This is a genomic window from Kocuria sp. CH-021 (genome assembly GCF_049716185.1).
In the GTDB taxonomy this organism is placed as follows: Bacteria; Actinomycetota; Actinomycetes; order Actinomycetales; family Micrococcaceae; genus Kocuria; species Kocuria cellulosilytica.
In genome coordinates this window covers 1-112577 of record NZ_JBNAFK010000010.1, presented here as the reverse complement: position 1 = coordinate 112577, position 112577 = coordinate 1, and the positions used below count along the sequence as shown (strand labels likewise).

Below are 112577 nucleotides of genomic sequence, written 5' to 3'. Positions count from 1 at the left end.
GGCCCGGACGTTCATCGAGCCCATGGCCCGCAAGATCGTGGCCACGGGCCACGCCGGCACGGGCCAGGCCGCCAAGATCGTCAACAACATGATGCTGTTCATCTGCCTCGAGGCCTGCGCGGAGGGCTCCGTGCTCGCCGACCGGCTGGGCCTGGACCCCCAGGTGTTCTGGGACATCGCCTCGGTGTCCTCCGGCAACTCCTGGGCGCTGCAGACCTGGTACCCCGTGCCCGGGATCGTGGACTCCGCGGCGGCCAACAAGAACTTCGAGGCCACCTTCAGCGCCGTCCTCGCCGCCAAGGACGCCGGGCTGGCGCTCATGGCGGGCGAGCAGACCGGCGTGCGGCTGCCCGCGGCGGAGCTCGTGGCCGAGAGGCTGCAGCAGCTCATCGACGAGGGCCTCGGGGACAAGGACTGCTCCCTCATCACCAAGTACGCCGCGCCGGACGGGAAGATCCCGGGCTGGGACCCGGACCGGGCCTGAGCGGCGCCGAGACCACCACGACCGAGGAGGACACCATGCAGAACACCAAGCAGGACGCCGAGACCCGCGCGCAGCAGGACGCCGAGCGGGGCGCCCAGGACCCCCGGGGCTCCGGCGAGGTCATCGAGCACTTCATCGACGGGGCCCGCCGCGGCGGCTCCGAGCGCACCGCCGACGTCTACAACCCCGCGACCGGGCAGGTGGCCAGGCAGGTGCTGCTGGCCTCCGCCGAGGAGGTCGCCACCGCCGTGGAGGCCGCCGAGCTCGCCCTGCCGGCCTGGCGGGCCACCGGGATGTCGAAGCGCTCGGCGATCATGTTCAAGGTCGAGAACATCATCCGCGAGCGCACCCCGGAGCTGGCCGCGATCATCACCGCCGAGCACGGCAAGGTCCTCTCGGACGCGGCCGGGGAGGTCGCCCGCGGGCTGGAGAACGTGCAGTTCTGCGCGGGGCTGATGCACCACATGAAGGGCGAGTTCCTGGAGCAGGCCGCCACCGGGGTGGACGTCCACCAGACCCGCCAGCCGGTGGGCGTGGTCGCGTGCATCACCCCGTTCAACTTCCCCGCGATGGTCCCGCTGTGGATGATCACCACCGCGATCGCCGCCGGCAACACCGTGATCCTCAAGCCCTCCGAGCGGGACCCCTCGGCGGCGGTGTGGATCGCGGAGGCCTTCGCCGAGGCCGGCCTGCCGCCGGGGGTGCTCAACGTGGTGCACGGGGACAAGGTGGCCGTGGACGAGCTGCTGACCAACCCGCTGGTCAAGGCCGTGTCCTTCGTGGGCTCCACCCCGATCGCCAAGTACATCTACGAGACCTCCGCCGCCAACGGCAAGCGCGTCCAGGCCCTGGGCGGGGCGAAGAACCACATGGTGGTCATGCCGGACGCGGACCTGGACGGGGCCGCGGACGCGGCGATCTCGGCCGCCTACGGCTCCGCCGGGGAGCGCTGCATGGCCGTCTCGGTGCTGGTCACCGTCGGGGACGTGGCCGATCCGCTGATCGACCGGCTCAAGGAGCGGATCGCGGGCCTGACCATCGGCGACGGCACCGACCCGGCCTCGGAGATGGGCCCGCTGATCACGCCCCAGGCCCTGGAACGGGTCAACGACTACGTGACGGGAGCCTCCGCCGAGGGCGCGAGCGTCGTCGTCGACGGCACGACCCAGCAGTTCGAGGGCGAGGGCTTCTTCACCGGCGTCTCGCTGATCGACCACGTCAAGCCCGGGATGAAGGTCTACGACGAGGAGATCTTCGGCCCGGTGCTGTCCGTGGTGCGGGTGGACACCTACGAGGAGGCCGTGCGGCTGATCAACACCAACCAGTTCGCCAACGGGGTGGCGGTGTTCACCCGCGACGGCAAGACGGCGCGGCAGTTCGAGTTCGAGATCGAGGTCGGCATGGTCGGGGTCAACGTCCCGATCCCGGTGCCGATCGGGGCGTTCTCCTTCGGCGGCTGGAAGAACTCCCTGTTCGGGGACACCCACATGTACGGCCCGGAGTCCTTCAACTTCTACACCCGCCGCAAGCTCGTCACCACCCGCTGGCCCGAGCCCTCGGAGTCCCAGATCAACCTGGGCTTCCCGACCCACTGACGGGTCCGCTCCGCACGGTGCGCGGTGCACCGTGCACTCCGCACCGTGCGGAGCGGTGCCCGGGTGCGCCCCCGCCCGCTCCCAGGCGGGGGCGCACCCGCCTGCTCAGCTCTTCAGGCCGTCGCCGACGTCGCGGGCGGCGTCCTTGAGGTGCTCGCCGGCCTTCCGCTGCGGCCCCGGTGCACCGGGCGCGCGGCTCAGGCGCCCCCGTGGCCCGGGGCGGGGTGCCGGCAGTCCTCGACGCGCTCCTGGAGCCGGGCCTCGTCGACGGCCTCGACCGCCGCCGCCATCTTCTGCAGGAAGGCGGTCACGGTCGCGGCCTCCTCGGCGGTCAGCTCCCGCGCGGCGCTCAGCATGCGCTCGTGCATGGCCCCGAGCGTGGAGCGGACCTCGCAGTCGGCCTCCTCGGTGGCCACGATCACCAGCGCCCGCCGGTCCGTGGGGTGGGGACGCCGCGCCACGTGGCCGCTGCGGGACAGCCGGTCCAGCAGCGTGGTGGTGGAGGCCGAGGAGATGCCCAGCTTGCGCGCCAGATCCCGCGGGCTCAGCGGGGTCCCCGCGCGGTCCGCCTCGAGCAGATAGCGCAGGGCCAGCACGTCCTTCTCCCCCATGCCCATGGAGTCCCGGGTCCGCAGCCGCATGGCGGACTCGGCCGCCCGGTAGGCCCGGAGCGCCTCGAGCACCTGCACCGCCGGCGGGCGGTCGCCCTCGGCGGCGTACCAGTAGCCGGACGAGGTCTGGGGGTGTGCGCTCATGGCTCCAGTGTAGGTGATCTACAAATCAGCAGAACTGGTAACTAGACAATCTAGTAACACTGCTGTTCGATGGGAATCGTGCGACGGCGTGACGAGGCGCACGGAGTCGCAGTGGAACGAAGCAGGACACGTGAGGAAGGTCGCCAGATGAAGCAGCAGCTGCACCACCGGTCCACCGTCGAGACGGCAGAGTCCTCCTCCCTCCGGGCGGTCCGGAACGGCCCCGGGGCGGGCCCCGCCGCCCCCGTGCACTGCGGGAGGCCCATGCCGGTGCGCACCCTCGAGTTCACCGAGGTGGAGGACCGCGTCAACCACGCCGTGGCCCAGGCGGCGGTCGACGGCCGGTGGATGCACGCCTGCGCCTGCGGCTTCCTGCAGGAGACCCCGGCGCCCGAGGGCACGGTGCCCTCGATCGTCCCCGACGGCGAGGCGATGCTGTTCCGCCCGTTCTTCACGCGGCGGGTCCTCGCCGCGGCCGGGCGGGTCGAGACCGCCGAGTGGGCCTTCGACCAGGCCCTGGCGGACGCCGGACCCCTCGCCGCCGGCGACGCCGAGGAGCAGGAGCAGCGACTCTGCGCGTTCGAGTCCGGCCTCGAGGCGGAGCGGTGGCGGCTCGACCAGGCCGTGGAGACGCTGCGCGACGAGCTGCGCCTGGCCGTGCGCCACGGTGTGCCGATCACCCTCCTGGCCCGCGAGACCGGCCTCGAGGAGGCGGACGTGGTGGACCTGCTGCACCTGGGCGACGTCCCCGCGGAGCCCTCCGCGGACGCGGCCGACCGGGCGCTCGCCGAGGCCTGCTGAGTTCCCGGGACGCGCCCGCCGGACCGCTGCCACGGGCCCTCGCCGCCGCGGCGCCGTTGTCGCGGTGGCGCCGGCGGACAGCGTCCGCCGGGCCGCTACGCTGGAGCTGTCCCGAACGCCCCCGCGCCCCGGAAGGACGCCCGTGAAGTCGATCGTCGCGAGCCTGCTCGTCCTGGCCCTGGTGGTGACGTCCGCCGGAGCGCTCCTGACCACGGTGGACGCCCAGGAGTGGCTGCCCGTCGTGGTGCTCGCGGCCCTCGCCTATCTCGGCACGTTCACCGTCTACCGGCGCGTGCGGGAGCGCTACGCCGACCGTTACGCCGACCGCCGGGACTGATCCCGGCGGGAGCGGCGCCACGCCCGCCACGCCCCGGTCGACCACAGGGCCCACAGCACGAGCAGCGGCTGGAACAGCAGCCGCACGGCCCGGGCGCGGTCGGTGTCCAGGCCGAAGGCGTCGGCGCGCGTGAGGTACTGCGAGACGTTGCCCGGGAACACGGCCACGAAGAACGCCGCGGCGAGCCACCCGAGCAGCACCCGCCGGCGGGGCAGGGCCACCAGCGCGGCGCCGAGGACGATCTCGACCACCCCGGAGCCGAGCACCACGGCGTCGTCGGGCACGGGCATCCACTCGGGGACCTGGGCCGTGAACTCCTGGCGGGCCACCGTGAGGTGGCTGATCCCGGCGCCGAGCAGGACGAGCCCGAGCAGCACCCGCGCGAGCGTGCGCGGCAGGGACGTGACGGGGGCGGCGGCCCGGGAGGACGGTGTCATGCCCGGAGGCTAGCAGTGCGGGACCGCCGGAGGTTTGGACAGGTCACCGGGCGCCCCGGCCGTGGTGCTACCGGCGGCAGACAGCCCGACCTCGTTGTCGGGACCGCGCACGGACGCCCGCGTGACCTGCGTCACCCACAGTAGGGGGTTACCGGGGGGTCCAGCGCACTGCATGCGAAATATGACGATTACGAATGCACATCGATCTGCCCGGGGCGGCCGAGGCCCCGTGCGCTGGGGACGGTCAGCAGAAGTCGGCCTTGCGGATCCGGCCGTGGGCGCCCGCGGAGCTGTCCTCCAGCCGGGTGACGGCGAACTCCGCCGTGCTCGAGAGGTAGGCGTGGGCGATGGGCCGGTCCATGCCGCGGTCCCGCGCCAGGAAGTCCACCCCGGCGCTCACGGCCCGGTGCATGGCCGCGGTCAGGCAGAACGTCCGCTCGTCGACGTCGTCCGTGCCCGAGCGGCCGACGACGATCCAGTGCTCGTCGGTCTCGGCGAACGGCTGCCGGTGCGCCACGGCGGGCACGCCCTGGGCGCCGGTCCGGCACACGGTCACCCGGAAGGTGCCGGACAGGGGCTGGCCGGCGGCTCCCAGGGCCCGGTGGAGCTCCCGGGGGCAGAAGACGGCGCCGTCCGCGCGGACCGGCAGATAGGCGGTGCACCCGGTGCCAAGCGGCCCGGGGGACGCCTCGGGGTCCAGGACGTGGAGGACCTCGACCTTGAGCACGTCCCCGGCCCGGGCCGCCGGCAGGAGCGCCGGTCCCGTGACCACGTGCGGACCGACCCCGTCGAGGGCGGGTACGTCGGGCTGCCGCGCTGCCGGGGGCGTGCCGGGCTCCTCCGGCAGGGGCGCCGGACGGTTCTCCTGGTCCGAGGGCGCGGCCGGCTGCGGGCGCCGGAAGCCCGGCACGCCGAGGCCGGAGGACGGGTGGGCGGCCCGCGCGGCCGCGGCGCGCGCCCGCGCCTCCTCGGCCGGGTCCGGCGCGGCGGGGACGGGCTCGGGGCGGGCGGGCTCGACGGCCGTGCCGCCCACCACCCGGAGGGCCGGTCGCCGCGCGTGCGGGAGCACGGGAGCGGATCCTGGTCCGGCGTGCTCAGTCATGGGCTGCTCCTTGGGGGCGGGGCGAGCGGTACTGCTCCGACTGTAGGAAGTCCGTGTTGCTGCACCGGACACGGAGTGTTTCCGGAGCATGACGAACCTCATAACGAGAGGAAGCATGCCACGGACGGGCGGGCAAGCCCCACAAATGACAATTGCGACGAAACCGCCCCCGTGCAGCCCTGTCCGGGCAGCACCTAGTCTGGCCGGATGGAAGTCCACAAGGCCCAGGCGTTCCTCGCCGTCGCGGAGGAGCTGCACTTCGGCCGCGCGGCGAAGCGCCTGCACATGGCGCAGCCGCCCCTGAGCCGCCTGATCCGGCAGCTGGAGGCCGAGCTGGGCGCCACCCTGTTCGAGCGCAACACCCGCCACGTGACCCTCACGCCGCAGGGCGAGGCCCTGCTGGAGCCGGCCCGGGAACTGGTCATGCTCGCGCGGCGGATCAAGGACGTGGTCCGCAAGTCGCAGGAGGGCGAGATCGGCCGGGTGCGGCTCGGCTTCGCCGGGGCCTCCGTGAACCAGGCGGTGGGTGAGCTGGCGCGCCAGGTCCGGCGCCGGCGCCCCGGGATCAGCCTGGAGCTCTACAGCTCGCAGTTCTCCTACCTGGGCCTGGAGAAGGTCCTGGACGACTCCCTCGACCTCGTGATCGGCCGGTGGGACTTCCTGCCCGCGGAGATCAGCTCCCGGCTCGTCGCCCTCGAGGAGCTGCTCGTCGCCCTCCCGGAGAACCACCCACTGGCCGACCGCGAGACGGTCGACGCCGAGGACCTCGCGGAGGAGGCGTGGATCGTGCTGCCCGGCGGGGCGGGGGCCACGCTGCCCAACCGGCTCAACACGCTGGCGATGAACGCGGGTTTCGTCCCGCGCGTGGTCCAGGTGGCCCCGGACTCCTGGACGCTCGTGGTCCTCGTGGGCGCCGGGATGGGCATCTCCCTGATCCTCTCCAGCGTCCGGGACAACGTGCCGTCCAGCGGCGTGGTCTACAAGCCGCTGACGCAGGAGCAGAAGCCGGTCGAGGTCCGCCTCATCTGGCGCCACGGGGACGCCAGCCCGGCCCTGCAGTCGGTCATCGAGATCTCCGAGACGGTGTTCCCCGCCCCGGACGGCCCCCTGCCCGCCCTGCCCACCAGTACCCCCTGACGCCTCCCCCAGCTCTCGGCCTCCCGCCCCCGGCTCCCCCGGATCGCCGAACTCACCGGTTCTCCCCGAGATGCGATGGTTCGTCTGTGCTTCTCGGGCCGAACCGGTGAGTTCGGCGGCGGGGGTGGGAGCGGGGCGGGAAGGGACCGGCGCTCAGTTGAAGGCCGAGATGCCGGTGATGTCCCGGCCCACCAGCAGCGCCTGGATGGAGTCGGTGCCCTCGTAGGTGGAGACTACCTCCATGTCCGTCATGTGCCGGATGACGTGGTTCTCGAGCAGCAGCCCGTTGCCCGCCAGGAGGTCGCGGGCCTCGTTGCAGATCCACTTGCCCTTCTGCGCCGTGGCCATCTTCACCATCGAGGCCTGCGCGTTGGACAGCTGGCCCCGGTCGGCGAGCTCGGCCATCCGAACGCACAGCAGCTGCATGGTGGTGAGCTCGCTGAGCATGTTCGCCAGCCGGGCCTGGACCAGCTGGTAGCCGCCGATGGCCTGGCCGAACTGCTTCCGGCGGGCGGCGTAGTCGGCGGCGATCTCGAAGGCCGCCATGCCGTGGCCCACGGCCTCCCAGGCGGCGCCGCCGCGGGTGGCCTGCAGGACCCGGGAGACGTCCTTGAAGGACCGGCAGTGCTCCAGCCGGTTGGCGTCCGGCACCCGCAGGCCCTCGAGCACGATGTCGGCCTGCTGGATGGCCCGCTTGCCGACCTTGCCCGTGATCACCTCGGGGCGGTAGCCGGCGGGGTGGTTGCCGTCGTCGTCCTTCTCCACGGCGAAGGCGTTGACCTTCCCGTCCTCGGCATTGCGCGCGAAGAGCACGACGACGTCGGCCGCGTCCCCGTTGCCGATCCACCGCTTGTGCCCGTCGATCACCCACTCCTGGCCCTCGCGGCGGGCCGAGGTCTCCAGGGCCACCGAGTCGGAGCCGTGCTCGGGCTCGGTGAGCGCGAACGCGCCGGTCTTCTCGAGCCGAGCCATGGCCGGCAGCCAGCGGTCCTTCTGCTCCTCGGAGCCGAGCATGTTCAGCGCCCCCATGCACAGGTTGCCGTGCACGCCCAGGAACGTGTTGATGCTGCCGTCGGCCCGGGCCATCTCCCGGGCCACCATGCCGGCGGCCCTCCGTGACATCCCCGGGCAGCCGTGGCCCTGGATGGTGGTGCCGATGATGCCGAGCTCGGCCAGGCCGGGCAGCAGCTCCCAGGGGAACTCGGCGCGCTCCCAGTAGTCGTTGATCACGGGCAGCACGCGCTGCTGGGCGAAGTCCCGCACCCGGTCCCGGACGGCGACCTCCTCGGGGGTGAGGTCGTCGTCGAGCCGGAAGTAGTCGGAGGTCGCGGCTCCCGCGCGGACGGCGGCCGGCGCCTCGGTCGAGGGAGCGCTCGCGGTGGTGGTCATGGTCGGTCCTTTCGTCGGCGGGTCCCAGGACCCGCGGTGGTCGGTGCGGTCGGTGCTGCCGGGAGTTCCCGGCGAGTGGCTCGCAGGATCGCGAGCAGGCCCAGCGCGGTCAGGGCGACCGCGGGGAAGACGAGGATCGAGGCGCCGGTGGCCCACGCCAGGGAGACCCCGGAGTAGCCCACGGCCATCGAGAGGAAGCGGATCATGTTGTGGATGCCGATCGCGGTCCCCGAGCCCCCGGCGGGCGAGAGCACGAGCTCCGTGGCCGCCGCGCTCTGGGCGAAGGCGATCCCGGTCCCGGCGAGCACGAGCCCGAGGACCACCAGGGAGACGATCACCCAGCGGGCCACGCCGAGGCCGGACGAGACCATGGCCAGGGTGACCACCGGGGCGGCGACCACGAGGATCAGGACGCCGCGGCTCAGCTGGACCCCGCTGCCGTGCCGGCGGCCCACCCGGGCCGCGACGGGCCCCGCCGCTGTCATGGCGAGCGCCAGGGTGAGGACCACGGCCCCGATCCGGGCGGGCCCCAGTTCCAGGTCCGAGCCGAGGAACAGGGGCACGGCCACGATGGCCACGGCCATGGAGCCCATGGCCAGCCCCGCTCCGGCCGCGGCGGTGAGATAGGCGGGGTCCCGCAGCAGGGCCGGGTCCAGCAGGGGCCGGGGTGCCGCCGCGTCCCCCGCGGCCCGCCGGGACCGCCGCCGGGAGAGACGGGCGAACAGCCACCAGCCGAGCACCGCGGAGACCGCGCTCGCGGCCGCCCAGGACCAGGGACCGGACTGCCCGGCCAGCAGCACGGCGGCGGCCGTCGACCCGCCGCCGACCACGAGCCAGGCCATCGCGGCCACGTGCATCGGCGGGCGCCGCCGCCGGATGCGGGGCATGAACACCGCGAGCAGGAGGATCAGCACGAGCACCAGCCCGGCGTGCACCACGAACACCCAGCGCCAGCCCAGGGCCTCGGTGAGGACGCCGCCGAAGGGCGGGCCCACGGCCTGCCCCACGCCGATGGCCGAGGCCCACGCCCCCATCGTCTGCGCGGTGCGCTCCGGCCAGGTGCTGACCAGGGCCGCCTGCACGCAGGGCGGGATCGCACTGCACGCCGCGCCCTGGACCATCCGGGCGAGCACGAGCGCCTCCATGCCCGCCGCCGCGGCGGCCGTGAGCTCCGCGAGGACCATGACCCCCAGCGCCGAGAGCAGGAAGGCCCGGACGCCGAGCCGGTCGCCGAGCCACCCCGCGAGCGGGACGGCCGTGGCCATCGCCACCGTGAAGGCGCTCACGGCCAGCACCGACTGCTGCGCCGTCATGCCGAGGTCCGTCTGGATGACGTACAGCGGCGCGTTGATCACGTTCGAGGACATCGTGCCCAGCGCCGTGGTGGCCAGCAGCGCCGGGTACGCGATCCGCCGCGCCCGCAGGCCGGCCCGCCCCCTCCGGAACGCGGTCATGCACGCACGGTCACGGAGCCCGGTTCGGTCTCCGGCTCGGTCTCCGGTTCGGTCTCCGGTTCCGGCTCCGGCTCCGGGACGACGACGCCCGCCAGGGCGGCCCGGACCCGGTCCGGCAGCGGCGTGGACCGGCCCGTGGCGGGATCCGTCTGCACGAGCACCGTCCGGGCGCGGACCGCGACCTGCTCGTGCTGGACCAGCTCGTAGGCCACCGTGCAGGACGACCGGCCGACCCGGGCGACCCGCACCCGGGCCGTGAGCTCGGGGCCGTGGTCGATGGAGCGCAGGTAGTCCAGCGCCAGGGACACCACCACGCGCGGCCGGGCGGGGTCCGGGACACCGTCCTGCCCCAGCCAGGCGGCCATCGCGGAGAGCCGCGCCTCCTCGAGCAGGGTCACCACCCGGGCGTTGTTGACGTGCCGGTTGAGGTCCTGGTCGGACCAGCGCACGGGCAGCACGGCGGTGTGGACGGTGCCGACGGGGCTGACGGGGCCGACAGCGCTCATGACGCCTGCCGGACCGCGGGCTCGCCGCGCTCGAGCCAGGCCAGGACGCGGTCCCGGTCGCCGTCGAGCCGGGGCGGGGCCTGCGAGTAGTCGACCGGGGTGCGGCTGAAGTCCACCGGGTGGCGGACCGTGGGGATCTCCCGGTCCCCCGTTCCCGCCAGGACCACCGGGTCCAGGCCGAGGCCCTCGGCGAAGCGGACGCCCTCGTCCACCCCGAGGATCGGGGCGCATGGCACCTTGACCGCCTTGAGCAGCTCGAACCAGTCCTCTGCGTCCCGGGCGGCGAGCCGCTCGACCATCAGCCGGCGCAGCTCCACCCGGTGGGCGTTGCGCGCGGGCACCGTACTGAACCGGTCGTCCTCGGCGAGCTCGGGCGCCCCGAGGCACCGGCACAGCCGCGCGAACTGCCCGTTGTTGCCCACCGCGATGACCATGTCCTTGTCCCGGGTGGGGAAGGGCTCGTAGGGGTAGAGGCTCGGATGCTCGTTGCCCATCCGGGTGGGGACGCTGCCGCCCGCCACGTACGCGGCGGACTGGTTGACCAGCCCGGACAGCGCCGAGGTCAGCAGGTTCAGCTCCACGTGCTGGCCCGCCCCGGAGGACTGCCGCTCGTGGAACGCGCCCAGGATGCCGGTGGCGGCGTGCAGGCCCGTGATCACGTCGAACAGGGCCACGCCCGCCCGGTACGGCTCGCCGTGCTGGCTCCCGGTGAGGCTCATCATCCCGGAGAGGGCCTGGGCCAGCAGGTCGTAGCCGGGCAGGTCGGCGCCGCCGGCGGTGCCGAAGCCGGTGATCGAGGCGTAGACGAGGTCCGGGCGCCAGGCGCTGACGCTCTCGTAGTCGAGGCCGTAGCGCGCCAGGCCGCCGGGCTTGAAGTTCTCCACCAGGATGTCCGCGCGGGCGATGATCCGCTCCACGACCTCGAGCTGCGCCGGGTCCGAGAAGTCCAGGGCGATCGAGTGCTTGTTGCGGTTGACCGAGAGGAAGAAGGTGCTCTCGCCGTCCCGGTGGGGCGGGACCCACGCGCGGGCGTCGTCCCCGGCGGTGCTCTCCACCTTGATGACGGTCGCGCCCATGTCCGCCAGCAGCATGGTGCAGTAGGGGCCGGCGAGCACGCGGCTGAGATCCGCCACCACCACCCCGGCGAGCGGGCCCGTGCCCGGGCGGCCGAAGATCTCCTGCAGGGCGTGGGCGTCCTCGAACTGGCTCATGTCTTCTCTCCTCGTCGTCGTTCCTCGTCCGGTGCTCGGCCCGGAGGTCGTCCGGGGCGCGGCCCGGTGGTGGTCCGGGGCTCAGCCGGCGTACTCGTACCAGCCGCGGCCGGTCTTGCGGCCGTACCGGCCCTGCTCGTAGAGCTTCTCCACGGAGGGGTGCGGCAGGTCCGCGGGGTCCCCGCTCTGCTCGTGCTCCGCGAGACGGATCAGGTAGGACACGTCGATGCCGACCAGGTCCATCAGCTCGAAGGGGCCCATCGGGTGGCCCAGCGCCGTCCGCGCCGCCACGTCGATGTCCTCGAAGCTCGCCACGCCGTCCGCCTCGAGCCGCAGGGCCTCGTCCCGCAGGGCCCCGAGGAGGCGGTTGGCCACGAAGCCGGGGACCTCGTGCTGGAGCCGGACGGGCTGCTTGCCGAGCCGGCGGGCCAGCTCCACAGTGGTCTCCACGGTGGCGTGCGAGGTCTGCGGGTTGCGCACCACCTCGACGCAGGCCATGACCAGCGCCGGGTTGAAGAAGTGCATGTTGCACACGCGGTCGGGCCGGCCGGTCGCGTCCATGAGCAGGGACGAGGGAATGGTCGAGGAGTTGGTCGCGAGGACGGCGTGCTCGGGCGCGGCCTCGTCGAGGTCGGCGAACAGCTGCCGCTTGATGTCGAGGCGCTCCACAGCGGCCTCGAGCACGAAGTCGGTGGAGCGCGCCGCCTCGATCGAGTCGGTCGTGTACGCCATCCGGGCGAGGGCGGCGTCCACCTCCTCCCGGCTCCTGCTGCCCTTCTCGGCGAGCCGGCCGAGCCGGCGGCGCACCTCCTCCCGGGACCGCTCGAGGGCGGCGGGGTCGAGGTCGCTCGTGGTGACGGTGTAGCCGGCGAGGGCGAAGACCGCCCCGATCTGGGTGCCCATGGCACCGGATCCCACGATCAGGACGTCGCGGACGGCGTCGATGCTCGGCTGGGAATTCATGCTCTGCTCCTCGGGGTGGTGGTGCGAAGGTCTGGGGGCGGTCGTGCGAAGGTCTCGGGCGGTGGTGCGAAGTCGCTGCGGGGCGACGGCCCTGCGGGGTGGCCGCCGGGTGCGGGCGGGGAGCCGCCCGCACCCGGCGGTTCAGTCCTGCTCGCGGAAGCGGGCGGGGCGCTTCTCCAGGAAGGCGCTCGCGCCCTCGGCCTTCTCGTCGGAGGCGTAGAGGAGGGACTGGGCCAGCCGCTCGAGCAGCAGCCCGGTGCGCTGGTCCGTCTCGGCGCCGTTGCGCACCACGAGCTTGGCCAGCCGCACGGCCAGGGGGCCCTTGGCGAGGATGGTCTCCGCGGTGGCGAGCGCGGCGCCCATCAGCTCCTCCGCGGGGACCACGCTGGTCACCAGCCCGATGCGCAGCGCCTCCTCGGCGTCGATGATCCGGCCGGTGAGGATCATCTCCTGCGCCCGGCCGAGGCCCACGAGCCGGGACAGCCGCTGGGTGCCGCCGGCGCCGGGCAGGATGCCGAGGTTGGTCTCGGGCAGCCCGAACCGGGCGTTCCCGGCGGCGATGCGGATGTCGCAGGACATCGCCAGCTCGTTGCCCCCGCCCAGCGCGAAGCCGTTGACCGCGGCGATCGTGGGCAGCTCGAGGTCCTGGACCCGGTCGTAGAGGCGCTGCATCCGGGCCCGCAGCCCGTCCCGCAGCGTGTAGCCGACCAGCTGGGAGATGTCCGCGCCGGCCACGAAGGACTTCTCCCCAGCGCCCGTGAAGACCACGGCGCCGACGTCCTCCCGCCGCTCGAACGCGTCGAGCGCGGCCTCGATCCCGTCCAGCACCCCGAAGTTCAGGGCGTTGCGCACCTCGGGGCGGTTCACGGTGACGACCGCGACCCTGCCGCGGAGTTCGGCCGTGACGGTGCCGGTCCCCGTGTCGACCACGGTTCCCGTGCTGGTGCCGGCCGTGGTGACGGCGTCGGTGGCGCCGCTCGTGCTGTCGGTGGTGGTGCCCGCCGTGCTGTCGGCGGTGGTGGTGCCCGCCGTGCTGTCGGCGGTGGCGGTGCCGGCTGTGCTGTCGGCAGTGGTGCCGGTCGTGGTGCCGGCCGTGGTGGCGGCAGTGGTGGTGCCGGTGCTGTCGGTCATGTCGGGTCCTTCCGGTCAGACGGTCGCGGTGGCGGGCTCGGGGGCGTGCGCGGCAGCGGTGTCGTCGTCGTCCGCGGGCCCGGCCTGCACGGTCAGGAAGGTGAGCAGCACGCTCCCGGAGACGAGGGCCAGGCCGAGGACGGCGGTGATCGGGGTGGGCAGGAAGAGCAGGAACCCGCCGACCGCGGCCGCCGCCCGGAACAGGGCGGGCATCCGGCGGTCGAAGCCGACCGTCCAGCCCTCGATGGCCGAGGCCAGGGCGTAGACCCCCACGATGCTCAGCGCGAACGCCAGCAGGATCCGGCCGGGCGAGTCCTGGGCGACCAGGGCGGGGTTGAGGGCGAAGCCGAACGGGACGATGTACTTCACCGCGCCGAGCTTCATGGCCGCCACGCTGGTGGCCATGGCGGGGGCCTTGGCCAGACCCGCCGCGGCGAAGGCGGCGAGGCCCACCGGTGGGGTGATGTAGGAGACGGACGCCCAGTAGATGACGAACAGGTGCGCCGCGAGCGGGTTGACCCCCAGGTCGATGACGGCCGGGACCATGACGATCGCCAGGAACACGTAGGCCGCGGAGATCGTCATGCCCATCCCGAGGATGAAGCAGGTCACGGCGCCGGCGACGAGGATGAGGACCACGTTGTCGCCCACCAGGGAGACCAGCTCCCGGGCCAGGGAAAGGCTCACGCCCGTGGCGGTGAGGCCGCCGACGATCAGGCCCACACCGGCGATGATCCCGACGATGTTGCTCAGCGTCCGGCCGCACTCCACCAGGAAGTCGGTGAACTCCCGCGGCCCGAACTTCTGGCCCGGGCGCAGCACGGCCACGATCAGCAGCACCAGGATCACCCAGTACGGCACCTGGGTCTCGGAGTCCGTGAGGAACAGCAGCCCGGTCAGCAGGCCCAGGGCCAGGACGTAGGGCCAGCCCCGCACGAGCGTGGCGAGGGTCCGCGGCAGCAGGTCCGCGGACACGCCCCGCAGCCCGTTGCGGGCCGCGTAGCCGTCCACCTGCAGGTAGATGCCGAGGAAGTAGAGGACCGCGGGGATGGTGGCCGCCACCAGGATCTCCGTGTAGGGCACTCCCACGAAGGAGACCATGAGGAACGCCGCGGTGCCCATGATCGGCGGGGTGATCGATCCGCCCGAGGAGGCCGTGGCCTCGATGCCGCCCGCGTAGGTGGAGCTGAACCCGGAGCGCTTCATGGCCGGGATGGTCATCGGCCCGGTGGTCAGGACGTTGGAGACCGCGCTGCCGCTCATCATGCCCATCGCCGCGCTGCTGGCCACGGACACCTTCGCCGCGCCGCCGCGGTAGCGGCCGAAGATCGACATGGAGAGGTTGTGGAAGAAGTCCGCGCCGCCGGTGTGCTGCAGGGCCACCCCGAAGACGAGGAAGCCGATCAGGATGGTGGCCGCGGTCTGAATGGGCAGGCCCAGGACGCCCTCGGCCCCCATGATGTGCACCTGGGCCAGGGTCGGCAGGTCGTAGGTGACGCCCTGCAGGACGCCGATCGGCAGGTTCTCGGCGACCAGCGGGTACAGGGAGAACAGCAGCGCGATGACGGTGACCGTCAGCCCGCCGGTGCGGCGCAGGGCCTCGAGCACCACGAGCCACAGCACGAACGCGGCGACCGTGGCGGTGGTGGGCGCCATGAACTCCCAGCCGTAGTTCTTGATCCGGGTCCCGTTGGCCGCGAAGTACGTGCACACCGCCGCGGAGACGACCATGAGCAGGACGTCGAACCACTGGACCCGGCGCTCCCGGCCCGCGCCGGCCGCGGTGCTGCCGCCGGTACCGGGCTCCTGCTGGGCCTCCACCTGCTGGGCCAGCGGGACCTTGCGCAGGGGGTTGACGATGAACACCACCGGCAGGAAGGCCGCCAGGATCAGGTAGAGGTAGGAGTTGGTCAGCAGGGACAGCCCGCCTACGTTCCAGAAGAACACCTGGTTCATGGCCAGCAGCACGCCCAGCACGGTCAGCGCGATCACGACCGTCCGCCAGAACGGGGTCACCCGGGTCTCAGTTCTCATCGTCGTTCCCCTCGCCGTTCTCCTGGCCGTTCTGCGGGCCGTCCAGCTCCTTCTGCTTCCACTCCGTCCAGTTCCGCTCGAGCTCCTCCTCGGCGGAGGACTCGACGACGCCGGGCCAGGCCTCCCGCATGCGCTCGCCGCGCTCGACGAGCTGGTCGTTCTTCCGCTCGAGCTCCTCGGTCCACACGCCGCGCTCCTCGAAGTAGCGGACGGTCCCCTCGTGGAACGGGACCACCAGCGGCTCCTTCAGCACGGCGTCGAAGGAGAACTGCTTCGTGTCCGGGGTGGTGCCCTCGTAGTGCTCGTAGTTCTCGACCATCGCCTTCACGAGGTGGTAGACCTCGTCCGCGTCGCGGTCGGCCGTCGTGGTGAGCGGGATCGTGTACTCGAGGACCCGAGCGCTCTCGCCCTCCTCGAGCCCGGCGCCGCTCGTGATCTCGCCGACCGTCACCATGGGCATGAGCTCCTCCCAGGTCTCGTAGCGGGCCGGGTCCGGGTCGTCGAAGCTCAGCCACTGGACCTCCGTGCTGGAGGCCAGCTCGTTGATGTTGGAGCCGACCACGTTCTGGTACAGGGCGTCGATCTGTCCCGCTTCGAGCCCGGCGATCTGCTCGCCGTAGGCCATCGGGACCTGCTCGACGTCGTCCCAGGTGAGACCGCCGTAGTTGAGGAAGCCCTCCATCTTGTTGTTGATGGAGGTGTTGGCGGTCAGCCGGGGGACCCGTTTGCCCTCGAGGTCCGCGAAGGAGTCGATGCCGCTGTCCTCGCGCACGAGCATCCCGTAGTTGCCGGGCGGCGCCCACACCATGCGGAGGTCCTGGGGACCCCACTCCTCGCTGGCGTACTCGTAGTCGCCCTCGAAGGCGTAGTAGTACTCGTCCCCGGCCCGCGCGTAGTCCACGGTGCCGTTCACGAGCGGGGCCAGCCGGCCGATGCCGGTGTCGGCGGTCATCAGCCGCACCTGCACGCCCTCCTCGTTGGTGAGGGTGTTCGCGATGGCGGCGAGATCGTTGTAGGTGCCGGTGCCCACGTTGTAGGTGGACCACACGAGCTGCTGCGGCAGGCCGTTGGGGCCCACCGGCTCGTTGCCCCCGGCGGCGGCGCAGCCGGTCAGGCCCAGCACTGCGACGGCGCCCAGGGCGGCGAGCCGTGTTGTCGTTGTCCTCATGATGGCCTTTCGACGTGCGGTGGTGGCGCTCAGCGCCCGGAGAAGGAGGGGAGCCGCCGGTCGAAGAACGACTGCTTGCCCTCCAGGAAGTCGGAGGTCCCGAAGAGGACCGGCTGGTGGTCCCGCTCGAACGCCAGGGCGTCCTCGAGCGAGTCCGAGGCCTCGCGGATCCCGCGCTTCACCGCCGCGACGGCGAGCGGGGCCCGCCCGGCGAGCTCGGCGGCGTGGGCGACCGCGATGCCGAGCACGTCCGGGTCCGGCACGAGGTGGTCGACCAGGCCGGCGTCCCGGGCGGTGCCGGCGTCCACGGGTGCGGCCTCGAGCAGGATCCTCCGGGCGCGGGCCGCTCCCACCCGCTGGACCAGCGAGTGCACCAGCCCGCCGTCCGGGGCAAGGCCCAGGCGGGTGAACGGGAACAGGAACCGTGCGCTCCCACCGGCCACCACCACGTCGCAGCAGCACACCAGACCGACGGCCACACCGGCCGCGGGCCCGGTCACCGCGGCCACGACCGGCTTCGCCAGGGACGCGAGCTCCTGCACGAGCCCGGCCACCTCGCTCATCCGGGCTGCCGACTCGGCGGGGCCGGCGGGCGGCATCGCGGCGAGGTCGCCGCCGCCGCTGAAGCAGCGGCCCGCCCCGGTGAGCACCACGGCCCCGGTCCCGGGGTCGGCGGCGAGCTCCGCCAGGGCGGCCCGCAGCCCGGTGCGCAGCTCGTGGCCGAGCACGTTGCGGCGGGGCTCGTCGTCGAGCGTCACCACGGCCACGGCGCCGGTGCGCTCGATGCGCACCCGGGGCGGGCCGTCGGCGGCGGTGGGGGACGAACGGGTCACAGGGGTCCTCCGGGAAGTCAGCGGATGTCGTGCAGATCACATTTCCACGACCCACTGTGAAACCTCAAATACCTAATGTGGCACTCAGTGATACCTATGAATCAATTGTCCGGCGAACCGTGTTGCGCAGCTCACGAATGCGTCATCCTCGTCGGAGGCATCCGAGCACCCGACCCCCAGGAGGACCCATGAACCCCGCCGCGACCGACCTGCTCGACGTCGAAGCAGACCTCAGTGCCGAGGAGCTCGAGACCCGGGACGCCGTCCGGGAGTTCGTGGACCGGAGGATCCGGCCGAACATCGCCGGCTGGTACGCCGACGCCGTCTTCCCGCAGGAGATCGTCCCCGAGATGGCGCAGCTCGGGCTGCTCGGCATGCACGTCCAGGGCTACGGGTGCGCGGGGAAGTCCGCGGTGCAGTACGGCATCGCGATGCAGGAGCTGGAGGCCGGGGACTCCGGACTGCGCACGTTCGTCTCCGTGCAGGGCTCGCTGGCGATGTCCGCGATCGCCAAGCACGGCTCCGAGGAGCAGAAGCAGCGCTGGCTGCCCGGCATGGCCGCCGGCGAGATCATCGGCTGCTTCGGGCTCACCGAGCCCACCGCGGGATCGGACCCCTCGACCATGGCGACCACCGCCGTGCGCCACGGCGACGAGTGGGTGCTCAACGGCGCCAAGCGCTGGATCGGGCTCGCCTCGATCGCCCACGTGGCCGTGATCTGGGCCAAGGCCGTCGACGAGAGCGGGCAGGAGCGCGTCCGGGGCTTCCTCGTGCCCACGGACACCCCCGGGTTCACCGCCGTCCCGATCGAGCCGAAGCTGTCCATGCGCGCCTCGATCCAGTGCGACATCGCCCTCGAGGACGTCCGGCTGCCCGCCGACGCCCTCCTGCCGCACCACCCCGGCCTGCGGGGACCGTTCTCCTGCCTCAACGAGGCCCGCTACGGCATCGTGTGGGGCGCCCTGGGCGCCGCCCGCGACAGTTTCGACGCCGCCCTGGCCTACTCCCAGCAGCGCATCCAGTTCGACAAGCCGCTCGCGGCCTACCAGCTCTCCCAGGCGAAGCTGGTGGACATGGCCCTGGAGATCCAGAAGGGGCATCTGCTGGCGCTGCGCATCGGGCGGCTCAAGGACGAGGGCCGCCTGGAGAACCACATGATCTCGGTGGGCAAGCTCAACAACTGCCGGATCGCGATCGAGGTGTGCCGCCAGGCGCGCACGATGCTCGGCGGCAACGGGGTCACGCTCGAGCACTCGCCGCTGCGCCACGCCAACAACCTGGAGTCGGTGCGCACCTACGAGGGCACCGACGAGGTGCACACCCTCATCCTGGGCCAGCAGCTGACCGGGCACTCCGCCTTCCGCTGAGCCCGCACCCGTCCCCGGGCACAGGGGCCCGGCCGGGCCGCAGTGGCCCGGGGACGGCGCCGTGGGGCGCCGCCGGCGCGGCAGGACCTGATCAAGATCACACCGGGAGGCATGGGAGACCGGGGCGAATCCGCGTAGCATCGAAAGCCACCCCCCTTTCTTCTGCTCGGGCTCGACGACGTGCTCGTTCCCCGTCCCTGCGCCCTCCCGGAAGGACCCGCCGTGCCCGCACCCCGCACCGCCCTGCTCCAGGTGGTCAATGCCCCCGGCCCCGCCGGCACCCGCCTCGCCATCTTCGCCCTGGCGATGGGCGGCTTCGGCGTGGGCACCACCGAGTTCGCCTCGATGGGCCTGCTGCCGTTCATCGCCGAGGACTTCGACGCCTCGATCCCGGCCGTGGGCCAGTCCATCTCGCTCTACGCCCTGGGCGTGGTGGTCGGGGCGCCGCTCATCACGTCCCTCGCCGCCCGGATGGAGCGCAAGACCCTGCTGCTGGCGCTGATGCTCACGTTCGTGCTGGGCAACGGGCTCTCGGCCGCCGCGCCGTCCCTCGAGTGGCTCTACGCCGCCCGGTTCCTCGCCGGCCTGCCCCACGGCGCCTACTTCGGGGTCGCCGCCGTGGTGGCCTCCTCCCTGGTCGCCCGCGAACGGCGCGGCACCGCCGTGGCCCGGGTGATGCTGGGGCTCACCATCGCCAACATCGTGGGCGTGCCGTTCGCCGCGGCCCTGGGCGGGGCCCTCGGCTGGCGCTCGGCCTATCTCCTGGTGGTGCTCCTGGGCGCCCTGACCATCGGGGCCCTGGCCCTCTGGGTGCCGCGCACCCGCAACGAGGGCATGGCCTCGGCGGCCCAGGAGGTCCGCGCCCTCGCCCGGCCCCAGGTGGCCCTCACGCTGCTGGCCGGGGCCATCGGCTTCGGCGGCATGTTCGCGGTCTACACCTACATCTCCCCGACCCTGACCGAGCTCACCGGTCTCGACATCGGCACCGTGCCGTGGGTGCTGGCCGTGTTCGGCGTGGGCATGACCCTGGGCTCCCTGCTGGCCGGCCCGCTCATCGACCGCTCGATCGAGCGCACCGCCCTCGGCGCGGGCGCCGTGTCCGGCGTGGCCCTGGCGTTCTTCGCCCTGTTCGTCCACGTCCCCGCCGCGGCCGTCCTGGGGGCGCTGTGGATCGGGATCATGGGCTCGATCTTCACGACCTCCCTCCAGGTGCGCCTGCTGCGCGAGGCGAAGGACGCCCCCTCCCTGACCGCCGCCATGAACCACGCGGCGTTCAACCTGGCCAACGCCATGGGCGCCTTCCTCGGCGGGATCGTCATCTCCGCCGGCTGGGGCTACCGCTCCCCCGCCTGGGTGGGCGTGGGCCTGGCCGTGGCCGGCCTGCTCATCCTGGGCTACGCGGCGCACCGGCGCCGGCACGCCGTCCCCAGCACGCCGTAGTCCCGTCCCGCGGCCCGTTCAGTCCGTGCGGTGCCCCCGGGAGAGCACGCGCCGGCGGGTGCCGCGCACCAGCCCCGCCACCAGCCGCTCGAGGGGGCCCTGCCCCATGGCCTGGCGCCAGAGGAGCGCGAAGGCCGCGGCCACGCCCACGTGGATCCCGAACCACAGCGGCTGGTCGTAGTGCACCTCGGCGGCCAGGGCCAGCAGGTGCGCGGAGTACACGGTGAGGGTCATCGCGCCCATCGCGCTCAGCGGCAGCAGCCAGGACGCGGAGCGGCGGGCCAGCAGGAGGAACACGCCCAGCGCGGCCACCGCCGAGCCCAGACCCAGCAGCAGGGCCGGCGGGGTGTTGGTGTACGGGCCGCCGACCGCCAGCCACCACCACGTGGTCGTGGGCAGCGTCGGCTCGGGTCCCCACACGATGATGTCGGTGACGAGCTCCGCGTCCAGGCCGGGGGTGCGCGCCACCAGCTGCTCGAAGCCGCCGGCCCGGACGACGAGCGCCCAGGAGGTCAGCGAGGCCCCGGCGGCCAGGAGCGTCCCGCCCAGCACCAGCGCGACCTGGACCCGGAGCCGGGCCAGGTCGAGCCGGCCGATGGCCAGGCCGGTCAGCAGATAGGCCAGGTACGGCAGCGCGGGAAAGGTCCCGGTCAACAGGAGCCGGGCCGCGGTGGCCCCCGGGTCCCCGACGAGGTCGAGGTAGTCCGGGTTGTAGCGCTCGACGGCGGGCAGGACGTCCCGGAGCAGGTGCACGAGCACCGGACCGGCGAGGGCGAAGCACGCCGCCCAGGCGAACAGGGCCCCTGCGGAGAGGCGCAGGAAGGGGATCGCCAGCAGGAAGAAGGCCCCGTAGTAGACGAGGATGTTGACGGCCGGGACCTCGTCGAGCGTGCTGCCGGGCAGCACGTGGTTGATCGCGAGCCCCAGGCCCGCGATCAGCAGGGCGCGCACGGCCGTGCCCGCCCGGTCGGCGGTCAGCGACCGGCCGGTGTGCGGCCTCCGGCCGCCGGTGCTGAAGGCGAGCCCCACGCCGGCCAGGACGGCGAACAGGGCCGCGGAGCGTCCGGCGAAGACGGTCCACTGGACCGTGGGCTCGAAGGTCTCCGGATCCCACGAGGGCAGGATGTGGACGGCGATCATCCCGATCAGGGCCAGGCCGCGGGCGGCGTCCACCCCCACGAGGCGGCGCCGGCCCGGCGCGGCAGCCGTGGTGACGGCCCCGGTGGCCGAGCCCACCGCCGGGTCCGCAGCGGGGTCCGCGATCGAGCCCGCCGCCGGCCCCACCGCGGAGCTGGCCGCCGGGTCCGCCGCGGCGGTCCGTGCCGGGCGGCCGCCCCGGGTCGCGTCCGCGCGGGGAGCGCCCGGCCGCTGCCCGGAGGCCTGCGCCCAGGGCACGCTCCTCGGTGGGCGGTTCCCGGGATCGGTCATGGCGGCGGCCCCCTTCAGCGCGGTGCGACGACGGGCCCCCTGCCCGCCGGGCCCGTCTGGCGGGCCGGTGTGCACTCCACTGTTGCTCGTGCACATGTGCCCGGCTTTTCGGCTTGCTGTGCTTCTCCTGTGACGCGGGTCCGTGCCCGGGCCGGCGGCTGTCCGCCCGGAGTCCGTGCCGCAGCTGTGCCGGCGCACCCGCCGTTCCCGTGCGCGGCGGCACCACGGCACAGGCTCCGCACAGCTTCCACAGGACGCGCGCCTAATCTGGTGGGCAACAGTGACAGTGTCACGTCCGCCCGGCACCGGGAGCTCCCATGCCCTACTCCTCCAGCTTCTCCGTCCTCACCGAGGTCCTGCCCCGCCTGAGCCACCCGGACGGCTCGCCGATCCGGGTGCTGGTGGTGGACGACGAGCCGGCGCTGGCCGACCTCGTGGCCATGGGCACGGGGATGTGCGGGTGGGAGGCGAGGATCTCCCACGAGGGCTTCGACGCCGTGGCCCAGGCACGCGACTTCGCCCCGGACGTGCTGGTCCTGGACCGGATGCTGCCGGGGCTGGACGGCCTGGAGGTCCTCGCCCGGATCCGCCAGTCCTACCCGGAGGTGCCGGTGCTGTTCCTCACGGCCAAGGACGCCGTGGCCGACCGGATCGAGGGCCTGGCCTCGGGCGGGGACGACTACGTGACCAAGCCCTTCTCGATCGAGGAGGTGCTGATCCGGCTGCACCGGCTCGTGCAGCGCTCCGGGGCCGCGGCGCAGGACAGCGCCACCCTGGTGGTCGGGGACCTGGTCCTGAACATCGACAGCCGCGAGGTCACCCGGGCCGGCGAGCCGATCGAGCTGACCGCCACCCAGTTCGAGCTGCTGCGCTACCTGATGGAGAACCCGCGCCGGGTCCTGTCCAAGGCCCAGATCCTCGACAACGTGTGGCACTACGACTTCTCGGGCCAGGCCAACATCGTGGAGCTCTACATCTCCTACCTGCGCAAGCGGATCGACGCCGGCCGCGCCCCGATGATCCACACCGTGCGCGGCGCCGGGTACGTCATCAAACCCGCGTCCTGATGCCGCCCGGCCCGCTGTCCACGCACCGCCCGCCGGACCCGCGGCCGACCTCGTCGCCGGCATCGTCACCGGCCCGACGACGCACCCGCCTGGCCACCCGGCTCATCGCCGGGGTGCTCGTCCTGCTGGCGGTGGTCCTGCTCGTGCTGGGCGCGACCATCGTGGAGCTCACCCGCCAGGACCTCGTGGAGCGGCTCGACGGCTCGCTGCGCCAGGCGACCGGGCGGGCGCTGACCTTCACCCGGGGCGACCCGGCCCTGGAACGGGACCCCCTCGACGCCCCCGGCCAGCCGGTGGGCATCCTGGTGGCCGTGCTGCACGAGGAGGAGCTGGTCAGGGCGTCCTACCGCACCGGGTCCGGGGAGCCCGCGCCGCTCCCCGAGCAGGACGTCGCCGCCCTGCAGGAGGCGGGCGTCTTCGCGGACCGGAGCCCGGACGAGCGGGACCTCGGGGACCGCCGGCGCTCCACGGGCACGGAGCAGGGCCGGCTCACGGACGTGGCCCTGTCCGTGGGCGAGTACCGGGTCGAGTCGGTCGCCCGGAACGCGCGGAACAGCAGCCAGGTGCTGGTCACCGGCCTGCCCACGGCCTCGGTCGACGACACCGTGGCGGAGCTCGTGACCACCATGGGCGTGGGCAGCCTGCTCGCGCTGCTGACCACGGCGGTGACCGGCACCGTCGTCGTCCGCCGTGCCCTGCGGCCGCTGGAACGGGTCTCGGCCGCGGCCTCCGGGGTCGCCCGGCTGCCCCTGGCCTCCGGGGAGGTCTCCCTCGCCGACCGGCACGTGCCCGCCGAGCTCGCCCGGCCCGGCACCGAGGTCGGGGAGGTCGGGCACGCGCTGAACTCCCTGCTCGACAACGTGGACTCCGCCCTCACCGCCCGCCAGCGTTCCGAGACCCGGCTGCGCGAGTTCGTGGCCGACGCCTCCCACGAGCTGCGCACCCCCTTGGCGGCCGTGCGCGGCTACACCGACATGCTCCAGCTCACCGAGCCCCTGACCGAGACCGGCCGGGCCTCCCTGGCCCGCGTGGAGCAGCAGACGCTGCGGATGAGCGCCCTGGTGGAGGACCTGCTGCTGCTCGCCCGCCTGGACGAGGGCCGCCCCCCGGAGCTGCGGGACGCGGATCTCGGCGAGCTCGTGCTCGAGGCCCTCACCGATGCCTCGGCCGCCGGCCCCGACCACGACTGGACCGTGGACGTGCCGGAGGAGCCGGTGCCCGTGCGCGCCGACGTCGCCCAGCTCCACCAGGTGCTGGCCAACCTGCTCTCCAACGCCCGCAAGCACACCCCGCCCGGCACCGCGGTGACGGCCGCCGTGCGCGCCACCGCGGACGGCTGGGCGGAGGCCTCCGTCCTCGACGCGGGCCCGGGCATCCCGCGGGAGTTCCAGGCCAGGCTCTTCGAGCGCTTCAGCCGCCTGGACGCCTCCCGGCGGACCCGGGAGGGCAGCACCGGGCTGGGCCTGTCGATCGTCCGCTCGGTGGTGCAGGCCCACGGCGGCACGGTGGACGTGGAGTCCCGCCCGGGCCGCACGCTCTTCACCGTCCGGCTCCCGCTGGGCGCCGGCTGACCTGCCGGCCGGCCCCGCTCACGGCGCGCCGGCCGGCCCCGCTCCCCGGCGAATCCTCGGCGACTCCCCCGGTCCCGCCGCCCTCAGCGCCCGCGGACGCCCTGTTCCCGGCGACGACGACGGCGGCGGAGCCAGCCCGTCGGACCGCCGTGGACGAGCAGGTGGCGGGTGTGGGGATCCAGGAGCATCAGGTAGGCGGTGAAGAGCAGGGCGGTCACGAACGCGATCGTCGAGGCGTCGACCGCCAGCTCGATGAAGGGCCACACGGAGAGCTGGTCCTGGGCGCCGAAGATCACGAAGAAGGTGAGCACCACGTACAGGGTGCGGATCTGCCAGTTGTCCCTGATGCCGGTCACGGCCAGGAAGGGGAGGAACCACAGGATGTACCAGGGCTGGATGATCGGGGAGAGCAGCACCACGGCGGCGAACGCGAGACCGAGCCGGCGGACCACCCGGTGGTCGTCGCCGCGGAACATCAGGAGCAGCACCAGGCCGATGGCCGCGTACTGCAGGACGTCGCGCAGCACCGGGGCCATCGCCGCGCCCGGCAGGCCGACCGCGTCCGCGAGGCCGCGGACCTTCTGGCTCAGGAACCCCGAGGGCGAGTAGCCGGTGAACCCCGGGGTGGGGTCGAGCAGGGCCCAGACCCATCCGACGCCCAGCTGCTGGGGGATGCCGCTCAGCACGAGCAGCCCGAAGCTGATGGTCGCCGTGGCCGCCCACAGGGCGAACTTCCGCCGCCAGGACGCTCCCGGCCCCGCCCACAGGAGCCCGATGAACGGCAGCAGCAGAATGGTGATCGGCTTGATGCCGATGGACGCGGTCACCAGCAGGACACCGGTGACCGGCCGGCCCGTGGCCGCGCAGTACGTTCCCGCCACGGCCAGCCCGAGCATCAGGGCGTCGTTGTGCGCGCTCGCCACGAAGCTGATGAGGAACAGCGGGTTGGCCACCGCGATCCACAGGGCACGGGCCGGGTCGATCCCGTGCAGCCGGGCGAGCTTGGGCACGTACACGACACAGAGGAGGACACCGGCGCAGGCCAGGAGGCGGAAGAGCAGCACGGAGAGATCCGGGTGCGCGTCGGTGAGGCCCACGATCGCCCGTGCCGACCACAGGAAGTACGGCCCGTAGGGCGTCCGGGCCTCAGCCCACGCCGGGTCCGTCCCCAGCATGAACCAGTTCTCCAGGGCGGAGATGCCGGTCGTGTACGGGTTCTGCTCGGCCAGCATCAGGCGGCCCTGCCCGATGTAGGCGTACACGTCCCGGGAGTAGACGGGGACGGCGAAGAGCAGGGGCAGCGACCAGGCGCAGACCGCGAGCACCACGGAGCGGTGGGCGCCCACCGGCCAGCCCTGGAGCCGCTGCCCGAGCCGGAGCCAGGACCGCACCAGCAGCATGGCGCCCGCGGTCAGCAGCACGGTGCAGGTGTAGACGCCCCATCCCTCGACCCGCAGCGCGATGACCAGTGGATGGCGGACCATGGGCGAGCCGTTCGCGATCCAGCCGGTGCCGACCGATCCGACGAGCATCATCACGGAGCCGATGAGCCCCTGCAGGACGGCGACGTGCGCTCGAGGGTGCCGGTGGGTGCCGGATCCGTCGGGGGAGAACGAGCCGGCGGAGGCGGTCGGTTCCGCGGTCCGGCCGCCAGGGCCCCGCGGCGCCTCCGGATCCGACCCCCCTGACATCATGACGTTCGCTGATCCCCTGAGTGTACGATGGCCGGGCGGACAGGTGCGCGGGACGCTCTCCAGAACGCCGATCCTAGCAGTCGCGCCCCCTTTCACCCTGGCGTCCTCGCCCAGGTGTCAGAAGTTCTCGCCACGTCCTCTCCCCGGGGACCGGCCTGCCGCCGCACCGGCACCGCGCTCGGGCACACTGGTGCTCCGGGGGAACCGGACCGGCAACGGTCCCGGCCGCGGCGCCCGAGCCGACTCCGCCCCTGCTCCTCCGCTCACCTGACAAGGACTGCCCCATGTCGTCCGACACGACCTCCAGCTTGCTCACCCGGTTCCGTGACCGCCCGTCATCCGGGCGCCGGCGGGCCTGGTGGAGGTCCCCGCGCGGACTGCTCACCGTCTTCGTCGGGGTGCACCTGGTGTTCCTGGTGTTCGCCCTGCAGCTGTCCCTGTCCGGCGCCGCCTTCAGCGACACGTACATCTACCGCGCGTGGGCCGAGGCCGGCTTCGAGGACCAGAACCTGAACGGGGAGCCCACCCCCTGGGTCTATCCGGTGCTGGCGCTGGTGCCCATCGCGCTGGCCGGCGCCGCGGGTCCGGGACCGTTCTTCTTCCTGTGGGTCCTGATGATCACCGTGCTCAACGGCTGGGCCGTGGGGAAGCTGACGGACTGGGGCCGCGACCGGAGCGCCCACCCGGCCGCGTGGTGGTGGCTGGGCTTCGTCTTCCTGATGGGGTGGCTGGGCTTCGCCCGCGTGGACGGGCTCACGGCCCCGCTGGTGCTCGTCGCCCTGGTGTACGGGGCGGCGCACCCGGTGGCCGCCTCGGCCCTGCTCAGCGTCGCCACCTGGATGAAGGTCTGGCCGGCGGCCGTCGTGCTCGCGCTCGTCACCGTGGCCCGCCGACGGGTGGCGGTCGTGGTCACGGGGATGCTGGTCAGCGCGGCCGCGGCCGGTGTCGCCACCGCCATGGGCGCGCTGCCGAGGCTCTTCGACTTCCTCACCCAGCAGGGGGACCGCGGCATGCAGCTGGAGGCCACGTTCACCACCCCGTGGCTGTGGTCGTCCGTGCTGGGCCTGGGCGGGTCCCGGATGTACATGAACACGGAGATCAACTCCATGCAGGTCGACGGTCCCGGCGCGGCGACGATGGCGGTGCTGATGCAGCCGCTGCTGCTGCTGGCCGCCGCCGGGGTCACCGTGCTGATCGTCAGGGGCCTCCGCACCGGCGAGCGGGCCGGCGGCACGGATCGCACCGAGCTGTTGCTGGCCGGATCGCTGACCATGATCACCGTCTTCGTGGTGTTCAACAAGGTCGGCTCCCCGCAGTTCATGGTGTGGCTGGCTCCGGCCGTGGCCGTGGGACTGACCCACCACTGGCAGGCGTGGCGGGTGCCGGCAGCCATGCTCATCGCCGTCGCCGCGGCCACGTTCTTCGTCTATCCGCTGTTCTACTACGAGCTCAGCCACAACAGCCCGGTGATGGCCCTGGTGCTGACCCTGCGCAACGCCCTGCTGGTGGTGCTGCTGTGGTGGTCGGCGCGCCGCCTGTACCAGCTGGGCACCCCGCAGCCGGCCCCGGTGCTCGCCGCGAAGGAGTCCTGAGATCGCCGCCGTCTTCTTCGACCGGCTGACCGGTCTCCGGGACGCCGTGCTGCCCGCCCGCGCCGTGGCCTGGTTCTCCCGCCCGGCCGGCGTGTGGTGGGGTTTCGCCGTCGTCCACCTCTACTTCCTGGGCTGGATGATGTCCTTCGTCGTCCACGGCGAGGCCTTCAGCGACACCGAGCAGTACCGCCGGTGGGCCATGGCCGGGTACGACCCGACCGACGCCGGGGACGGGATCAGCCCGTGGGTGTACCCGGTGCTCGCGCAGATCCCGATCCACCTGGCCGGGATCGCCGGCCACGGACCCTACCTGCTGGTGTGGACCCTGATCATCACCGTGCTCAACGCCGTGGGCCTGCTCTGCCTCACCCGCGGCCGGCGGGGCGAGCAGGGCATCGCCCCCGCCTGGTGGTGGCTGTTCTTCACCGTGTTCCTGGGCTACCTGAGCTTCGCCCGGGTGGAGGGCATCGCGGCCCCGATCGTGCTCGTGGGGCTCCTGTACGCGTCCGAGCGGCCCGTCCTCGGCTCCGTGCTGCTGAGCACCGCCACGTGGATCAAGGTGTGGCCGGCGGCCCTCGTGCTCGCCCTGGTCATCGCCTGCCGGCAGCGCGTCCGGGTGGTGGCCGCCGGGGTGGGGGTCACCGCCGTGGTGGTGCTGGGCACGCACCTCTCGGGCGGCCTGCGGCACATCGCGGACTTCCTGGTCAACCAGGGCGAGCGCGGCATGCAGCTGGAGGCCACGTTCTCCACCCCGTGGGTGTGGCTGAGCGTCTTCGGCGTGGCCGGGTCGCGGATGGCCGACAACGTGGCCATCAACTCCACGGAGGTCCACGGCCCCGGCACCGAGCTCGTCGCGCTCCTCATGCAGCCGCTGCTCGTGCTCGCCGTCCTCGCCGGTGCGGCCCTGCTGATCCGCGCGCTGCGGCGCGGGGCCGAGCGCGAGGAGCTCTTCTACGAGGGCGCGCTGATGCTGACCACGATCTTCATCGTGTTCAACAAGGTGGGCTCACCGCAGTTCATGATCTGGCTCGCCCCGGTCGTCGTCGCCGGGCTCGTGCACGACCGGCAGCGGTGGCGGACGCCGGCGGCGCTGCTGATGGGCATCGCGGTCACCACGTTCGTGATCTATCCGCTCTTCTACACCCCGCTCATCCACGCCCACCCGGCCATGGCGGCCGTCCTGACGGCGCGCAACGTGCTGCTCGTCGTCCTGCTGAGCTGGTCCGTGCAGCGCGTCGCGGCGCTGGGGCGCAGGGTCCAGCCGGTGCCGCAGACCCTCGACGCCTGAGCCGGCGGGTGCTCCCGCCGGGGACGCTCAGTCGAGGGCGCCGCCGATGGGCTCCAGGGCGGCCTCGGGGGCATGGGTGGCCACCCGGCCGAGCTTCCACTTGTCGGTGAACACGGCGATGGGCTCGCCGTCGGCCCGCCGGAGCACCTCGGTGCCGGGGATGCGGTTGAGGGCGTCGGGGTCCGGGGCGACCACCCGCCGGGCCAGGGTGTAGGGCAGGGGCTCCAGCCGGACCTGGGCGCCGAACTCCCGGTCCATCCGATCGGCCACGACCTCGAACTGCATCGGCCCCACCGCCGCCAGCACCGGCGCCTGGTCCCCGCGGGCCTCGGAGCGCAGCACCTGGATGACGCCCTCGTGCTCGAGCTGGGTGATCCCGCGGCGGAACTGCTTGGCCCGTCCGGCGTCCACCGCCCGGACCACCTGGAAGTGCTCGGGGGAGAAGTGCGGGATCGGCGGGAAGACCACCGGGGCCCCCGTGTAGACGCTGTCCCCGGCCCGCAGCGCCGAGGCGTTGACCAGGCCCACCACGTCCCCGGGGAAGGCGGTCTCGATGGTCTCCCGGTCCCGGCCGAACACGTGGTGGGCGTACTTGGTGGCGAAGGGCTTGCCGGTGGCCGCGTGGGTGAGCACCATCCCGCGCTGGAATACCCCGGAGCAGACCCGCAGGAACGCCACGTGGTCCCGGTGGGCGCGGTCCATCCCGGCCTGGAGCTTGAACACGAATCCGGAGAACGGCGCGTCCACCGGCCGCAGGGCACCGTCGGCGTCCGCCCGGGGACCGGCCGGGGGTGCGAGGTCGACCAGGACGTCGAGCAGGGCGGCCACCCCGAAATTCAGGGCGGCGGCGGCGAAGAGCACCGGGGTGGCCTCTGCGGCCAGGAACGCTCCGGCGTCGAAGGCCCCGTTGCCCTCGGCCACCAGTTCGGCCGTCTCGACGGCCTCCGTCCAGGCCGCACCCTCGAGCCGAGCAGCCTCGTCGGGTCCGAACACGTCCACCTCGGCCAGAGCGGCGCCGGAGGCCACCCGCCGGTACCGGGTGTAGGCGCCGGTGCGGGGATCCACGGTGCCGCGGAAGTCCCCGGACAGCCCCACCGGCCAGGACAGCGGCACCGGCACCCGCCCGGTGCGCTGCTGGACCTCGTCCATGAGCTCCAGGGCGTCCTTGCCCGGACGGTCCCACTTGTTGATCACCGTGATCACCGGCAGGCCCCGCCGGCGGCAGACGTCGAAGAGCTTCAGGGTCTGGGTCTCCAGGCCCTTGGCCGCGTCGATGAGCATCACCGCGCAGTCCACCGCGGCCAGCACCCGGTAGGTGTCCTCGGAGAAGTCGGCGTGGCCGGGGGTGTCGAGCAGGTTGAAGACGGTGTCCCGGTAGGTGAACTGCAGGGCGGCAGAGCTGATCGAGATCCCCCGCTCCTGCTCCATCTGCAGCCAGTCGGAGACGGTCGCCTTCCGACTGGCCTTCCCGTGGGTGGCACCGGCCTCGGCGATGACGTGGGCGTGCAGGGCCAGCGCCTCCGTGAGCGTCGACTTGCCCGCGTCCGGGTGCGAGATCACCGCGAACGTCCGCCGCCGGGTGGCCTCTTTCACGACATCCTCCGGGGTCGGCCCGTCGAGAACGCTCGGGGAGGTGCGTGCTGATTGCTGTGCGGCCATGCCCACGACTCTATCTTCGCGTGAAAGCAGGGTTGTCGGCCTGACGTCTTCCGCCCCTGACGAGGGTCGGCGCGCGGACCGCCCACGGGAGGATCACCGGCGGGACCGTCGTCCGGGCAGGGCGAGATCGCGGCCGGCGTTCGCGGCGCGGGCCACGACCCGCTCCAGGGGACCGCGCCCGAAGGAGCGCTGCCAGGCCACGGCGAACAGCGCCGCGACCGTCACGTGGATGAGGAACCACAGGAGCGGCACCTCGTAGTGGAGCATGGCGGCCAGGGCCAGCAGGTGCGCGGAGTAGAGGGTCAGGGTCATCGACCCCATCGCGCTCAGCGGCAGCAGCCAGGAGCCGGCCCGGCGCGCCAGGAGGAGCAGGGCGCCCAGCACGGCGGTGCCGGAGCCGAGGTCCTGCAGGATCGCCACCGGGGTGTTGGTGTGCGGACCGGGGACCAGCAGCCACCACCAGGAGGTGTCGGGCAGCACCGGGTCCGGGCCCCAGACGATGATCTCGTCGATCCGGTCCTCGCTCAGCCACGGGGTGGAGCTCATGAGCTGGTCGTAGCCCCCGCCCTGGAGGATCAGCACCCAGTACACCAGCCACGCGCCCACGGCCAGGGCGAGCCCCGCCCACAGCAGCCGGCCCTGGACCCGCGCGGCCCGCAGGTTCAGCCGGCCGACGGCCAGGCCGGTGAGCAGGTAGGCCAGGTACGGGACCGCGGGATAGGTGCCGGTGAGGAGCACCTGGGCCAGGACGGTCCCCGGCTCGGCGAGCACGTCGGCGAACGTCGGGTTGTACACCTCGAACGCGGGCAGCACCCCCCGCAGCGACTGCATCAGCACGGGCCCCAGCAGGGCGGCCGCGGCGGCGAGGCCGAGCAGCGCACGCACCGGCAGGTGCAGGAAGGGGATGGCCAGCAGGAAGAACATGCCGTAGTAGACGAGGATCCCGTACGCGGGCGGGTCCGCCGGCATGACCTCGTTGACCAGCAGTCCCAGCACGGTGATCAGCACGGCCCGCACCAGCAGTCCCACCCGGTCCGCGGTCATCGCCTGCCCCCGGTGCGGAGTGCGCCCGCCGGAGGAGAGGGCCAGGCCCACCCCTGCCAGGAGCGCGAACAGGGCCGCGGCGCGGCCCGCGAACAGCTCCCACTGCAGCGTGGGACCGTAGTTCTCGGGGTCCCACGCGGGCAGGATGTGGATCGACATCATCCCGACCAGGGCCAGGCCCCGGGCGGCGTCGACCCCCGTCAGCCGGCGCCGGCGGACCAGCGGCAGGGCCGGGCCCTCCTCGGCGGTTCCTGCACGGGGGGCAGGGTGGTGGACGTTGACCATGGCGGCGCGTTCCTTCTGTCGGACGTACCGGCGGGCTCCCGCCCGCCGGTCCGGACCCATCGGTCCTTCTCGTCCTCCAGCTGACCAGGCCGGATTGTGCCGCTCTTGTGGCCTTCCTGTGCCGGGGCTGTCGACGCGGCCCGGCCCGCCCGGTCAGCGCCGCACGGTCTTCTCCAGACCGCTGACCAGCAGCACCGCGCACGTGAACCAGATCGCCCCGGCCGGTCCGAGCGGCGCGGCCACCAGGCCGGCGAGCAGGGGCATGGCCACCTGGCCCGCGCGGTTGCCGACGAGCCGCACGGCGAGCGCCGAGCCCCGCCACGCGGCGGGCACCGCGGTGGACACCAGGGTCATGGTGATCGGCTGGCCCAGGCCCAGGCAGAAGCCGCCCACGAAGAGGAGCAGGGCGGCGAGCCACGGCACCGTGATGACGGCCGGCGGCACGGCCAGGGCGCACCCGGCGCCGTAGAGGCTGACCAGCAGCAGGACGCGCCGGGACATCCGGTGGGCCAGCCACGGCAGCAGGACCCGGGAGAGGATCGACGCGCCGCCGCGCACGGCCAGCAGGACGCCGATCCACGCCGGGGAGACCCCGGCCCGCTCCCCCACCAGGGGCAGGAAGGCGGTGAGGATGTCGAGCATCGCGAGCAGGGCCAGGGACGCCAGCATGTGGGACGGGACGGCGGGGACCCGGAGGATCCGCACCATGGAGGCGCGCGGCGCTGCCCCCGGGACCACCTCGAGCTCGTCGGTGCCGGGAGCGGCCTGCTCCGCGGCAGCGGCGTCGTCGTCGTCCCGGGCGGGTCGGCGGGCGGAGCCGGCCGCGGATCCGCCGGCTCGCGGGCGCACGAGCATGACCGGCGCCACGAGGAGGGAGAGACCGGCCCCGATCCACAGGGACAGCGTGATGTCGGCGACCCGCTCCGGCGAGGCGACGTCCCCGCCCGCCCCCAGCAGCACGCCGGCCAGCAGCGGTCCCACCAGCTGCCCGGCGGAGAAGGCGGCCGTGAACCAGCCGAAGCCCTTGTCCAGCTGGTCCGGCGGGGAGAAGCGGGCGACCGCCGACTGACCCGCGATGGTGAACACCAGGTGCCCCATGCCGAGCAGGGCGCTCGCCACGGCGACGAGCGCCACGCTGGGCGCGAGGGCCAGCGCCACCGCGCCGAGGGCCAGGACCAGGGCGCCGGTGACCACCATCGTCCGCAGGTCCCGCACCCGGTCGGTCATCCGGCCCAGCCACATGGCGGTGACCAGGGGCAGCACCGCGTAGGCCGCCGTGACCAGGCCGACCGTCACCGAGTCCGCGTCCAGGGACAGCAGCTTGTAGGTGGTGACGGGGCGCACCAGGTTCAGGGCGGTCTGCGTGAGCAGGGCCGCGGCCACGAGGAACCACAGCCAGGCCCCGGACCGGGCCCCCGGGGCGGTCGCGGCCACGCCTCAGGAGCGCCGGGGCTTGACCGCGATCACGGGGGCGTTGGCCTCGAGCAGGATCTGCTGGGCCGCGCTGCCCAGCAGCAGCTTGCCCACGGGGCTGCGGTGCTTCACGCCGATCACCACGGCGGAGGCGTCCACCTGCTCCGCGGCGTCGAGCAGCTCGCCCACGGCGTCCCGGTTGCGGGTGTCGGGGGTGCGGAAGGTGACGGGCACGCCGTCGAGCTCACCGGTCTCGGGGTCCAGCTGGGCGCCCTCGAGGTTGAAGACCAGGAGCTCCTCCTGGCGGCGTCCGGCCTCCTCGACCGCGGCCGCGAGCGCGGCCTCGCCCTCGGGGGTGCTGGTTCGGGCAACGACGACGGTCATGGGAGCCTCCGCGGTGGGATGGGGATGTCGGACGGGCAGATCGGCCGGAGCAGATCGAGGGACAAAACGAGGTCCACCCTACGGCCGAACGTGTGAGGAGCGTCTCTGCCGGCGTGAGCAGAATGCGCAGAACCAGCACAACGATCACTACGCACGAAAGGGCGATCAACGGCCGACGCGTGATCCGGGTCACTTATCGTCGGTGCAGCGGCTCGGACAGAGCCATGCACCCGCACCCCACGACCCAGGAAAGTGGATTCCCGTGAGCTCACCACCAGACCAGGCCCAGCCGGGCACCCGGCGCCGGCACCCGGTCGCCATGACGGTCTACGGCCTCTTCGCCGCCGCCGTGATCGGCGTGGCCGCCTTCTTCTCGTTCCAGTCGGCCACGGCCGGCTCGGACGTCCGCTCGAACCTCACCCTGATCGCCCCGGCCGGCGCCGGCGGCGGGTGGGACACGTTCATGCGGGAGCAGCAGCAGGCCATGCGGGCCAACAGCCTGGTCAACAACACCCAGGTGGTGAACATCCCCGGCGCGGCCGGCACCATCGGGCTCGGCCAGCTCTCCACCATGGAGGGGCAGGCCAACACCCTGATGGTCACCGGTGCGGGCCTGGTCGCCGGTGTCGCCCAGCTCGACTCGGCCGTCACGCACGACGACGTGCGCCCGATCGCCCGGGTGGTCGAGGAGTACGACGTCGTGGTGGTCCCCGCCGACTCCCCGTACGGGACGATCGACGAGCTCGTCGAGGCCTGGCGGGCGAACCCGGCCGAGGTCGCCTGGACCGGCGGCGGCACCTTCGACCAGCTCGTGATGACCGAGCTCGCGCTCGTGGCCGGCATCGAGCCCTCGGAGACCACCTACATCCCGAAGTCCGGCGGCGGCGAGGCCACCCAGGCCCTGATCACCGGCACCGCGGACGCGGCCACCTCCGGGTACATGGACGTGGCCGACCAGATCGAGGCCGGCCGGCTGAAGGCACTGGGCATGGCCGCCCCGCAGCGCCTGGAGGGCGTCGAGATCCCGACGCTCACCGAACAGGGCTTCGCGGTGGACCTGGCCAACTGGCGGGCCGTCCTGGCCCCGCCCGGGATCACCGACGAGGAGTTCGCCGAGCTGCGGACCCTGCTCGAGGAGTCCGTCGCCACCCCGGAGTGGCAGAAGGCCGTCGAGCGCAACAAGTGGACCGAGGTGTACCTCGCGGGCGACGAGTTCGACGCGTTCATGGCCTCGGAGCAGGAGCGCATCGCCGAGCTGGTGGAGGAGATTTCCTGATGAGCACACCCACGTCCTCGCACACCGGCACCGCCGGAGAGCACCGGACCGACGTCCAGCCCCCGTGGGAGCAGCCGGAGACCCCGGCGACCTGGTGGAGCGGCCGCAGCGGCCTCGTGGTGCCCGCGGTGGTGGCCGCGTTCAGCACCTATCTGCTGATCGGCGCCCTGACCATGGAGATCCCGGAGGGCACCGACTTCCCCGGCCCCACGTTCTACCCGTTGATCCTGACCGTGGCCGGCTACGTCCTGGCCGCCCTGCTGGTGCTCCACTACCTGCGCACCCCGGAGCACCCCGAGGAGCTCTCGGCCCGCACCTGGCGCACGCACTCGGACTGGTCTGCCGTGGCCTGGTCCGCGGGCGGGTTCCTGGCGTTCGCACTGACGCTCGAGGTGCTGGGCTGGATCCTGGCCGCCGCCCTGCTGTTCTGGGCCGTGGCCCGCGGCTTCGGCAGCCGCCGGCCCCTCTTCGACATCTCGCTCGCTCTGCTCGTGAGCAGCGCGATCTACCTGGCATTCACCGTCGGCCTGGGGCTCAACCTCCCGTCCGGCATCCTGGGAGGCGGTTTCTGACATGGACGCACTCAATCTCTTGATGGAGGGGTTCGCCGGCGCGCTGACCCCCATGAACCTGCTGTGGGTCGTGGTGGGCTGCCTCCTCGGCACCGCCGTGGGCGTGCTGCCCGGCCTCGGCTCCTCGATGGCCGTGGCCCTGCTCCTGCCCATGACCTTCGCCCTGGACCCCACCGCGGCGTTCATCCTCTTCGCCGGCGTCTACTTCGGCGGCCTGTTCGGCGACTCGACGATGGCCATCCTGATGAACACCCCGGGACAGGGCTCGGCGATCGCCTCCACGTTCGAGGGCCACAAGATGGCCAAGGACGGCCGGGCGCCGCAGGCCCTGGCCACCGCCGCCATCGGCGCGTTCATCGGCGGCATGGTCGCCTCGGTGGTCGTGGTCTTCCTGGCGCCCCGGCTCGCCGACTTCTCCGCGAACTTCGGCCCGGCGGAGTTCTTCGCCCTGGCCCTGTTCGCCTTCGTCGCCACGTCCTCGGTGGTCTCCGACTCCGCGGTCAAGGGCCTGGTCTCCCTGGTCCTGGGCCTGGGCATCGCGACCGTGGGCATCGACGCGATCTCCGGCTCGGAGCGCTTCACCTACGGCTCCGCCAACCTGTTCGACGGGATCTCCCTGGTGACCGTCTCCGTGGCGATCCTGGCCCTCGGCGAGGTCCTGCACGTGGCGTCCCGGATCCGCCGCGACCCGGTCGCCCACCAGATGAAGGTCACCGGGCGTCCCTTCCTCTCCCGCGCGGAGTTCAAGGAGGCGGCTCCGGCGTGGGCGCGCGGCACCGCGATCGGCCTGCCTTTCGGCGTGATCCCGGTGGGCGGCGCCGAGGTGCCGACGTTCATGTCCTACGACCTCGAGCGCCGCATCGACCGCCGCCGCGCCAACCCCACGTTCGGCAAGGGCGCGATCCGCGGCCTGGCGGCCCCCGAGGCGGCCGGCAACGCCACCACCGGCACCGCGATGGGTGCGCTGCTGGCCCTCGGGCTGCCGGTCTCCGCGACCGCGGCGATCATGCTCGCGGCGTTCCAGCAGTACGGCCTGCAGCCGGGCCCGCTGCTGTTCGACCGGGCGCCGGAGCTCGTGTGGGCCCTGCTGGCCAGCTTCTTCATCGCGATGGTCGTGCTGCTGGTCATCAACCTGCCCTTCGCCCAGCTGTGGGCGAAGCTCCTGCTGATCCCCAGCCAGTACCTCTACGCGGGGATCATGGTGTTCTGCGGACTCGGCATCTACGCCACCTCCGGGGCGGTCTTCGACCTGCTGCTGCTGCTCGGGCTGGGCGTGCTGGGCTTCATCATGCGCCGCCACGGCGTGCCGGTGGCCCCGCTGCTGATCGGCATGGTGCTGGGCCCGCTGGCCGAGACCAGCATGCGCGACGCCCTGCTGTCCTCCAACGGCGACTACTCGATCTTCGTGACCGGGCCCATCCCGCTGGTGCTCTACGGCCTGCTGCTCATCGTGCTGGCGCTGACCGTCCGGTCCAAGATCGTCAACCGCGCCCGCCGGGACGTGTAGCCCCCGGTCCTGTTCCGCCCGCAGCGCCCCGTCCCGGAGATCCCCGGGGCGGGGCGCTGCCGCACGTCCGGCCGGACCCCGTGCCGCCGCACCGGCCCGCGGCCGCCGACGCGACGGCACGGGGCCGGGGCACGTCGCCGCCCGCGGAGCACCCGGCGGGTGTGGTGTCCGGCAGGATGGGAAGCACCGCCGCACCGATCTCACGTTCCGGCCGGCGCGTCCGTCTACGGGGTGATGAACACGAAAGAGCCTTTCGAGACGCTGGTGGCCCGGCACGGCCCCGTGGTGTGGCGGGTCTGCCGCGCCGTGCTGAACAGCTCCGCGGACGCCGAGGACGCCTGGTCGGAGACGTTCCTGGCCGCGCTGCGCGCGTATCCGGAGCTGCCGGTCACGGCGAACGTGCAGGCGTGGCTGGTCACGATCGCCCACCGCAAGGCCGTCGACGTCGTCCGGGCCCGGTCCCGGGCGGCGGTGCCCATGGCCTCGCTCCCGGAACCCCCCGCGCACCGGGACGACCCGCACGAGCACGACTCCCCGCTCTGGGCGGCCGTGGCCGCCCTGCCGCCCAAGCAGCGGCGCGTGCTCGCCTACCGGCATCTGGGCGGACTGCCCTACCGGCAGATCGCCGAGCTGCTGGGCGGCACCCCGGAGGCCGCCCGCCGGGCCGCCGCCGACGGCCTGGCCACGCTCCGCAGGACCCTCCCCGAGCCCCTCGCCGGGACCCGCCCCGGCACCCGCACGCCGTCCGACCGGACAGGAGACCACCGATGACCACCGCACCGCACCCCGCACCCCTGAACAGCCGTCACCGCGCACCCCTGAGCAGCCTTCGCGCCGGCACCCCCGTGCCGGAGACGGTGCTGCGGCGGCTGCACCGGCGCCTGGAGGACGGGGCGGCCGCGGCCGGGCTCCTCGACGTGGCGTACACGACGGTCGGCTCCCCCGTGGGCGAGCTGCTGCTGGCCGCCACGGAGCAGGGCCTGGTCCGGGTGGCCTACGCCCGCGAGGACCACGAGCAGGTCCTCGCGGACCTGGCCCGCCGGATCAGCCCGCGGGTGCTGCGGGCCCCGGCCCGGCTGGCACCGGCCGTGCGGCAGCTCGAGGAGTACTTCGCCGGCACCCGCACCCGGTTCGACCTGCCCCTGGACCGCTCCCTCTCGCACGGGTTCCGGCGTCTGGTGCAGGAGCACCTGCCCGAGATCGGCTACGGCAGCACGCAGAGCTACGGCGCGGTGGCCCGGTCGGTCGGACGCCCGCAGGCCGCGCGGGCGGTGGGCACCGCCTGCGCCTCGAACCCGCTGCCGGTGGTCGTCCCGTGCCACCGCGTGCTGCGCGGCGACGGCGGCCTGGGCGGGTACATCGGCGGGGCGGCGGCCAAGTCGGCGCTCCTCGAGCTGGAGGCGGCGGCCTGAGGACGCCGGGACTGCGGCTCAGAGCGGCGGCTCGAGGTCCCCGTACCGGGTAGCACGGTCGTAGGCGCGGGCCGTCCGCAGCAGCTCGACGTCGTGCCCGTGGGCCGCGACGAGCTGCAGCCCGACCGGAAGGCCACCGGGGCCGAAGCCGCCCGGCACCGAGACCGCCGGGCACCCGGTCGCCGAGACGAGGCTCGCCGATCGCATCCACTCGACATATGTCTGCATCGGCATACCGGCGACCGAGCGGGGCCAGCGCTCCTCGGAGGGGAACGGCAGCACCTGGGACGTGGGCGTCAGCAGCACGTCCCACCGGTCGAAGAACGCCCGCACCGCCTCGTGCAGGCGGGTGCGGGCCAGGGCGGCGTCCATGAGCTGCCCGGCCGTCAGGGCCAGGCCCCGCTCCACGTTCCAGATGATCTCCGGCTTCACGAGCTCCCGGTGCTCGGCGACCACGGTGCGCAGGTTCACGGCCATGTCGAAGGCCCGCGTCGTGTCGAACACCTCGTCGGCGTCGCGCAGGTCCGGGACGGCCTCCTCGACCACGGCCCCGAGTTCCTCGAACACCCGCGCCCGGTCGAGCAGCACCTGCACGATCTCCGGCTCCACGGGGACGCCCAGGCCGAGGTCCGTGCTCAGCCCGATCCGGACCCCCGCGAGGGGCCGGGCTGCCGGATCGGGCAGGCCCTCGGCCGCGAGCGCCCGGAAGCCCGTCCGCGGCACCGGGCAGTCCAGCGGGATCCGCGGATCGGGACCGGCCAGCACGGACATGGCCAGGACGAGGTCGTCCACGCCGCGGGCCAGCGGACCGGAGCGGCCCAGCCACGCCCAGGCGTGGCCGGCGGGAGCGGAGGGCACGACCCCGGCGGAGGGCCGGAACCCGGCGACGTTGCAGAACGCGGCCGGGTTGCGCAGGGACCCGCCCATGTCCGAGCCGTCCCCCAGGGGCTGGATCCGGGACGCGATCGCCGCGGCCGCCCCGCCGCTGGAGCCGCCCGCGCTGCGGTCGAGCGCCCAGGGGTTGTGCGTGGTGCCGAAGAGCTCGTTGAAGCTGTGGGAGCCCGCCGCGAACTCGGGCACGTTGTTCTTCCCGGTGCTGATCACCCCGGCCGCCCGGAACCGGGCGACGATCAGGTCGTCGTGCGCCGGGACGTGCTCGGCGAACACCGGGGAGCCGGAGGTGGTGCGGATCCCCGCGGTGGCGTGGGTGTCCTTGTGCGTCATCGGCACCCCGTGCAGGGGCGGGAGCTCGTCCGCGGGCGTGCCGGCGGTGAGCTCGTCGGCGCGGGCCGCGGCCTCGTACGCCTGCTCGCGGACCTGCGTGATCACGGCGTTCACGGCGGGGTTCACGGCGTCGATCCGGGCGAAGTGCGCGTCGAGCACCTCCCGCGCGGAGACCGTGCGGTCCCGCACGGCCGCCGCGAGGTCCCGGGCCGAGAGCCGGCAGAGGTCGCTGAGGTCGCCGGGATCGGTGGAGTCGCTGGAGTCGCTGAGGCTGCCGGGGTCGCTGGTCATACGGTCACCGTACGGCGACGCCCGGGCCCGGGCCGGGCATCCGGCGGCGTGCCCCCGTAGCATTGGAGGATGCTCTCCCTCCACGGACCGTTCCTCCCGATCCCGTCCCGGCCCCGGAGCGGAGGTGAGCGCTGATGTGCGGTCTCGCCGGTGAGATCCGGTTCGACGGCGCCGCCGCGGACCCGGGCACGATCCACCGCATGACGTGCGCCCAGTCCGGCCGCGGCCCGGACGGCTCGGGCGCCTGGGCCCAGGGGCCGGTGGCCATGGGCCACTGCCGGCTGAAGATCGTCGACCTGAGCCCCTCGGGCGGGCAGCCGATGGTCGACTCCCGGCTGGGGCTGTCGATCGTGTTCAACGGCATGATCTACAACTACCGGCAGCTGCGCGAGGAGCTGCGCGGGATGGGCTACGAGTTCTTCTCCACCTCGGACACCGAGGTCGCCCTGAAGGCCTACCACCGCTGGGGCCGGGAGTGCGTCTACCGGTTCCAGGGGATGTTCGCCTTCGCGATCGCCGAGCACACGAGCGGGCGCACCGTGCTGGCCCGCGACCGGCTGGGCATCAAGCCGCTCTACGTCGACCACACGGGGGCCCGGCTGCGGTTCGCGTCCACGGTGCAGGCGCTGCTGGCGGCCGGGGACGTCGACACCTCGATCGACCGCACCGCCCTGTCCTACTACCTCACCTTCCACTCGGTGGTCCCGGCCCCGCGCACCATCCTCAAGGGCGTGCGGAAACTGCCGCCGGCGACCGTGCGCACGGTCGAGCCCGACGGCTCGGCCTCGGACCACGAGTACTGGAACCCCCAGTTCACCCGCGACGAGGACCGCTCGAGCTGGTCCGAGCAGGACTGGGAGGACGGGCTCGTCGAGAAGCTGCGCACCGCGGTGAAGCGGCGCATGGTGGCGGACGTGCCGGTGGGCGTGCTGCTGTCCGGCGGGATCGACTCGAGCCTCGTGGTGGCCCTGCTCGCGGAGAGCGGGCAGGAGGACCTGCAGACGTTCAGCATCGGCTTCGAGTCCCGCGGCGAGGAGTCCGGGGACGAGTTCGAGTTCTCGTCCCTCGTGGCCCGCCGCTTCGGCACCGACCACCACCAGATCGCGATCGACGACACCCGCCTGGTGCCGGCGATCGACCGGACCGTGGCCGCGATGAGCGAGCCCATGATCAGCCACGACTGCGTGGCGTTCTACCTGCTCAGCGAGGAGGTCTCGCAGCACGTCAAGGTGGTGCAGTCCGGTCAGGGCGCCGACGAGGTGCTCGGCGGCTACCACTGGTACCCGCCGCTGGCCGACGTCGCGCGCGACGACGCCCGGAAGACCTACTCCGAGTCGTTCTTCGACCGCCCGTGGTCCCGGCTCGCGAAGGTCCTCTCCCCCGAGTGGATGGCGACCCACGACGCGCCGACGGCGTTCATCGAGCGCCACTTCGGCCGCCCCGGCGCGGAGACGGCCGTGGACGCCGCCCTGCGCACCGACTCCACGGTGATGCTCGTGGACGACCCCGTGAAGCGCGTGGACAACATGACCATGGCCTGGGGCCTCGAGGCGCGGGTGCCGTTCCTCGACCACGAGCTCGTGGAGTTCGCCGGGCGGATCCCCCCGGAGCTCAAGCTCGCCGACGGCGGCAAGGGCGTGCTCAAGCGCGCGGCGCGCGGCATCGTCCCGGACGAGGTGATCGACCGGAAGAAGGGCTACTTCCCCGTCCCGGCGATCCGCACCCTCGAGGGCGGGACCCTGGACCGGGTCGAGGCCGCCCTGACGGACCCGGCGGCGGTGCGGCGCGGGCTCTACAACTCGGAGGTCGTGGAGTCCCTGCTGGCCGACCCGAACCGGCACCACACGCCGCTGCGCTCCAACGTGCTGTGGCAGCTGGGCCTGCTGGAGATGTGGTTGCAGGAGAACGGCATCTCCTGACGGCCCGGCCCCGGGCACACGACGACGGCGGGCCCCTCCGTCCCGTGCGGGTGGAGGGGCGCGCCGCTCGCGCCGGGAGCTCCCGGCGCCGCGTCAGTCGCGCCGGCCGGCGCCGACCAGCTCGCGCTCGGCGTCCGGGCCCGGCTCGGCCTCGCCCCAGCCGCTCGGACCGGCCGCGGCGGCCGGATCCGCGGGAGCAGAGGTGCGGTCCCGGCGCAGGGAGTCGCCCTCGACGTCCACGTTCGGCAGGATCCGGTCGAGCCGGCGGGGCAGCCACCAGGCCTTGTCGCCGAGCAGGTGCATGACCGCGGGGATCAGCATCATGCGCACCACGAAGGCGTCGACGAGCACGCCGAAGGCGAGGCCGAAGCCCATGGGCCGGATCATCGCCATGTGGGAGAACACGAAGCCGGCGAACACGGAGATCATGATGATCGCCGCGGCGGTGACCACGGCCCGCCCGGCCCGGAGCCCCTCCTGCACGGCGGCCCGCGCCGAGCGGCCGTGCACGAACGCCTCGCGCATCCCCGAGACCAGGAACAGCTGGTAGTCCATGGCCAGGCCGAACAGCACGCCCACGAGGATGGTCGGCAGGAAGCTGAGCACCGGCCCGGGCGCGTGCACGCCGAAGACGCCGCCCAGCCAGCCCCACTGGTAGATGGCCACCACCGCGCCGAAGGCGGCGAAGAGGGAGAGCATGAACCCGGCGGTCGCGACGACCGGCACGAGGACCGAGCGGAAGACGAGCACCAGCAGCAGCAGGGACAGCCCGACCACCACGGTGAGGTACAGCGGCAGGGCGTCCGCCAGCAGCTGGGAGACGTCGATGTTGCCGCCGGTCTGGCCGGTGACGCCGATGCGCACGCCGTGCTCCTCCTCCAGGGCGGGGGACAGCGCGCGCAGGTCGCCGACGAGCTCCTCGGTGGACTCGGCGGCCGGGCCGTCCACGGGCACGACCTGGAAGGCGGCGGTCCGGCGGTCCTCCGACAGCCCGGCCGGGACCACGGCGACGACGTCGTCGTGCGCCATGAGCTCCTCGCCCACGGTGAGCTGGAGCTCCGCGGCCCCGGACCCGTCCGTGCCCTCCGGCAGGTCGGCGACCACGAGCAGCGGGCCGTTGGTGCCGGCGCCGAACTTCTCGTCCAGGACCTGGTAGGTGCGGTACTGGGTGGAGTCCTCGGGCTCGGAGGAGGCGTCCGGCAGGCCTAGGCGCATCGAGGCCGCGGGGAGGGCGACGACGACGAGCGCGAGCACGCCGGCCACGAGGGTCAGCACCGGGTGGCGGGTGGCCACGCCGGGGCGGGGCTCCCCGAGGTGGGCGGGTCGGCGGGCCGCGCGGGTCCGGGCGCGGGCGGAGAGCAGCCGCTCGCCCACGAGGGACAGCAGCGCCGGGGTGAGGGTCACGGCGATCAGCACGGCCACGGCCACGCAGACCGCCGCCGCGGTGCCCATGACGCCCAGGAACGGGATGCCGGTGACGTTGAGCGCGGCCAGGGCGATGATGACGGTCAGCCCCGCGAAGACCACCGCGTTGCCGGAGGTCCCGGTGGCCAGGCCGATGGACTCGTGCAGCTCCGTGCCGGCCAGCAGCTGCTGGCGGTGCCGGTTGAGGATGAACAGCGAGTAGTCGATGCCCACGGCCAGGCCGAGCATGACGCCCAGCATCGGGGTCACCGACATCATGTCCACGGCCCCGGAGAAGGACAGCACGCCCAGGGCTCCGACGGACACCCCGGTGAGCGCCATCAGGATGGGCAGTCCGGCGGCCACGAGGGTGCCGAGCATGGCCAGCAGCACGATCCCGGCGATGACCACGCCGATGACCTCGGCGGGGCCGAAGAGCTGGGAGATGTCCTGGGCGATCTCCAGGGAGTACTCGACCTGCACGCCCTCGAGCTCGGTGCCGTCCACGGCGGCCTGCAGGGCCTCCTTCTCCTCGGCGGTGACGGCCTGCTGCTCGGCGGTGAAGGTCACCACGGCCATGGCCGTGGTGCCGTCCTCGGAGACCGTGCGGGTTTCCTCGGCCAGGGCCATCATCCGCTCGCCGCGGTCGAGCTCGGGCAGCCCCGCCACGAGCTGCTCGCGGTTGCGCTCGAGCTCCGCGCGGGCGTCGTCGAGGGCGTCCTGGCGGGCGTCGAGCTCGTCCAGGACCCGGTCGGGGGCGTCGGCCCGCTCGGCCTGCTCGCGGGCGTCGTCGAGCTTCTGCTGGTTCTCGTCGAGCGTGTCCTCGGCGGCGTCGAGCTGCGCCCGGCCGTCGGCTGTCTGCTCGCGCCCGTCCGCGAGCTGCTGCTCCTGGTCCTCGCGCTCGTCCTGCGCGGCGAACGGGTCCAGGACGCCGTCGACACCCGGGGACGCCTGCGCGGCTTCGAGCGCCTCGCCGATCTGCTCGCGCTGGTCCGCGCTGAACGGCTCGCCGTCCTCGGTCTGGAACACGATCCGGCCGGTGCCGTGGCCGGCGTCGGGCAGCTCGGACTGGAGGCGGTCGGCGAGGCGCTGGGTCTCGGTGCCGGGGACGGTGATCGCGTTGGTCAGCTGGCCGCCGAAGGCCGCGAAGGCGCCGCCGGCGAGGAGCAGGACCGCAGCCCAGGCCGCGACCACGGCCCAGGCGCGGCGGGCGGCGAAGCGCCCGAGTCGGTACAGCAGATGTGCCATGTCTCTTCTCTGTCGGTCGTGTCCGGAGCGTCGTGTCGGACGCGTCGTGTCTGGAACGTCGTGCTTGGAGCGTCGTGTTCAGGAGCGTTGTGTTCAGGAGCGCCGTTCGAGGGAACTCGTGCGCCGGAGGTCGTGCCGGGGGCGGTGTTCCGGGGAGGTCGGGCGCGGAACGCCCTGCCGGGAGCGCGGGCCGCGCGTGCGGGTCAGTCGGCGAACCCGTGGCGCAGGCGGTCCACGGCGGTGCGCAGCAGCCGGTGCCAGGTCATCCGGCTGTCGGGGGTGTCCACCGCACCGGTCTCCTCGGCCCACTTCTCGAAGGCCACGGCCAGGGCGTGGAGCAGCAGGCTCGCGAGCAGGTCCACGGTGAAGGCGGACGCGCCGGGGACCCGGTCGCTGATCTCGGCGGCGAGCCGGGCGGTGAGGGTCTGGAACACCTCGTGCGCCCACACCGCGGTGGTGGGACTGTCCTCGCTCGCGCCCATGAGCCGGGCGATGTGGCACATGGCCGGAACGAGCTCGGTGCGCTCGATGACGTCGGCCAGCTGCTCCAGGACGGCGCCGGGGCTCGGCCTCGCGGGCGGCGGGGTGGCTTCCACGACGCGGGCGAAGTTGTCGACGAACACCCCGAGCAGCTCGGTGAAGCGCGCGTAGACGGCGTCGTCCGCGGAGGCGAAGTGGTTGAAGATCGTGCGCCGGGAGACCCCGGCCCGCTCGGCGAGGTCGTTGACGGTGAAGCGTCCCACTCCCCGTTCCGCGGCGAGGGCCGCGGCGGCGTCGATGATCGAGCGGCGGTTGTGGTACTTCACCGCCTCCCGCCGGTCCTCCGGGGGGCGGTCCTGGGCCGGTTCGGCGGGCAGATTCGTCATAGTTCGTTACACTAGGTGCAAGAGTGCACTCCGTGCAACGTTGCACCGAGTGCAGTGGACCACATCAGGGTGCACCTGGAGTCCCGGACCATCCCAGCGCGTTGGTTGCCCGCCCCACCACGTCCGGCGGCACAGTGTGGCCGCCGTCGAACTCGACGAACGTGACGTCGTGGCCGTCGCGCTCCAGCGCGGGCACGATCCGCCTGCTGGTCCGGCCGATCGGGAGCACCTCGTCCGCGACGCCGTGCGAGACGAAGACCCGCGGCTTCCCCACCCGCTCGGCGGGCGGGACGAAGCCTGGGGAGAACGCCGCGATGCCGCCGAACAGGTCGCCGTTGGCGAGCCCCAGACCGAGGGCGTACGAGGCGCCGTCGGAGAAACCTGCGACGGAAACCCGGCCGGGATCCACCGGCACGAGCTCGAACGTGCGCCGCAGCGCGCGGTCGAGCACGGCGACGTCGGGGCCGTAGTCGCCGCCGACCGCGTCCCAGGTCGTCCCTCGGGAGGCGGGGGCGAGCACGGCGAACCCGTGCTCGCGGGCCGCGCGCCGCAGCAGGTCGAGCCCGCCGCGCGCGCTGCCGCCGGCCCCGTGCAGCGACACGACGAGCGGCACGGACCCCTCCGCCCCGGGGGGCACGTAGAGCAGGGCGTCCCGCTCGTCCGCCACGCCGAGCTCGCGCTCGCCCGGGTCGGCCGGCCCGGTGGGCTCGCCCGCACCGGGGCGGGCCGACAGGGATGCGCGGCCCTGCCGCGCGCTGTCTCCGTCCGGTGGCATCGGCGTCCTCGTCCCCGTGCAGGCGGGAACCGCTGCCGTCAGCCCCAGGAGGGCGCCGGCGGCGAGGAGCGCCCGCCGAGTCGTCATGGAGGCGACCCTACGCCCGATGCTCCGTGCCGCACGAGGTCCATGGTCGGGACATCGGGGGCCGCCCGGACCCCGTTCTCCGAGGCTTTCCCGGATGCCACGCCCCGCACGGACCGCGGCACCGGCTGCCGCGGCGCAGGGCCCCCCGTGCGGCCCGGGCGGCAGAACGGGACGGCAGGACGGGGCGGCAGCACGGGCGTCCTGCCCCGGGGTCAGGCAGGCGGGTCCGCCAGGGCCCGGGCGCGCGCCACGGACGGCGAGACGCCGTAGGCGGCCTTGAACACGCGGGAGAAGTGGGCGGCGTCGGGGAAGCCCCACCGGGCGGCGATCCGCGCCACGGGAACCCCGGCGCTCATGGGGTCCTCGAGCGCGCGCCGGCACCGCTCGAGCCGGCGCGTGCGGACCCAGGTCGAGACGGTGGTGCCCTCGTCCTGGAAGACCTGGTGCAGCCGCCGCACGGAGATGTAGTGCGCCCGGGCGATCGTGGTGGGGTCGAGGTCCGGCCGGCCGAGATTGGCCTCGACCCAGTCGTGCACGCGGGCCCGCAGCCGGTCCTTCTCGTGCGCGGAGGCCGCCACCTGGTCGTCGAGCTCGAGGTTGAAGGACGTGGTGAGCAGGTCGAGGGCGGAGTTGCCGAGCCGCTGGCCGTTCATCCCGGTCAGCGCGTCCATGTGCTCGGCCATCGACGCGAGGAAGGACGCCACCATGTCGTGCACGGCGCCCTCGGGGCCGAGCCGGCAGGCCCGCAGCTGCGCGACGGCGGCCGGCGGGAGGTCGAGGACGCGGTGGTCGAACATCAGCACCAGCAGCCGGGACTCCTCGGGGAACTCCAGGCGGTAGGGCTCGGAGGTGTCGTAGAGGGTCAGGTCCCCGGGGTTCAGAACGCTGCGCCGGCCGTCCTGCTCGACGACGCAGCGCCCCTCGAGCTGCAGGTTCACCTTGAAGCGCCCGCCGCCGGTGTCCCCGGGCCCGGTGGGAACGCGCTCGACCGCGTGCGGCGAGAACCGCAGGTGCGAGACGTGCAGGTTCCCCGCCTCCCGGCCCACGATCCCCGCCCGGAAGGTCCGGGCGGCCGTGGTGGTGCAGCTCAGGGGCACGAAGGAGCGGGAGGTCAGACGCGACCAGTCCCGGATGGACTCCACGAGCTCAGGGCTCGTCGCGGTCCGTCCCGGTCCGGCCGGCGTCAGCCCCATCGCTCGATCCCTCCCTGTCCGGCACGGTGCGGACCACCGGGGCCCGCACCGTGACTGGCATCACATCTGGATCGCCATAATAGACCGGTTGGTAGGTAATTCGCTGTTTGTGTCGTCGCGTCCAGCCGACGGCGAGGGCCGCCACGGCGAGCTCGACCCCCACCACGAGGAGCATGCCGCCGTGGCCCGCCCCGGCGGCGGCCTCCACCGGGGCCGCTCCCCCGTGGTGGGCGTGGGCGCCGTGCGTCCCTCCGGCCAGCAGCGGGAGGAGCAGCACGTGGCCGAGCGCCATCGCGAGGGCCATGCCCATGGTCATCCGCACCGGGCCGGCGGGGTCGCCGGCCCGGACGAGCCCGGCGAGGCAGGACAGGCACAGCAGCGCCATGACCCCCATGAGCACCGACCACCCGGGCCCGTGGGCACCGGCGAGGGCCATCTGCGCGTGCAGGGCGACGGAGGTGGCCACGCCCAGCACGAGCAGCACCCGGAGGAGGTCCGCCCCGCGGCGCGCCTCCCCGGACCGCCCGGCCGACCGGCCCGGTGCCCGGAGGAGGTCCGCCCCGCGGCGCGCCTCCCCGGACCGCCCGGCCGACCGGCCCGGTGCCCGGTGCGTTTCCGGCATCCCGCCCGCCGGCTCCAGGACGGTCACCGCGCGTCCCCGGCCACGCCGGCCGCCTCGGGCGCCCCGGACTGCTCGGAGGCCGCGGACTCCCCCGGAGTCTCCGGCGGTGCCACGGACCCGCCGCCCTCCACGGCGCGGCCCGAGCCGACCCCGGCGAACACCTCGGGCCGGCGGCGGCGGAGGTACTCGCCCCAGAGCAGGCCCGCGAGCCCGGCGGCCAGGATGATCGCCGGCATGACGACGGCCAGGAGGCTGGGCCCCTCGGCGCCGATGAGCACGTCGAAGTTCACCAGGACCAGCAGGAAGACCGTTCCCAGTCCCACCGCGGACAGTCCGGGGGCGATCCAGCGCACCCAGGCGGACTGCCCGTCCGGATCCCGCCGGAAGTGCCCGATGACCGCCAGGGAGGTGATGGCCAGCAGGAAGATCAGCCCGAAGGCCCCCGCGTTGACGAGCCACGTGAACAGGGTCAGCACCGGGAAGAGCGGGCCGAGCTCGGAGCCCTGCCCGGCGATCGCGAAGACCGTCACGAGCACCACGGCGAGCGCGCTCTGCGCGAGGGAGCCCGCCACCGGGGCGTGGTTGCGCTGCCCGACGGCGCCCAGCCACCGCGGGAGCACGCTCTCGCGGCCCAGGGAGAAGAAGTACCGGGCCACCGCGTTGTGGAAGGCGATGAGCGCGGCCAGCAGGCTGGTGATGAACAGGACCTGGGCGATGTCCGCGAGCAGCACCCCGCCGTGCTCGCCCAGGAACACGAACACGAGGTCCGGCCCGTACTCCTGGGAGGCGGCCACGATCCCGCCCGGGCCGACGCCCACGGCCAGGGCCCACGCGGAGACGGCGTAGAACACCGAGATGATCGCCACCGCGGTGAACGTGGCCCGCGGAACGGCGCGCGCGGGGTCCTTGGCCTCCTCGCTGTAGATCGCGGCGGACTCGAAGCCCATGAACGCGGCGATGCCGAAGGACAGCACGGCGCCGATCCCGTAGGTGAAGAACTCGGACGGCATCAGGGGCTGGGCGCTGAGACCCTCCGGCGCCACTCCCAGGGAGACCACGTCGACCACGATCACCACGAGGAACTCGAGGGTGACCAGGACCGCGATGACCTTCGCGGAGAGGTCGACCCGACTGACCCCCAGCAGCCCCACGAGGACGAGCCCGGCGAGGGCGGCCGCCCACCACGGCACCGCGAGCCCGAGGCGCGCCTCCAGGAAGGAGGACAGGACGAAGCCGAAGATCCCGTAGAGCCCGATCTGCATCGCGTTGTAGCTGATGAGGGCGAGCCAGGAGGCCCCGATGCCCTGCCGGGCGCCGAGCCCGTCGGCCACGTAGGCGTAGAAGGCGCCGGCATTGGTGATCCGCGAGGACATCGCCCCGTAGCCCACGGCGAACAGGGCGAGGATCACCCCGAGGACGAGGAACCCGAGGGGCACCCCGAGCAAGCCGGTCACGGCGAACGTGGACGGGACGCCGCCGGCGAGGACGGTGAGCGGCGCGGAGGCCGCGATGATGAGGAAGACCAGCGACGGGACGGTCAGCGTCCGGCGCTCCAGGCCCGTGCTCTCGGTGAGGTGGCCGTGCTCGGCGGCCCGGTCGCTGCGGTTCACGTCAGTGCTCACGGTTCAGCCCTCGCAGCCGCAGTCGTGGGCGGGGCGGGCGCTGCCGTGCTCCCGGCCCGGGTGGACGCCGCCGTGGTCGTGGCCCGTGATGGCGTGGGCGCCCTCCGTGGCGGGCACCGGATCGGCGTGGCCCACCTCGGTGCCGCAGCACGTGCCGCCGGCGGTGGACCAGTCCGGCAGGTCGAGCGCCGGGTTGCGGTCCAGGAAGCCGTAGGGCTTGAACCAGAAGCCGTAGTAGTCCACGGGCATCACCGGCCAGTCCTCGGTGCGCGGGATGTGGGTGGGCCCGAAGGTGTGCCACAGCACCACGTCGGTGTTCTCCAGCGAGCGGTCCTGCTGCACCCACTCGCCGAGGCCCCCGCCGGCGTGCTGGTTGGGGTACACGCCCGCGGGGAAGCGCTCGTCCTCGTCGAAGGGGGTCACCCACAGGTGGTGGGTGGCGAACTGGGCCCGCTTCCAGGCCGAGGAGCCCTCGGCGGCGAGCAGCCGCGGGCCCGGCATGGGGATCAGGTGGTAGGCGGTGGGCTCGCCCACGTGGTTGCGGCGGTTGGGGTTGGTCACGAACCACTTGCGCCCGGTCTCGGCGTTCGCGTCCCGGACGCCCTCGGACTCGCGGGTCACGTCGGTGCGCGACCACGTGAAGGCGTTGCCGTACGGGTTGTCCTCGCCCATGGGGATGCGCACCAGGTTCTCCTCCTGCACGGAGTTCTCCGTCCCGTCGACGGCGACGTCGAGACGGGCACAGAAGATGTGCTGGTGCACCGGCGCCTGGATCCCCGGGGCGATCTCGTTGGAGTGCCGGTTCGGCTTCCCGGGCTCGCACGCGCCGGCGAAGACGATGCCGGTGGCCTTGGCCTCCACCTGGATGGAGCCGTCGAGGTAGAAGTACCAGAAGAAGCCGTACTCGTAGTTGCCGATCGTCGCGAAGTAGCTGATCACCAGCCGGCGGGAGCGGCGCACCTGCGGGGCCTCCCCGAACTCGGTGTGCTTCCAGAGCACGCCGTAGTCCTCCTCGTGCATGCACACCGCGTGCGGGATCTCCATGGGGTGGCCCTCGTCGTCGGCCACGAACGCGTCGAAGTACTTGATGACCCCCAGGCAGTCGCAGCCGAGCTTGAGGGAGTTGGCGTTCTTGCCGAGCAGGTACTCCCCGGCGTCGAAGTAGCTGATCCAGAAGCGGGTGTTCGTGGTGTCCCCGTAGGGCACCACCATCTCCGGCACGGAGCCGCGGTAGAGCACCGAGCGGTCCTCGGGCTGCTCCCCGGTGTCGTCGCGGAAGGTGACCTGGTTGAGCACCAGGCCCTCCTGGGCGTTGAAGCCGATGCGCAGCTTCCAGTTCTCCCAGGTGACGTGGGTGCCGTCAACCTGGAAGGACGGGCCCTCCGGCTGGACGATGTCGAGGGGCTTGAGGGTGGTCCGGGCCGGGCCGACGTGCTCGGGGGTGTAGTTGGCGTCCGCCATGGGCACGGGCACGTCGCCGTCGTCCTCGACCCGGATGACCTCCCCGGCCGTGAGGTCGATGTGCACGATGAGCCCCTCGACGGGGTGGCCCCACGGGTTGTCGCCCTCGAAGCGGCGGTGGAAGGTCAGGGAGCGCATGACCCGCTTGCCGGTCTCGTCCTCCCGCGGGAAGAAGCCGGGCGCCAGCGGGGCCACGAAGGTGTGCGTGGTGTCCTCGATCCCCCGGCGGGCCATGGCCTCCTGCCAGCGCGGGTCGGCCATCACGATCTCCGCGGCGCGGTCGTACTCCTCGAACATGTACTGCGCCTGCCCGTAGGGGTGCTCCCCCGTCCGCAGGGTCTCGACCGAGAGGACCGCACCGGCGGTCACGGAGACGAGCACGCGCCGCGTCTCGGCGGTGTCGGTGTCCAGCAGCGTGATGTCGAGCGACCGGTCGAAGTCGTCGCCGTCCGTGTGCGCCAGGACGACGGACTTCGGGGGCTCAACGGGCATCACCCGGGGGAACCGGGTGGACGGGCGCAGGAGGCCGGCCTGCTCCAGGACGGCGCGGGCCGCGGAGATCTCGGCGGCGGTCAGCATGTCGAGCGGGTGGGTGACCCCGAGCTCGGAGGGCGAGGTGGTGAGAGCGGTCTGCTGCACGGTGGTACTCCTTCGGCGGGAACGGGTGCGACCCCGGGTGGGAACACGATCAGTGTGAGCGCGGACACAGCCCCGGGAGCGGGCCCGAGGCGTTCACTGCACGCGCCGTCAACGGGCGTGCGCGGGCGGTCAAGGGAACCCGGTTCCCGGCGGCGTGGCCTACCGTGGGCCCAGGGACAGGCCGGTGCGACGGAGAGGACAGCAGTGGAACGGGAGGACAGCGCCCGGCGCGCGGACCGGCGGCCGGTCGATGAGGAGGAGCAGCTCGGGCTGGCGGAGGGGCTCGCACACCGGCTCGACCGGCCGATGGGCGTGCTGGGCGTCCTGTTCCTGTTCGTGGTGCTGGGCCAGCTGCTGGCCGAGGACGAGGGGCTCGTGACCCTGCTCAACGTGGTCGGCTGGCTCTTCTGGGCCGTGTTCGTCGGGGAGTTCCTGCTCCGGGCCTACGTGGCCCGGTTCTCGGCCCGGTTCTGGAAGCGCAACTGGTGGCAGGTGCTGTTCCTGCTGCTGCCCTTCCTGCGCTTCGTCCGCGCGCTGCAGGCCGCCCGGCTGCTCCGGCTGACCCGGCTCACCCGGGCGGGGAGCGTGCTCTCGGCCGGGGTGCGCGGCTCGCGCTCCGCGGGGAAGCTGCTGTCCAGCCGGATCGGCTGGCTCGCGGCGGTAACCGGCGTCGTGGTGCTGGTCTCCAGCCAGCTGCTGTACGTCCTCGGCCACTACGCGGAGTACGGCCCGGCGCTCTCCGACGCGGCGATGTCCACCGTCACGGGCCGGGAGCTCGGGGCGCAGGGCGGCTTTCCCCGCGTGCTGGAGGTGGTGCTGGCGCTCTACTCGGTGGCCGTCTTCGCCACCCTCGCCGGCTCCGTCGGGGCGTACTTCCTCCGGGGCGAGGCCGCGGCCGGATCAGAGGCTGCCTCGCAGCCCGGACCGGGGTCCGCACCGGGGTCCGGGACCGGCCACTATGCGGGCCGGGAGAGCGCCGAGTAGGCTGGGGCCGACCGAACAGATCAGCAGGCTGTCCATCCAGCCCGGAGGGGACGGCCCTGAGAAGGAGGATCGATGAAGGCTCTGACATGGCAGGGAAAGCGCTCCGTGAGCGTCGAGGAGGTCCCGGATCCGCAGGTCCAGGAGCCCACGGACGCGATCGTCCGGATCACCTCGTCCGGGATCTGCGGGTCGGACCTGCACCTGTACGAGGTGCTGGGCCCGTTCATGGACAAGGGCGACATCATCGGCCACGAGCCGATGGGCATCGTCGAGGAGGTCGGCTCGGCCGTCACCCACATCAAGGCCGGGGACCGTGTGGTCATCCCGTTCAACGTCTCCTGCGGGCACTGCTTCATGTGCAACCAGGGGCTGCAGTCGCAGTGCGAAACCACGCAGGTCCGCGAGTACAACAGCGGCGCGGCGTTCCTCGGCTACTCGCGGCTCTACGGCTCGGTGCCGGGCGGCCAGGCCGAGTACCTCCGGGTGCCGCACGCCGACTACGGGCCCATCAAGGTCCCTGAGACCGGTGAGGACGAGCGGTACCTGTACCTCTCCGACGTGGTGCCCACCGCGTGGCAGGCCGTGAAGTACGCCGCTCCCCCGGAGGGCGGCTCCCTGGCCGTGCTGGGCCTGGGGCCGATCGGCCAGATGTCCGCCCGGATCGGCCGGCACCTGGGCTACCGCGTGCTCGCGGTGGACCCGGTCGCCGAGCGTCGGGCGATGGCCGAGCGCCACGGCATCGAGACGCTGGACTCCTCGGGCGACGTGGCCGAGCGGCTGAAGGACCTCACCGACGGCCGCGGTCCGGACTCCGTGGTGGACGCGGTCGGGATGGAGGCGCACGGCTCCCACGTGGCCGGCGTGGCGCACAAGGCGGTGGGACTGCTGCCGTCCCCGCTGGGCCGCAAGGCGATGGAGACGGCCGGGGTGGACAAGCTCGATGCGCTGTACACCGCCATCGACGCCGTCCGGCGCGGCGGGACGATCTCGCTCAGCGGCGTGTACGGCGGCATGAAGGACCCCATGCCGATGCTCACGCTGTTCGACAAGCAGGTCCAGATGCGCATGGGCCAGTGCAACGTGAAGTTCTGGATCGACGAGCTCCTGCCGCTCGTGGACGACCCCTCGGACCCGCTGGGCGTGCTCGACCTGGCGACCCACCAGGTGCCGCTGGCGCAGGCGCCCGAGATGTACGAGAAGTTCCAGAAGAAGGAGGACGGCTGCATCAAGGTGGTGCTCAAGCCGTAGCCCCGCCCATCGCGGACGTGCCGCCGGCCCCCGTTCCTCGCGAAGGACGGGGGCCGGCGCGTGCCCGGCCCCCGGCGCTCACCGGCAGTGCCCGGCCGGCCGCGCCGGGCCCACGAGTTCGGCTCGCCCTGTTCAGCCCGACCCGTGCAACCCACCGGGTCCAGTTCGCCCGGTTCAGCCCACCGAGTTCAGCTCGACCTGCTCAGCCCACCGTGATGCGCACCCGGGCGGGCAGCAGGGCGTCGAGGTCGCCGTCCAGGGCGAGGGCGGGCGTGGACGAGCCGAGGGCCGCGTCCGGGACGCCGTGCACCGCCATGCGCAGGGCGAGCTCCGTGGTCAGCCACGGGGTGGTGCCGTAGCCGGGGTTGCCCTGCGCCTCCAGCACGCCGGGGAAGCTGCTCCCCTCGTGGGTGGTGAACGTGCCGCGGGTGGTCCAGGACCAGCCGGTGAGCACGTCGCCCACCGGGCCCGTGCCGACCTGGGGCAGGACTCCCGACAGGACGCCGGCGAGCCCCGCGCGCACCGGGTGCGGCAGGCCGGTGGCGAGCCCGGCGAGCGCCTGGAAGGCGGCCACCGCCTGCGCCGCGGCGAGGCGCCCGGCGCCCCGGAGCCCGCCCGAGCGGCCGACGGCCATGGCCTCGCGGAAGGCCACGGGGCGGGCGGCGGCCCCCGGGACGGGGCTGAGGGCCTGGGTGCGGTGCACCACCGGGGGGTTGATCGCCGCGAGCGGGCTCATGGCCGCGAGCACCCGGCCGTCGGCGGTCCGGGCGCGCAGGCGCAGGGGACTGAACGCACGGACGGCGTCGGGGTCCGCGGCGGTCCCGCTGCCGGGCGCGGGGTCCGGCAGGCGGGCGGCGACGTCCCCGGTGCGGGCCGGGTCGGGGTCACGCAGCACCTCGACGAGGCTCTGCACGGTCCCGCCCGAGACCGACTCCGAGAACCCGGTCCCCGGCGGGGTGCGCACGGAGGTCACGAGGTCCGCGGTGCGCAGTGTCTCGCCGCGGGCGGCGGCGTGCCGGCGGGCGGCGTCGACGAGGACGTCGGCGGGCAGGGCCTCGAAGCCGGCCGTGTGCACCAGGGCCACCCCGGCGGCCCGCGCGGCCCCGTGCAGCTCCCGGTCCGTCCGGTGCACGAGCTGGGACTCGCCCGTCACGTCGACGTAGTGGGTGCCCTCCGCGACGCACGCGGCGAGCACCGGGGGCGCCAGCCGCGTGTAGGGTCCGGCGAGATCGACCAGCACGTCGGCCCGGCGGACGAACGCACGCAGGGAGCCGGGGTCCGCGATGTCGGCGTGCAGGACCTCGGGGACGGGGAGGTCGCGCTCGGCGCACAGGGCGCGCACGCGCTCGGGGTCCCGGGCGCCGACGACGACGTCCACCCCCGCCTCGGGCGCCCGCGCCAGGAGATGGGCCAGCGCCGTGCGACCGGTGATGCCGGTGGCGCCGAGCAGGCCCACGACGGGCCGGGAGTTCTCGTGGGGTTTCATCCGGCCACTCTAGGGGACCGGCTGGGCGGCCGGGCGGGAGCGGGAGCGGGAGCATTCGCCAGGAGCGCCCAGCGCCGCTCCGTCCCTGGTGGCGGTCAGGTCCAGGGCCTACCGTGGCGGTCAAGGATCCGCACTCCGCCCACCTGCGCTCCACCACCTGCGCTCCCTCGGCCATCGCCGCTCGACCGGCGCCACTCGAGAAAGGCCCTTCCGTGACCGCCACCCCTGCCTCCCCCGCCGGCACCCGCCGTACCGACCCGCGGCCCACCACCGCGGACCGCGTCCGTCAGGTCGTGGTCACCGTCAGCGAGATCGCGTGCCTCCTGGGCACCCTCGTGGGGATCGGGGTCTTCGGCACCCGGGTCGAGGAGTCCTCCGGCGGCAGCCTCTCCGCGGACGCCACCCTGCTCGCGCCGGCCGGCACGGCGTTCTCGATCTGGTCGGTGATCTATCTGGGGCTGTTCGCCTACACCGTCTGGCAGTGGCTGCCCTCCCGGACCACGGACCGCCGCGCGCGGGCCACGGGCGGGCTCGCGGCGGCCTCCATGCTCCTCAACGCCGGCTGGCTGCTGGTCACCCAGCAGGGCTGGATCTGGACGAGCGTCGGGGTCATCGTCGCCCTGGTCCTGATCCTGGGCCTGCTGGTGGACCGCCTGACGCGCGTCCCCGGCCGGCGCGGCCCGCTCGACCTGGTGGTGGTCGACGGCACCTTCGGTCTGTACCTGGGCTGGGTGTCCGTCGCGACGGCGGCCAACGTGGCGGCCGCCCTCGTGGCCTCGGGCGTGTCGCAGGAGGGCCGGGGCGCCGAGTGGATCGGCGTCGCCGTCGTGCTCGTGCTCGCCGTGGTCGTCGCCGCGATCCAGCGGCGGGTCGGCGGCCGCTGGGCCGTGGCCGCCGCGGCCGCGTGGGGGCTGTCCTGGATCGCGATCGGCCGGGCCACGGACGAGCCGCGGTCCATGATCGTGGCCTGGGGCGCGGCCGCGGCCGCGATCCTGGTGGTGCTGGCCACGGCGTACTTCCGCCGGCGCGCCGACCTCCCGCAGGATGCCGGCCAGCAGGGAGCAGACCGGCCCGGTGCCGATCAGCACGGGGCCGACCGGGGAGCGGACACCGCCCGGCCGGTGGACGAGCAGCGCTGAGGCCGTCACTCCGGGACGCCGCCGGTCCTGGCGCCGCCGGTCAGCCGCGCAGCCGCAGGAGCGCCCGCACGGCCGCGTCCCCGTAGCCGCCGCCGAACCGGACGGCGTGCACCAGCAGCGGCGGCAGCTGGTACCACGGCACCCGGTCCTGCCAGCCGGACGCGAGCGGGTGCTCGGCGTCGTAGGCGGCCAGGCACTCCTCGTCGAAACCGCCGAAGAGCAGCATCATCGCGATGTCGACCTCGCGGTGCCCCCAGTAGGCCGACGGGTCGATCAGCCAGTTCCGCCCGGCGGCGTCGACGAGCCGGTTCCCGGCCCACAGGTCGCCGTGCACGAGGGTGGGCGGCTCCTGCGGTCCGGCGAGCTCCTGGGCCCTGGGGGCGAGCTCGTCGAGCAGGTCCGCGGCGCGCGGGTCGATCCGGCCGGCCCCGAGCGCGTCCCGCAGCAGCGGGCGGATCCGCCGCTCGAGCAGGAACCCCGCCCAGTCCTGCGTGGGGGACAGGTCCACCTCGAAGGAGCCGATCCGCCCGGGCAGCTCCGGGTCCAGGGCGCCGAAGGCCCTGCCCTGCGCACGGTGCAGGGCCGCGAGCCCGCGCCCGCACTCCTCCTCGGTCCCGGGAGGGCGCCGGCCCGGGGCCTCGTCGATCCACTCGAGGACGATGCCGTCGTCCGTCCAGCGCACGACCTCCGGCACCCCGAGGAACTCCGGGGCGTGCTCCCGCAGCGCGTGCAGGCCGGCGACCTCCGCCGCCATCATCCCGGCGGGCGGGTCCGCCATCGTCTTGGCGAACAGGAGTCCTCCCGCCGCCTCCAGGCGGAAGGCCGACGCGGTGTCGCCGCCGCCGAGAGGCGCCGCCCGTTCCACCCCGAGGCCGTCGACGAGGTCGTGCGGGAGGTCGTGCAGCGGGCCGGCCGCCCGGTCGGAGGTGCTCATGGCGTCCGCCCTACTTCCCTGTGGTCTGGGGCGGGTCGTGGCTCGCGTCCTGGGGCGCGTTCCTCCCCGCGTCCTTCGCCGTCTCCTTCGCCGCGTCACGCCCCGCGTCCTCCACCGCGTCCTTCACTGCGCTCTCTCCCGGGTTCCTCGCCGCGTTCTCCTCCGCGGCGCTGCCGGGGTCGACGTCGGCGCGGGCCCGCGCCCGCACCACGGCGTCGACGGCGCGGATGAACCCGAGGTGGCTGAAGGCCTGCGGGAAGTTCCCGGCGAGCCGCCCGCCGGCGGGGTCGTACTCCTCCGCGTAGAGGCCGAGGTCGTTGGCGTAGCCCACGAGCTGCTCCAGGAGCTCGCCGGCGTCGTCCATCCGCCCGCTGCGGGCGTACTGCTCCACGAGCCAGAACGTGCAGATGAGGAACGGGTACTCGTCGCCCTCGAGACCGTCCAGGCCGGAGGCGGTCCGGTAGCGGTGCACCAGTCCGTGCTCGCCCCGCAGGTCCCGTTCGATCCGGGCCACGGTGCCGAGCATCCGCGGGTCGTCGTAGGCCACGAAGCCCGTGTGCGGCAGCTGCAGCAGCGAGGCGTCCACCTCGGTGTTCTCGTAGGTCTGCGTGAACGTGTTCAGCTCCGCGTCGAAGCCGTGCTCCATGATCTCGGCGCACAGCCGCTCCCGCAGCTCCCGCCAGCGCTCCACCGGCCCGGAGAGCCCGTGCTCCTCGACGGCGCGCACCCCCTGGTCGAAGGCCGCCCACATCATGGCGCGCCCGTGCACGAAGAACGCGGAGGGTCCGCGCATCTCCCAGATCCCGTGGCCGGCCCGGTCGAAGTTGCGCTCGCAGAAGCGCAGCAGGTTCTTCTGCAGCCCCCACGACCACCGGTCCTCCTCCACGCCCGCGTCCCGGAGGGCGGCGAGCGCCAGCATGACCTCCCCGACGACGTCCGCCTGGTACTGGCCCACGGCGCCGTTGCCGATCCGCACGGGAGTCGACTCCTCGTACCCCCCGAGGTGGTCCAGCTCGCTCTCGGGCAGCTGCCGCTCCCCCGCCAGGCCGTACATGATCTGGATCTGGTCGGGGTCCCCGGCCACGGCCCGCAGCAGCCAGTTGCGCCAGTGCAGGGCGCCGTCGGTGAAGTCGTGGGCGACGAGCACCTCGATGGTCAGGGCGGCGTCCCGGAGCCAGGTGTAGCGGTAGTCCCAGTTGCGGCTGCCCCCGAACTCCTCGGGCAGCGAGGTGGTGGGGGCCGCCACGATCCCTCCGGTGCCCCGGTGGGTGAGGGCCCGGAGCACGAGCAGCGAGCGCAGGACCGCCTGCTCGTGGCGCTTGTGCGTGCTCACGTGGGAGGACCACTCGGTCCAGAAGGACACCGACCGGTCGAGGGCGGCGGCGGGGTCCACGGGGACGGGCAGCCCGTGGTGGGACTCGTGCCAGGTCAGCACCCAGTCGAGGGACTCCCCCGCCGAGAGCGGGAAGCGCCCGCCGAGCCGGTCGGCGACAGCGCCCTCCTCGTCGTCGGCGTGCCCCGGTTCCTCCGGATCGGTCCTCTCGAGCGGGTCGGCGCGGGGGAAGTCCTCGGGGTGCAGCATGGGCCCCGTCAGGAGCAGGGCGTCCGGACCGGCGATCGACAGGTGTCCGCACGTGCCCTCGCCGTCGATGTCGACCCGCCGGGTCCAGGGCAGGGCGCGGCCGTAGTCGAAACGGATCCGCAGGTCGTGCTCCACCTCGACCGTTCCCGAGACGCACTCGACCCGCCGGACGAGGTCGGCGTGGTCCGGGTGGTCGTCCCGGGCCGCCACCGGGGGCAGGAAGTCGGTCACCACCACGGTCCCGGTGGGGGTGCGCCACGTCGTCTCGAGCACGAAGGTGCGGGGCAGGTAGCGGCGCGAGGTGACCTCGCCGTCGACGGCGGAGATCTTCCAGCGCCCGTCCTCGGGCGTCCCGAGCAGGGCCGCGAAGACGGACGGCGAGTCGAAGCGGGGGAAGCACAGCCAGTCGACGCTGCCGTCCCGGGACACGAGAGGCCCGGTGTGCAGGTCGGACAGCAGCGCGTAGTCCTCCAAGGGGGTGGACGGGGACAGGGTCGCGTCGTCGCTCATCCACCCATTCAACCAGCCGCGGCCCGTCGTGCGCCGGACACGGCCCCGCCACCGTCGCTCGGCGACGACCGGGGCCGGCAGCACGGGAGGCGCGGCTCCCGGGGTACCGTGCAGACATGACGAGCATCAGGACCCTGATCATCCTCGGCGCCACCGGCGACCTCACGTCCCGCCTGCTCCTGCCGGGCCTGGGCACGCTCCTGAGCACGGCCCCGGAGCTGCGGATCGACGTGGTCGGCTCCTCCCGGGAGCCCGCGGAGCACTGGGAGCAGGTCGTGGCGGAGGCCTTCGACTCGGTCGGCGCGACCGGACCCGCCGCCGCGCACACGCGGGACAGCGCCCGCTACGTGCCGGGCGACGTCACCGACGCCGGCGACCTCGAACGCCTCCTCGACGGCGTGGAGGGTCCCGTCTGCCTGTACTTCGCCCTGCCGCCTGCGGTCACCGCGCAGGCGTGCGAGGTCATGGCCGGGATGGAGCTGCCGGAGGACCTGGTGCTGGCCCTCGAGAAGCCGATCGGCTCCGACACGGAGACCGCCCGGGAGCTGAACCGGCTCGTGGGCCGGCTCGTCCCGGAGGAGCGGACCTTCCGGGTGGACCACTTCCTGGGCATGCCGGCGGTGCTCAACTTCGTGGGGCTGCGCTTCGCCAACCGGCTGCTGGAGCCGCTCATGAGCCGGGAGCACGTGGAGTCCGTGGAGATCGTCTTCGACGAGACCCTGGGCCTGGAGGGCCGCGCGGGGTTCTACGACGCCACGGGAGCGCTGCGGGACATGATCCAGTCCCACCTGCTGCAGGTCATGGCCCTCGTCATGATGGAACCGCCCTCCTCGTTCGACCAGGTGGAGATCCCCACGCTGACCAGCCACGTGCTGCGGGCCGCGAAGCTGTGGGAGGGCGACGTCGCGGCGGCCGCGGCCCGGGGCCGCTACACCGCGGGCAGCGTGGACGGCCGCGAGCTGCCCGACTACACGGGCGAGGACGGGGTGGACCCGGAGCGCGGGACGGAGACGTTCGCGCAGCTGGTGCTCGAGGTCGACACGTGGCGCTGGAACGGCGTGCCGGTCACCCTGCGCTCGGGCAAGGCGGTGGGCAACCCCCGCCAGGAGATCGTCATCACGTTCCGCCGCCCGCCGCACGACTACGAGCAGCTGCCCCACTCGGGCGACGTGGCGCCGAACGTCCTGCGCATGGGTCTCGAGGAGGAGCAGCTGAGCCTGGAGCTCAACGTGGGCGGACCCTTCGACTCCCGCGGGATGACCCGGGTGACGCTCTCGTCCGGAATGGCCCGGCCCGGCCTGACCGCCTACGGCAGCGTGCTGCGGGGCATCCTCGAGGGCGACCACACCTTCAGCGTCCGCGGGGACGCGGCGGAGCAGGGGTGGCGCATCGTCGAGGAAGTGCTGACCGCCTTCGACGACGGCCGGGTCCCGCTGCTCGAGTACCCAGCCGGCAGCTCCGGACCCGTCTGAGCGGGTCCGCGCCGGCCGGCGGCTCCCGTCGTCGGGATCCCTCCCCGGACCCGCTGGGCGCCCCGCCGGGGTCTCCCCCGGGGACTTCCGCCGGAGTCCCCGGCGACAGGCCGCGGGGTGCCGGGACGCCCTGGGGACGCCCCGGCACCCGAGGGGTCAGAGGTCGCCGATGGCGGAGCCGAGCAGGCGGACCGGCTCGAAGGCCTCCGCGTTGGTGTTCTTGGCCTGGGCCCCGCGGAAGGCGGCCATGCCGCGGACCCGCCCCGGGGTCATGTAGGGCTTGCCGGCCTGGTCCCGGTGGGAGAGCACGGCCTCGACCTTGACGTCCACGTAGCCGTCGATGTCCACGAACACGGACGGGTCGAAGTCGCGGGTCACCGACGGGGACTCGAAGCACAGGATCGAGTGGTGGGCCCGGGCCGCGCGCAGGGTGGCCTGGTGCACCGCGTAGTGGTCCTGGTGCTGGTCGTGGGCGGAGTGGGTGAAGATCACGTCCGGCTCGAACTCCCGGATCGCGGCCTCGATGGCCCGGACCATGTCGTTGCTGACGGTCTCCAGCTTCGTGTCCGGGAAGTCGTGCACCCGCAGGCCCGTGAGCCCCAGGAACGAGGCGCCGCGCTGGGCCTCGGCCGGGCGCAGCCCCACGTTGCCGCCGACCTCCCCGGAGCTCATCACCAGGCCGCGGACCTCGTGGCCGGTGTCGACCAGCTTGGCCAGGGTCGCCCCGCAGGCGAGCTCGAGGTCGTCCGGGTGGGCCCCCACGGCCAGCACCCGCCGGCGCTCGACCACGGTGGTGGCGGGGATCCGCCGCTCGGCGATGATGAAGCCGAAGGTCCCGGTGGCGACCAGGGTCGCCACCGCGATCGCGTCGCAGACCAGGGTGACGGGCATGATCGTGGCGCACCACAGGTTGAGCACCAGCAGCACCGAGTAGACGACGACGATGGCCCGGCGCAGCGTCCTGGCGCCGGCGATGAACCGCTTGTGCCGCGTGTAGGCGGCGTCCGACAGGACGTAGACGAGGACGACGGTGCTCAGCAGAGCACCCACGACGGATGGCAGCATGTTTTCCCCCCAGAGAAGATCGGCCCGGCCCGGATGCTCCTTCGCTCCGGGCCGAGGACGCCACCGGCCCCCCGACCGGTTCGACGTCCACCCGCCGCGGTGGTGGCCACCAACGGAACGGGTATGGATCAGTTTGCATGAGGAAACAGCTTTTTGCATCCGCTAATGGGCTCTCGGGCGACCCCACATCTGCCCACATCGCCCTCCACCCGCCCGGCGGCGGAGGGCGGCGGCAGGACCCCGGTGCCCGTGGAGATCTTTATAGTCAGCCTGCTTTCCTATTGCCCCGTTTCGTGTGAGACTGGGCGGACACCGCTCGACGAGCTCACCGTTCACGGTGACCACCACAGGAAAGAGGTACATCCATGATCAGCACGATCCAGAACCTTGGTGTCCGCAGCGAGCACGCCTACGCGGCGGGCTTCGCCTCCATCGGCCTGTCCGTCCTCTCCTGGGCGGCCAGCCTCGGCAAGAGCAAGTCCAAGCCCCAGGCCGACCGCTGGGGCCTGTTCGTGGGCGAGTGGACCCCCACCTTCTTCGCGATCGGCATCGCCCTGAAGCTCGAGGAGACGTCCTCCAAGAAGTAGCCCCCTCCCCGGCGCGGCCGACGGCGCGCGGCCTGCAGGAGGAACGGCGGCCCCCAGCATCGAGGTGGGGGCCGCCGTCACGTCCGGGCCCGGCTCAGTGGCCGGCGCGGGGCAGGTCCTTCACGGCAGGGCCCTCGAGCAGGGACCCGTCCGCGGCGAAGCGGGAGCCGTGCAGCGGGCAGTCCCACGAGCGCTCGGCGTCGTTCCAGCGCAGCACGCCGCCGAGGTGCGTGCACACACCGGAGATCTTGCAGGTGGTGCCGTCCACGGTGGACACGGCCACGGGGCGGCCGTGCTCGCGGCCGACGACGCCCTGTCCCTCCGCGGGCGCCTCACCGGGCAGCTCCTTGAGCTCGGCCTTGAGCCAGTCCTTGGGCGCGTTGAGGCCCACGCCCGCGTTGACGCGCAGGGCGGTGAGGATGTCCGACGGCGAGGTCACGCGCCGGCCCAGCGTCTCGGCCCACGGCACGCTGCCGCCGAGGATCTCGGCGTTCAGCGCGATCGCGGCGGCGACGGCGTTGCTCATCCCCCACTTGTTGTAGCCGGTGGCGAGGTAGATGTTGCCGCCGCCGCGGGGCAGGGCGCCGATGAAGGGCACGAGGTTGACCGACTGGTAGTCCTGCGCCGCCCACGCGTGGGTGCGCTCGGCCCCGGGGAACCAGCGCTGCGTCCAGGACTCGAGGTCGTCCACGGCGGCCTGCGGGGAGGGGGAGCGGCCCACCACGTGGTCGTTGCCGCCCACCAGCAGCAGCTCCTCCCCGTCGACCGGCACGGTGCGCAGGGTCCGGTCGGGGCTGTCCGCGGTGATGTACATGCCCTCCGGGATGGACCCCGGCGCCCCGGGCACCCGGTAGGTCAGGGCGTAGGAGCGGTTCGGGGAGAGCTTCGCGAAGTACCCGCCGCGGTCCAGGACCGGGGTGCCCGTGGCGAGCACGAGCCGGTCGGCCTGCACCGATCCCTGGGAGGTCTGCACGGTCAGGGGCGAGCGCACGCCGGCGCCGGTGATCCGGACGCCCTCCACGAGCGTCCCGCCGCGCTCCCGCAGTTCGGCCGCGAGGGCGCCCAGCACCTCCATGGGGTGGAACTGCACCTGGTCCGCCATCGTGATGGCGCCGGAGACCTTGTAGGGCAGGCCGGTGTCCCGGGTCCAGTTCACGTGCAGGCCGGCGATCCGGGCGGCCTCGAGCTCCTTGCGCAGGGCGGAGGCGCCCTTGGACGTCGTGGCGTAGGTGTAGGCGGCGCGGCGCTGGAACGGGACCTCCCGCTCCTCGAGGAACCGGACCAGCCACTCCTGGCCCTCCCGGTTCGCGTCCGCGTAGGCGCGCAGCACCTTGTCCGACTGGTGCCGGTGGATCTGGGAGAGCGTGGTGCCCTGCAGCAGGGACAGCTTCGCCGTCGTGTTGCCCGTGGTGACGGCACCCACCGAGCGGGCCTCGAGCACGGCGACCCGCTGGCCCGCACGCGCGAGCAGCACCGCGGTGGTCAGCCCGGTCAGCCCGGCACCCGCGACCACCGTGTCGTAGTGCGCCCCGGGGACGAACTGGTCCGTCGCGGTGGACGGCACCTCGTACGTGTCGAGCCATACGGATTTCATGGAGAAGCTCCCTCGTGATCGCTGCTGCCGGAGTGGTCGTCGCGGTCGGACCCTGAGGCCATCCTGTCGGCCGCCCGGTGCGAAGTCCACTGTCCATCTCCGGTGAGCGATCCCCGCACCGGCTGTCGGAGGCGATTCCTAGACTCGTCCCCATGCCCCCGGAACCGTCCATGGTCGACATCACCCGCATCTACTACGAGCCGGCCGCCGCCGAGCTGCCCCGGGGGCGGGAGGTCCTCGAGCGGTGGCCCGACGCCACCCTGGTGGAGGTCCCGAGCCACTGGCAGATCCCGGAGCTGCACGGGGACGAGACCAACGCGCGGCGGTGGGTGCGGATCAAGCGCGAGGCCCTGGTGCTGGGGGTCAAGAAGTCGCTGGCGGCACGGCCCAACGGCCGGTCGGCGGACTTCATCGCGCCGTCCACGGCCAACGGGTGCGCCATGGCGTGCGCCTACTGCTACGTGCCCCGCCGGAAGGGCTACAGCAACCCGGTGACGGTCTTCGCCAACATCGAGCAGATCACCGGCTACCTGGACCGGCACATCCGCCGGCAGGGCACCAAGCCGGAGCCCAACCAGTGCGACCCGCACGCGTGGGTCTACGACCTCGGGGAGAACAGCGACTGCTCCGTGGACGCGCTGCTCAGCGGCAACGTGCGGGACCTCGTGGACCTGTTCCGCCGGCACCCCACGGCCAAGGCGTCCTTCGCCACCAAGTACGTCAACCGGGAGCTACTGGACTGGGATCCGCAGGGCCGCACCCGGGTGCGGTTCTCGCTGATGCCGGCGCACCTGGCCAAGCTGACCGACATCCGGACCACGCCCGTGCCGGAGCGGATCGCCGCTGTCGCCGAGTTCGTGGCGGCCGGCTACGAGGTGCACGTGAACTTCTCGCCGGTCATCGTCACGGACACGTGGCTGGAGGACTGGGCCGAGCTCTTCGAACAGCTCGACGACGGCCTGAGCGCGGCGGCCAAGGAGCAGCTGGCCTCGGAGGTCATCTTCCTGACCCACAACGAGCAGCTCCACGAGGTGAACACGCAGTGGCACCCCAAGGCCGAGGAGGTGCTGTGGCGCCCGGACCTCCAGGAGACCAAGCGCTCCCAGAACGGGGCCCTGAACGTGCGGTACCGGTTCCGGGACAAGCAGCGGTACCTGGAGCAGTTCCTGGACCTGCTGCACGAGAAGCTGCCGTACTGCGACGTCCGCTACGCGTTCTGAGCCGACGTTGCGCTACGCGCCGTCTGCGCCCGATTCCTGTGATCCCGGTCCGAGCCCGTCTGCCACACCCGTCCTCCGGGCTCGCGGACCGGAAGAGGACCTCTGCGTCACGCCACCCGGGGGTCGTAGCCGTCCGACGGACGGGAGACCGTGGTCAGCAGGAACACCGAGTCCTCCAGAGCCTCCACCGAGTGGCGGGAGTCGGTGAGGGACAGCAGCTCTCCGGCGGTCAGCTCCTCGGCGAGCTGACCGCGCTTGAGCACCCGGACCCGGCCGCGGAGCAGCTGAAGCGTGGCGGCGGGCGGGGAGACGTGCTCGGCGAGCTCCTTGCCGGCGCACAGCGCCATCACCGTCTGCCGCAGCACGCCGTCGTGGACCACGAGCTCCGCGCTGCGCCCGGCACCCGACGCCCGCGCCTTCTCGAGGTTGGCGGTGGCGAGGTCGTCGAGGCGGGTCATGGGTCCTCCTGGTGGGGCGTCGGCGGGGCGGGGTGTCAGAGCAGCGCGCCCTCGAGGCGCAGCAGGTACTCCTTGCGCTCCATGCCGCCGGCGTAGCCGGTCAGGCGCCCGTTGGCGCCGATGATCCGGTGGCACGGGACCAGCAGGCTGACGGGGTTGCGGCCGTTGGCGGCCCCGACCGCCTGGGCGGCGCGGGGCACCCCGATCGCGCGCGCGACCTGCCCGTAGGTGCCGGTCGTGCCGTACGGGATCCGGGCGAGGGCGTTCCACACGCGCACCTGGAACGGCGTCCCGTGGAGCACGACGTCGGCGTCGAACTCCTGCAGCCGCCCCGCGAAGTACTCACCGAGCTGCTCGCGGACGTGCGGGAGCAGGTTGTCGTCGCGCTCCCCGAAGGAGGCGGGGACGGGCCCCTGGCGTGCCCCCTCCACGGAGAGCGCCACGAGCGCGCCGGACTCCTCGACGAGCGCCAGCGGGCCGATCGGCGACTCCACGACGGCGTGACGACGGACGGTCGCGGTGGTGGGTGCCGGGCCCAGTCTCAGTCCCATGGGCTGATTCTACGCCCGGCGCAGCTGCTCCCGCGGAGTGCGAGCCAGGGTGTAGGACGGCTCCCGCAGCCGGTAGGTCCACTCGTAGTTCTCCGCGCCCGTGGGGACGTTGAGCAGGGGGTCGAAGCGCTCGTCGTTCCCGAACGGTGCGCCGGGAGCGAGCTCGACCGTCCCGAAGCGCTGCCACGGTCCGACGGGTGTGGCCCAGTGCAGACCGACAGCCCAGGGCTCGGCGGCGACGGCTGCCCGGAAGCGGTCCGGGCGGGCCGGCAGGCGCTCCGCCCTCGGCTCGGGGTGCGCGGCGACCAGCACGGGCCCGTCGAGGCCGCGGTAGGGCATGAAGGAGGCGAAAGCACCGTCCGGCACGTGCCGGTGGAAGGTCGGCACAAAACGGGAGAAGCGCCCGCTGCCGGCGGTCGCGAGGAGGATGTCGGCGCGGCCGTCGCTGCGGCCCTCCATCTGCCCGGAGGGCGGCACAGGGCAGCGCAGAGCGAGGCCCAGGATGTCGGGCCACCCGTGCGGGAAGCCGAAGGAGCGGGAGAAACGGGCCCGGACAGGGTCCTCACCGGCGTCGTCGATCCAGTGGATGCCGCTGCTCCCGCCGCCCGTCCGGGTCAGGACGCCTTCGAGCCCGACCCCTTCCGAGTGGATGGGCCGGTGGGCGCGGAACTGCTTGAGCAGGACGAACGGCGCGCGGGCGGCGGACCCGAGCAGGGTGCTGATGGGTGCGGTCGTCATGGCCCACACGCTACCCGGGGCTCGCGCCCGGGTCAGCGGAGCCGGACGCGGATCGGCCCGCGAGCCGTCCTGCCGTCGACGGGGCGGCCGCGCTGGGTGATGTCCGCGAGCCCGTCGTCGGCCAGCCGGCAGGCCTCCTGGCGCACGTCCTCCATCAGGTCCCGCCAGCCGTCCGGGGCCAGGGCGCGGGCGGCCTCGGAAGGGCAGACGGTCTTCTCGGGTCCGCGGCGGCGCAACAGGTCGAGCAGCACGGAGCGCATCTCGGCGGACGACGGCGTGGTCACGGGCGGCTCCTCTGCGTGCGGGTCCGGTCCGGCCCGGACGTCCGTCCGGTCAGGAGCGCGGTCACGTCCCGGCGGACCGGGGTACGGTCCAGGGTCTCAGAACGGCGGCGGATCATCGGCCGGACCGGAGCGGGCACCGGGCCGGGGAGCGAGACCCGCAGCGGGATCCCGGGCGAAGTCCGACGCGAGGTCCGGGGCGTCGTGCGGTGCGCGGGCAGGCGCACGGCGCGGGAAACGGTGCGGGGTGCTGTCCGCGACGGGGTCCGGAGCCTCGGAGCGGTACTCCTGCGGATAGGTCCTGTGCACCTGTCCTGCGGGAGATGTCCACATCAGCACGCCGTGCCGGCCCAGGACCCCTGTCCCGTCCGGAACCCCGGCGACAGGACGCGGTCGCCCGGAGTCCCGCCGCCCAAGGGCCGGCTGTCCGCGGTCCAGGTCCTCGGGTTCCACGTGCTCCACCCGCCACCGGCCCAGCGGGCCGTCCCGGTGCTTGAGCAGGTGGTGGTGCCGGCACAGGTGCGCGAGGTTGTCCGCCGAGGTGCGGCCGCCGTCGGCCCAGGCAACGGTGTGGTCGAGGTCGCAGCGCGACGCCCGGCGTCGGCAGCCCGGGAAGCGGCACGTGCCGTCCCGGGCCCGCAGCCGGTGCTTGAGGTCCGCGGGCACGGCGTAGGTGCTGCGGTCCCGGTCCAGGACGGTCCCGGTGACCGGATGGGTGAGGATGCGGGACCAGGACGGCGCACGAGCCGCGATCCGCTCGGCCAGGCCGATCGGGATGGGTCCGTAGCCCTCCAGCTCCGCGCAGCGGGAGGTCCGCAGCAGGTCCTCGACGGGACCGGTGAGCGCCTCCCTCGTGCTCCGGAGGAGGGCGAGGGCCGGCACGGTGACCGTCACGTGCCCGCGGATGCCGCGCAGGTGCTCCGGGAGGTCGGCGGGCTCGCCGTCGAGCAGGATGTCCGCCAGCACGTCGGCCCGCAGTTGGGGCACCGTGCGGCGCTCCGGAGCTTCGGCGGCGAGAGCGGACGGCCCGGCACCTCCGGCCGACGGCGCGGGCGGGGCCACGGGCGGGACCTGCGCCGCGAGGACGCCGTCCGGCGCCACAGGAACGTGGTGCGGAGCGGGGAGCGCCGCGCGGTCGACCAGCGTGTCGAGGCGGTCCTGGATGGCGTGCGCGGTGCCCGCGTCCAGGAGGGCGCACAGCTGCGCCATGCCGTCCTCCCGGGGTTCGACCCACACGCGACGGTCCCGCAGCGCCAGCCGGTGGCGCTGCTCCTCGGTCTTCCGCAGCAGACCCGCACGGCGCCGACGTGCGAGGGCTCGCAGCTGGGCCACGGTGCTGTCCGGCGCCCGCAGGAGCAGCTCGTCGACGATCCGGCGGACGCTCTCGGCCGGTGCCCGAAGCTCCGGCGCGGAACTGTCGGCGTCCCACACGAGGTCGCGCCACAGCTCGATGAGCACACCTGCCTGCCGGGAGCCCATCAGCCCCTGCTCCAGGGCCTCCAGGACCCCGGGCAGGGACTCCGCGAGCAGCACGGCGTCCTCGACGCGGCGCAGCGCGGTGCCCGCGGGCAGCCGGAGGGCCGGGCCGATCTCGTCGGCGACGTCCCGGATCGTCTGCTCCGCGGGCTCGAGCGAGTGAGGGCCGAGCCGGTCGGCCTCGGCGGGCATCCAGTCCGCCTCCACCATCCAGCGCTGCTCCCGGGCCTCCTCCTGGAGCTGCCAGAGCCGGTGCAGCAGCCGGTACTGGCGTCCTGCCGCCCGAGCCTCGGCGCAGGACTCCTCGACGAGCGCCCGCACGCCGTCGGAGAACTCCTCGCCGATCTGGGCCAGGTCCGTCTCCTCCCGGAGGGCGTCCTCCAGGGTTCGGGGCGGCTGGGAGGTGGTGGCCATGGTTCATGGTCCCAGCCGGATCCGACACGCTAAGACGTGACCCGTATCACCTTCGGGGTCTCCGCGTCCCGCCCGGCAGGGCTGGGCAGGACACGGGGAGCCGCCCAGACTGCCCGAACAGGCAGTCCGGACAGCCCTCGGCGCTCCGCTCACGAAAGGGTCCGCGCGCCCCGCAGGGCCGGGTGGAACGCGAAGAGTGGCTCAGGCCTGCGCGAACGGGTAGTCCGTGTAGCCCTCGGCGCTCTGCGTGTAGAAGGTCCGCGGGTTCGGCACGTTCTCCGGCAGACCCTCCGCCCAGCGCCGTGCCAGGTCCGGGTTCGCGATCGCCGGGCGCCCGACGACGACGCCGTCCGCCACGCCCTCCTCGATCAGCCGCACGCTCTCCTCGCGGGTGGTCGGAACGTCGCTGAAGCCGCTGTTGGCCAGGAAGGCGCCGCCGAAGCGGGTGCGCAGTCCCTGGACGAACTCCCCCTCCGGCTCCTTGTGCAGCACGGAGAGATAGGCGAGGCCGAGGTCCTGGATGCCGTCGACGAGAGCGGCGTACGTGGCCCGGACGTCCTGGTGGTCCGTCTCCCAGGCGTCCTGGATGTTGTGCTCGGGCGAGATCCGCAGGCCGACCCTCTCCGCGCCGACGGCCTCGGCCACGGCCCGGACGACCTCGACCACGAAGCGGGCGCGGTTCTCCGGGGAGCCGCCGTACTCGTCGGTGCGCTGGTTGGCGCCCGGCGCGAGGAACTCGTGCAGCAGGTAGCCGTTCGCGCCGTGGATCTCCACACCGTCCAGGCCCGCCTCGATCGCGTTGCGCGAGGCCCGGACGAAGGACTGCACCACGCCCGGCAGCTCCTCGGCGGTCAGCGCGTGCGGCACGGGGTAGTCGGCCTTGCCCTGGTAGGTGTGCGTCTTCCCCTCGATCGCGAGAGCGCTGGGGGCCACCGGCTGGGAACCGCCGTTGATGTCCGGGTGCGTGACGCGCCCGGCGTGCATAACCTGCATGAACAGGCGGCCGTCGGCGGCGTGCACGCTCTCGGCCACCCGGCGCCAGCCCTCGACCTGCTCGGGCGTCTCGATGCCGGGCTGGTAGGCGAAGCCCTGCCCCACCACGTCGGGGTACGTGCCCTCGGTGACGATGAGGCCCATCGAGGCGCGCTGGGTGTAGTGCTCCACGTTGAGCTCGCCGGGGACGCCGTCACGACCGGAGCGCATCCGAGTGAGCGGTGCCATGACGAGGCGGTTCGGCAGCTCGAGGGAGCCGAGGGTGACAGGCGTGGACAAGGTGGAGTGCGGCACGGGGAGGCCTTTCATCAGGGAACTGGTTCTTTCCGTCTCAACGGAAGATCCCGCGAAGTTATTTGCGCCCCTGTTGTCTCGTTCCTCACAACTGGTGCCATACATACCCCAGGGGGTATTATCGAACCAGACACCCCGAACTCGTCGGGCGGAGCGGAAGGACCTCTCATGCAGAACAGCACCACAGCACCCGTGCGGTGCGGGACGCACGCCCCGCGCCGCACGGACGCCTCGACCGCTCCCAGGAAGGACTGAACCGTGGGACTCCTCAGCCGCCTCTTCGGCACCAGCTACGAGACCGTGGACGTCGCCCGTGCACGGGAGCTCCTGGACGACGGGGCCGTGCTCGTCGACGTCCGCACGCCCCAGGAGTACCGCGCGGGTCATGCCCCGGCCGCCCGGCACATCCCCCTGGAGGCCATCGCCACTCGTCAGCGCGAACTGTCCAAGGACCGGCAGGTCGTGACGGTCTGCCGGTCCGGCGCCCGGTCGGCGAACGCCGCCCGGCAGCTCGCCGAGGCCGGCTACCAGGTGGCCAGCCTCCGCGGGGGCATGACGGCCTGGCAGCGCGCCGGCGAGCGCGTGGTGGCCAAGAACGGCCGGCCCGGCACCGTCGCCTGATCCGGGGCCGCGGCCCTCGCGCCGGCGCCGGATCAGCATCCGCCGACCCGGCCAGGCAGGGCCACGATCAGCATCCGCCGTCCCGACCCGACCAGGAACGGCCACAGGCCCCCGGGGCCCTCACCCGACCTCCCGCCCCGGCAGGGCGCGCCCGTAGCCGCGCGGGGTGGCGCCCAGCACCGACCGGAACTCCCGGGTGAGGTGGGACTGGTCGGCGAAGCCCAGCTCCGCGGCGAGTGCACCCAGGTCCGCGTCCGGGTCCGCGCGCATCCGTTCGGCCGCTTCCTGGAGCCGACGACGACGGAGCAGCAGCTGCGGCGGCATCCCGACGAACCGGGCCGCGAGCCGTTGCAGCGAGCGCTCGGACACGTGCAGCTGCCGGGCGAGGTCGGCCGGGCTCCGCACGTCGGCGCCCGCCTCGAGGAGGTCGACCATGCGGTTGGCCACGGCACCGTCCCGCACCGCCGCCGGGGACACGGCCGCCGCCAGCGCCCGGACGTGGTCTGCGAGCAGGGCGGCCGCCTGTGCGTGCCGGCCGGCCGGGTCCGCTGCCGTCATGGCCTCCGCGACGGCCGGGTGCAGTCCGGGGGCGGGGAGTGGCGCCGATCCGTCGAGCAGGTCCGCCGGGCGCTGGGTGAACAGCAGGACCCCTGCCGGTCGCAGCAGCGCCCCGACCGCCCAGCCCCAGCCCGTGAGCACCCGGGTGGACGCACGGCTCGTGGGTCCGTGCAGCGCCGCTCCGTCCGGTTCGACCACCACGTTGCTCGCCGGATAGCCCAGCACCAGCTGCTCGACGCGCTCCCCTGCCGGCAGGTCCCACTCCGGGATCCACAGCTGCCGGACGAGATGGGCGACGTCGTCGGGCGCGGGCAGGCGCACGACCGTGGCGTGCGGTCCCGGGGTGAGGTGGCCCCGCGTGGTGGGCGGCTCGCTCATGGCACGAGCGTAACCAGCCGAGGGTGGCGGAAATCTTCAAGACCGGCCTCGGCCCCCTCCCTAGGCTCGGAGCATGAGCACAGAGCAGAACCTCCGCGGGGCCACCGGAGCACACACGACCGACGGGACGCCCCACGGGTTCACGTCCCTGACCCCCTTCATCGCGGTGGTCGACGCCGCCGCGGCGATCGACTTCTGCACCCGCGTCTTCGGGGCCGTCCTCGTCGACCGCACCGACATGCCGGGGGCCGACGGGACGCCCGTCGTCGTGCACGCCACCCTCGACCTCGGCGCCGGACGTCTCCAGCTGGGCGAGGTGAACCCCGACTTCCACCTCGTCCCGCCGCCCGCGGGCGACGACGACTGCTACTCCCTGGGCCTCTACGTCCCGGACGTCGATGCCGTGGTGGCGCGCGCCGTGGCCGCCGGCGCCACCGTCCGCGAACCCGTCAGCACATTCGTCTCCGGCGACCGCTTCGGCAGCATCCGGGACCCGTTCGGCGTCCGCTGGTCGGTCATGACCCGGGTCGAGGACCTCTCCCCGGAGCAGAGCAGCGCCCGTGTCGCCGAGTGGGCGGAGTCCGCGGGACAGGCGTGAACCGGCTTGCGGCTCAGGCGTCCCAGGAGCCGGCGGCCGGGCGTGGAGCTCCGGGGCCGTGTCGTCCGGGTCGCGCTCCGAGCGGGAGATCCTGCCGTGTGCACCGGGCTGCGGTGCCGTCCCCGGCGCCAGGACTCGCTCGCCGCGGGGCCGAACCTCGGCGGGCGAGGGCCCGGGGCCCGCGCGCGAACTCCTCGGACGCGTGCGGGCCCCGGTCTCCGGGACGGGTGCCGTCCGCGGCTTTCCGCTCCGCGGCCGGCACCGTCAGCTTCTCCCTGTGTCCCGGGGATCCCCTCGCACCGATCAGCCAACCAGTTCGTGCTGAACGCGAGCTGAGGCGGGGCGACCGCGCGGGGTCCCGGCGCTGCCGTCCGTTCCTGCCGCCGGCGCGCCGGCTCAGGAGCCGGCGAACCAGAAGTCGCCGAAGTCGTACTTGAGCACCCGGTAGGCGAAGTCGTTCTCGGTCGCCCCCTCGAGGGCGTAGCCGTAGCGGGCGACGACCTCGCGCTGGGCGTCGTACTCGGCGAACGTCAGGGCCTGGCCGCTGTTGATCACGAGCGGGCCGCCGAGGTCCTGCACGTTGCTGACGATCGCGGAGTAGGGGACGGGAACGGTCTCGACCTCGGTGTAGGTCCCGGCGTTCTCGTCGACGAGGTACTTCCGGTACTCCGAGCGGAGGGAGGGGTCCGCCGTGGACACCGGGGAAGTCCCAACGGGCACAGGGGCCGTGTAGTCCGGACGGCTTCTCATGCTCCAGAACGAGTTGTCGAACATCGTGAGGTAGTACTGGCCGTCCGCCAGCGCCGCGTCGTCGAGGCGCACCACCGAGTGCTGCCCGCCGGTGTCGGGGAAGTTCCCCGCCTTCTCGAGGAGGAGGCCCTCGGCGTCGCTGCCGGCCCAGACCTCGCGCTGGCCGATGATGTAGTCGATCGCGGGGCTCCCGTGGACGTCGTCGACCTTCAGGATCGCGGAGGTCTCCCGCGCGCTGACGATCACGGAGTCGCCGTCCGCGGACCAGTCGACCGAGTTGAGGTGCAGCCAGTCGTCCACCCCGTTCGGACCGTAGGGCTGGGTGCGGGACTTGTAGTCGGCGAGGAGCTCCGTGAAGTCGATCGTCTTCTCGTAGGTCCCGGTCTCCAGGTCCAGGGACACCAGGACGTCCTCCACGCTGCCCTTGGCGGTCTCCGTGGCCAGGGTCACGACCTTGCCGTCGTCGGTGATGTCGAAGTCGTGGTGCATCTCGTAGCCCGTCAGGACGTAGGTGGCCACGACCCGGCCGAGGCCGTCGATGCGGGCCACCTGGTCCTTCCCGACGGTGGTCACCATGGTGTCGCCGTAGAACTCCAGGCGGTCCGTGCGGTAGCCGTCGAGGTCGAACTCGGCGCGCAGCACCCCCGCGTTGTCGTAGAGCAGGGTGTAGTCGACGTGGCGCCTCAGCCCCATCACCGCGAACAGTCCGTCGGTGAGCTCCTCAGCGTTCCCCACCACGGTGCGGTCGAGAGTCGTGCGGTCGCCCGACGCGCTCGGCGGAGCGGTCACGGTGAACGAGAACTCCACGGGTTCGCCGTCGTCGGGCTGCCAGGTGGTGGTCACGGTGTTCTCGGCGCCCGGGACCACCCCGATGAGCTGTCCCTCGAACGACGAGGCGCTCGGGTCGTGGTCCTTCGCGACGCGCGTGAAGTCCTCGGTGCCGGGAGAGCTCACGGTGTAGGTCAGGGTGCCGCCGCCCTCGGTCCCGAACTGGGCGTAGACGCCCGTGGTGTTGGTGCCGAAGGGGTTGAGCACGAGCAGGGGGTCGTCCGGGGCCGAGCCCAGGGTCTGCAGGTCGTCCAGCGCGGCGTCGACCACCTGCTGCACGTCCAGGGCGAAGCCACGAGGCTCCACGGGCACGCCGTTGCGGGCCACCGAGACGGTGTAGAGGTTCGCGTCCGCCTCCGGATAGGTCTCGGCCGTGGCGACCAGCTCGTTGGCGGCGGGCACGAGCGGAGGCGCATCAGGCTGCCGCAGGAGCGTCGGCGGCGGGGCCGCGAGGGCCGGAGCCCCCGATACGACCAGGGCGGCCGCCGTGAGAAGGGTGACGGAACGAGCGCGGGATCTGTTCGACATCTCGGACTCCTGGCGGTGGGCGCGGCGGTCAAGTCCGGCCGAGTGTAACCACCGAACCCCCCTCTGATAAGGGGCGATGCATTTGCGGCGGCTAACGTCCCACCTCGGGGGCGGGTCGGCGGCGCGGCATGACCCCGGATGACCTCCCGTGGGCCCGAATTCCCCTCATGCTTCCTCGCCGGACTCGCACTGGTCCGCGCAGTCGCGCAGCCGCGCCACCAGCTCCTGCGCCGCCGGGTCCTGGTCGAACTCGCTCACCACGAGGCGCCGGACACCGGAGCTCTCCTGGACCTCGATCACGTAGGACTGCTGGTCGGCCGTGCCGCGGCGGGCCGCCGGGGCGGTCGGTTCCAGCCGGTGCGCGCGGACGGTCTCGAAGAGGTCGAGGAGCGCGTCCTGCTGCGCCCGGGGCAGGGACTCGGTCTCGAAGCTCCGCTCCACGGCCAGCCCGGGGAAGTACGCGATGCCTCCCTCGCGGCGGTAGCTGACTCTCGCCATGAACGGCACCGTCCCTCCGTAGGACGCGGGTGGCCCGGGCCGGTCTCCGCGGGGACCGGCGGGGCCGATGGGGAATCAGTTCCCGACTATACCCGTGGCGCCCTTCCTGGTCAGGCGCCAGCACCCGTCCGCCCCCTCGAAGTCGGACATGGCACCCGTGGCGACGTCCCCCGCGAGCGTGCCGGCGTACCGCGCCGAGCCGGCGTCGAAGGACAGGAGCAGGGTGCTGTCCTGCTGGTGCCACTTGCCGGTCAGGTCGCCGGTGAAGGACCCGTCCTCGTGGAACGTCAGGGGCGTCTGCGCGTAGGTGTCCGTGCAGCCCCAGCTGTAGTGGAGCACCCACTCGTCCGCGAGGGCACCCACCGCCCGGGTCGCCTCGGGCGCGACTCCCACCTGCTGCCACGCGTCCGCCACCACGTCCCGCTCCGCGGGTCCGTACAGGGTGACGGCGTGCTTGATGGTGAGGCCCGCGAAGTCCTTGAACTGCGCGGTCCACCGCAGGCGCCGCAGCTCGGGGTCCCGCATCGCGGCGTACCAGATCCGGCCGGCCCGGTCCCAGCTGTAGCCGCCCAGCCCGATCGCCGCGAGGCAGAAGGCCCGGTTCGGGATGCCGGAGTTGATGTGCACCCCGCCGTTGTCGTCCAGGGTGTGCACGAACCGGGACATGTGGTCCGGCTGCGGGTCCTTGCCGAGCACGTCGTCGTCGAACGCGGTGCCGGGTGCCTTCATCGACCGGAGACCGACGCCGTCGACGGCGCTCGTGAAGAGACCGGTGCCGATGATCCAGTCGGCGTCCGCCGCGGTCTGCCGGGGCTCGGACACGTACTGCTTGACCATGGCCCCGATGACGTCGGAGAAGTGCTCGTTGAGCGCCCCGGACTGGTACATGTACAGCAGGTCGGACTCGTGCGTGGTGATCCCGTGCGCGAGCTCGTGCCCGATGACGTCCACCGCGGCGGTGAAGCGGTTGAAGTACTGGCCGTCACCGTCCCCGAAGATCATCTGCCGGCCGTCCCAGGCCGCGTTGTTGTACTTGTCCTGGTAGTGCACCGTGCCGAGCAGGGGCATGCCGGCGTCGTCGAGGGAGTTGCGGCCGAAGACCTCCTGCATGAGGTCGAACGTGGAGCCCAGCCCCTCGTACGCCTCGTCCACGGCGGGATCCGCGCTGGCGGGATCCCCCTCGGAGCGCACGAGCGCGCCCGGCAGCTCGGCGGTGTTGCCCGCCGAGTACACCCTGCGCTCCCGGTGGGCGGCGGCCTGTGCCGCGACGGAGCGGGCGGTCAGGTCCACGATCAGCCGCTCCGCCCGGACCGTGGTGTCCACGGCCAGTGCGGCCAGGGCGTTCCTGCGGGTCTGCTCGTCCCCGTGCACCGCCATCTGCTCGTGCACGTACGGCGGGATCACACCGCAGAACGGCCCGTGTCCGCCCCGGTGTCCGTGGTCCGTGGTCATTGCCTGTCCACCTCTCCGCATCAGATCCGGTTGCCCGCGGCGTCCAGTTCACCGGGCGCCGTCCCCGCGGAGGCCGGCCTCCGCCCGGCGACGTCCGCCGGCTGACCGGCGCTGCTGTCCGCGGGTTCGGGCCCATCGGCGGAGCCCCGCCTGACCAGGTACCAGCAGCCGCCCGGCGAGCCGTCGAAGCAGGACATCGCCCCCGCTCCCGCGCTGCCGGTGACCGTGCCGCCGTACTGCGCGGGGCCGTCGGCGAAGCGGATCAGCAGCGTGCCGTCGTGCTGGCGCCAGGCGCCGGAGAAGCCGCCGCCCGAGAAGGTGCCGTCCGGGTTGAACACAAGGCCCACCCGGCCGTAGTCGTCGGTGCAGCCCCAGCTGAAGTGGAGCACCCACGGACCGGAGATCGTCACTGTTCCGCCCCTTTCCCCGTCCGGAGCGTGTGCACCGGCGGGACCGCTGACCGGGTTTCCCGGGGACCGGGGAACCATGTGCATCGATCATCCCACCAGAGTCCGACGACGTACCGGTCGGCGCGGAAATCAGCAGCCGACGCCCTGCGGGTTCTCGAGGCAGTCGTCCGCGTAGTTGCGCACCGTGGAGCGCCAGACGCTGATCGGCACGGGCGCGCTCGCCACGTCGTTGAGCCCTGCCACGGGCAGCCACGGACCGCCCGCCACGGAGTACTCGCCGGAGAACCAGGTGGTGAGCGAGACGGCGTAGTCCCCGGTCTCGGTGTAGACGTGGCTGGTGTCGGTCTGCACGTCCCACGCCCCCTCCGCGAGCGGGGCGCCGCTGAGCTCCGTGGGGCCGAGCCCGGTGCCGTCCCCGTAGTCCCACGCGTACTGGACGGGAACGGCGCGCACCTGCACCGGGAACCCGCCCAGCTCCGTGCTGAACTGCTGGGGCCGCGCCTCCGCCCAGACGTTGGTGTGCATGCCCCTCAGCGTGTCCGGGGCCGGCTGGACGGCACTGGCCGCGGGCGCGACGGCGAGCGTCCTGAAGTCCTGCAGGGTGAAGGTCGGCAGCTCGACGACCTCCTCGCCGCCCTCCGCCTCGGCGACCGCCACGCACATCGGCTCGCCCCAGGGGGTGTTGAGGTCCACGTCCTGCCGGACGACGACGTTCATGTAGACGCCCTCGCCACCGTCGGCCGTGGTGCAGTTCCGCTCGGCCAGGCAGTCGTCCAGAGCCCCGCCGGTCCGGTTGGTGCAGGGGTTCTGCAGGCCGAACGTCTGCGACTTCGAGCGCGCGATGGCGTCCGGGTTGAACGGCCGGTCGATCCCCTGGTCGCTCAGGTACTGGCGGAGGGCTTTCTGGAAGACGGGGTCCTCGTCGGGGTCGTAGTCGACCGGGACGGCGTTACTGGCTTCTTTTGCCGCCGTCTTGGGGGACTGAATAGATTGCCGCTCTTCGCGCATTTCTGCACCAAGGTGAATGTCTTTTCCATCCGCGGATACCGATACATCCTTAAGTGAACTACCGGATATTTGGTCACCAATTCCGTTATTCAGTGCTTTTTTATTAATTCGATCCGCCACCGAGGGGCCTTCTTCCGCACTGGCAGGCATCGTCGCAAAGTTAGCCCAGAGCAATGCAAGTAAAGTTCCTCGAAGTGCTATACAGGTCCAATATTTAGCCACCCGAGATCGCCGCCGCAGTTATGTAGGTCCAAGATTGGCCTTTGTAATCGAGGTAAACGAGAAATGGCTTGTTTGGGTCGATTTCAGAGGTTTCTTCATACGTCACCTCGCCGTCTTCTACGAGCCTTCCCCCTTCTGACCACCCTTTGACCACAGGTTTATATATTCCATCCGCTGCTCGCACAACAGGGTTTTCCTGTATTTCAAGCGTTTCCCTGCCGCCAACCAGCCACGCGCCCAGTTCGTAAGCTTGTTCAACGGTCGCCAATTCTTCCCTGCATACTTCACAGGATGGAGCCGTAATTTCCCGCGCGTACGAGGTGTCACCGGTCTGGTAGGCGTACCACATCGCGTCCGACCAGTAGTCGAGGAACGCCTGCGCCCCCTCCCGGGACTCCTCCTTCGCCAGGGCCGGCATGACAGGCTTCGGCACGTTCTGCGCAGGCCCGTCGAGCGAGGCCGGCACGTAGGCGTCGGGAGTCGCGTCGGGACCGGGCGTCGCCGATGTCGCCGAGGCCGACGAGGCTGCGCTGGAAGGCGACGCCGCGGCGCCGTCGTCGTCGGTGCCGCACCCCGCGAGGAGCAGCGCAGCCAGGGCGGCACCCCCGATCGCCGTGCCGACTGGGTTGGACCGGACCATGGAGTTCCCCGCTTCGCTCTGCCACGCCCCCGACGGACCGGCTGGATGGCTCAGATGGTAAGCGCCCTCCGCCGCGCCGGAGCAACCCCTGTGGACGCCGAAGAACCCGCGTTTTCATGGGGCCAGGTCAGCGCCACCATGGTCACGACTTCGTTAACGTCAAATTGACCCTAACAGTGTTAGAGTCAATGCAACCTGAAGACCGACGCAAGGGAGGAGGTGACGATGAGCGCGCAGAACGTGGCACTCGCGGTGTCCACCGTCATCTTCGCCGCCCGGGACACCGGCCCCGACGGCCGCAAGGAGCTCTGGCTGCCCCTGGTCCGCCGCATCCGCGATCCCTTCCGCGGGATGTGGGCCCTGCCCGGCGGGCCGCTCCAACCGCACGAGGACCTCGAGGCCTCCGCCGCCCGCTCCCTGCAGCTCACCACCGGCCTGCAGCCCGGCTACCTCGAGCAGCTCTACGCCTTCGGCGGCCTGACCCGCTCGGCGAACGCCGAGGAGCGCGTCGTCTCGATCGTCTACTGGGCCTCGATCCGCGCGGACCAGGCCTCCGACCTCCACGCCGACCTCAACGTCACGTGGATGCGCACCACCGAGCTGCCGCCCCTGGCCTTCGACCACAGCGACATCGTGGACTACGCCCTCTACCGGCTGCGCAACAAGATCACCTACAGCCGCGTGGCGCACTCCTTCCTCGGCGAGACCTTCACGCTCGCCGCACTGCGGGAGGTGCACGAGGCGATCCTCGGCGCTCCCCTGGACCCGGCCAACTTCCGGCGGCAGGTGCTCGCCTCCGGCGCCGTCCTCGACACCGGCACCCGCCTGGAGGGCACCCGCCACCGCCCGCCCCGGCTCTACCGCTACAACTCCGACCTCGACCTCGCCGACCGCACCCCGGCCGGCCGCACCAGCCAGGAGCAGACATGACCTCCGTCGCCACCCGCATCGACCTGCTGACCGAGAAGCCGGCCGACCTCCCGGGCACCGCCCCGGCCACCAGCACCTGCAGCACCGATCTCGCGGCGAGACCGTGGGACTTCGCACCGGCCGTCGCCGCCGGCTACGGCCCCGGGGCCTCCGAGACCGACACGGTGCCCGCCGGCGCCCCCGCCCAGCCCGTGATCCCGGAGGAGTACCAGCACGCCTCCGCCGAGGAGCTCGACCGGCGGATCACCGCCGCCAAGCAGACGCTGGGCGAGCGCGTGGTGGTGCTCGGCCACTTCTACCAGCGCGACGAGATCGTGAAGCACGCCGACTTCCTCGGCGACTCCTTCCAGCTGGCCCGCGCCGCGCGGTCGAAGCCGGAGGCCGAGGCCATCGTGTTCTGCGGCGTGCACTTCATGGCCGAGACCGCCGACATCCTCTCCGGCGACCACCAGTCCGTGATCCTGCCCAACCTCGCCGCCGGCTGCTCCATGGCGGACATGGCCGACGAGGACTCCGTCGAGGAGGCCTGGGAGCAGCTCATGGACGTCCTCGGGGAGACCGGCGACGACGACCGGCAGAGCGTGGTCCCCGTGACCTACATGAACTCCTCCGCGGCGCTCAAGGCGTTCTGCGGCCGGCACGGGGGCATCGTGTGCACCTCCTCCAACGCCGCGACCGTCCTGGAGTGGGCGTTCGAGCGCGGGCAGCGCGTGCTGTTCTTCCCCGACCAGCACCTGGGCCGCAACACCGCCAAGGCCATGGGGATCTCCCTGGAACAGATGCCGATGTGGAACCCGAACAAGGACCTGGGCGGGAACACCGCGCAGGACCTGCAGGACGCCAAGGTCATCCTCTGGCACGGCTTCTGCTCCGTGCACCGCCGCTTCACCGTGGCCCAGATCGACAAGGCCCGCGCCGAGCACCCCGGAGTGCGGGTGGTCGTGCACCCCGAGTGCCCCATGCCCGTGGTCGACGCCGCCGACGAGAGCGGCTCCACCGACCACATCCGCAAGGCCGTCGAGGCCGCCGAGCCGGGCAGCACCTTCGCGATCGGCACCGAGATCAACATGGTCAACCGGCTCGCCGACGAGCACCCCGAGCACACGATCTTCTGCCTCGATCCCGTCATCTGCCCGTGCTCCACGATGTACCGGATCCACCCCGGCTACCTCGCGTGGGTGCTCGAGGAGCTCGTCGCCGGGCGCGTGATCAACCGGATCTCCGTGGACGCCGGAACCGCCCGGGACGCCGAGGTGGCGCTCGAGCGGATGCTGGCGGCGCTGCCGCGGTGAGCACGCACCCGGCACCGCGCGTGCTCGTGGTGGGGACCGGCGTCGCCGGTCTCACGGCCGCCCTGGGCGCCGTCCGCCACGGGCTCGACGTGACGCTGCTGAGCAAGGACGCCCTCGACGAGACCAGCACCGCCCGCGCCCAGGGCGGGATCGCGGCCATGACGGCCGGGCTCCCGGCCGGCCAGCGCCGCGACTCCGAGCTGCTCCACGTCCGGGACACCCTCGCCGCCGGGGCGGGGACGTGCGACGACGACGCCGTGCGCGTCCTCGTGCGCGAGTCGGCGGCCGCTGTCGACGAGCTCGTGGCGCGCGGGGTCGGCTTCGACCGCGAGGCCGGAGCGGACTCCCCCTGGCTCGAGGGCCTCGAGGGGGCCCACTCCGTGCCCCGGATCCTGCACGCCGGCGGCGACGCGACCGGCCGCGAGATCCAGCGGGCACTCCTGGCCGCCGCGCTGGCCGCCGAGGCAGCGGGCCGGCTGGTGATCTCCCGGCACACCATGCTGGTCGACCTCGTGCTCGGGCCCGGCGGCCGCGCGGCCGGGGCCCTCGTCCTGACGGGTCCCGGGGACCGGCCGCGCGAGCTGACCGCTGACGCCGTGGTGCTCGCCACCGGCGGGGCCGGGCAGCTCTATCCGCACACCACCAACCCGGTCGTGGCCACCGGCGACGGCGTCGCCGCGGCGCTGCGGGCGGGCGCCGCCGTGGCGGACCTCGAGTTCGTGCAGTTCCACCCGACGGCACTGGCGGCCCCGGGCTGCTTCCTGGTCTCCGAGGCCGTCCGCGGCGAGGGCGCGGTGCTGCGGGACGCCACGGGCCGGCGCTACCTCGAGGACGCGCACCCGCTCGCGGAGCTCGCTCCCCGCGACGTCGTGGCCCGCGAGAACGTCCGCCGATCCCTGGCCCAGGGCGGCCGGCCGGTCCTGCTCGACTGCACCCGCATGGCCCCGCCCGGCCCGCACGGGAGCGGCACCACCGCCGAGTTCCTCGCCCGGCGCTTCCCCACGATCGACGCCGCCCTGCGGGCGCACGGCGTCGACTGGTCCCGGGAACCGGTCCCCGTCACTCCGGCGGCCCACTACCTGATGGGCGGCGTGGCCACCGACGGCTTCGGCCGCACCACCGTCCCGGGGCTCTACGCCGTGGGCGAGTGCGCGGCCACCGGCGTGCACGGCGCCAACAGGCTGGCCTCCAACTCGCTGCTGGAGGGAGCCGTCTTCGGGGCCCGCGTGGCCGATGCAGTACAGGCCGACGCGTTTCGCACGGACGCGCCGGGAACCGGCCGGGCGGCCGACGACGCCCCGGTCTGCCTAGTCCTGTCCGGCCGCGCCGAGAGCCTGCCGGCGGCCGGTTGTTCAGGGATCGCGGCCGCCCGGTCCCGGAGCACTGCGCCGTTCGGCTGGAACGCCGTGCCGGTCGACGAGGACACCGAGACGGTCGACGCAAAGGCTGTGCCGTTCGACGGGAAGACCGCGCCGTTCGACCGCGCACAGTTCCAGGACGCGATGTGGGCGGGCGCCGGCGTGCTGCGCGACCGCGCGGGGCTCGAGGCACTGTCCCGGCGGCTGGCCGGCTTCCGCCCACCGGCCGGCCTCTCCCGCCGCGCGGTCGAGGACCGGAACCTGCTGACCGTGGGCCGCGCCGTGACCGCCGCGGCCCTGCACCGCACCGAGTCCCGCGGGGCACACTTCCGCGAGGACTTCCCGGCCTCCGACCCCGCCCGCGCGCGACGCACGTTCTGGCTCCTGGAGTCCGTCCCGAGCACGACCCCCCACCACGCACCGATCAGCGAACATGTCGATGCCGGCATGTTCGACATCCCGGAGAGGATCCCCGCATGCTGACCCGAGCCGCCATCACCGAGGTCGTGGAGCGGGGGCTCGCCGAGGACGCCCCCTGGGGCGACATCACCTCCGAGCACCTCATCCCCGCCGGCACCACCGCCCGGGCCGAGCTCGTGGCGCGCGAACCCGGCGTCTTCTCCGGCGGCCAGGTCTTCGCCGCGACGTTCGCCGCCGCGGACCCCGCCGTGGCCGTCGAGCTGGTCCGCGCCGACGGCGACCGGTTCGAGGCCGGGGACACGCTGGCCGTGGTGACCGGTCCCGCCCGGGCGGTGCTGACCGGCGAGCGCGTGGCCCTCAACCTCACCCAGCGGATGTGCGGGATCGCCACGCTGACCGCCCGCTACGTCGCCGCCGTCGAGCAGACGGTCGCCCGCGTGGAGCAGGCCGCGAACCTCCCGCCCGGCACGATCACGCGGACCCGGGTGGCCGACACGCGCAAGACCACCCCGGGGCTGCGGGTGCTCGAGAAGCACGCCGTGCTCAGCGGGGGCGGGCACAACCACCGGCACTCCCTCTCCGACGCCGTGATGGCCAAGGACAACCACCTGGCCCTGCTCACGGCCGACGGCACCGACCTGGCCGGCGCCCTGCGGCAGCTGCGCCGCCGCCTCCCCCACACGGTGCACCTCGAGGTGGAGGTGGACCGCCTCGACCAGATCGAGGCGGTCCTGGCCGGCGGCGCGGACACGGTCCTGCTGGACAACTTCTCGGTGGACGACCTCGTGAGCGGTGTGGCGATCATCGACGGCCGGGCGACCGTGGAGGCCTCCGGCGGCGTGAGCCTGGAGACCGTCGGGGACATCGCGGCCACCGGGGTGGACGTCATCTCGGTGGGCGCGCTCACCCACTCCGCCCGGAACCTGGACCTCGGTCTCGACATCGGGCTCGGCCACCGCCCCGGCACCGGGACGGGATGACCGTGCTGTACCTCGACTCGGCCGCGACCACCCCGGTCCGGCGGGAGGTGCTGGAGGCCATGTGGCCCTACCTCACGCAGGAGTTCGGCAACGCCTCGAGCCACCACGAGGCGGGCCGGCGGGCCCTCGCCGGCCTCGACCGGGCCCGGGCGACGGTGGCGCAGGTGCTGAACTGCCGTCCCGCCGAGGTCGTGTTCACCTCCGGCGGGACCGAGGCGGACAACCTCGCCGTGAAGGGCATCGCCCTGGGGCGCCGGGACCGGGACCCGGCGCGCACGCACGTGGTGACGAGCGCGGTGGAGCACTCCGCCGTGCTCGGCTCGGCCCGTGACCTGGCCCGCTGGGACGGCTTCGAGCTCACCGAGCTGGGCGTGACCGCCGAGGGACTCGTGGAGCCCGATTCCCTCGCGGGGGCTGTTCGTGCGGGCACCGCGGTGGTATCCGTGATGCATGCGAACAACGAGACGGGTGCGGTCCAGGAGATCGCCGAACTGGCTGCGGTGGCTCGGGCGCGGGACGTCCCGTTCCATACGGATGCGGTCCAGGCGGCCGGGGCGCTGGAACTGGACGTACAAGCGCTCCACGTGGCGGCGCTGAGCCTCGCCGGGCACAAGATCGGCGGGCCCAAGGGCACCGGGGTGCTGTACCTGCGCCGGGGCACCCCGCTGCGCCCGCTGCTGAGCGGCGGCGGGCACGAGCGCGGCCGGCGCTCCGGGACCTCGGACGTGGCCGGCGCCGTGGGCTTCGCCACGGCCCTGCGGCTCGCGGCGGAAGAGCGCCCGGAGCGGGCGGTGCGGCTCGCCGGGCTGCGGGACCGGCTGATCGCCGGGATTCTGTCCGCGGTCCCCACGGCGGTGCTGACCGGACCGGACCCGCGGGAGCGTCCGGCGGCGCGGCTGCCCGGGAACGCCTCGTTCTGCTTCCCCGGCGTCAACGGCGAGACGGTCCTCGTGGACCTGGAGGCGCGCGGGCTGCTCGTCTCCTCGGGCTCGGCCTGTTCCGCCGGGGACACCGAGCCCTCCCACGTGCTGACCGCCATGGGGATCCCGGCCGAGGTCGCCACCACCGCGGTCCGGTTCACCCTGTCCGCCGAGGTGACCCCGGAGCAGGTGGACGGGATCGTGGCGGCGGTCCGGGACGTCGTCGGGCGCCTGGGCGCCCCGCGCGGCTGAACGGGCTCAGCCGGCCGGGACCGGGTGCTGCACCCCGTCGTGCACGACCGCCAGGACCGGCTCGCCCTTCTCCTCCACGGTCCGCATGCTCTCCGGCACCGGGGTCCACGAGGGATCGGGGCAGGACTGGGGCGCGGGACCCTCGGGAACGGCGCTCGAGGCGCCCCGGCCGTCGAAGCCCTCCAGCCGGAAGCCGACGACCTTCCCCCACAGCGCGCCCGGCGCGCTGGCGATCCCCCGGGTCTCGGTGACCACCAGGTCCGTCCGCTGCACCAGGACCTCCGAGCCTCCCGGGCCGGCGCACTCCCACGAGATCGCGGTCACCGACTCGGACTCGGCCACGAACTCGAGCGAGGCCGCGTTGGCCTGCAGCGTCGCCTCGTTCCAGCCGAGCGCGGCCATGGCGTCGGCGCCGGTCACCCAGCCGGTGCCGTCCTCGTGGAGCTGCGTGGCCGCCCAGGCCGGCACCGTCAGCCCGATCGACGCCCCCGCCGCCGCGAGAGCCGCCAGGACCACGAACACCTTCTGCATGTGCTTCCCCATTCCCCTGTCCCCCGGCACCGGGGAGATCCTCCCGGGCCGTTTTCCCGAACGCTAATGCAGTCGCGAGGACGGATCCAGCGGCGTGACCCTTCTGTGACCCCCGTCCGACCTGCGACGACACGTTCCCGGCCTCGCCGTGCCGCGCTCAGGCCGCGGCACCCCGCTCGACGGGCACCGGGTGCGCCACACCCTCGTGGACGATCTCCAGGGCGGGGCCCGTCTGCTCCTGCGCCCGCTCGGTGGACCGCGGCACCCGGGACCACGCCCCGGGCTCGTGCTCGCTCCCGTGCTCACGCCCGTTCTCACTCCCGGGGCAGGCGTCGAGCTCCGGGCCCTCGACCACCGAGACGGCCACGGCGTCCGCGGCGAAGCCCTGCAGCTCGAAGCCCGTGACGGCACCGGTCACGGAGCTCCGCTGCACGGTGGCGACCAGGTCCGCCCGGGACGTCGTCGTCGTCCGCCGCTCCTGCACGGCCACGGCACCCGTGGCCTCCTGCACGCACTCCCACGTGGCCGTGGCCACGGTGACGGTCTCGGCGACGAGGTCGAGCTCCGCGGCGGAGGTCTGCAGCCGGCCGTCGGTCCAGTCCACGGCCCGCAGGACGTCGTCCCGGCCCACGGAGCCCGTGCCGTCGGCGTGCAGCGTCACGGCCGCCTCGGCCGGCACGGTCAGCCCGATGGAAGCGGCCGTCGCGGCGGTCAGCACGCAGACCGGCAGCGTCTTGTTCACTCGTTCTCCCCTCGTCCCTCCTGTCCCCCGACAGGAGTCCGGCGATCAGGCCGTGCAGGGGAGGCTAGATGAGAAGCGGTGGAGGCGTCCAGCGCCGCGGCCCGCCCGGCCGCCCAGGGGGCGTGGTGCCGGCCGCGCGTGCGCCTCAGCCGGCGGCCTGCTCGCGCAGCACGTTCTTGCGGATCTTGCCGGACGCGGTGCGCGGCATCTCCGCCACGAGACTCAGCGTCTTGGGCACCTTGTAGCGGGCGAGCCGCCCGGCCAGGTGCTCCTGGATCGCGTCCGCGGTGACCTCCTGGCCCTCCCGGGGCACGACGACGGCGTGCGGCACCTCGCCCCACTTCTCGTCGGGCACGCCGATGACCGCCACGGCGGCCACCTCCGGCAGCTCGAGGATGGCCGCCTCGACCTCCGCCGGGTAGATGTTCTCCCCGCCGGAGATGATCATGTCCTTGATCCGGTCCGAGACGAACAGGTAGCCGTCCTCGTCGAGATAGCCCAGGTCCCCGGAGTGGAACCACTCCCCCTCGAAGGAGCCCGCCGCATCGGGGCGGTTCCAGTACTCCCGGATGACGTTGGGCCCCGAGAGCAGGATCTCCCCCGCCTCGCCGGGTCCCGCGGGCTCCCCGGCCGCGTCCACGATCCGCACGTCGGAGAAGAAGTGCGGCAGCCCCGAGGAGCCGGCCTTCTCGCGGGACTTCGCCGCCGGCAGGTTGGTGGCGCCCGGCGCGGTCTCCGTCATGCCGTAGCTGGCGGTGAAGGCCAGTCCGCGGCTCTCGTAGGCGTCCAGGACCCGCATGGGCACCGCGGAGCCGCCGCAGGTGAGCTTGCGCAGCGAGGACAGGTCCGTGCTGTCCCAGTCCGGGTGCTCGCACAGCAGCTGATAGGTGGTCGGCACCCCCGACAGCCAGGTGACGCGGTGGGCCTCGATGAGCTCCAGCACCCGGCCGGGCACGAACTTGGACTCGAGCACCAGCGTGGCGCCCTTGAGCAGCGTCGGCAGCACCCCCATCCCGAGCGATGCCACGTGGAACATCGGCGAGATCATGAGCGCGACGTCGTCGGCCGCCACGTCGTAGTCCACCAGGACGTTGACGCAGTTCCAGGTGAAGTTGCCGTGGGTCAGGCAGGCGCCCTTGGGCCGGCCGGTGGTCCCGGAGGTGTACAGGATCACCGCGAGGTCGTCCAGGCCGACCGGGACGTCCTCCGTCCAGGGCTCGGCCGCCCCGATCACCGTCTCGAGGGCGGGCACCCCGTCCACGTCCTCCTCGGCCACGACCCAGCGGGGCACGCGCGCCAGCTCCCTGGCCGCCGGTTCGGCCAGGCCCGTCAGGGCGGCGTCGTGGATCAGCACCGAGACGCCCGCGTCCTCGAGCTGGTAGCGGATCTCCGGGACGGCCAGGCGCGTGTTGAGGGGCACGAGCACCGCGCCGAGCGCCCCCGCCGCGAACATCGTCTCGAGGAAGGCCGGGCTGTTCTCCCCGAGGAAGGCCACCCGGTCCCCGGGGCCCACGCCCTGGCCTGCGAGGGCCGTCGCCAGGCGCCGGGACCGGTCGTGCAGCTCGCGGTACGTCAGCGTGCGCTCGCCGTGGACCACGGCCACCTTGGGGCCGGACTTCTCGAGCCTCCGGACGAGCCAGGATCCCAGTCCCTGATTGCGCATGCGATCGTCTCCTCAAACAGTCGTCAAAGCCAATAGTTGAAAAAATCCACTATTTGTTTCTCAGCGTAGAGAGAGCTGGATCACATTGTCCAGACCCCGGGGCCCGCAGATCCACCGGAGACCCGCCGATTTAGCACCATTCTTCAATGGTTGACATTTTCAATAGATTGCTGTTCCAATGGGTCCACTGTGCGCCGGCCCGCACGACCACCGGGACGCCCCCGGGGACCGGAGCCGGCCTGCTCACCGCACCGGCGCCCGACCCCGGTGCCGCGCCCACTCTTTCCGCCCCAGATCTTTCCGCCCCAGAGCAAGGACCCGCCATGTCAGCAGCACCCGACACCCTGGCGTCCCTGGACGCCCGCACCAGGAACCGAGAGGCGCGCAAGGTCATCTTCTCGAGCTACCTCGGCTCCACCATCGAGTTCTACGACTTCCTGCTCTACGCCTCGGCCTCCGCGCTGGTCTTCCCCTACGTGTTCTTCACCGACCTCGACCCGCTGGCCGGCACGATCGCGGCCTACGGAACCTTCGCCGCCGGCTACCTGGCCCGCCCGCTGGGCGGGGCGGTCTTCGGCCACTTCGGCGACCGCCTGGGCCGCAAGAAGATGCTCATCATCTCGATGCTGATCATGGGCATCGCCTCGACGCTCATCGGACTCATCCCCAGCGCCGCCGTCATCGGCTCCTGGGGAGCGGTCGTCCTGATCCTGCTGCGGGTCTGCCAGGGCATCGCCGTGGGCGGCGAGTGGGGCGGAGCCGCCCTGATGGCCCTGGAGCACTCCGCCAAGGGCAGGCGCGGGTTCGCCGCGTCCTTCACCAACGCCGGAGCGCCCACCGGCGCCGCGCTGGGCACCTTCGTCCTGGGCCTGTTCGCCGCCATGCCGGAGGAGCAGTTCCTCGCCTGGGGCTGGCGCGTCCCGTTCCTGCTGTCCGTGCTGCTGCTGGGCGTGGGCGTCTTCGTGCGCGCCCAGGTGTCCGAGAGCCCGATCTTCCAGGCCGCCCTGGCCAAGGAGGCCGCGGAGGGCCCCACCGTCAAGCGCAAGGTGCCCATCGTGGAGGTGCTCCGCCGGCCCCGCGCCCTGATCTACACGATGCTCGCGGGAGCCTCCGGGTTCGCCCTGCAGGTCTTCCTGGCCACCTTCGCGGTCGCCTACGCGGTCGAGGGCGGCGCCGACCGGCAGCCGGTCCTCTACGCCTTCGCCCTCGCCTCGGTGCTCAGCGTGTTCTTCGTGGTCGGCATGGGCCGCCTGTCCGACCAGCTGGGCCGGCGCCCGGTGATGGTCGTCGGGCTGGCGCTGTTCATCGCCCTGATCCTCCCGATGTTCTCGTGGCTGGCCACCGGCAACGTGCTGCTGATCTTCGCGACCTTCACCATCGGGCTGGCCTGCCACGCCGCGATCTACGGACCGCTGGCGGCGTTCATCTCCGAGCAGTTCGGCACGTCCGCGCGCTACACCGGGGCCTCGCTGGGCTACCAGTTCGCCACCCTGATCGGGGCGGGCTTCACCCCGACGATCCTCGCCTCGATCTACGCGTCCTCCGGGCAGGCCATCGCCCCCGTGGTCTGGTACCTCGCCGGGATGGCCGCGGTCAGCGCGGTGTTCATCCTGCTCACCCGGGAGTCCAAGGACTTCGACCTGGAGACCCACGAGCACTGACCCACGCCGTCGCACGCGCCGCGGCCCCCGCCTGACCGGTCAGGCGGGGGCCGCGGCGGGTGCGGGAGGGGCCGCGCTCAGAAGGCCACCTTCCTCAGCAGCCGGGACAGCTCCTCGCGCTCCGCCGGGGAGAGCGGGGACAGCGACTCCGCGGTGGAGGTCTCCACCAGGGCCCTGGCCCGGTCGTACAGCTCCCGGCCGGCCGCGGTGGGCGCGATGATCTTCGAGCGGCGGTCCCGCGGGTCGGTCCGGCGCTCCACCGCGCCGCGCCGCTCCAGGTCGTCGAGGATGGCCACGATCTGACTGGGGTCCAGCACCAGGAACTGGCTGAGCTCGCGCTGGGTCAGCTGCTCCTCGCCGCAGGCGAGCGCCAGGACCGAGTAGTGGCGCACCTTCAGCTCCAGCTGGGCAAGCTTCCTGTTGGCCGCCGAGGACCCCGTGGACGCGGCGCGGGCCATCAGGAAGACCGGCTCGGCCGTCAGCTCGGCCCCGAGGAGGCGCTCGAGACCGGCGGACGGGTCGGTGGGCGTGGTCATAGCGTCTCTCCTGGGGCCGGGGACCCCAGTCTACGGAGTCCGTGCCCCCAGCATAGATGGAACTTCTTAACCATTGACATTTTCAACGAATGGCGGTGGAATGGTGACGAACCCGGAGCAGTGACGGGCGTCACCCCGTCCGCTGCCGACCAGCGAAGCACCGTCAGCGAAGGAGCCATCCCATGGCACAGGACAGCACCACCTCCCCGAGCACCGCCCCTCTCGCCGGCAAGGTCGCCGTCGTCACCGGCTCCGGCCAGGGCCTGGGGCTCGCCTACGCCCAGGAGCTCGCCCGCCAGGGCGCGGCCGTCGTGATCAACGACGTCGACCAGGCGACCGCCGAGAACGCCGTCGCCTCCATCACCGCCGCCGGCGGGCAGGCCGTGGCCGTCGTCGCCCCGGTGGGCTCCACCGAGACCGCCACCGCCCTCGTCAACGGCGCCGTGGAGGCCTTCGGCCGCCTCGACGTCCTCGTGGCCAACGCCGGCGTGCTGCGCGACAAGTCGCTGCTGAAGATGACCGACGAGGACTTCGACCTGGTCATCCAGGTGCACCTGCGCGGCACCTTCACCTGCGCCCGCGAGGCCTACCGGTACTTCAAGGAGAACGGGGTCCCCGGGCGGATCATCGCCATCGGCTCCCCCACCGGCCAGTACGGCAACTTCGGCCAGACCAACTACGCCGCCGCGAAGGCCGGGATCGTGGGCATGGTCCGCACCTGGGCCCTGGAGATGAAGAAGGCCGGCGTCACCGCCAACGCCGTCATCCCCGTGGCCGCCACCGCCATGACCGAGACCATCCCGTTCTTCGCCTCCGCCGTCGAGGCCGACCGCCGCGGCGAGCCCATGCCGGACTTCTTCCGCAAGGACCTCGGCTTCGGCAACGCCGCCGACGTCGCCGGCCTGATCGCCTACCTCGCCTCCGACGACGCCGCGCAGATCACCGGCCAGGCCATCGGCGCCGGCGGCGACCGGCTCCAGGTCTTCAGCCACCCCCGCCCCGTGGTCACCGAGTACCGCGACGGCGGCTGGAGCTTCGAGGCCCTGCGCGAGGCGTTCCCCGCGCTCATCGAGGGCAGCCTCCAGCCGGTCGGCGAGACCCTGCCCCCGCTGCCGGAGGAGCTCAAGCCCGAGTCCGCGACCCCGCAGTCCTAGGAGGCACCGGCATGCGCTACGAATACGGTCTCGACCTCGCGTCCCTGGACGCCATCGACATGCACGTGCACATCGAGTGCTCCGACCACGGGCACCCGTCCCTGCCCTCGGCCCTCACCGAGGCCTCGGCCAAGTACTTCAAGTCCGAGGACCGCTCCCCGTCCCTGGACACCATCGCCGAGCGCTACCGCGAGTGGAGGATGGCCGCCGTCGTCTTCACCGTGGACGCGACCACGGCCCTGGGCCACGAGCCGAACTCCATCGAGGAGATCGCCGAGGGCGCGGCCCGCAACAACGACGTGCTGATCCCCTTCGGCTCCGTGGACCCGCTCCAGGGGCGGACGTCGGTGGAGCGGGCGAAGAAGCTCGTCGAGGAGCACGGCGTCAAGGGCTTCAAGTTCCACCCGTCCCTCCAGGGCTTCGATCCCTCCGACGAGCGGTTCTACCCGCTCTACGAGGCGATCCAGGCCCTGGGCGTGCCGGCCCTGTTCCACACCGGGCAGAACGGCATGGGCGCTGGGCTGCCCGGCGGCGGCGGGATCAAGCTGGCCTACTCGAACCCGCTGCTGCTGGACGCGGTGGCCGCGGACTTCCCCGAGCTGCAGGTCATCATGGCCCACCCCTCGGTGCCGTGGCAGGAGGAGGCCAACTCCATCGCGACCCACAAGGCCAACGTGTGGATCGACCTCTCGGGCTGGTCCCCCAAGTACTTCCCCGAGTCGCTGGTGAAGGCCTCCAACCGGATGCTCCAGGACAAGGTGCTCTTCGGCACCGACTACCCGCTGATCACCCCGCAGAAGTGGCTCGGCGCGTTCGAGCAGCAGTCCTTCACCGACGAGGTCCGCCCCAAGATCCTCAAGGACAACGCGGTGCGCCTGCTGGGCCTGGACGGGGCGCGGGCATGAGCTCGCAGCCCGGGCCGACCCGCCTCTACGCCGACTGCGACCCCTACGGGATCGAGGAAAAGCTGACCGAGGTCGAGAAGGCGCCCCTGCGCCGGCTGCGCCGGGTGCTCGAGGACGAGGTGCGGCCGCTGCTGGCCGAGTACTGGGAGGCCGGGGAGTTCCCCTACCAGGTGGCCCCCTCCCTGCACGCCCTCGACCTCATGACCCCGCCCGAGCTCACGGCCGGCGGCGAGCAGCCCCGGTCCCTATACCACGGGTTCCGGATCTTCGAGCTGGCCCGCACCGACGCCTCGGTCGCGACGTTCTACACCGCCCAGGCCGGGCTGTTCCGCACGGCCTGCCGTGTGGGCGGCACGCCGGAGCAGTTCGCGCGGTGGGATCCGCTGATCACGTCCTTCGAGATGACCGGGGTGTTCTGCCTGACCGAGCCCGAGCACGGCTCCGACATCGCCGGCGGGCTGGCCACCACGGCCCGGCGCGAGGGCGACGAGTGGGTGCTGACCGGCGCCAAGCGCTGGATCGGCGGCGCCTTCACCGCCGACCACCTGGCCGTCTTCGCCCGCGACGAGGCCGACGGGCAGGTCAAGGGGTTCCTCGTGGACCGCGAGGCCCCCGGCGTGCGGCTGGAGAAGATCGCCGGCAAGACGTCCCTGCGGATGATGCAGAACGCCGACATCCACCTCGACGGCGCGCGGGTGCCCGAGTCCATGCGCCTCGGGAACGTGAACTCGTTCAAGGACGTCGCCGCGATGCTGCGCGTCATGCGCTCGGACGTCGCGTGGATCGCCACCGGCATCCAGGCCGGCGCCTACGAGGCCGCGCTGCGCTACGTGCGCGAGCGCGAGCAGTTCGGCCGCCCGATCGGCGGCTTCCAGCTCGTCCAGGAGAAGCTGGCGCGGATGCTCGGCAACGTCACCGCGTCCCTGACCATGGTCGCCGGGCTCGCCGAACGGCAGCAGGAGGGCGTCTACCGGGACGAGGACTCCGCCCTGGCGAAGATGTGGATCAGCCTGCACATGCGCGAGACCGTCGCCCTGGCCCGGGAGCTCGTCGGCGGCAACGGCATCACCCTGGCCCACGACGTCGCCCGCTTCCACGCCGACGCCGAGGCCGTCTACTCCTACGAGGGCACCCACGAGATCAACGCGCTCGTGGTCGGCCGCTCGATCACCGGGCGGAGCGCGTTCGTCTGAGCCGCCCCGCAGCACACACCACGGACACCACGGACACCACCACGGAGGACACACCATGACCGAAGCACGGACCCAGCCCCAGACCGTCGTCGCCTTCGACGAGGTCAAGAACCTCGTCGGCAAGAACCTCGGGCACTCCGCCTGGCGCGAGATCACCCAGGAACAGGTGAACACGTTCGCCGACGCCACCGATGACCACCAGTGGATCCACGTGGACCCCGAGCGCGCCAAGGACGGGCCGTTCGGCGCCCCGATCGCCCACGGCTTCCTGACCCTGTCCCTGCTCATCCCGATGTGGTCCGAGCTCTTCGACGTCACCGACGTGAAGACCAAGGTCAACTACGGGCTCGACAAGGTCCGCTTCACCTCCCCCGTCAAGGTCGGCTCGCGGATCCGGATGACCGTGACCATCACCGACGTGCAGGAGGTCAAGGGCAACGGCCTGCACCTCGTGGCCGACGGCACCATCGAGATCGAGGGCGAGGAGCGGCCCGCCGTGGTCGCCACCTTCCTCAACCGGTTCTACGCCTGAGCGCACCGGAGCCCTGACCCGTGCGGGCCCGGGCGACCACGTCCTTCCGTGGTCGCCCGGGCCCGCACGGGTGTCCTGTCCCGCGAGGCGCCACGGGCGTCCCGTCCCGCGGGTCCGCACGGAGGTCCCGCCCCACGGGGCCACCGGTGCGGAGCGGGTCAGACGGCCGTGGTCTCCTGCACGCACGCCGCCACGGCCTGTGCCACGGCCGGGGCCACCCGGGGGTCCAGGGCCGAGGGCACGATGTGCTCCGCGGTCAGGCCGTCCTCGGCGGCGATCGCCGCGATCGCCTGCGCGGCGGCCAGCTTCATGACCGGGGTGATCCGGGCCGCCCCGGCGTCCAGGGCGCCGCGGAAGATCCCGGGGAAGGCCAGCACGTTGTTGATCTGGTTCGGGAAGTCGGACCGCCCGGTGGCCACCACCGTGGCGTACTTCGCCGCCACCTCGGGCAGAACCTCCGGGTCCGGGTTGGCCAGGGCGAACACGATCGCCTCAGGCGCCAGCTCGGTGAGGTACTCCTCCGGGATCGTCCCGCCGGAGACCCCCACGAACACGTCGGCGCCCTCCAGGGCGTCCTTGGGCCCGCCGATCAGCCCGCGCGGGTTGGTGCGCGCCGCGTAGCCGGCCTTGATCGCGTTGAGGTCGTCGCGCTCCCGCGAGACGATGCCGCGGGAGTCCATCAGCACCACGTCGGCGATCCCCTGGGCGAGCAGGATCTCGGTGATCGCGATGCCGGCTGCCCCGGCGCCGGCGATCACGACCTTTAAGCCCTCCAGGTCCTTGCCCACCAGGGTCGCGGCGTTGAGCAGGGCGGCCAGGACGACCACGGCGGTGCCGTGCTGGTCGTCGTGCATCACCGGGATGTCGAGCTCCTCGATGAGACGCTGCTCGATCTCGAAGCAGCGCGGGGCCGAGATGTCCTCGAGGTTCACCGCCCCGAAGGACGGGCGCAGCAGCTTGACCGTGCGCACGATCTCCTCGACGTCCTGGGTGTCGAGCACGATCGGGATCGAGTCGAGATCGGCGAAGGTCTTGAACAGGGCGGCCTTGCCCTCCATCACCGGCAGGGACGCGGCCGGGCCGATGTCCCCGAGCCCGAGCACGGCCGAGCCGTCGGAGACCACGGCCACGAGCCGGCCGGCCCAGGTGTGGGTGTTTGCCATGGCCGGGTCGGCGGCCACCGCCCGGCTCACCTCCGCGACCCCGGGGGTGTAGGCGATCGACAGGTCCCGACGGGTGGCCAGCGGGGACTTCGAGACCACGGAGAGCTTCCCGCCCTCGTGCTTGGCGAAGATCTCCTCGGACGTGATCGGGCCGGGCTGCTGGTTCTCGTCGGTCATGCGCGTTCCTCGTGCTCTCGTCGTTGAGTGCGAACAGGGTCCCGGCCATTGTGCCCCACCGGGGGGACCCGGTTCCCGCTCGTGTGACGCCCCGCGCCCCCGCGGTGCCCGGACGGCGCAGAACCCCGGGACCGCACAGAGCCCCCGGACCGTGCGGTCCGGGGGCTCTGCTCGCGGGTCGGGCTCGCGGCGCCGACGGTGCGGGGTGGGGATCAGATGATGGACCGGCCCCCCGTGCGCGCCTTCTCGAAGCGCTCCTGGACGTCGGCCCAGTTCACGATGTTCCAGAACGCCTTGACGTAGTCCGCCTTGACGTTCTGGTAGTCGAGGTAGAACGCGTGCTCCCACATGTCCAGCTGCAGCAGCGGGATGGTGGCGACCGGCACGCCGTTCTGCTGGTCGTACATCTGCTCGATGACCAGGTTGCCGCCGACGGGCTCGTAGGCCAGGATCGCCCAGCCGGAGCCCTGGATCGTGGTGGCCGCGGAGGTGAAGTGGTCGCGGAAGGCGTCGAAGGAGCCGAAGTGGTCCTCGATCGCCGCGGCGAGCTCACCGGTCGGCTTGTCGCCGCCCTCCGGGGAGAGGTTCTGCCAGAACACCGAGTGGTTCACGTGACCGCCCAGGTTGAACTGCAGGTCCTTGGACAGCTTGGCCGCGGCGGCGCCGTCACCGTTCGCGCGGGCCTCCGCCATCTTCTCCAGGGCGGTGTTGGCCCCGGCCACGTAGGTGGCGTGGTGCTTGTCGTGGTGCAGCTCCATGATCTTCGCGGAGATGTGGGGCTCGAGCGCCGCGTAGTCGTAGGGGAGATCGGGAAGGGTGTACTTCTCGGCCATAGGAGAGTCCTTTCGATAGCTGTCGTGTGGTTCCACCCTCGTCCCGCGCGCGAGCGGGGGTCAAGGAGGTTCCGCCACCAGCGTACGGTGCGCTCCCGGGCGCACGGGGCCGGGGGCTCAGAAGAAGTCGGGCGGGCTCTCCAGCGGGCAGCGGGGCGGATGGGGGGTCAGCTGGGACGGGACCGTGAACTCGTAGTCGTCCGTCTCGATCATCCGGCGGAGCGTCTCCAGGGCGTTGCGGGCGCTCCGGCGGGCGGCCGGCTCGAGCAGGGGCCAGAGCCAGGCCTTCGACTCCGTGAACCGTCCGTCGACGACCTTCTCGATCCTGGTGCCTCCCTCCACCTGTTCCCAGGTGATGGTGACGAGCAGGTCCACCAGCCCCCTGGTGGTGCGCATCCCCAGGCGCCGGCCCGGGACGTGGTCGGAGACGATGTTGACGAAGCCGAAGCGGAGGGGACCGACGCGGACCGTGGACTCGATCGACGTGCCGAGCTGGAGCACGGCCGTGCTGACCTGGTAGTTCCGCTCCGGGATCGGGTTCCAGCGGCGCAGGCACCCGGGGTCGAGCAGGAAGCGCTCCACCAGCGGCGGATCCGCCGCGACCACCGCGGTGTCCACCAGCCGGAACGTCGTGGCGCCCGTCAGCACCGCGACCCCTGGTCCCCGGTCGGGTCCGCCCCCGGCTCGGACGGGCGTCGCGCACGGACGGATCGAATTCGCATGTGCACACAACTACCTCACCCGTGGTCCACCGCGCCACTCCCCCACCGCGTGCACAGGGGGTGGAGAACGTTGTCCACAGGTGTGGAGGACCGTGTGCAAAGATCGAACACGTGTACGCCCTGCTCGCCCGGAATCGCGCCGTCGCAGGTGAGGACGGGTTCCGCCGAGCGTTCCACGCCGTAATTCCACGAATGGAAGTTATCCACGCTGTGGACAACGCCTGTGGAGAAGCTGTTGAGAAGGCCGGTGCCGGACGTCACGGAGAGTCGCACTGGGCCTCCCGGCCCGCCGGAACGGGGACGTCACCGGGGCGCGGTCCGGCGGGCACACCCCCGGACGGGGGACGTCCTAGCGGCGTGCGCGCGAGCGCACGAGGACGGCGAGCCCCGCGCAGGCCAGGTAGCCGGCGAGCACCACGGCCCAGCCCACCGCGAAGGAGCCCGTGAGCTGGAGCAGACCGCCGAGGACGAGCGGGCCGGCGCAGAAGCCGCCGTACAGACCCATGGTCACCACGCCGGTGGAGGCCCCCACCCGCTCGGCGGGCACGGCGCGCATCGCCCCGGACATCACCACCACGCTCACCGCGAGCGCCGCGCCTCCGTGCAGGACGGCCGCCGGCCACACGGCCCACGCGAGTCCTGGGTGCAGGGGTGCCAGGATCAGGAGCACGGCGCTCGCCGCGGCCCCCAGGGCCATGCCGGCGAGCAGGACGAAGCCGTCCGCGCGCGGGCGGTCCATCACGCGGGCCCACAGCACGCGCGAGGCGATGCCCACGAGCGCGGAGACGGACACGGTGGCCCCGGCGGTGACGACGTCGAGGCCCAGCTCCCGGTGCGCGTACAGCGGCAGGTAGACGTTGGCGGCCTGGGCCCCCAGCCCCGTGAGGGCCGCGGCCGCCGCGTACGCGCGGACGACGCCGGGCATCGGGGGCCGGGACGGGGGCGCCGGCGCGCTCCGGGAGCGGCGGGCGGCCCGGGACCGGAGGGGCGCCCAGGAGGTGAGGGCCGCCCGGGTCCGGGACCGCGGTGCCGTCCCGGACCGGGACGCCGTCCGGGGCGGGCGCCCCGCCGGGGTGCCCGCGTGGTTGTCGGGGACCGTCCACCAGCCGTGCGCGAGCAGGAGCAGCACCACGCCCACCGCCACCAGGACGGCGGTGCGCCAGCCGAGCAGCAGGCCGAGCGCGGGGAAGGTCAGACCCGCCACGAGCTGTGAGGCCTGCACGCCGGCCTGCTTGATCCCGAGCCAGCTCGCACGCCGTGCGGCGGGCACGTGCAGGCGGATGAGCCGGTTGGTCGCGGGATTGGCCATGACCTGCCCGAGCCCCGACAGCACCATGGCCAGGAGCAGCACGGTGTAGCCCGGCGCGGCGGCGGTGAGCAGCATGGCCAGCGCGGCCCCGCCGAACATCACGACCAGCAGGGTGCGGGCGGTCAGCCGGTCCGCCCAGCGGCCCGTGCGCACCGCGGTGAGGGCGGCCACGAGGAAGGTCGTGGTGGCGAGCAGCCCGAACTGCGTCTCCGTGAGCTGCAGGTCCTGGATCACGAGGGGGCTCATCGCGGAGAGGCTGTGGGTCAGCAGCGGGCCCACAGCCATCGTGGCGGTGAGCACGAGCATGAGGTGTGCGCCCGCCCCGCGGTCCCGGCTCACCCGCGCTCCGCCCCGGTCGGCCGGTCGGCGGCGTGCAGGCCTACGACGCACGCGACGATCCCCGCCAGGAAGAGGGCCTTCGCCCAGGAGAGCTGCTCCTGCCCGGTGCCGGCCGCCCACGCGACCGTGAGCACGGCGCCGATGCCCGTCCACACGGCGTAGGCGGTGCCCATCGGCACCACCCGGGCGGCGCGCGCCAGGGTGAGCATGCTCAGCACGAGGGACACGGCGAACAGCAGGCTGGGGCCCGGCCGGGAGAAGCCCTCGGCCGTCCCCAGCGCGGTGGCCCAGACCGCCTCCAGGACCCCGCTGAGCACCAGCAGGGTCCAGGCGCGGGCGCGCCGGTCCCGCACGGCCGGCCCGGGCTCAGCCGACAACCTTGAGCCCGATCACGCAGCCGACGATGCCGAGCACCAGCAGGATCCTGAGGGGGGTCGCGGACTCACGGCCGGTCAGCATCGACCAGGCCACGGTCAGGGCCGCGCCGATGCCCACCCAGACGGCGTACGCCGTGCCCGTGGGCAGCTCGGCCATGGCGTGGGCCAGGCCGGCCAGGCTCACGGCGGACGTCACGACGAACACCGCGGCGGGCACGGGACGGCGCAGCCCGTCCGAGGCCGCGAGCGCGGAGGCCCACACCGCCTCGAGGACGCCCGAGAGCACCAGCACCAGCCACGCGCTCACGGGGTCAGTGCTTCGGGACCACGCGGATCCAGAGGAACCCGTGGGCGTCGAGCAGCAGTCCGTGCCGCAGGTCGAGCTCCGTGTTGCCGTGCAGCTCGACGGCCTGGGGCAGGAACCCGGAGAGGGTCTCGCCCGTGACGAACTGGGACCAGTCGGAGAAGTTGGCCAGGCACAGCACCACGGTGTTGCCGCCGGGGCGCTGGTAGCCCAGCACGTGGGGATTGCGCGAGTCGAACGGGACGAGCGTGTTGCCGTCGAACTCCGGGGAGTTCCGGCGCAGCTCGACCATCCGGCGGATGCCCCCGAAGATCCGGCCCTGCACGGAGAACAGCTCGTGGCGGCGCTCGTAGTCCTGGACGGGCCGCGGCGGGCGGTGCACCCACCGGGCGTCGCCGGCGTGGGCCGGGTCCTCGTTCCAGGCGGGGTCGTTGAGCTGGCCGACCTCGTCCCCCAGGTACAGGAGGGGGATGCCGCCGGTGCTCATCGCGACGGAGTGCGCGAGCAGGACGCGGTCCACCGCGGGCCCAGGGTCCTCGGCGAGGCCGAGCAGGGACGCCGTGGTCCCGCACACGCGGCAGTCCCCCGTGCGGGGGTTCTCCTGGAACGGGACGCCGTCCGCGAAGCTGCCGGGGTGGCGTCCGGTGTAGAAGGCGTTGAGGAAGCGGCGGTGGTCGTGGCCGTCCACGCCGAGCCGGGCGGCGTCCTCGTCCGAGAACGTCCAGCCGATGTCGTCGTGGCCGCGCACGTAGTCCACCCACGCCGTGCCGGGCGGGAGGGCGTGGCGCTCCTCGAGGGCCTGCGCCAGCAGCTTCGGCTCACGGGTGGCCATCGCCTCCCAGGTCAGGGCCATCTGGAGCGGGTTGTACGAGAGCTGGCACTGGCCGGGCTCGACGTACCGGGCGACCTCGTCCGGGTGGACGATGGCCTCGGACTTGAACAGCACGGCCGGCGCGGCGATCCGGCACAGCGCGTTGTAGGCGCGCAGCAGCACGTGGGCCTGGGGCAGGGACTCGCACGTGGTGCCCAGCTGCTTCCAGATGAACGCGACGGCGTCCATGCGCAGCACCTCGACGCCCTGGGCGGCGAGGAAGAGCAGCTCGGCGGCCATCGCCCGGAAGACGGCGGGATTGGTGTAGTTGAGGTCCCACTGGAAGGAGTAGAAGGTGCTCCACACCCACCGGGGGTCCTCCTCGGTGGCGCGGATCCGGGTGAAGGAGCCGGGGTGGTCGTCCGGGAAGATCTCCCGGGTGGTGCGCTCGAACTGCTCCGGGACGGTGCGGTCCGGGAAGATCCAGTAGTAGTCCTCGTACTCCCGCTCCCCCGCGGCGGCCCGGCGCGCCCACTCGTGCTCGTCGGACGTGTGGTTGAAGACGAAGTCGAGGACCAGGCTGATCCCGTTCCGGCGCAGCTCGCGGCTCAGCTCGGCGAGCTCCTCCATGGTCCCGAGCGCCGGATCCACGCGGCGGTAGGACGACACCGCGTAGCCGCCGTCCGAGTTGCCCTCCGGCGCCTCGAACAGGGGCATGAGGTGGAGGTAGGTGAGGCCCAGCTCCCGGAAGTAGGGGATCTGCTCCCGGATCCCCTGCAGGTTCCCCGCGTACCGGTCCACGTAGCAGACCCCGCCGAGCATCTGCCGGGCGCCGAACCACGCGGGGTCCTGCTCGCGCCGCGCGTCCAGGGCCTTGAGGTCGTCGGGGCGCTCGGCCCACGAGCGGGCCAGCTGCAGCCCGAGCCCGGTCAGCTGTTCGAGGAAGTCCTCGCGGTGGCCGTAGACCTCGGCGAAGAGCAGCGTCAGCCGGGGGAAGTGCTCGTCGAACCGGCGGTCGAAGTCCGCCCACCCCGTGCCCGGCAGGTCCGCCGGCCGGCCCTCCTGCACCTTCTGGCGTACGCACGCGGTGATCACGCGTGCCTGGTTCTCCGGCGACAGGCCCGGGATTCCGGGCGTACTGGTGTTCGGCACACTGCTCCTTCGGTCGTCCACCCCTGGGGTGAGGCGGTCTCCGAACTCGAGATCCTCCTTGACGACGAGCCCTCGGATGGTCTGGATCCTGTCCCCCGCCGGCGGGCGGGAGCGGTCCGCCCCTCAGCATACTGATGCGCCCCCGGCTTTTCACCGGATGACCGGGCGTGCCTCCACATCCCTGTGCACAGAGTTGTCCACAGGTGTGGACGAGTCCTGGGGACACTGTGGAGCGGGCCCGGCGGCGCCGCGCCGTCGCGGGCCGGCCGGCCGCCCGGGCCTCCGGGACGGGCCGCTGTGCGTGTGGAGAACCCTGTGCAGCGCGGCCGCCACGGCACCGTCGTCGCCGGCCGCGCCGGCATCCCCCGCACACGCCGACGGGAGCGCCCGGCCTCCGTGCCCCGGTGGCGCGGCGGCCGGGGCACGGGGCGGGCCCGGCGGCCGGGCTCAGTAGCCGTTGGCGGAGAGCCACTCCTCGGCGGCCGCGGCCGGGCTGACCGGCTGGTCGCCGCTGACCTTGCGGTTCAGGTCGATGAGGTCCTCGGTGCTGAGCTTGCCGGACAGCTCGTTGAGGGCGTCCACCGCCTCCTGGGGCAGCCGGTCCGCCGCGGCCAGCGGCAGGACCTGCTGGGCGATGAAGTTGTTCTCCGGGTCCTCCAGCACCACGAGGTCGTTGTCGGCGATCGCCGGGGTGGTGGTGAAGATGTCGGCGACGTCCACGTCGCCGTTGAGCAGAGCCTCGACGGTCAGGGGCCCGCCGCCGTCGTTGATCGGCTCGAAGGACTTCGGCACGCACCCGTAGTTCTGCTCGAGGCCGTCGAGGCCGTAGGCCCGCTCCGCGAACTCGGGCGGGCCGGCGATCACGAGCTGGTCGCAGACCTCCGCCAGGTCGGCGATGCTCGTCAGCCCGTACTGCTCGGCGGTCTCCGGGGTGACCACCATCGCGTCCTTGTTCTGCGCCTCGGCCGGCTCCAGCACGGTGAGCCCCTCCGGGAGGGCATCGGGCAGGGCGTCCATGATCTCCTCGGCGGAGCTCGCGGTGGCCTCCGGGTCCGCGAAGAGCAGCAGGTTGCCGGAGTAGTCCGGGACCACGTCCACGGACCCGTCCTGCACCGCCCCCACGTAGGCCTCGCGGGCCCCGATGCCCAGGGACGTCTCCGTCCCGATCCCGGCGGACTCCAGCGCCCCGGCGTAGAGCTCCGCCACGATCTGGCTCTCCGGGAAGTCCGCCGAGCCCACGGTCACGGTCTCGGTGCTGCCCTCCCCGGAGCCCCCGCCCCCGGCGAGGGGGTCGCCGCCGCCCCCGCAGGCGGTGAGGCCCAGGAGGAGGGCGGCGCCCGCGGCGGGGGCGGCGGCGCGGCGGCGGAGCGCGGGAGCGGTGGTCATGGTGGTTCTCCTGTCGGTCGGTGGCACGGGAGGTCGGGCGGTCAGGGGGCGGCCAGGCGCAGCCCCGGTGAGGTGGACAGCCGCTGCGCCAGCGCCAGGACGGCGTCCACGGCGAGCGCGAGGACCGCCACGAGCACCACGGAGCCGAGCATGCGGTCGTAGTCGCGCACCGCGAGGCCGTCGATGAGGTAGCGGCCGAGGCCGCCGAGGTTGATGTAGGCGACCACGGTCACGGTCGCCACTACCTGCAGGGCGGCATTGCGGATCCCGCCCAGGATCACGGGCAGCGCGTTGGGCACCTCCACGCGGGTCAGCACCTGGCTCCCGGTCATCCCCATCGCCGCCCCGGCGTCCTTGAGGGCCGGGGACACGTTCGCGATCCCGGCGTAGGTGCCCGAGAGGATCGGCGGGACGGCCAGCAGGACGAGCGCGATGATCGGCGGCACCAGCCCGAGCCCCAGCAGCAGGGTGAAGAGGGTGAGCAGGCCCAGCGTGGGCAGGGCGCGCAGCGCGCCCGCGAGGCCGACGACGACGCCGGACCCGCGCCCCGTGTGCCCCACCCACAGGCCCAGCGGGACCGCCACGGCCAGGGCGACGGCCAGGGTCATGCCGCTGTACGTCAGGTGCTCGAGGAGCCGGGCGGGGATGCCGCCGGCCCCGGACCAGTTCTCGGGATCGGTCAGCCACGCCAGGGCGGTGCCGAAGAGGCTCATGCGACCGCCCCCCGGCGCACGCGCGGGACCGGGGCCGCGCCCGCCCGCTGCCAGCGGGTCAGCGCGTGGCCGGCCCCCCGCAGCACGAGGTCGATGAGCACGGCCAGGACCACGGTCAGCACGATGCCGACCGCGATCTCCTCGAGGATGGACCGGCGCAGCCCGTCGGTGAACAGGGTGCCGAGGGACTGCACCCCGATGACGGCGCCCACGCTGACCATGGAGATGTTGCTGACGGAGGCCACCCGCAGCCCGGCGACCAGGACCGGCACGGCGAGCGGCAGCTCGACCGCGAAGAAGCGCCGCAGCGGGCGGTAGCCCATCGCGGTGGAGGCCTGCAGCACGTCCCGGTCCACGGACTCGAAGGCGTCCACGGAGGAGCGCACCAGGATGGCCACCACGTAGATGGTCAGCGCCACGACCACGTTCACCACCGAGGTGATCTGCGTGCCGAGGACCAGGGGCAGCACCACGAACAGGGTGAGCGACGGGATCGTGTAGAGCAGCGAGGAGCCCGTGACGAACACCGGGCGCAGCGTGCGGTTGCGGGCCGCGAGCCGGGCCACCGGGACCGCGATCAGCGCGCCGAGCAGGAGCGGCAGCACCGACTGGACGAGGTGCGTGCCCGTGAGCTCCAGGACGTAGGGCCAGTTCCGGCTCGTCCAGTTCATCGGCGCGTCCGTCCGCCGAGCCGCGCGTCCTCGATGGCCGCGATGATCTCGCCCGGCTGCATGATCCCGACCGCCCGGCCGGCCTCGTCGACGACCACGGCCAGGCCGGACGGCGAGGACAGGGCCGCGTCCAGGGCGCTGCGCAGGGAGCTGCCGGGCCGGTGCAGGGTGCCGCCGACCACGGGATCGTCCTCCGCGCCGGGCCGCACCCAGCCGCGCGGGGCGCCGTCGTCGTCGACCCGCAGCGTCCACCCGTCGGGGACGGGACCGTCCCCGACCCCGGCCACGCCCGGCGCGCCGTCCGGGCGCACGGTGGCCACGGGGTGCACGGGGATGTCGTGGGCCGAGTCGAAGGTCAGGGAGCGGAAGCCGCGGTCCCGGCCCACGAAGTCCGCCACGAAGTCGTCGGCGGGCGCGCGCAGCAGCTCCTCCGGAGCGGCGTACTGCGCCAGCCGGCCGCCCGTCGCGAAGACGGCCACCCGGTTGCCGAGCAGGATCGCCTCGTCGATGTCGTGGGTGACGAACACGATGGTGCGGTGCAGGCGGTGCTGCAGGTCCAGGAGCTCCCGCTGCAGGTCCTGGCGCACCACGGGGTCGACGGCGGAGAACGGCTCGTCCATCAGCAGCACCGGCGGGTCCGCGGCGAGCGCCCGGGCCACCCCCACGCGCTGCTGCTGCCCGCCCGAGAGCTGGGAGGGGTAGCGGGTCCCCAGGGCCTCGTCGAGCCCCACGGTGGCGAGCAGCTCACGGGCCCGCTCCCGCGCCTGCTTCTTCGGCACGCCGTTGAGCCGCGGGACGGTGGCGATGTTGTCCACCACGGTCCGGTGCGGCAGGAGCCCCGACTGCTGCATGACGTAGCCCATGGAACGGCGCAGCTCGTGGGCGGGCACGGACGTCACGTCCCGGCCCTCCACCGTGACGGTGCCGGAGGTGGGCTCCACCATGCGGTTGATCATCCGCAGGGACGTGGTCTTCCCGCAGCCCGAGGGCCCCACGAACACGGTGAGCGAGCCCCGCGGGATCTCGAGATCGAGGGCCTCGACGGCCGTGGTCCCGTCCGGGTACGTCTTGCCGGCGCCCGCGAAGCGGATCGCGATGTCGGTCATGGAGGTCCTCCCGTTGCCGTCCGGCCAGTATAGGCAAGCGCTTCGGACGCCCCGCTAGACTCGCGTCCACCGGAGCGGCACCCGCGGGGCCTCCGGCCGACGCGCGAGGAGGTGGACGATGCACAGCCTGGAGCTGCTGCTCGGCGAGGACGCCGAGGCGGCCGTGCGCGCCGACTGGGACCGGCTCACCGCGGCGGGGCTGCCCAGCTCCGGCCGGCACCGCTCCGAGTCCAACCGGCCCCACATCACCCTGGTGGCCGCACCGTCCCTGGCCCCGGAGACCGTGCCGGGGATCGACGAGCGGGTCGCCGCGGCCGCCGGGTTCGTGGACCTGCCGCTGGCCAGCGCGGGCGTGCTGCTGTTCGGCCCGGGCCGGGGCGGCTACGTGGTGGTCCGGCAGGTCGTGACCACCCCCGAGCTGCTCGAGCTGCACCGGCGGGTCTGCGACGCCGTGGGCGCGGTCCCCGGGCAGGCGCGCACCTCGCAGCCCGGTGCCTGGACGCCGCACGTCACCCTGGCGCGCCGGATGCGCCCGGAGCAGGTGGCGGCCGCCCTGGACGTCCTGGCCCCGCACCCCGAGCCGCTGCGCGCGGTGGCCCTGCGCCGCTGGGACGCGGACGCCCGCACCGTGGTGCAGCTGGCCTGAGCGCCGGACCGGGAGCCCGGCGGCGCGGACCCGCGTAGGCTCGGGGCATGACGAGCGCACAGGACATCGCCGACTGGATGATCGACCGCATCCGGACGGAGGGACGGCTGTCCCAGGACCAGGCTGTCCAGGACATCCCCGAGACCTTCGGGCCCGAGTGGGTCCGGACCCTGGAGAACGGACACACCGGGATCAGCAAGGAGGTCCTCGCGGCGTTCCGCAAGACCCACGGCGGCACGGTGCAGTGGGACCGCGACCGCCGCTTCTGGTCCGTCCGGGGCTGAGCCGCCGGGCGCGTGATGGTGGACACCCCCTTCCGGATCCGGCTATCCTGAGGTACAGAAGACGCCCATGAACTGTGGTGGGAGAGTCCTGCCGGTGCACCACGACCGGCGGGCGCCGTAGGAGCAATTCCTCCCCAGGAAACTCTCAGGCCCCTGTACCACCACGGTTCGGCAACTCTGGAAAGCAGCCCGGCGCGCGTCGCCGGTCTCACCGACGGTGCAAGCGGCCCCCGGCCGCGGAATCTCTCAGGTCCCAGACAGAGCGGGGAGGAACTCGAACCGATCCACGCCGACCTGGCGTGCAGCACCCGGGAGTTCCTCATGACGATCCAGCTCGACACCACGTCCTCCACCACGGTCTTCGCCGACCGGCACATCGGTGCCGGCTCCGACGCCGTCCGCACCATGCTCGGCCGGGTGGGCCGCGCCGACCTCGACGACCTGTCCGACGCCGCCGTGCCCGCCGACATCCGGCAGAGCGCCCCGCTGGACCTGCCGGAGGCGCTCAGCGAGCAGGAGGTGCTCGAGCAGCTGCGCGCCTTCGCGGACCGCAACACCACCGCCGTGCAGATGATCGGGCAGGGCTACTACGACACCCACACGCCCCCGGTGATCCTGCGCAACGTGCTGGAGTCCCCGGGCTGGTACACCGCCTACACCCCCTACCAGCCCGAGATCTCGCAGGGGCGCCTGGAGGCGCTGCTGAACTTCCAGACCATGGTCGCCGACCTCACGGGGCTGCCGGTGGCCAACGCCTCGCTGCTGGACGAGGCCACGGCGGTGGTCGAGGCGGTGCTGCTGATGCGCCGGGCCAACAAGGCCCGCGGCAACGGCGCGATCGTGGTCGACGCCGACACGCTGCCGCAGACCCTGGCCGTGGTGCAGGCCCGCGCCGAGGCGCTGGACTTCGCCGTGCAGGTCGTGGACCTGCGCGAGGGGCTGCCCGAGGGCGAGATCACCGGCGTGGTCCTGCAGCAGCCCGGGGTCTCCGGGCGGGTCGTCGACCACGCCGCGGTGATCGCCGAGGCCAAGGAGCGCGGGGCGATGGTCACGGTCGCCGCCGACCTGCTGGCCCTGACCCTCATCACCCCGCCCGGCGAGCAGGGCGCGGACATCGCGGTGGGCTCCTCCCAGCGCTTCGGCGTCCCCCTGTTCTTCGGCGGCCCGCACGCCGCCTACATGGCGGTGCGCACCGGCCTGGAGCGGAACCTCCCCGGCCGCCTGGTGGGCGTCTCCAAGGACGCCACGGGCCGGGCGGCCTACCGCCTGGCGCTGCAGACCCGCGAGCAGCACATCCGCCGGGAGAAGGCCACCTCCAACATCTGCACCGCCCAGGCGCTGCTGGCCGTCGTGGCCGGCATGTACGCGGTGTACCACGGCCCCGACGGGCTGAAGGCCATCGCCCTGCGCGTGCACGAGCGCGCCCGGACCCTGGCCACCGTGCTGCAGGGGGCCGGTCACGAGCTCGTCGCGGAGCAGTTCTTCGACACCCTCACCGTGCGGGTCCCCGGCCGGGCCGACCAGGTGGTCCGCGCGGCGGAGGCCCGCGGCGTGAACCTGCGCCACGTCGACGCCGACCACGTCGGGATCTCCTGCGACGAGGCGACCACGGAGCAGCACCTCGTGCTCGTCGCCGAGGCCTTCGGCGTGGCGGACGCGGCCGCGGCCGTCGCCGCCGGTCCGCGCGGGCTCGAGCTGGACGCGGGGCTGCGGCGCACCACGGACTTCCTCACCCACCCGGTGTTCTCCACCCACCGCTCCGAGACGCAGATGCTGCGCTACCTGACGCGCCTGGAGAACCGGGACCTGGCCCTCGACCGGACGATGATCCCGCTGGGCTCCTGCACCATGAAGCTCAACGCGACCGCCGAGATGGCCGCCATGAGCTGGCCCGAGTTCGCCTCGATCCACCCGCTGGCCCCGGCCCACCAGACCACCGGCTGGCGCGAGCTGATCGCCGACCTCGAGGCCCGCCTGGAGGAGATCACCGGCTACGCGGCCGTGTCCCTCCAGCCCAACGCCGGCTCCCAGGGCGAGCTCGCGGGCCTGCTGGCCATCCGCGGCTACCACCGGTCCCGCGGCGAGGAGCAGCGCACCGTCTGCCTCATCCCGGCCTCGGCCCACGGCACCAACGCCGCCTCCGCGGTCCTGGCCGGCATGAAGGTCGTCGTGGTGAAGACGGCCGGCGACGGCACGATCGACCACGCCGACCTCGCCGCCAAGATCGAGGCCCACCGCGAGCAGCTGGCCGCCATCATGATCACCTACCCCTCCACCCACGGGGTCTACGACGCCGACGTGCGCCAGGTCTGCGACGCCGTTCACGAGGCCGGCGGCCAGGTGTACCTCGACGGGGCCAACCTCAACGCCCTGGTCGGCCTGGCCCAGCCGGGGAAGTTCGGCGGGGACGTGTCCCACCTGAACCTGCACAAGACCTTCTGCATCCCGCACGGCGGCGGCGGACCCGGCGTCGGGCCCGTGGCCGTGGCCGCCCACCTGGCCCCCTTCCTGCCCGGCGACGCCACGGGCACCGGGACCGCCGGTGCGGCCGGCGCCCCGATCTCGGCCACGATGTTCGGCTCGGCCGGCGTGCTGCCGATCTCCTGGGCCTACATCGCGATGATGGGCGGCGACGGGCTCACCCGGGCCACGCAGACGGCGCTGCTGACGGCGAACTACGTCGCCTCCGCGCTGAACGAGCACTTCCCGGTGCTCTACACCGGCAACAACGGGCTGGTCGCCCACGAGTGCATCCTGGACCTGCGGGCGCTCACGGCCCGCACCAAGGTGACCGCCGAGGACGTGGCCAAGCGGCTGATCGACTTCGGCTTCCACGCCCCGACCCTGTCCTTCCCGGTGGCCGGGACCCTGATGGTGGAGCCGACCGAGTCCGAGGACCTGGCCGAGATCGACCGGTTCATCACCGCGATGACCACCATCCGCGAGGAGATCGAGCAGGTCGCCCGCGGCGAGCTCACCGCCGAGGAGAGCCCGCTGCGCCACGCCCCGCACACCGCCGAGGTCGTGGCCGCGAGCGACTGGGACCGCCGCTACTCCCGCGAGCAGGGCGCGTTCCCCGTCCCGGAGCTGCGCCAGGACAAGTACTTCCCGCCGGTCGGCCGCATCGACGGCGCCGCCGGGGACCGCAACCTGGTCTGCTCCTGCCCGGCCCCCGAGGCCTTCGAGAACTGATCCGGCGCCGCACCGCCACGGACCGCACCGCACTTTCATGAGAGGCACCGACATGAGCGACAGCACCACCTCGAGACACACCGCCCTGCACGACGAGCACGCCGCGCTGGGGGCGTCCTTCACGGACTTCGGCGGCTGGGACATGCCCCTGAAGTACGGCTCCGAGCTGGCCGAGCACCGCGCCGTGCGCGGCGCCGCCGGCCTGTTCGACCTCTCCCACATGGGCGAGATCCGGGTGACCGGCCCGGACGCGGCGACCTTCCTGAACACGGCCCTGGTGGGCAACCTCGCCGCCATCGCCGTGGGCCGGGCCAAGTACTCGCTGATCTGCACCCCCGAGGGCGGGATCATCGACGACCTGATCAGCTACCGGCTGGCCGAGCACGAGTACCTGGTGGTGCCCAACGCCGGCAACGCCCCGACCGTGCTCGCCGCCCTCCAGGAGCGGGCCGCCGGCTTCGACGTCACCGTGGCCGACGAGTCCGCCGGGACCGCGCTGGTCGCCGTGCAGGGGCCGTCCGCGCAGGCGGTCCTGCAGGAGCTGGTCCCCGCCGAGCAGCAGCAGCTGGTCGCCGAGCTGAAGTACTACTCCGCCGCACCGGCCACCGTCGCCGGCATCGACGTGCTGCTCGCCCGCACCGGCTACACCGGCGAGGACGGCTTCGAGCTCTACGTGCCCGAGGACCGGGCCGTGGCGCTGTGGCGGGCGCTCCTGGAGAGCGGACAGGGTCACGGACTGATCCCCTGCGGGCTCGCCTGCCGCGACTCCCTGCGCCTGGAGGCCGGAATGCCGCTCTACGGCCAGGAGCTCACCCGGGAGCTCACCCCCTACGAGGCCGGGCTCGGCCCGATCGTCTCCTTCAAGAAGGAGGAGGACTTCGTGGGCCGCACGGCGCTGGAGGCCCGCAAGGCCGCCGGGGCGGAGCGCAAGCTGGTCGGCCTGCGCGGCGCGGGCCGGCGCGCGGCCCGCGGCCACTACCCGATCAGCGTGGACGGCGAGGTCGTCGGCGAGGTCACCTCGGGGGCGCTGAGCCCGACCCTGGGCTACCCCATCGCCATGGGCTACGTCGACAACGCTCACGCCGAGCCGGGCACGGAGGTGCAGGTCGACCTGCGCGGCAAGCCGGCGCCGTTCGAGGTCGTGTCCCTGCCCTTCTACCAGCGCGGGCAGTGACCCGGCCGGCTTCGGCACCCCGTTCCACCACCCGTCGTCCCCTCCTGCTGAAAGGCTCCCGATCATGAGCACCATCCCCTCCCACCTGCGCTACTCCGCCGAGCACGAATGGGTGGACGAGTCCTCCCCCGTGAAGGTCGGCCTGTCCGCCGTCGCCGTCGACGCCCTCGGCGACGTCGTCTACCTCGACCTGCCCGAGGCCGGCGCCACCGTCACCGCGGGCGAGGTCTGCGGCGAGGTGGAGTCCACCAAGTCCGTCTCGGAGCTCTTCGCCCCGGTCTCCGGCACCGTGGCCGAGGTCAACGCGGCCGTCGTCGACGAGCCCGGTCTCGTGAACTCGGACCCGTACGGCGAGGGCTGGCTGTTCACCGTCGAGGTCACCGAGGAGGGCGAGCTGCTCACCGCCGAGCAGTACGCGCAGGCCCAGGAGGAACAGGCATGAGCACGCACCCGGGAACGCAGCAGGATCTCGGGACCCTGGACGCGGACCTCGCCGAGCTCGACCCCGAGATCGCCGCGCAGATCGACCAGGAGCTCGGCCGGCAGCGCGAGGGCCTGGAGATGATCGCCTCGGAGAACCACACCGCCGTGGCCGTGATGCAGGCCCAGGGCTCCGTGCTGACCAACAAGTACGCCGAGGGCTACCCGGGGCGCCGCTACTACGGCGGCTGCGAGCACGTGGACGTGATCGAGCAGCTGGCCATCGACCGCCTCAAGGACCTGTTCGGCGCCGGCTTCGCGAACGTCCAGCCGCACTCCGGGGCGCAGGCCAACGCCGCGGTCATGCACGCGCTGATCAAGCCCGGGGACACCATCCTGGGCCTGAACCTCGCCCACGGCGGGCACCTCACCCACGGCATGAAGCTCAACTTCTCCGGCAAGCTCTACCAGGTCGTGCCCTACGGCGTGGAGGAGAGCAGCTGCACGGTGGACATGGACGAGGTCGCCCGGCTCGCCCGGGAGCACCGCCCGCAGCTGATCATCGCCGGCTGGTCCGCCTACACGAGGCAGCTGGACTTCGCCGCCTTCCGTGCCATCGCCGACGAGGTCGGGGCCTACTTCATGGTCGACATGGCCCACTTCGCCGGCCTCGTGGCCGCCGGGCTGCACCCCAGCCCGGTGCCGCACGCCCACGTGGTCACCTCCACCACCCACAAGACCCTCGGCGGGCCCCGCGGCGGCCTGATCCTGTCCAACGAGGCCGAGATCGCCAAAAAGCTCAACTCGGCGGTGTTCCCGGGCCAGCAGGGCGGGCCCCTGGAGCACGTGATCGCCGGCAAGGCCGTGGCGTTCAAGATCGCCGCGACCGAGGAGTTCCGCGCCCGGCAGGAGCGCACCCTCGAGGGCGCCCGGATCCTCGCCGAACGCCTCCTGTCCCCGGACGTGGCGGCCGCCGGGATCAGCGTGGTCAGCGGCGGCACCGACGTGCACCTGGTCCTCGTGGACCTGCGGGGCTCGGCGCTGGACGGCCGGCAGGGCGAGGACCTGCTCGCCCAGGTCGAGATCACCGTCAACCGCAACGCCGTGCCCTTCGACCCGCGCCCGCCGATGGTCACCTCGGGACTGCGCATCGGCACCCCCGCGCTGGCCACCCGCGGCTTCGACGCGGAGGCCTTCGCCGAGGTCGCCGACATCATCGCCGAGACCCTCATCGCCGGGGCGGACGCCGCCGCCGAGGGTTCCGGAGCCGAGGGCACCGGGACGGCGAGCGCCGACCCGGCCGTGCTGACCGGCCTCAGGGCACGCGTCCGGAAGCTGGCCGCGGACCACCCGCTGTACCCGGGGCTGGCCCCGCTGAGCGAGGGCTGAGCAGGAGCCGCACCCGGGCACCACCGAGGACCGTGGTGCGGGCCGGGCCCCGGCCCGCACCACGACCGTTCCACCCACCCCGCCCCGCACCGGGGCACCACCCTCCTTTGGAGCATCACCGTCATGGCCATCAGCG

General features: G+C 73.1%; 100 protein-coding genes and 1 riboswitch (1 of these 101 running past the window's edge). Of the genes, 41 read left to right on the top strand and 59 right to left on the bottom strand.

The features are described 5' to 3' along the window. Positions 1-484: the 3' portion of a 3-hydroxyisobutyrate dehydrogenase gene (gene mmsB / locus ACPYN7_RS09705; protein ID WP_058875099.1), read on the top strand. Its footprint begins 437 nt before the window's first position; only the last 484 of its 921 coding nucleotides appear in the window; its start codon lies off the left edge, out of view; the stop codon is at positions 482-484. Positions 485-519: 35 nt separating this feature from the next. After that, on the top strand, positions 520-2079 hold the full coding sequence (locus ACPYN7_RS09700; RefSeq protein ID WP_424347508.1) for a CoA-acylating methylmalonate-semialdehyde dehydrogenase: 1560 nt from the start codon (positions 520-522) through the stop codon (positions 2077-2079). A gap of 197 nt (positions 2080-2276) precedes the next feature. Here the strand turns inward: ACPYN7_RS09700 and ACPYN7_RS09695 are convergent, their stop codons facing one another. Next, the gene (locus ACPYN7_RS09695; RefSeq protein ID WP_424347507.1) at positions 2277-2834 is read right to left on the bottom strand and encodes a MarR family winged helix-turn-helix transcriptional regulator; all 558 of its coding nucleotides are present in this window, start codon (positions 2832-2834) and stop codon (positions 2277-2279) included. A gap of 147 nt (positions 2835-2981) precedes the next feature. Between ACPYN7_RS09695 and ACPYN7_RS09690 the strand changes: the two genes are divergently transcribed. Next, positions 2982-3635 carry a hypothetical protein gene (locus tag ACPYN7_RS09690; RefSeq protein ID WP_424347506.1) on the top strand — a complete coding sequence of 218 codons (654 nt, stop codon included), beginning with the start codon at positions 2982-2984 and terminating at the stop codon, positions 3633-3635. 142 nt (positions 3636-3777) lie between these two features. Next, the gene (locus ACPYN7_RS09685; protein WP_058875094.1) at positions 3778-3972 is read left to right on the top strand and encodes a hypothetical protein; all 195 of its coding nucleotides are present in this window, start codon (positions 3778-3780) and stop codon (positions 3970-3972) included. On the opposite strand, the gene ACPYN7_RS09680 is transcribed toward ACPYN7_RS09685, so the two are convergent. Further along, entirely contained in the window at positions 3951-4409 is a 459-nt protein-coding gene (locus ACPYN7_RS09680) for a DoxX family protein (protein ID WP_424347505.1), read from the bottom strand. The genes ACPYN7_RS09685 and ACPYN7_RS09680 overlap by 22 nt on opposite strands. A 244-nt stretch (positions 4410-4653) precedes the next feature. After that, complete coding sequence (locus ACPYN7_RS09675) at positions 4654-5511, bottom strand: hypothetical protein (RefSeq protein WP_424347504.1); 858 nt, start codon at positions 5509-5511, stop codon at positions 4654-4656. A 207-nt stretch (positions 5512-5718) separates the two neighbouring features. Here ACPYN7_RS09675 and ACPYN7_RS09670 point away from each other — a divergent pair, with 207 nt between their 5' ends. Further along, positions 5719-6648 (top strand): LysR family transcriptional regulator, encoded by a 930-nt coding sequence (locus ACPYN7_RS09670; protein WP_424347503.1) that lies wholly within the window; start codon positions 5719-5721, stop codon positions 6646-6648. Between the two features lie 153 nt (positions 6649-6801). On the opposite strand, the gene ACPYN7_RS09665 is transcribed toward ACPYN7_RS09670, so the two are convergent. From ACPYN7_RS09665 to ACPYN7_RS09625, 9 genes are all read right to left on the bottom strand, one after another. Continuing rightward, positions 6802-8037, bottom strand: a complete 1236-nt coding sequence (locus tag ACPYN7_RS09665) for an acyl-CoA dehydrogenase family protein (RefSeq protein WP_424347502.1) — start codon at positions 8035-8037, stop codon at positions 6802-6804. Next, positions 8034-9491: an MFS transporter gene (locus ACPYN7_RS09660; RefSeq protein ID WP_424347501.1), complete on the bottom strand. Its 1458-nt coding sequence runs from the start codon at positions 9489-9491 to the stop codon at positions 8034-8036. The genes ACPYN7_RS09665 and ACPYN7_RS09660 overlap by 4 nt, the downstream gene beginning before the upstream one ends. After that, entirely contained in the window at positions 9488-9997 is a 510-nt protein-coding gene (locus tag ACPYN7_RS09655; RefSeq protein ID WP_424347500.1) for an acyl-CoA thioesterase, read from the bottom strand. The genes ACPYN7_RS09660 and ACPYN7_RS09655 overlap by 4 nt, the downstream gene beginning before the upstream one ends. Continuing rightward, on the bottom strand, positions 9994-11208 hold the full coding sequence (locus ACPYN7_RS09650; protein WP_424347499.1) for a CaiB/BaiF CoA transferase family protein: 1215 nt from the start codon (positions 11206-11208) through the stop codon (positions 9994-9996). The genes ACPYN7_RS09655 and ACPYN7_RS09650 overlap by 4 nt, the downstream gene beginning before the upstream one ends. An 81-nt stretch (positions 11209-11289) precedes the next feature. Then, complete coding sequence (locus ACPYN7_RS09645) at positions 11290-12171, bottom strand: 3-hydroxyacyl-CoA dehydrogenase family protein (protein ID WP_424347498.1); 882 nt, start codon at positions 12169-12171, stop codon at positions 11290-11292. A gap of 141 nt (positions 12172-12312) precedes the next feature. Then, positions 12313-13302, bottom strand: a complete 990-nt coding sequence (locus ACPYN7_RS09640; RefSeq protein WP_424347497.1) for an enoyl-CoA hydratase/isomerase family protein — start codon at positions 13300-13302, stop codon at positions 12313-12315. Positions 13303-13317: 15 nt separating this feature from the next. Then, positions 13318-15336 (bottom strand): TRAP transporter permease, encoded by a 2019-nt coding sequence (locus ACPYN7_RS09635; protein WP_231738435.1) that lies wholly within the window; start codon positions 15334-15336, stop codon positions 13318-13320. Further along, positions 15326-16504, bottom strand: coding sequence for a TAXI family TRAP transporter solute-binding subunit (locus ACPYN7_RS09630; RefSeq protein WP_424347496.1), 1179 nt, complete (start codon positions 16502-16504; stop codon positions 15326-15328). Before ACPYN7_RS09630 ends, ACPYN7_RS09635 begins: the two co-directional genes overlap by 11 nt. 29 nt (positions 16505-16533) lie before the next feature. Further along, positions 16534-17337: an enoyl-CoA hydratase/isomerase family protein gene (locus ACPYN7_RS09625; RefSeq protein WP_424347495.1), complete on the bottom strand. Its 804-nt coding sequence runs from the start codon at positions 17335-17337 to the stop codon at positions 16534-16536. 188 nt (positions 17338-17525) lie between these two features. On the opposite strand from ACPYN7_RS09625, the gene ACPYN7_RS09620 reads away from it, so the two are divergent. Both ACPYN7_RS09620 and ACPYN7_RS09615 read left to right on the top strand, forming a co-directional pair. Further along, positions 17526-18704: an acyl-CoA dehydrogenase family protein gene (locus ACPYN7_RS09620; RefSeq protein ID WP_424347494.1), complete on the top strand. Its 1179-nt coding sequence runs from the start codon at positions 17526-17528 to the stop codon at positions 18702-18704. A 222-nt stretch (positions 18705-18926) separates the two neighbouring features. Beyond that, on the top strand, positions 18927-20144 hold the full coding sequence (locus ACPYN7_RS09615) for an MFS transporter (RefSeq protein ID WP_424347493.1): 1218 nt from the start codon (positions 18927-18929) through the stop codon (positions 20142-20144). Between the two features lie 18 nt (positions 20145-20162). Here ACPYN7_RS09615 and ACPYN7_RS09610 read toward each other — a convergent pair whose 3' ends face one another. Next, positions 20163-21572, bottom strand: a complete 1410-nt coding sequence (locus tag ACPYN7_RS09610) for a heparan-alpha-glucosaminide N-acetyltransferase domain-containing protein (protein ID WP_424347492.1) — start codon at positions 21570-21572, stop codon at positions 20163-20165. Positions 21573-21889: 317 nt separating this feature from the next. Between ACPYN7_RS09610 and ACPYN7_RS09605 the strand changes: the two genes are divergently transcribed. Continuing rightward, positions 21890-22639, top strand: a complete 750-nt coding sequence (locus ACPYN7_RS09605) for a response regulator transcription factor (RefSeq protein ID WP_424347491.1) — start codon at positions 21890-21892, stop codon at positions 22637-22639. After that, positions 22639-24210 (top strand): sensor histidine kinase, encoded by a 1572-nt coding sequence (locus ACPYN7_RS09600; protein ID WP_424347490.1) that lies wholly within the window; start codon positions 22639-22641, stop codon positions 24208-24210. The genes ACPYN7_RS09605 and ACPYN7_RS09600 overlap by 1 nt, the downstream gene beginning before the upstream one ends. An 83-nt stretch (positions 24211-24293) precedes the next feature. On the opposite strand, the gene mptB is transcribed toward ACPYN7_RS09600, so the two are convergent. Next, the gene (gene mptB / locus ACPYN7_RS09595; RefSeq protein WP_424347489.1) at positions 24294-25904 is read right to left on the bottom strand and encodes a polyprenol phosphomannose-dependent alpha 1,6 mannosyltransferase MptB; all 1611 of its coding nucleotides are present in this window, start codon (positions 25902-25904) and stop codon (positions 24294-24296) included. 284 nt (positions 25905-26188) lie between these two features. Between mptB and ACPYN7_RS09590 the strand changes: the two genes are divergently transcribed. Both ACPYN7_RS09590 and ACPYN7_RS09585 read left to right on the top strand, forming a co-directional pair. Further along, positions 26189-27496, top strand: a complete 1308-nt coding sequence (locus tag ACPYN7_RS09590) for a glycosyltransferase 87 family protein (protein ID WP_424347488.1) — start codon at positions 26189-26191, stop codon at positions 27494-27496. A 46-nt stretch (positions 27497-27542) separates the two neighbouring features. Then, positions 27543-28784: a glycosyltransferase 87 family protein gene (locus ACPYN7_RS09585; protein WP_424347487.1), complete on the top strand. Its 1242-nt coding sequence runs from the start codon at positions 27543-27545 to the stop codon at positions 28782-28784. 27 nt (positions 28785-28811) lie between these two features. On the opposite strand, the gene ACPYN7_RS09580 is transcribed toward ACPYN7_RS09585, so the two are convergent. The 4 genes from ACPYN7_RS09580 to ACPYN7_RS09565 all read right to left on the bottom strand — a co-directional run bounded on the left by ACPYN7_RS09580 (position 28812) and on the right by ACPYN7_RS09565 (position 33569). Next, positions 28812-30443, bottom strand: a complete 1632-nt coding sequence (locus ACPYN7_RS09580) for a peptide chain release factor 3 (RefSeq protein WP_424347486.1) — start codon at positions 30441-30443, stop codon at positions 28812-28814. 93 nt (positions 30444-30536) lie between these two features. Beyond that, positions 30537-31772, bottom strand: coding sequence for a heparan-alpha-glucosaminide N-acetyltransferase domain-containing protein (locus ACPYN7_RS09575; protein ID WP_424347485.1), 1236 nt, complete (start codon positions 31770-31772; stop codon positions 30537-30539). Positions 31773-31925: 153 nt separating this feature from the next. Continuing rightward, a complete protein-coding gene (locus tag ACPYN7_RS09570) occupies positions 31926-33206 on the bottom strand; it encodes an MFS transporter (protein WP_424347484.1) in 1281 nt (426 codons plus the stop codon). 3 nt (positions 33207-33209) lie between these two features. Further along, positions 33210-33569: a universal stress protein gene (locus tag ACPYN7_RS09565; protein WP_058875076.1), complete on the bottom strand. Its 360-nt coding sequence runs from the start codon at positions 33567-33569 to the stop codon at positions 33210-33212. A 319-nt stretch (positions 33570-33888) separates the two neighbouring features. Here ACPYN7_RS09565 and ACPYN7_RS09560 point away from each other — a divergent pair, with 319 nt between their 5' ends. The 5 genes from ACPYN7_RS09560 (at position 33889) to ACPYN7_RS09540 (ending at position 38336) form a co-directional block, all read left to right on the top strand. Beyond that, on the top strand, positions 33889-34845 hold the full coding sequence (locus ACPYN7_RS09560; protein ID WP_424347542.1) for a tripartite tricarboxylate transporter substrate binding protein: 957 nt from the start codon (positions 33889-33891) through the stop codon (positions 34843-34845). Continuing rightward, positions 34845-35417, top strand: coding sequence for a tripartite tricarboxylate transporter TctB family protein (locus tag ACPYN7_RS09555; protein ID WP_058875074.1), 573 nt, complete (start codon positions 34845-34847; stop codon positions 35415-35417). The genes ACPYN7_RS09560 and ACPYN7_RS09555 overlap by 1 nt, the downstream gene beginning before the upstream one ends. A gap of 1 nt (position 35418) precedes the next feature. Then, positions 35419-36924 carry a tripartite tricarboxylate transporter permease gene (locus ACPYN7_RS09550; protein WP_424347483.1) on the top strand — a complete coding sequence of 502 codons (1506 nt, stop codon included), beginning with the start codon at positions 35419-35421 and terminating at the stop codon, positions 36922-36924. A 234-nt stretch (positions 36925-37158) separates the two neighbouring features. Beyond that, positions 37159-37695, top strand: coding sequence for an RNA polymerase sigma factor (locus ACPYN7_RS09545; RefSeq protein WP_424347482.1), 537 nt, complete (start codon positions 37159-37161; stop codon positions 37693-37695). After that, complete coding sequence (locus ACPYN7_RS09540) at positions 37692-38336, top strand: methylated-DNA--[protein]-cysteine S-methyltransferase (protein WP_424347481.1); 645 nt, start codon at positions 37692-37694, stop codon at positions 38334-38336. Before ACPYN7_RS09545 ends, ACPYN7_RS09540 begins: the two co-directional genes overlap by 4 nt. Before the next feature lie 18 nt (positions 38337-38354). Here ACPYN7_RS09540 and ACPYN7_RS09535 read toward each other — a convergent pair whose 3' ends face one another. Next, complete coding sequence (locus ACPYN7_RS09535) at positions 38355-39851, bottom strand: amidase (RefSeq protein ID WP_424347480.1); 1497 nt, start codon at positions 39849-39851, stop codon at positions 38355-38357. A 134-nt stretch (positions 39852-39985) separates the two neighbouring features. Between ACPYN7_RS09535 and ACPYN7_RS09530 the strand changes: the two genes are divergently transcribed. Next, the gene (locus ACPYN7_RS09530) at positions 39986-41770 is read left to right on the top strand and encodes an N-acetylglutaminylglutamine amidotransferase (RefSeq protein WP_424347479.1); all 1785 of its coding nucleotides are present in this window, start codon (positions 39986-39988) and stop codon (positions 41768-41770) included. A 93-nt stretch (positions 41771-41863) separates the two neighbouring features. Here the strand turns inward: ACPYN7_RS09530 and ACPYN7_RS09525 are convergent, their stop codons facing one another. From ACPYN7_RS09525 to ACPYN7_RS09495, 7 genes are all read right to left on the bottom strand, one after another. After that, the gene (locus tag ACPYN7_RS09525) at positions 41864-44422 is read right to left on the bottom strand and encodes an MMPL family transporter (protein ID WP_424347478.1); all 2559 of its coding nucleotides are present in this window, start codon (positions 44420-44422) and stop codon (positions 41864-41866) included. A gap of 203 nt (positions 44423-44625) precedes the next feature. Continuing rightward, the gene (locus ACPYN7_RS09520; protein ID WP_058875069.1) at positions 44626-45288 is read right to left on the bottom strand and encodes a TetR/AcrR family transcriptional regulator; all 663 of its coding nucleotides are present in this window, start codon (positions 45286-45288) and stop codon (positions 44626-44628) included. A gap of 64 nt (positions 45289-45352) precedes the next feature. After that, entirely contained in the window at positions 45353-46063 is a 711-nt protein-coding gene (locus tag ACPYN7_RS09515; RefSeq protein ID WP_058875068.1) for an alpha/beta hydrolase, read from the bottom strand. Positions 46064-46362: 299 nt separating this feature from the next. Continuing rightward, positions 46363-47343: a helix-turn-helix domain-containing protein gene (locus ACPYN7_RS09510; protein ID WP_424347477.1), complete on the bottom strand. Its 981-nt coding sequence runs from the start codon at positions 47341-47343 to the stop codon at positions 46363-46365. Further along, positions 47297-47992 (bottom strand): hypothetical protein, encoded by a 696-nt coding sequence (locus ACPYN7_RS09505; RefSeq protein WP_424347476.1) that lies wholly within the window; start codon positions 47990-47992, stop codon positions 47297-47299. The genes ACPYN7_RS09510 and ACPYN7_RS09505 overlap by 47 nt, the downstream gene beginning before the upstream one ends. Beyond that, positions 47989-49587: an APC family permease gene (locus ACPYN7_RS09500; RefSeq protein WP_424347475.1), complete on the bottom strand. Its 1599-nt coding sequence runs from the start codon at positions 49585-49587 to the stop codon at positions 47989-47991. Before ACPYN7_RS09500 ends, ACPYN7_RS09505 begins: the two co-directional genes overlap by 4 nt. 3 nt (positions 49588-49590) lie before the next feature. Then, positions 49591-51687, bottom strand: a complete 2097-nt coding sequence (locus ACPYN7_RS09495; protein WP_269433320.1) for a primary-amine oxidase — start codon at positions 51685-51687, stop codon at positions 49591-49593. 204 nt (positions 51688-51891) lie between these two features. Between ACPYN7_RS09495 and ACPYN7_RS09490 the strand changes: the two genes are divergently transcribed. After that, positions 51892-52671, top strand: coding sequence for a hypothetical protein (locus ACPYN7_RS09490; RefSeq protein ID WP_424347474.1), 780 nt, complete (start codon positions 51892-51894; stop codon positions 52669-52671). Positions 52672-52743: 72 nt separating this feature from the next. Next, entirely contained in the window at positions 52744-53919 is a 1176-nt protein-coding gene (locus ACPYN7_RS09485; RefSeq protein ID WP_424347473.1) for a zinc-dependent alcohol dehydrogenase, read from the top strand. A 202-nt stretch (positions 53920-54121) separates the two neighbouring features. Here ACPYN7_RS09485 and ACPYN7_RS09480 read toward each other — a convergent pair whose 3' ends face one another. Then, positions 54122-55405 carry a saccharopine dehydrogenase NADP-binding domain-containing protein gene (locus ACPYN7_RS09480; RefSeq protein WP_058875063.1) on the bottom strand — a complete coding sequence of 428 codons (1284 nt, stop codon included), beginning with the start codon at positions 55403-55405 and terminating at the stop codon, positions 54122-54124. A 212-nt stretch (positions 55406-55617) separates the two neighbouring features. Between ACPYN7_RS09480 and ACPYN7_RS09475 the strand changes: the two genes are divergently transcribed. Further along, entirely contained in the window at positions 55618-56544 is a 927-nt protein-coding gene (locus tag ACPYN7_RS09475) for a TspO/MBR family protein (protein WP_058875062.1), read from the top strand. Between the two features lie 40 nt (positions 56545-56584). On the opposite strand, the gene ACPYN7_RS09470 is transcribed toward ACPYN7_RS09475, so the two are convergent. Continuing rightward, positions 56585-57478 (bottom strand): fructosamine kinase family protein, encoded by an 894-nt coding sequence (locus tag ACPYN7_RS09470; protein WP_424347472.1) that lies wholly within the window; start codon positions 57476-57478, stop codon positions 56585-56587. 10 nt (positions 57479-57488) lie between these two features. Continuing rightward, positions 57489-59570, bottom strand: a complete 2082-nt coding sequence (locus tag ACPYN7_RS09465) for a glycoside hydrolase family 15 protein (RefSeq protein WP_231738432.1) — start codon at positions 59568-59570, stop codon at positions 57489-57491. 116 nt (positions 59571-59686) lie between these two features. Between ACPYN7_RS09465 and ACPYN7_RS09460 the strand changes: the two genes are divergently transcribed. Continuing rightward, positions 59687-61042 carry a glucose-6-phosphate dehydrogenase gene (locus ACPYN7_RS09460; RefSeq protein WP_424347471.1) on the top strand — a complete coding sequence of 452 codons (1356 nt, stop codon included), beginning with the start codon at positions 59687-59689 and terminating at the stop codon, positions 61040-61042. A 156-nt stretch (positions 61043-61198) separates the two neighbouring features. On the opposite strand, the gene ACPYN7_RS09455 is transcribed toward ACPYN7_RS09460, so the two are convergent. Continuing rightward, positions 61199-62107 (bottom strand): PIG-L deacetylase family protein, encoded by a 909-nt coding sequence (locus ACPYN7_RS09455; protein ID WP_424347470.1) that lies wholly within the window; start codon positions 62105-62107, stop codon positions 61199-61201. A 365-nt stretch (positions 62108-62472) separates the two neighbouring features. On the opposite strand from ACPYN7_RS09455, the gene ACPYN7_RS09450 reads away from it, so the two are divergent. Beyond that, positions 62473-62694: a hypothetical protein gene (locus ACPYN7_RS09450; RefSeq protein WP_058873373.1), complete on the top strand. Its 222-nt coding sequence runs from the start codon at positions 62473-62475 to the stop codon at positions 62692-62694. 94 nt (positions 62695-62788) lie between these two features. On the opposite strand, the gene ACPYN7_RS09445 is transcribed toward ACPYN7_RS09450, so the two are convergent. Next, positions 62789-64288, bottom strand: coding sequence for an FAD-dependent oxidoreductase (locus ACPYN7_RS09445; protein ID WP_424347469.1), 1500 nt, complete (start codon positions 64286-64288; stop codon positions 62789-62791). Positions 64289-64440: 152 nt separating this feature from the next. Between ACPYN7_RS09445 and ACPYN7_RS09440 the strand changes: the two genes are divergently transcribed. Further along, entirely contained in the window at positions 64441-65508 is a 1068-nt protein-coding gene (locus ACPYN7_RS09440) for a spore photoproduct lyase family protein (RefSeq protein ID WP_424347468.1), read from the top strand. A 107-nt stretch (positions 65509-65615) separates the two neighbouring features. On the opposite strand, the gene ACPYN7_RS09435 is transcribed toward ACPYN7_RS09440, so the two are convergent. The 6 genes from ACPYN7_RS09435 to ACPYN7_RS09410 all read right to left on the bottom strand — a co-directional run bounded on the left by ACPYN7_RS09435 (position 65616) and on the right by ACPYN7_RS09410 (position 70728). Beyond that, on the bottom strand, positions 65616-65966 hold the full coding sequence (locus tag ACPYN7_RS09435) for a hypothetical protein (RefSeq protein WP_058873370.1): 351 nt from the start codon (positions 65964-65966) through the stop codon (positions 65616-65618). 35 nt (positions 65967-66001) lie between these two features. Further along, positions 66002-66517: a methylated-DNA--[protein]-cysteine S-methyltransferase gene (locus ACPYN7_RS09430; protein WP_424347467.1), complete on the bottom strand. Its 516-nt coding sequence runs from the start codon at positions 66515-66517 to the stop codon at positions 66002-66004. A 9-nt stretch (positions 66518-66526) separates the two neighbouring features. After that, on the bottom strand, positions 66527-67255 hold the full coding sequence (locus tag ACPYN7_RS09425; RefSeq protein WP_424347466.1) for a hypothetical protein: 729 nt from the start codon (positions 67253-67255) through the stop codon (positions 66527-66529). 32 nt (positions 67256-67287) lie between these two features. After that, entirely contained in the window at positions 67288-67539 is a 252-nt protein-coding gene (locus ACPYN7_RS09420; RefSeq protein WP_231738283.1) for a DUF3253 domain-containing protein, read from the bottom strand. Between the two features lie 96 nt (positions 67540-67635). Then, a complete protein-coding gene (locus tag ACPYN7_RS09415; protein WP_424347465.1) occupies positions 67636-69426 on the bottom strand; it encodes a DUF222 domain-containing protein in 1791 nt (596 codons plus the stop codon). A 201-nt stretch (positions 69427-69627) separates the two neighbouring features. After that, positions 69628-70728: an alkene reductase gene (locus tag ACPYN7_RS09410; RefSeq protein WP_424347464.1), complete on the bottom strand. Its 1101-nt coding sequence runs from the start codon at positions 70726-70728 to the stop codon at positions 69628-69630. A 243-nt stretch (positions 70729-70971) separates the two neighbouring features. Between ACPYN7_RS09410 and ACPYN7_RS09405 the strand changes: the two genes are divergently transcribed. After that, entirely contained in the window at positions 70972-71334 is a 363-nt protein-coding gene (locus ACPYN7_RS09405) for a rhodanese-like domain-containing protein (protein ID WP_424347463.1), read from the top strand. A gap of 120 nt (positions 71335-71454) precedes the next feature. On the opposite strand, the gene ACPYN7_RS09400 is transcribed toward ACPYN7_RS09405, so the two are convergent. Further along, entirely contained in the window at positions 71455-72270 is an 816-nt protein-coding gene (locus ACPYN7_RS09400; protein ID WP_424347462.1) for a helix-turn-helix domain-containing protein, read from the bottom strand. A 73-nt stretch (positions 72271-72343) separates the two neighbouring features. Between ACPYN7_RS09400 and ACPYN7_RS09395 the strand changes: the two genes are divergently transcribed. Further along, positions 72344-72868 (top strand): VOC family protein, encoded by a 525-nt coding sequence (locus ACPYN7_RS09395; RefSeq protein WP_058873364.1) that lies wholly within the window; start codon positions 72344-72346, stop codon positions 72866-72868. A gap of 396 nt (positions 72869-73264) precedes the next feature. Here ACPYN7_RS09395 and ACPYN7_RS09390 read toward each other — a convergent pair whose 3' ends face one another. The 6 genes from ACPYN7_RS09390 to ACPYN7_RS09365 form a co-directional block, all read right to left on the bottom strand. Beyond that, entirely contained in the window at positions 73265-74974 is a 1710-nt protein-coding gene (locus ACPYN7_RS09390; protein WP_424347461.1) for an aryl-sulfate sulfotransferase, read from the bottom strand. A gap of 165 nt (positions 74975-75139) precedes the next feature. Beyond that, positions 75140-75472 (bottom strand): protealysin inhibitor emfourin, encoded by a 333-nt coding sequence (locus ACPYN7_RS09385; RefSeq protein WP_424347460.1) that lies wholly within the window; start codon positions 75470-75472, stop codon positions 75140-75142. A 75-nt stretch (positions 75473-75547) separates the two neighbouring features. Next, on the bottom strand, positions 75548-76924 hold the full coding sequence (locus tag ACPYN7_RS09380; protein ID WP_424347459.1) for a M4 family metallopeptidase: 1377 nt from the start codon (positions 76922-76924) through the stop codon (positions 75548-75550). Positions 76925-76944: 20 nt separating this feature from the next. Beyond that, positions 76945-77334, bottom strand: coding sequence for a hypothetical protein (locus ACPYN7_RS09375; protein WP_424347458.1), 390 nt, complete (start codon positions 77332-77334; stop codon positions 76945-76947). 129 nt (positions 77335-77463) lie between these two features. Continuing rightward, complete coding sequence (locus ACPYN7_RS09370) at positions 77464-78342, bottom strand: PKD domain-containing protein (protein WP_424347457.1); 879 nt, start codon at positions 78340-78342, stop codon at positions 77464-77466. Between the two features lie 214 nt (positions 78343-78556). After that, complete coding sequence (locus ACPYN7_RS09365; protein WP_424347456.1) at positions 78557-79204, bottom strand: DUF6318 family protein; 648 nt, start codon at positions 79202-79204, stop codon at positions 78557-78559. Positions 79205-79429: 225 nt separating this feature from the next. On the opposite strand from ACPYN7_RS09365, the gene ACPYN7_RS09360 reads away from it, so the two are divergent. Genes ACPYN7_RS09360 through ACPYN7_RS09340 form a run of 5 tightly spaced genes read left to right on the top strand, consistent with a single transcriptional unit; the run spans position 79430 to position 85356 of the window. Further along, positions 79430-80134, top strand: coding sequence for an NUDIX hydrolase (locus tag ACPYN7_RS09360; RefSeq protein ID WP_058873358.1), 705 nt, complete (start codon positions 79430-79432; stop codon positions 80132-80134). Further along, positions 80131-81426: a quinolinate synthase NadA gene (gene nadA / locus ACPYN7_RS09355; RefSeq protein ID WP_424347455.1), complete on the top strand. Its 1296-nt coding sequence runs from the start codon at positions 80131-80133 to the stop codon at positions 81424-81426. The genes ACPYN7_RS09360 and nadA overlap by 4 nt, the downstream gene beginning before the upstream one ends. Next, the gene (locus tag ACPYN7_RS09350) at positions 81423-83267 is read left to right on the top strand and encodes an L-aspartate oxidase (protein WP_424347454.1); all 1845 of its coding nucleotides are present in this window, start codon (positions 81423-81425) and stop codon (positions 83265-83267) included. Before nadA ends, ACPYN7_RS09350 begins: the two co-directional genes overlap by 4 nt. Continuing rightward, positions 83261-84184, top strand: coding sequence for a carboxylating nicotinate-nucleotide diphosphorylase (gene nadC / locus ACPYN7_RS09345; protein ID WP_058873355.1), 924 nt, complete (start codon positions 83261-83263; stop codon positions 84182-84184). The genes ACPYN7_RS09350 and nadC overlap by 7 nt, the downstream gene beginning before the upstream one ends. Positions 84185-84186: 2 nt before the next feature. Next, a complete protein-coding gene (locus ACPYN7_RS09340) occupies positions 84187-85356 on the top strand; it encodes a cysteine desulfurase family protein (protein ID WP_058873387.1) in 1170 nt (389 codons plus the stop codon). A gap of 6 nt (positions 85357-85362) precedes the next feature. Here the strand turns inward: ACPYN7_RS09340 and ACPYN7_RS09335 are convergent, their stop codons facing one another. From ACPYN7_RS09335 to ACPYN7_RS09325, 3 genes are all read right to left on the bottom strand, one after another. Further along, positions 85363-85899, bottom strand: a complete 537-nt coding sequence (locus ACPYN7_RS09335) for a hypothetical protein (protein ID WP_058873354.1) — start codon at positions 85897-85899, stop codon at positions 85363-85365. 145 nt (positions 85900-86044) lie between these two features. Then, on the bottom strand, positions 86045-86629 hold the full coding sequence (locus ACPYN7_RS09330) for a hypothetical protein (RefSeq protein WP_058873353.1): 585 nt from the start codon (positions 86627-86629) through the stop codon (positions 86045-86047). Between the two features lie 145 nt (positions 86630-86774). Further along, complete coding sequence (locus tag ACPYN7_RS09325) at positions 86775-88292, bottom strand: acyl-CoA synthetase (protein ID WP_058873352.1); 1518 nt, start codon at positions 88290-88292, stop codon at positions 86775-86777. Between the two features lie 323 nt (positions 88293-88615). Between ACPYN7_RS09325 and ACPYN7_RS09320 the strand changes: the two genes are divergently transcribed. Next, positions 88616-89953 (top strand): MFS transporter, encoded by a 1338-nt coding sequence (locus tag ACPYN7_RS09320; protein WP_058873351.1) that lies wholly within the window; start codon positions 88616-88618, stop codon positions 89951-89953. A 77-nt stretch (positions 89954-90030) separates the two neighbouring features. On the opposite strand, the gene ACPYN7_RS09315 is transcribed toward ACPYN7_RS09320, so the two are convergent. Beyond that, positions 90031-90489, bottom strand: a complete 459-nt coding sequence (locus ACPYN7_RS09315; protein WP_058873350.1) for a MarR family winged helix-turn-helix transcriptional regulator — start codon at positions 90487-90489, stop codon at positions 90031-90033. Between the two features lie 182 nt (positions 90490-90671). On the opposite strand from ACPYN7_RS09315, the gene ACPYN7_RS09310 reads away from it, so the two are divergent. From ACPYN7_RS09310 to ACPYN7_RS09295, 4 genes are read left to right on the top strand one after another with little or no spacing between them, the layout of a single operon-like run. Continuing rightward, positions 90672-91643, top strand: a complete 972-nt coding sequence (locus tag ACPYN7_RS09310; RefSeq protein ID WP_424347453.1) for an SDR family NAD(P)-dependent oxidoreductase — start codon at positions 90672-90674, stop codon at positions 91641-91643. A gap of 11 nt (positions 91644-91654) precedes the next feature. Then, positions 91655-92548 carry an amidohydrolase family protein gene (locus ACPYN7_RS09305; RefSeq protein ID WP_058873348.1) on the top strand — a complete coding sequence of 298 codons (894 nt, stop codon included), beginning with the start codon at positions 91655-91657 and terminating at the stop codon, positions 92546-92548. After that, on the top strand, positions 92545-93741 hold the full coding sequence (locus ACPYN7_RS09300) for an acyl-CoA dehydrogenase family protein (protein ID WP_058873347.1): 1197 nt from the start codon (positions 92545-92547) through the stop codon (positions 93739-93741). Before ACPYN7_RS09305 ends, ACPYN7_RS09300 begins: the two co-directional genes overlap by 4 nt. A gap of 55 nt (positions 93742-93796) precedes the next feature. Next, positions 93797-94273, top strand: a complete 477-nt coding sequence (locus ACPYN7_RS09295; protein ID WP_058873346.1) for a MaoC family dehydratase — start codon at positions 93797-93799, stop codon at positions 94271-94273. A gap of 158 nt (positions 94274-94431) precedes the next feature. Here the strand turns inward: ACPYN7_RS09295 and ACPYN7_RS09290 are convergent, their stop codons facing one another. The 11 genes from ACPYN7_RS09290 to ACPYN7_RS09240 form a co-directional block, all read right to left on the bottom strand. Continuing rightward, entirely contained in the window at positions 94432-95613 is a 1182-nt protein-coding gene (locus ACPYN7_RS09290) for an NAD(P)-dependent malic enzyme (protein ID WP_424347452.1), read from the bottom strand. A gap of 212 nt (positions 95614-95825) precedes the next feature. Next, entirely contained in the window at positions 95826-96446 is a 621-nt protein-coding gene (locus ACPYN7_RS09285; protein WP_058873344.1) for a superoxide dismutase, read from the bottom strand. 117 nt (positions 96447-96563) lie between these two features. Then, the gene (locus ACPYN7_RS09280; RefSeq protein WP_058873343.1) at positions 96564-97094 is read right to left on the bottom strand and encodes an SRPBCC family protein; all 531 of its coding nucleotides are present in this window, start codon (positions 97092-97094) and stop codon (positions 96564-96566) included. A 423-nt stretch (positions 97095-97517) separates the two neighbouring features. Beyond that, on the bottom strand, positions 97518-98816 hold the full coding sequence (locus tag ACPYN7_RS09275; protein ID WP_424347451.1) for an MFS transporter: 1299 nt from the start codon (positions 98814-98816) through the stop codon (positions 97518-97520). After that, positions 98813-99193 (bottom strand): DMT family transporter, encoded by a 381-nt coding sequence (locus ACPYN7_RS09270; protein ID WP_424347450.1) that lies wholly within the window; start codon positions 99191-99193, stop codon positions 98813-98815. The genes ACPYN7_RS09275 and ACPYN7_RS09270 overlap by 4 nt, the downstream gene beginning before the upstream one ends. Further along, complete coding sequence (locus ACPYN7_RS09265; RefSeq protein ID WP_058873341.1) at positions 99183-99500, bottom strand: DMT family transporter; 318 nt, start codon at positions 99498-99500, stop codon at positions 99183-99185. The genes ACPYN7_RS09270 and ACPYN7_RS09265 overlap by 11 nt, the downstream gene beginning before the upstream one ends. Positions 99501-99504: 4 nt before the next feature. Further along, positions 99505-101460 carry an amylosucrase gene (locus ACPYN7_RS09260; RefSeq protein WP_424347449.1) on the bottom strand — a complete coding sequence of 652 codons (1956 nt, stop codon included), beginning with the start codon at positions 101458-101460 and terminating at the stop codon, positions 99505-99507. A gap of 447 nt (positions 101461-101907) precedes the next feature. Next, on the bottom strand, positions 101908-102846 hold the full coding sequence (locus ACPYN7_RS09255) for an ABC transporter substrate-binding protein (RefSeq protein WP_424347448.1): 939 nt from the start codon (positions 102844-102846) through the stop codon (positions 101908-101910). 41 nt (positions 102847-102887) lie between these two features. Then, on the bottom strand, positions 102888-103559 hold the full coding sequence (locus tag ACPYN7_RS09250) for an ABC transporter permease (RefSeq protein WP_058873338.1): 672 nt from the start codon (positions 103557-103559) through the stop codon (positions 102888-102890). Continuing rightward, positions 103556-104230: an ABC transporter permease gene (locus tag ACPYN7_RS09245; protein ID WP_368824372.1), complete on the bottom strand. Its 675-nt coding sequence runs from the start codon at positions 104228-104230 to the stop codon at positions 103556-103558. The genes ACPYN7_RS09250 and ACPYN7_RS09245 overlap by 4 nt, the downstream gene beginning before the upstream one ends. Beyond that, complete coding sequence (locus ACPYN7_RS09240) at positions 104227-105336, bottom strand: ABC transporter ATP-binding protein (protein ID WP_424347447.1); 1110 nt, start codon at positions 105334-105336, stop codon at positions 104227-104229. The genes ACPYN7_RS09245 and ACPYN7_RS09240 overlap by 4 nt, the downstream gene beginning before the upstream one ends. Positions 105337-105454: 118 nt before the next feature. On the opposite strand from ACPYN7_RS09240, the gene ACPYN7_RS09235 reads away from it, so the two are divergent. From ACPYN7_RS09235 to glyA, 6 genes are all read left to right on the top strand, one after another. Further along, the gene (locus ACPYN7_RS09235) at positions 105455-105982 is read left to right on the top strand and encodes a 2'-5' RNA ligase family protein (protein ID WP_058873335.1); all 528 of its coding nucleotides are present in this window, start codon (positions 105455-105457) and stop codon (positions 105980-105982) included. A 47-nt stretch (positions 105983-106029) separates the two neighbouring features. Next, the gene (locus ACPYN7_RS09230) at positions 106030-106266 is read left to right on the top strand and encodes a DUF6953 family protein (RefSeq protein ID WP_058873334.1); all 237 of its coding nucleotides are present in this window, start codon (positions 106030-106032) and stop codon (positions 106264-106266) included. A 68-nt stretch (positions 106267-106334) separates the two neighbouring features. Next, positions 106335-106437, top strand: a riboswitch (glycine riboswitch). Between the two features lie 150 nt (positions 106438-106587). Next, positions 106588-109458 carry an aminomethyl-transferring glycine dehydrogenase gene (gene gcvP / locus ACPYN7_RS09225; protein ID WP_424347446.1) on the top strand — a complete coding sequence of 957 codons (2871 nt, stop codon included), beginning with the start codon at positions 106588-106590 and terminating at the stop codon, positions 109456-109458. A gap of 52 nt (positions 109459-109510) precedes the next feature. After that, complete coding sequence (gene gcvT / locus ACPYN7_RS09220) at positions 109511-110632, top strand: glycine cleavage system aminomethyltransferase GcvT (RefSeq protein WP_424347445.1); 1122 nt, start codon at positions 109511-109513, stop codon at positions 110630-110632. Between the two features lie 64 nt (positions 110633-110696). After that, a complete protein-coding gene (gene gcvH / locus ACPYN7_RS09215) occupies positions 110697-111074 on the top strand; it encodes a glycine cleavage system protein GcvH (RefSeq protein WP_058873331.1) in 378 nt (125 codons plus the stop codon). Further along, entirely contained in the window at positions 111071-112441 is a 1371-nt protein-coding gene (gene glyA, locus ACPYN7_RS09210; RefSeq protein WP_424347444.1) for a serine hydroxymethyltransferase, read from the top strand. The genes gcvH and glyA overlap by 4 nt, the downstream gene beginning before the upstream one ends. The last annotated feature ends 136 nt before the right edge of the window (positions 112442-112577 follow it).

Bases quoted from the DNA above. Each gene is read 5' to 3' on its own strand.
- ACPYN7_RS09700 (WP_424347508.1), top strand. From the start codon at position 520: ATGCAGAACACCAAGCAGGACGCCGAGACCCGCGCGCAGCAGGACGCC.
- ACPYN7_RS09695 (WP_424347507.1), bottom strand. From the start codon at position 2,834: ATGAGCGCACACCCCCAGACCTCGTCCGGCTACTGGTACGCCGCCGAG.
- ACPYN7_RS09690 (WP_424347506.1), top strand. From the start codon at position 2,982: ATGAAGCAGCAGCTGCACCACCGGTCCACCGTCGAGACGGCAGAGTCC.
- ACPYN7_RS09680 (WP_424347505.1), bottom strand. From the start codon at position 4,409: ATGACACCGTCCTCCCGGGCCGCCGCCCCCGTCACGTCCCTGCCGCGC.
- ACPYN7_RS09675 (WP_424347504.1), bottom strand. From the start codon at position 5,511: ATGACTGAGCACGCCGGACCAGGATCCGCTCCCGTGCTCCCGCACGCG.
- ACPYN7_RS09670 (WP_424347503.1), top strand. From the start codon at position 5,719: ATGGAAGTCCACAAGGCCCAGGCGTTCCTCGCCGTCGCGGAGGAGCTG.
- ACPYN7_RS09665 (WP_424347502.1), bottom strand. From the start codon at position 8,037: ATGACCACCACCGCGAGCGCTCCCTCGACCGAGGCGCCGGCCGCCGTC.
- ACPYN7_RS09660 (WP_424347501.1), bottom strand. From the start codon at position 9,491: ATGACCGCGTTCCGGAGGGGGCGGGCCGGCCTGCGGGCGCGGCGGATC.
- ACPYN7_RS09655 (WP_424347500.1), bottom strand. From the start codon at position 9,997: ATGAGCGCTGTCGGCCCCGTCAGCCCCGTCGGCACCGTCCACACCGCC.
- ACPYN7_RS09650 (WP_424347499.1), bottom strand. From the start codon at position 11,208: ATGAGCCAGTTCGAGGACGCCCACGCCCTGCAGGAGATCTTCGGCCGC.
- ACPYN7_RS09645 (WP_424347498.1), bottom strand. From the start codon at position 12,171: ATGAATTCCCAGCCGAGCATCGACGCCGTCCGCGACGTCCTGATCGTG.
- ACPYN7_RS09640 (WP_424347497.1), bottom strand. From the start codon at position 13,302: ATGACCGACAGCACCGGCACCACCACTGCCGCCACCACGGCCGGCACC.
- ACPYN7_RS09635 (WP_231738435.1), bottom strand. From the start codon at position 15,336: ATGAGAACTGAGACCCGGGTGACCCCGTTCTGGCGGACGGTCGTGATC.
- ACPYN7_RS09630 (WP_424347496.1), bottom strand. From the start codon at position 16,504: ATGAGGACAACGACAACACGGCTCGCCGCCCTGGGCGCCGTCGCAGTG.
- ACPYN7_RS09620 (WP_424347494.1), top strand. From the start codon at position 17,526: ATGAACCCCGCCGCGACCGACCTGCTCGACGTCGAAGCAGACCTCAGT.
- ACPYN7_RS09610 (WP_424347492.1), bottom strand. From the start codon at position 21,572: ATGACCGATCCCGGGAACCGCCCACCGAGGAGCGTGCCCTGGGCGCAG.
- ACPYN7_RS09605 (WP_424347491.1), top strand. From the start codon at position 21,890: ATGCCCTACTCCTCCAGCTTCTCCGTCCTCACCGAGGTCCTGCCCCGC.
- ACPYN7_RS09600 (WP_424347490.1), top strand. From the start codon at position 22,639: ATGCCGCCCGGCCCGCTGTCCACGCACCGCCCGCCGGACCCGCGGCCG.
- mptB (WP_424347489.1), bottom strand. From the start codon at position 25,904: ATGATGTCAGGGGGGTCGGATCCGGAGGCGCCGCGGGGCCCTGGCGGC.
- ACPYN7_RS09590 (WP_424347488.1), top strand. From the start codon at position 26,189: ATGTCGTCCGACACGACCTCCAGCTTGCTCACCCGGTTCCGTGACCGC.
- ACPYN7_RS09580 (WP_424347486.1), bottom strand. From the start codon at position 30,443: ATGGCCGCACAGCAATCAGCACGCACCTCCCCGAGCGTTCTCGACGGG.
- ACPYN7_RS09575 (WP_424347485.1), bottom strand. From the start codon at position 31,772: ATGGTCAACGTCCACCACCCTGCCCCCCGTGCAGGAACCGCCGAGGAG.
- ACPYN7_RS09565 (WP_058875076.1), bottom strand. From the start codon at position 33,569: ATGACCGTCGTCGTTGCCCGAACCAGCACCCCCGAGGGCGAGGCCGCG.
- ACPYN7_RS09560 (WP_424347542.1), top strand. From the start codon at position 33,889: ATGACGGTCTACGGCCTCTTCGCCGCCGCCGTGATCGGCGTGGCCGCC.
- ACPYN7_RS09555 (WP_058875074.1), top strand. From the start codon at position 34,845: ATGAGCACACCCACGTCCTCGCACACCGGCACCGCCGGAGAGCACCGG.
- ACPYN7_RS09550 (WP_424347483.1), top strand. From the start codon at position 35,419: ATGGACGCACTCAATCTCTTGATGGAGGGGTTCGCCGGCGCGCTGACC.
- ACPYN7_RS09545 (WP_424347482.1), top strand. From the start codon at position 37,159: ATGAACACGAAAGAGCCTTTCGAGACGCTGGTGGCCCGGCACGGCCCC.
- ACPYN7_RS09540 (WP_424347481.1), top strand. From the start codon at position 37,692: ATGACCACCGCACCGCACCCCGCACCCCTGAACAGCCGTCACCGCGCA.
- ACPYN7_RS09535 (WP_424347480.1), bottom strand. From the start codon at position 39,851: ATGACCAGCGACCCCGGCAGCCTCAGCGACTCCAGCGACTCCACCGAT.
- ACPYN7_RS09530 (WP_424347479.1), top strand. From the start codon at position 39,986: ATGTGCGGTCTCGCCGGTGAGATCCGGTTCGACGGCGCCGCCGCGGAC.
- ACPYN7_RS09525 (WP_424347478.1), bottom strand. From the start codon at position 44,422: ATGGCACATCTGCTGTACCGACTCGGGCGCTTCGCCGCCCGCCGCGCC.
- ACPYN7_RS09520 (WP_058875069.1), bottom strand. From the start codon at position 45,288: ATGACGAATCTGCCCGCCGAACCGGCCCAGGACCGCCCCCCGGAGGAC.
- ACPYN7_RS09515 (WP_058875068.1), bottom strand. From the start codon at position 46,063: ATGCCACCGGACGGAGACAGCGCGCGGCAGGGCCGCGCATCCCTGTCG.
- ACPYN7_RS09510 (WP_424347477.1), bottom strand. From the start codon at position 47,343: ATGGGGCTGACGCCGGCCGGACCGGGACGGACCGCGACGAGCCCTGAG.
- ACPYN7_RS09485 (WP_424347473.1), top strand. From the start codon at position 52,744: ATGAAGGCTCTGACATGGCAGGGAAAGCGCTCCGTGAGCGTCGAGGAG.
- ACPYN7_RS09480 (WP_058875063.1), bottom strand. From the start codon at position 55,405: ATGAAACCCCACGAGAACTCCCGGCCCGTCGTGGGCCTGCTCGGCGCC.
- ACPYN7_RS09470 (WP_424347472.1), bottom strand. From the start codon at position 57,478: ATGAGCACCTCCGACCGGGCGGCCGGCCCGCTGCACGACCTCCCGCAC.
- ACPYN7_RS09465 (WP_231738432.1), bottom strand. From the start codon at position 59,570: ATGAGCGACGACGCGACCCTGTCCCCGTCCACCCCCTTGGAGGACTAC.
- ACPYN7_RS09460 (WP_424347471.1), top strand. From the start codon at position 59,687: ATGACGAGCATCAGGACCCTGATCATCCTCGGCGCCACCGGCGACCTC.
- ACPYN7_RS09455 (WP_424347470.1), bottom strand. From the start codon at position 62,107: ATGCTGCCATCCGTCGTGGGTGCTCTGCTGAGCACCGTCGTCCTCGTC.
- ACPYN7_RS09450 (WP_058873373.1), top strand. From the start codon at position 62,473: ATGATCAGCACGATCCAGAACCTTGGTGTCCGCAGCGAGCACGCCTAC.
- ACPYN7_RS09445 (WP_424347469.1), bottom strand. From the start codon at position 64,288: ATGAAATCCGTATGGCTCGACACGTACGAGGTGCCGTCCACCGCGACG.
- ACPYN7_RS09440 (WP_424347468.1), top strand. From the start codon at position 64,441: ATGCCCCCGGAACCGTCCATGGTCGACATCACCCGCATCTACTACGAG.
- ACPYN7_RS09435 (WP_058873370.1), bottom strand. From the start codon at position 65,966: ATGACCCGCCTCGACGACCTCGCCACCGCCAACCTCGAGAAGGCGCGG.
- ACPYN7_RS09430 (WP_424347467.1), bottom strand. From the start codon at position 66,517: ATGGGACTGAGACTGGGCCCGGCACCCACCACCGCGACCGTCCGTCGT.
- ACPYN7_RS09425 (WP_424347466.1), bottom strand. From the start codon at position 67,255: ATGACGACCGCACCCATCAGCACCCTGCTCGGGTCCGCCGCCCGCGCG.
- ACPYN7_RS09415 (WP_424347465.1), bottom strand. From the start codon at position 69,426: ATGGCCACCACCTCCCAGCCGCCCCGAACCCTGGAGGACGCCCTCCGG.
- ACPYN7_RS09410 (WP_424347464.1), bottom strand. From the start codon at position 70,728: ATGAAAGGCCTCCCCGTGCCGCACTCCACCTTGTCCACGCCTGTCACC.
- ACPYN7_RS09400 (WP_424347462.1), bottom strand. From the start codon at position 72,270: ATGAGCGAGCCGCCCACCACGCGGGGCCACCTCACCCCGGGACCGCAC.
- ACPYN7_RS09395 (WP_058873364.1), top strand. From the start codon at position 72,344: ATGAGCACAGAGCAGAACCTCCGCGGGGCCACCGGAGCACACACGACC.
- ACPYN7_RS09390 (WP_424347461.1), bottom strand. From the start codon at position 74,974: ATGTCGAACAGATCCCGCGCTCGTTCCGTCACCCTTCTCACGGCGGCC.
- ACPYN7_RS09385 (WP_424347460.1), bottom strand. From the start codon at position 75,472: ATGGCGAGAGTCAGCTACCGCCGCGAGGGAGGCATCGCGTACTTCCCC.
- ACPYN7_RS09380 (WP_424347459.1), bottom strand. From the start codon at position 76,924: ATGACCACGGACCACGGACACCGGGGCGGACACGGGCCGTTCTGCGGT.
- ACPYN7_RS09370 (WP_424347457.1), bottom strand. From the start codon at position 78,342: ATGCGCGAAGAGCGGCAATCTATTCAGTCCCCCAAGACGGCGGCAAAA.
- ACPYN7_RS09365 (WP_424347456.1), bottom strand. From the start codon at position 79,204: ATGGTCCGGTCCAACCCAGTCGGCACGGCGATCGGGGGTGCCGCCCTG.
- ACPYN7_RS09360 (WP_058873358.1), top strand. From the start codon at position 79,430: ATGAGCGCGCAGAACGTGGCACTCGCGGTGTCCACCGTCATCTTCGCC.
- nadA (WP_424347455.1), top strand. From the start codon at position 80,131: ATGACCTCCGTCGCCACCCGCATCGACCTGCTGACCGAGAAGCCGGCC.
- nadC (WP_058873355.1), top strand. From the start codon at position 83,261: ATGCTGACCCGAGCCGCCATCACCGAGGTCGTGGAGCGGGGGCTCGCC.
- ACPYN7_RS09335 (WP_058873354.1), bottom strand. From the start codon at position 85,899: ATGGGGAAGCACATGCAGAAGGTGTTCGTGGTCCTGGCGGCTCTCGCG.
- ACPYN7_RS09325 (WP_058873352.1), bottom strand. From the start codon at position 88,292: ATGCGCAATCAGGGACTGGGATCCTGGCTCGTCCGGAGGCTCGAGAAG.
- ACPYN7_RS09320 (WP_058873351.1), top strand. From the start codon at position 88,616: ATGTCAGCAGCACCCGACACCCTGGCGTCCCTGGACGCCCGCACCAGG.
- ACPYN7_RS09315 (WP_058873350.1), bottom strand. From the start codon at position 90,489: ATGACCACGCCCACCGACCCGTCCGCCGGTCTCGAGCGCCTCCTCGGG.
- ACPYN7_RS09310 (WP_424347453.1), top strand. From the start codon at position 90,672: ATGGCACAGGACAGCACCACCTCCCCGAGCACCGCCCCTCTCGCCGGC.
- ACPYN7_RS09305 (WP_058873348.1), top strand. From the start codon at position 91,655: ATGCGCTACGAATACGGTCTCGACCTCGCGTCCCTGGACGCCATCGAC.
- ACPYN7_RS09300 (WP_058873347.1), top strand. From the start codon at position 92,545: ATGAGCTCGCAGCCCGGGCCGACCCGCCTCTACGCCGACTGCGACCCC.
- ACPYN7_RS09295 (WP_058873346.1), top strand. From the start codon at position 93,797: ATGACCGAAGCACGGACCCAGCCCCAGACCGTCGTCGCCTTCGACGAG.
- ACPYN7_RS09290 (WP_424347452.1), bottom strand. From the start codon at position 95,613: ATGACCGACGAGAACCAGCAGCCCGGCCCGATCACGTCCGAGGAGATC.
- ACPYN7_RS09285 (WP_058873344.1), bottom strand. From the start codon at position 96,446: ATGGCCGAGAAGTACACCCTTCCCGATCTCCCCTACGACTACGCGGCG.
- ACPYN7_RS09255 (WP_424347448.1), bottom strand. From the start codon at position 102,846: ATGACCACCGCTCCCGCGCTCCGCCGCCGCGCCGCCGCCCCCGCCGCG.
- ACPYN7_RS09250 (WP_058873338.1), bottom strand. From the start codon at position 103,559: ATGAGCCTCTTCGGCACCGCCCTGGCGTGGCTGACCGATCCCGAGAAC.
- ACPYN7_RS09245 (WP_368824372.1), bottom strand. From the start codon at position 104,230: ATGAACTGGACGAGCCGGAACTGGCCCTACGTCCTGGAGCTCACGGGC.
- ACPYN7_RS09240 (WP_424347447.1), bottom strand. From the start codon at position 105,336: ATGACCGACATCGCGATCCGCTTCGCGGGCGCCGGCAAGACGTACCCG.
- ACPYN7_RS09235 (WP_058873335.1), top strand. From the start codon at position 105,455: ATGCACAGCCTGGAGCTGCTGCTCGGCGAGGACGCCGAGGCGGCCGTG.
- ACPYN7_RS09230 (WP_058873334.1), top strand. From the start codon at position 106,030: ATGACGAGCGCACAGGACATCGCCGACTGGATGATCGACCGCATCCGG.
- gcvP (WP_424347446.1), top strand. From the start codon at position 106,588: ATGACGATCCAGCTCGACACCACGTCCTCCACCACGGTCTTCGCCGAC.
- gcvT (WP_424347445.1), top strand. From the start codon at position 109,511: ATGAGCGACAGCACCACCTCGAGACACACCGCCCTGCACGACGAGCAC.
- gcvH (WP_058873331.1), top strand. From the start codon at position 110,697: ATGAGCACCATCCCCTCCCACCTGCGCTACTCCGCCGAGCACGAATGG.
- glyA (WP_424347444.1), top strand. From the start codon at position 111,071: ATGAGCACGCACCCGGGAACGCAGCAGGATCTCGGGACCCTGGACGCG.